Source organism: Paenibacillus cucumis (ex Kampfer et al. 2016) (assembly GCF_019748695.1).
In the GTDB taxonomy this organism is placed as follows: Bacteria; Bacillota; Bacilli; order Paenibacillales; family Paenibacillaceae; genus Paenibacillus; species Paenibacillus polysaccharolyticus.
The window spans coordinates 173,015-288,357 of record NZ_JACLIC010000023.1; the positions used below are offsets into that span (position 1 = coordinate 173,015).

Genomic DNA, 115,343 nt, shown 5'->3' on the forward strand with positions numbered 1-115,343 from the left:
TGAAGAATGGCTTGCGTGTCTTCGGGCGAAGTCTCTCCATAAACGTATGATGAGGCGGATTGCACAAACAATATGATAATGAACAAGATGGCGATTAGGCCATATCGATGCTTCACAATCATTCTCCTTTCTTCCATCCTTTTAAAATCATGCAGATGAGAACTCTTCCAAACAATATATGAAATCCATACGAAAAATATCCTTAGTGGTTACATACCATTATATCTTCATATGTAATCTGACAACAAAAAAACAATCCGACAAGAGCCGGATTGTTTTGATGCTGCTGGCGGATTAGAGCGGCAGTCCCATTTGAAATACAGTCCAGTAGCTGAACCCTGTGAACGTTACGATCATATAACCCCAGAAGAGCAATATATACGTACGTTCTGTAAACTTCAAGTATCCCAAAAGGACAAAAAACGCAGTCTGCAGGAAGAAAAGCAAAGCCATTTCAACTAAGTCTCCTGCAAAAGCCATCAGGCCAATCGCAAGCGTGAAGAACCCGAGTACCCGAAACATGCGTGCCACGGTAAATCCTCCTCTCTTATGTACGTTCATAGATTGTCTACATAATATTATACCGACAAAGGAAAAACGTGTAAACAAATTTGGGTATGAAAGCGAATTCTTTTTTTATCAGCTTAGGATTAAAGTGTTCAGAATTATACCGATCACGTATGAGGGAACCTGAATGTGGAAATACATTTTAGTATGAAATCAATTCTATGAACTCTATGAGAGGCATAAGATTGAGTAAAGCAACTTTTATACCTAATTCACATAACGGGTTACCGGTTATGGGGACGGTTATTTCAGGATGGTGTTAGGAGGGTATTATAGCATGACTGCAGTGAGACAGGATGCTTGGAGCACAGAGGATGATTTGATTTTGGCAGAGGTTACATTGCGTCATATTCGGGAAGGCAGTACGCAGCTAGCCGCTTTTGAAGAAGTGGGAGAAAAAATAGGCAGAACTTCGGCCGCCTGTGGGTTCCGTTGGAACAGCTGTGTGCGTAAGAAGTATGAATCAGCGATCAGCAATGCTAAAGCACAAAGGCAGAAGCGGAGCTATCTAAGAAAACAGCCGGCAATACTTGGTCCACAGGTTGCTGCACTGGCAACATTAGACGCCGAGGAAGGTCTCTTTAAGACGGAAGGTGTGTCAGATGAAACCCTATCTATGGATGCGGTCATCCGTTTCCTAAGGCAGTGGAAAGGAACTGCACAGGAGAGCAATCGTCAGCTTAAAATGCTTGAGAAGGAATTGCGTGAGAAGGAAGACGAACTGCTTGAATTACGTTGTGAGAACGACCGACTTTCCAAAGAAGTTAATGAGGTTCAAACCGATTATCGTGTCGTGAACGATGATTACAAAGCATTGATCCAGATTATGGATCGTGCACGCAGGCTTGCTTTTTTATCCGAAGAAGAAGAAGAACTCAAGACAAGGTTCAAAATGGATGCTAACGGAAATCTGGAACGAATCGAGTAGCGATATTCAAAATTAAAGTAACCTTGTAATATTTGCCCGCCAAACCTCCGTAATCATACGGCTGGTATGACGGGTTTTTAGTTGTGTGCATTTTGTACTATTATAGAAGAAGATTTTTCGGTTTGATTCAAAAGGTACAGGAAATGACCAGAACAGGGGGATCAGATGATTATAGATGTAGTAGGAGCAGGTTCGCTAGGACTTCTATTTGGAGGGAAGTTGCAAGCATCGGGTGAAAGAGTACGTTTTTGGACTAGAACATCAGTGCAGGCCGATCAGCTTAAACGAGACGGAATTAGGATTACCGAGAAGGATGCGGAAATTCACATCAGGCCGTACGAGATTCAAGCTTACCCGATATCCCAACTGGCGAATCATTGGAACAAGACACCTGGAGACTGGATGCTGCTCACTGTGAAGCAAACTCATATTAATGATTTTATTGAACAGGCAGCAACGTTAACGTTAGAGATACGGCAGCCATTCAAGATTGCTTGTTCTCAAAATGGTCTTGGTCATCTGGAGAAGCTACAGGCTGCTTTGCCAAATGCATTGCTGTGTAGTGCGATTACAACTGAAGGGGCTAAACGTACCAAAGGTGAGGTGGACCGGGCCGGTTATGGAAAAACACTTCTGGGCTTGAGCAAGAGTTTGGCGAAAATGAACGTGGGAATAATAGATGAACAACAAATATTTACTTTAGCCAGGGTTGTGCAACAGGCAGGATTTGACTGTACAGTGTCGAATGAAATCGATAAGCTGATATACAGAAAACTGCTCATTAATGCGGTTATCAACCCGCTTACGGCAATATGGAGAATCCCCAATGGTGAATTGCTTCACATGAAGGAACGAGTTAGCATTATGCACCAGTTGTATGATGAGGCAATGACCGTGTATGGAGCTATGAACGTACAATTGGAAGGCGATTTATGGGATCAAATTCAGGGGGTATGCCGCGACACTGCTTCGAATACGTCCTCCATGCTGGCAGATGTACTACATAAACGCATAACAGAGGTTGAATCAATTAACGGATCAATTATAAAAATGGCAAAGGAGTTCAATCTGAAGGTACCTACACATGAAATGCTTTTTCATTTGATTCAAGGGATGCAATCAGAAGGGGTGAGTTAATGGGGTTTTTCATCGTATTGAGTTTATTGCCCTTTTTTCCTTTTTTACTCGTGTATTGGGGCATGATGGTATGGAAGAAAGATAAGGCGATTGCATTGCGAGCAGCTATGGACGTCACTACATTTTTCCTTATTTTCTCCGTGTCTGCGTTATTCAACTTAACATTTGATTCGAATTTTGGTTTTTATCTGACATTAATACTCATACTAATAGCGCTTGGTTTTATCGGAGGTGCGCAAAATCGACTAAAAGGAAAGGTCGATGGGGGAAGAATGTTCCGGGCCGTATGGCGCATGTCGTTTGTGATGATGAGTTTTGGATATGTTTTGTTTACTTTATTTGGATTATTTAGATACATTATGAACCAGATGTGAGGTTACATAACGCAAAATCCCGAAAAGATGTGGCGATTTTGTCGAAAACTGAAAAAAACATTACTTTCTGAAAAAGTAATGTAGATTTTTTTGACCGGTGGTTGTATAATCTATAAACATAAACCACATCAATTTAGGGGGAAAAGTTAGATGAAAAGGAAAAGTCTATTAGTCCTTTTGACGCTGATCTTGGCGTTCGGTACCGTACTTGCAGCGTGCGGATCGAAAAATGAAGGCACAGGTACCACACCAGATAACAATTCTGCAAGCGGAGAAAAGGCTCTTGCCAAAGATCAGGTTCTAAAAATTAACTTAACGGCTGAACCTCCTACGTTTGACCCTGCTCAAGCCAAAGACAGTCAAACGAACACGGTTTTGAAATTTTTGTATGAAGGTCTGGTACGTATCGACGCGAATGGTAAAGAAGCCGCGGGTGTCGCTAAAGACTGGACAATTTCTGAAGATGGTTTGAAATATGTGTTCAACCTGAACCCAGATGTTAAATGGAGTAACGGTGACGCAATTACTGCCGAAGACTTTGTTCGTTCTTGGGAACGTGCTTTGAAACCGGAAACAGCTTCTCCTTATGCATACCAATTGTACTACATCAAGGGCGCTGAAGGTTTTAACAAGAGCAAAGATAAAGACTACAAAGGAACTAAAATTACTGATTTCGCTCAAGTAGGTGTTAAAGCTACGGATGAGCACACACTTGAAGTTACATTGGAAAACCCAACGCCTTACTTCTTGGGTCTTACAGCATTTTACACGTATTATCCAGTACACAAATCTGCTGACACGAATGACAAATTCTTCACAGATTACAAAAACATGATCGTTAACGGTCCATTTGTAATGGATCAATACACTAAAGGTCAAAAAATTGTTGTAAAGAAAAATGAAGGCTACCATGCAGCTTCAGATATCAAATTGACTCAAATCGATATGTCTCTGACAAGTAGTAGTTCTTCGGAACTGCAAGCGTACAAGTCAGGACAATTGGACTATACTGGTGCACCTAACGGTGAGGTTCCTACGGACCAAATTCCTTCTTTGAAAGCTGAATTGCCAAACGAGTTCAAAGCTACTGGTATTGCAAGTACGTATTACTATCAGTTCAACGTACATGAAGCACCATTCAACAATGTTAAAATCCGTAAAGCATTTGCAATGTCCATTCAGCGTCAGCTGCTTGTTGATAAAGTAACACAAGGTGGACAAATTCCTGCATTCGGATTCGTTCCTCCAGGTATCCGTGGTGAAAACGGCGAATTCCGCAACGAGCACAAAGATGATTACTTCACTGAAAATGTGGATGAAGCTAAAACATTGCTTGCCGAAGGTATGAAAGAAGAAGGTTACACTACATTGCCAGCAATCACTTTGATCTACAACACAAGTGATGGTCATGCTAAAATTGCTTTGGCTATCGCTGATATGTGGAAAAAGAATCTTGGTGTTGACGTGAAAACAGAAAACCAAGAGTGGGGCGTATTCCTTGAGAACCGTCAAAATCAAAACTTCCAAATTGCTCGTGCGGGCTGGTCTGCAGATTATAACGATCCGTACAACTTCTTGGAAATGTGGACTACTGGCAACACAAACAACGACTCAAAATTCAGCAATGAACAGTATGACAAAGACGTAAAAGACACTGTGAAAACAGCTGATGCAGCTGCACGTATGACTGCTTTTGCTGATGCTGAGAAAATTCTGATTCAAGATGAAATGGCTGTAATGCCTATCTACTACTACACTAACGTATCTTTGACTAAGCCTTACCTGAAAGGTGTACAACTTGATTTTAGTGGAGCGATTGACTTCACACGTGCATATCTGGAAGAGAAGTAAGTTGTTCTGAAGTCTAATATGATTGCTTCGGGATATATATGTGGAATTCCATATATATCCCGATTTTTTTGTATGTGCACTGATTTTCCTTATAATTCTTGAAATTTCCGATAAATGGATTGGACTTTATTGTGGTCTGATTCTACAATCGATTTGTATACAAAATATTGTTTGTGGAGGTGTGCAAGGGTTGGTTAAGTACGTTTTGAAAAAACTGCTATTTATGCTGCTATCGCTTTTCATACTCGCATCGATGACTTTCTTCCTGATGAAGGCCATTCCTGGTGACCCTTTTACATCGGAGAAAAAAGTTTCACCTGAAATTCGGGTTCTTCTTGAAGAAAAGTATGGCCTGAATAAACCGATGTATGAACAATACCTGAAGTACATGGGTGGGATCGTTAAAGGGGACTTCGGAGTTTCAATGAAGTATCTAAACCGTGATGTCTCTGACATGATTGGTGAAACATTCACAGCTTCGTTGAAATTAGGTGTGTTTGCAATCATCATCTCCATTATTGTAGGGGTGTTGCTTGGTCTGCTTGCAGCAGTATATCACCGTAAATTGATTGATGATGTGACTATGGTGCTTGCTGTCATAGGAATCGCCGTGCCCAGTTTCTTGCTCGCATCGTTATTACAGTACGTGTTTGCGTTTAAACTAGGCTGGTTTAACGTTATGGGCTTTGATGGGCCGCTTGACTACGTTCTACCTGTTGCTGCGCTGTCCGCATCACCGATTGCCTTTATCGCACGTCTAACGCGTTCAAGCATGCTGGAAGTTTTACACGCAGACTATATTAAAACGGCGAAAGCCAAAGGTTTGAAATGGCCTGCCATCATGTTTAAGCACGTTGTACGGAACGGTATTTTGCCTGTTGTTACGTATGTAGGACCAATGACGGCTAACATTATTACAGGTTCTGTTGTAATTGAGCAGATCTTTAACATTGGTGGAATTGGTAAAGTATTTGTCGAGAGTATTACGAATCGGGATTACACTATGATTATGGGAATTACTATCTTCTATGGTATTCTCCTGATGTTAGCGCGTTTCCTTACGGATATCGCTTACGTATTGGTTGATCCTAGAATTAAGCTGGAAAGCCGGAAGGGGGCATAACGTTGTCTGGCATGAATAATAACAATAATGGAACGGCGAATACTGACCTGAACAGTCAGGCAGCGGTAAAGCCGCAAGAAAGTATTTCCCTTTTTAGAGACGCGATGTACAGACTGGCAACCAATAAAGCCGCAATGATTAGCCTTGGTGTGCTGGTGCTTGTTGTATTGTTTGCTATAATTGGACCAACTTCTTTGTTTACGAAGTACAATTATTATTCGAATGATCTGCTTAATTCGAACGCTGCTCCAAGTGCGGATCACTGGTTTGGTACAGATGATCTGGGCCGTGATGTGTGGGTAAGAACATGGGTTGGCGCACGTGTCTCCTTGACAGTAGGTTTGGCTGCGGCGTTAATTGACCTTGTGATCGGGGTTATCTACGGTGCGATCATGGGTTTCTACGGTGGACGAGTTGATGGGATTATGAATAAGTTCTCCGAGATTTTGTATTCTTTGCCTTACATGTTGGTTGTTATCTTGTTGCTGGTTGTTTTGGAGCCAAGTCTTACAACGATTATTATTGCGCTTACCATTACAGGCTGGATTAGTATGTCCTGGATTGTACGTGGTGAGATTATGCAACTGAAAAATAGAGACTTTATCCTTGCTGCAAGATCGATGGGTGCAAGTACTGGACGTCAATTGTTCCGTCACTTGTTGCCAAATGCGGTTGGACCGATTATCGTTACATTGACATTGTCTATTCCAAATGCGATCTTTGCAGAGGCGTTCTTGAGCTTCCTCGGTCTGGGTGTATCTGCACCAAGATCTTCCCTTGGATCCATGATTAATGATGCACTTACAGGCTGGACGCTTTATCCATGGCGGATGTGGTTCCCGGCTGGTTTGATGGTTATTACAATGCTTGCATTTAATTTGCTCGGTGATGGACTGCGGGACGCACTTGATCCGAAATTACGTAAATAGAAAGAGGAGGTGGGATTATGGAGCCGATTTTAACAGTCAAAGACTTAAGTGTATCGTTTTCGACGCGCTCGGGTGAATTTGATGCCGTTAAAAATGTGAGTTTCGAAATTGGCAAAGGAGAAACGCTAGGGATCGTAGGTGAATCCGGTAGTGGTAAGAGTGTTACCGCCCAGACGATCATGAAATTGATCCCTTCCCCGCCTTCGAAGGTTAAGAGCGGAGATATTACGTTTCACGGGCAGGATCTGTTGAAAAAGACAGATAAACAAATGGAAGCCATTCGTGGTAAAGATATCGGTATGATATTCCAGGATCCAATGACTTCCTTGAATCCTACTATTAAAATTGGTAAACAGATTACAGAAGTATTGCGTAAACACCAAAACATGTCCAAGCAGGCAGCGAACAAAGCAGCTCTTGAGATGCTTGAACTTGTAGGTATCAAAAATGCAGCTATTCGCATGAATCATTATCCGCACCAATTCTCTGGTGGTATGCGTCAACGTGCGATGATTGCAATTGCACTTGCCTGTCGTCCGTCTTTGCTGATTGCGGATGAGCCTACAACAGCACTCGACGTTACCATTCAGGCTCAAATTCTGGATGTCATGAAAGACATGCAGAAAAAGCTTGGAACATCCATTATGCTGATTACGCATGATCTTGGCGTTGTAGCGGGCATGTGTGACCGTGTGGTTGTCATGAAGGAAGGCGAAGTTGTAGAAACAGGGACAACAGCTGAAATCTTCAGTAACCCACAGCATCCTTATACGATTAAATTGTTGAACGCTCTCCCGCGTTTGGACGAGCCGAAAAAAGAAAAGCCAACTCCGGCAGGTATTGTCAAAGGAAGTAACAAACCTTTGGTTCAAGTGAAAAATTTGAAACAATACTTTAACCTTGGCAAAGGTAACATCCTTAAAGCTGTAAATGATGTGAGCTTCGACATCTTTGAAGGAGAAACCCTTGGTGTTGTAGGTGAGTCAGGTTGCGGAAAATCGACGACTGGACGCACCATTCTGCGCCTTTATGAGCCAACTGGCGGAAGTGTGAACTTCAATGGTACGGATATTTACAAATTGTCTCCACGCAAGATGAAAGAAATGCGTAAAGACATGCAGATGATTTTCCAGGATCCATATGCTTCACTGAACCCGCGTTTTAACGTTATGGATATTATCGGAGAGTCTTTGGATATTCACGGGCTGGCAACAAGCTCTAAAGAACGTAAGAGACGTGTAGAAGAGCTGTTGGACCTCGTAGGTCTTAACCCAAGTCATGCTTTGCGTTATCCGCATGAATTTTCCGGTGGACAAAGACAGCGGATCGGGATTGCTCGTGCTCTTGCCGTTGATCCTAAATTTATCATCTGTGATGAGCCGCTTTCTGCACTGGATGTATCCATTCAAGCTCAGGTTGTTAAATTGCTTGAGGAGTTGCAGCAACGTCTTGGGTTGACGTACCTCTTTATCGCCCATGACTTGTCCATGGTGAAACATATCAGTGACCGTGTTGCGGTTATGTATATGGGTAAAGTAGTAGAATTGGCTGAGAGTGAAGAACTGTACGCGAATCCAATTCATCCATACACCAAAACATTGCTTTCTGCGATCCCTGTTCCAGATCCGGAAGTGGAAGCAAATAAACGTCGCATTTTATTGCCGGATGAACAATCTGGACCAATCCAGAATGCTTCGGGCGGTCCTAAAAATGACCCGTATAATTTGGAAAATGCTCAATTGATTGAGGTTTCCAAAGGACACTGGGTTGCAGAACCTTACGTATAATAGTTTCGAAAACGAATATGCTATTATATACATCATAACCGCCGATTTAAATCGGCGGTTTTTTTCATATATTTGTGACTTTGTTTTGACGAAGAGCTACTGAATTCGGTACAATCAAGGAAGGCTCTTTAGAAGCAGAATAGGAGGCAGACCTCATGAAAGGGATCACCGAGGCGCTCCGCAGCGGATCAAAGCTTGCAGAAGATTATCTCTGTACGACAGATGCTGCGCGAAGCCTTTATGAATATGACATTCGTTGGGAAAACGGCCTCCACGCGCGTGCTGAATGGCTGAAGCAATCGGAGCATACACGTGTTGACCGTCATGAACTGGCGGCGTATTTACGTTTATATAATAAGCGAGTAAATGATCATGACAAGGTTCATGCTTCGATTACCCGCCTAGTTGAAGAAGATGCACTCGTCGTTACGGGTGGACAACAGAGTGGCTTGTTCACCGGACCATTGTTTGTGATATACAAAGCAGCCAGTGTGGTCGCCGCTGCGCGTGAAGCTGAACAGCAATTGAAACGTCCTGTAATTCCAGTGTTCTGGATTGCGGGAGAAGACCATGACTGGGATGAGGTAAATCATACGTATTTGCCTGATAAGCAAGGACAGATTCACAAAGTTAAACTGCAAGGGCATTTTAAAGGTAAGGACTCGGTAAGTTATGTGGAAGTAAAGTGGGATCAGTGGGAAACGGTGTTGAATCAAGTGGAACAATTATTGCCTGATACCATGCATAAGTCTGGATTAATAAAGCTGATCACAGAAATCCATCAGTCGAGTACGAATCTAAGTGATGCGTTTGCGCGAATGATATCGGCCTTGTTTGCAAAGACTGGACTGGTACTCATGGATGCTGCCGATCCTGAATTGCGTAAGTTAGAAAAGCCCATATTTGAGCGTTTGATCCGGAAGAATAACTCGTTGCGGGAAGCCTATTTACAAGGGGCATCGCTTGTAGAACAAACGGGTTATTCGATATCAGCAGAAGTGGCGGAAGATGGGGCCAACCTCTTTTATATTCATGAAGGCACCCGTTTGCTTTTGATGCTGAAAGATAACTTGTATCAGGATCGTAAGGGGTTAGTTTCCTTTACAGAAGAACGTTTGTTACAAGAATTGGAAGATCACCCTGAGCGTTTTAGTAACAACGTACTCACCCGTCCTTTGATGCAAGATTCATTGTTGCCTGTGGCTGCAGTTATTTTAGGGCATGGAGAAATTGCATATTGGGGTCTTACACGTGAGGGGTTCCGTACTTTTGGGCTACAAATGCCGATATTATTGCCTCGTCTATCCTTCACGATTATGGAGGAAGTGCAACACAAATATATGAAACAATACGGACTTTCTTTCCAGGATGTGCAGAACCAACTGGAAGAAAAGAAAGCACAATGGCTAACGCAGCAGGAAACTTTCCAAGTTGATGAACAATTCACGCAGATCCGTGAGCAGTTTATGACGCTCTATCGTCCGCTATTGGATCAGGTTGCAGAAGTGCATCCCGGATTGAACCGCATTGGTGAAGCGAATTTAGCCAAAATGAATGAACAGATTCAGTATCTGGAGCGTCAGGTTCGCAAGGCAATCGAGGATAAACATCAAGTGAGTTTGAGGCATTGGAACGGTATTCAGAATGCTCTGTTCCCAATGGGCAAACCCCAGGAACGAGTACATAATGCACTCTTTTACCTGAATCGTTATGGAACGGACTGGATTGAGGAATTGATTAAAGCATCTGCTGAATTCCGGGGCGAACACAAGGTTATATCCTTATAAGTATCTATTTAGATTATATTGATTTTTATAATAGAAGAAACACATTTGAGGAGGAGATAAAGTGACCACATCTTCATTACAAAACAGTATCGTCAAAGATATGGGACTTGCTGCAGAGGGCCATTTGAAAATTGATTGGGTTGAGGCGCATATGCCGGTTTTAAACCGGATTCGTCGTCAATTTGAACAAGATTTGCCTTTTAAAGGTCTAAAGGTAGCGATTTGCCTTCACCTGGAAGCTAAAACCGCATATCTGGCAAAAGTCATTCAGGCTGGTGGTGCTGAAGTGACGATCACACATAGTAACCCGTTGTCTACTCAAGATGATGTATGTGCGGCTTTGGTAGAAGACGGTGTGACTGTTTATGCGAAATATAATCCTGAACCAGCTGAGTTCAAAGCACTGCAACTCCGTGCTCTTGAAGTGAAGCCTGATCTCATTATTGATGATGGTGGGGATTTTGCAACTATTATTGCTTCCGAACGTCCTGATCTTGCAGCTACGATTCGCGGGGGCGCAGAAGAAACGACAACAGGCATTATTCGTTTGAAGGCACTGGCGAAAGAAGGACAACTGAAATTCCCGATGGTTGCGGTAAATGACGCATATTGCAAGTATTTGTTTGATAACCGCTATGGTACTGGGCAATCCGCTTTTGACGGTATTATTCGGACAACGAACCTGGTGGTTGCAGGTAAAAATGTTGTCGTAGCTGGGTATGGCTGGTGTGGTAAAGGTGTGGCTATGCGTGCAAAAGGTTTGGGTGCCAATGTCATTGTAACTGAAATCGACCCAATCAAAGCCGTGGAAGCACATATGGATGGTTTCCGGGTTATGACGATGCTGGAAGCAGCAAAGTTGGGTGATTTCTTTATTGCTGTGACAGGCAACAAGGACGTCATTACAGGTGAACATTACGATGTTATGAAAGACGGAGCTATTCTGAGTAATGCAGGTCACTTCGATGTTGAGGTTAACAAACCGGAGCTTGCCAAACGTTCTGAGTCTATTCGTACCGTTCGTCGCAACATTGAGGAGTACCGTTTCAAAGATGGTCGTAAAATGTATCTGCTCGCGGAGGGACGCTTGGTAAATCTGGGAGCTGCTGACGGACATCCGGCCGAGATCATGGACACTACGTTTGCACTGCAGGCATTAGGTTTGCGTTATGTGAGCGAAAACTATGAATCTCTTGGTAAAAACGTAGTGAACGTTCCTTACGAAATTGACCAGCAAGTGGCGAGTTACAAGCTGGAGAGCCTGAACATTGCCATTGATTCTTTGTCCGCTGAGCAGGAAAAGTACCTCGATAGTTGGAAATTTTAAAGGGTTATCCAATAATTACAAACGGATAAACTGTTTCAAAAGTAGTAGAATGGTGTATTGACGATATGGCTCATGTACGGGTGCACATACGATCGCCCGTAACCGGGAAACGTCTTTGGTCCTGAATGACAGGATCGAAGGCGTTTTTTTCGGTGGAATCAAATAAAAAAACAGAAAAGTCAAGAAGGGTTTTGATTTTTTTAACCGAATCTATTATGCTTAGGTGGTGGAAAGTGGGGCAAAGTGGGGGAGTGAGTGCGGCAATGTTTATGGGCGAGTTTCAACATAGCATTGATGATAAAGGTCGGGTCATTATTCCGGCTAAATTCCGCGAATCTCTCGGATCCACTTTCGTTGTCACACGAGGTTTGGACCAGTGTCTTTTCGTGTACCCCATGGAGGAGTGGGGGGTCATGGAACAGAAACTGAAAGCACTGCCGCTGATGAAATCCGACGCACGTGCGTTTACCCGGTTTTTTTTCTCAGGTGCAACTGAATGTGAACTGGATAAACAGGGCAGGGTAAATCTGCCGGGTAACCTGAGAGAGTATGCCAAATTGGACAAGGATTGCGTTGTTCTTGGTGTGTCGAACCGGGTGGAGATTTGGAGCAAAGGCATTTGGGAAAGTTATTTTAATCAATCCGAAGAAGCATTCAACGACATTGCCGAAAAGCTGGTCGATTTCAATTTTGACTTATAAAGTAAGGAGGGGTGCAGGTTGTTTCACCACATAACCGTACTCAAAGAAGAGGCAACCGAGGGATTAAACATCAAGCAGGACGGTATATACGTGGACTGCACTTTAGGAGGGGCGGGACACAGTTCCGTGATCGCATCCAAGCTAGGTCCGGGGGGACGTCTGATCGCACTTGATCAGGATGACTGGGCTTTGGACAATGCACGCGAGAAGCTCGCTGCTTATGAAAACCAGGTTACATTGGTGAAAACCAATTTTAGAGATTTGGAGCAGGTTCTCAAAGATCTTGATGTTCCTATGAAGGACGGTCTGCCACAGGTTGACGGAATTCTGTATGACCTTGGTGTGTCATCTCCACAGTTTGACGAAGGAGAACGTGGATTCAGTTACAATCACGATGCACCGCTTGATATGCGTATGGACCAAGATGCACTTCTGACAGCCAAAGAGATTGTGAATGAATGGCCGGAAGAAGAGATTGCGCGAATTCTGTATCGCTATGGTGAAGAGAAGTTTTCCAGACGGATTGCTCGTGTTATTGTGAATCAACGTAGTCAGTCTGAGATCGAAACGACAGGTGAACTTGTGGAATTGATCAAAGAAGGTATTCCTGCAGCAGCCCGCCGTACAGGTGGACATCCTGCGAAGCGAAGTTTTCAGGCGCTGCGTATTGCTGTGAATGATGAACTGGGGGCTTTTGAAGAAGGACTGCATCAGGCTGTTCGTTGTTTAGCGCCAGGGGGGCGCGTATCTGTTATCACCTTCCATTCCCTTGAGGACCGGATATGTAAACAGATCTTCAGCAGCTATCTTGAAAAATGTACATGTCCACCTGACTTTCCGTTATGTGTATGCGGTGGTAAAGGGACTTTACGTCTCGTCAATCGAAAACCGTTGATTCCATCAGAAGCGGAACTGACCGAGAACTCTCGTGCGCGATCAGCCAAGCTGCGTGTAGCTGAGAAATTGTAGAACAAAAGAGGAGGAGGAGCCTTCAAATGGCATATACACGTGGCAATCTAGCGGTCAAAGAAAAAGCCCAAGAACGTGTAACACAGCAAAGGTACAAGGAAACTACTAAAGTTGTGACACGTCGCACAGGTCTGCCAGGCCGCGAAAAGTTTTTATACCTGATCACACTCTTAGCCGTCATTATTGTGGGCGGTGCCCTGATGTCTCGTTACGCTCATATTTATGAGCTGAACAAGCAGGCTCAGTCGACCATTGTAAAAATTAAAGAGGCTGAGAAGACCATTGCCGACTTACAGGTGGAGAGAGAAACATTGAATAATCAGGTTGTCGAGAATGCAAAAAGACTGGGTTACGTGGAAGCTTCCGATAAGGATATTATTTTTGTACCACGCTCAACAACGAATACATCGACAGGTACTGAATCATCCTCGAATGCAACCAGTGGCAAGTAAAGAGGTGTTTCGATGGTAAAAAGAATAAAAATGCGCACGTTGTTAATAGGGGGATTCATTACCCTCTTTTTTCTTGTACTCGTAACCCGTATATTTTTCATTCAGGTGGTTAATGGTGACAAATGGCAAGAGCGTGCGGCGGGTCTTATCGAAAGGGAACAGACGATCAAGGCTGCTCGCGGAACGATTACGGATCGAAACGGGAATGTGCTTGCCACGGATTCGCCGGCTTACACGGTTTCGGTTAACCCGCTTTTGATTAATCAACTAGGTATTGAGGACGAAGTGACGAAGAAGCTATCGGCACTGCTCAAGAAAAACGAGAGTGAGATGCGAGCTCTTGTTACAGCAAAAAATAAAGACGGGAAGTTTTTTCAACAACGCGAAGTACGCAGTGAAGGATACAAAATTAGTCCTGCACTTGCTGAAAAGGTCAATGAGTTGCGCGAAGAGCTTCAGGAGCAACACAAGGCAAAAAATGCGATCGTCATGACGCAGGAGTCCAAACGTTTTTATCCGGAAGAGTCGCTGGCCTCTCATGTGCTAGGTTATATGAGTCGTGATGGCAAAGCTGTCAATGGGCTGGAAGTCTCGTATGATGACGTGCTGACAGGCACAGATGGTTTCCTGAATTACCAGAAGGATGCGAAAGGCATCAAACTTCCGGATTCACAAGATAATTATTTGCCTCCGAAAAACGGTAAAAACCTGAAACTGACGATTGATGATACGATCCAGTTTTACATTGAAAGTGCAATGAAAGAGACAATTGCGAAATATAACCCGCTGAGTATGACCGTCATTGCGGCTGATCCAAACACGATGGAGATTCTGGGGATGGCCAACTGGCCGACCTTTAATCCGAATACGTATGCGAGCACACCGGATCAGAAAAATTTTATCAACCATGCAACGCAGTCGATCTATGAACCAGGTTCTACGTTCAAAATTGTGACACTTGCGGGAGCCGTGGAGGAAAAACTGTTTGATCCGAATGCAACGTTTGAATCCAAGCGCATATACATCGGTGGTTTCCCGATTAGTGATAACGGACATACGTACGGAAGAATCTCTTACCTTGAAGGTGTCAAACGCTCCAGTAACATCGCTTTTGTTAATCTGGGGTACAACATGCTCGGGGGAGAGCGACTGCGTCACTATATCGATCAGTTTGGTTTTGGTAAAAAGACGGGCATTGACCTGCCAAGTGAAGCGGCTTCGCCAATCAAACCCTTGGTATACAAGTCAGAGATTGCTACCGCTGCATATGGTCACGGTCTCGTACAAGTGACGCCGATCCAGCAGTTATCAGCCATCTCGGCCATTGCAAACGGCGGTAAGTTGCTCCAGCCTCATCTCGTGAAGGAGATCATTAATCCGAATGATGGCACAACGGAAGCAATCAAACCGAAAGTGATTAGACAGGTCATCTCTAAAGAATCGGCCAAGCTTGTTGGCGGGTATCTGGAGCAGGTCGTAGCAGATCAGACGATCGGTACAGGACGTAATGCCTATATTGAAGGATACCGGGTTGCAGGCAAGACAGGGACAGCGCGAAAAGTTATCAACGGTCAATATAGCAAAAACAAAGACGTCGTTTCGTTTATTGGATTTGCACCAGTCAACAATCCGAAGATTGCGATGTTGATTGTGATTGACCAGCCAGATGGCACAAACATTGGCGGAGGAACTGCAGCGGCTCCAGTGTTCAAGAAGGTTGTAAGCCAGACGTTGCAATATATGGGTATACCGAAAGATACAGCCAAAACGACAGACAAAAAGTCAAAAGAAGCTCCTGTTGTACAGGCTAAGGCTCCAGACTTGAGTGGTAAAACGGCCAAACAGGCCAGAAGCCAGCTTCTCAACTCCGGAATTGCTTATGTCACGCTTGGTCAGGGTGAAAATGTGATTCGCCAGTATCCACAAGCAGGTGCTTCGATGAATCCAGGTCAACGAGTCTACCTACTGACGGAAGAGAGCAGTAAAATGAAGATTCCAGATCTGACGGGTGAATCGCTTCGTGATGCGTTGGAGGTTCTCTCACTGATGAAGGTAGGCGTAACAGTCAAGGGTGAGGGATACGTCGTGAAACAGAAGGAGCAGGTATCGGGTGAGCAACGAACGGTGCAGTTAACCTTACAGACAGCGAAGGCAGCGGTAACCGGTATAGCTGATGAAGCTCCAGATTCTTCTGATCCGAATGCGAAAAACCAGGACAACAATACGAAAACAGCTGATGAGGGTAAAACGGATGGGGATGATCCGCCGGGAAGTGCCTCAAATCAGAGTCAGACTGACAAGCAAAAGGGTCAAGACGAAACATCTGGTAAACCAGCCACTGAAGGGGCTTCCCTGCCATAGACTGTATAGACAGCTTGTTCTAACCCCCGGTTGTCCTGAATATTCATGAATGAGACAGTTCATGATTTTGGGACGAGTGGGGGGATCTTTTCGTGAAGGGAACAAGTGTGAATCTACGCCGCAGGTTGCTGTGGAGTTTGTTAATTCTGGTTATGTTATTTTCGGCCTTGGTCATCAGGCTTGCTTATGTTCAGTTGGGGAAAGGGCCGGAACTATCGGCCAAAGCGGAAGAATCCTGGCGTCGTAATATTCCGTACACAGCTAAAAGGGGAGAGATTCTGGATCGAAACGGGACATCTTTAGCCTACAATGTGACAACCCCAACAATCATGGCGATCCCGGCTCAAGTTAAAGAAGCGGAGACCACAGCCAGGGCGCTGGCACCGCTACTAGGTATGACAGAAGAGAAAGTACTGGCAACCATCAAGAAACGAGAATTGATTGTAAGACTACAACCCGGTGGCCGCAAAATTACGATGGAGAAAGCTCAGCGCATCCGTGATTTGAAGCTCCCGGGTATCGTTGTTGCCGAGGATAACAAACGTTTCTATCCGTATGATGATCTGGCTGCTCATATTCTCGGATTTACAGGGATTGATAATCAGGGACTGACTGGTGTTGAAAAAAGATATGACGACAAGCTGAATGGTTTAAATGGCAGTGTATCCTACTTGTCCGATGCGGCCGGAAGGCTCATGCCGGGCTCATCTGAGAAGTATGTGGAACCGAAGGACGGGCTCAACCTCAAGCTGACCATTGATAAATCCATTCAATCGATTATGGAACGGGAATTGGATCAGGCGATGGTCAAGTTTCAGGCTAATTCCGCTTTGGCTATTGCAATGAATCCCAAAACAGGCGAAATTCTAGGGATGTCTAGCAGACCGGGCTACGAGCCGGCAGATTATCAGCAATATCCTTCAGAAATTTATAACCGGAACTTGCCCATCTGGATGACGTATGAACCAGGTTCAACTTTCAAAATTATTACACTGGCTGCTGCGTTGCAAGAAAAAAAGGTAAATCTGCAACAGGATCAATTTTTTGATCCCGGATTTGTAGAAGTCGGCGGAGCACGCTTGCGCTGTTGGAAAAAAGGTGGACATGGAAGCCAGACTTTCCTTCAGGTGGTGGAGAATTCCTGTAACCCTGGATTTGTTGCTTTGGGGCAGAAGCTTGGTAAGGATTCGTTGTTCTCCTACATTAAAAATTTCGGTTTTGGTGCCAAAACCGGGATTGATCTTAGCGGAGAAGCAAGTGGTATTCTTTTCAAATTAGCAAACGTAGGTCCTGTTGAACTTGCAACGACCGCCTTTGGGCAAGGTGTATCCGTAACTCCTATTCAACAAGTAGCAGCGGTATCAGCTGCCATCAATGGTGGGAAGCTCTATAAACCTTACGTTACGAAAGCCTGGGTACATCCAGAAACCGGAGAGGTGCTGGAAGAAGTAAAGCCTGAACTTGTTCGTCAAGTCATCTCGGAGGATACGTCCAAACAAGTACGAGAAGCACTAGAAAGTGTCGTGGCCAAAGGAACAGGCCGTCCAGCTTTTATCGATGGCTACCGGGTTGGAGGTAAAACAGGTACAGCCCAAAAAGTTATTAATGGTCGTTATTCGTCGAGTGAACACATCGTTTCGTTTATTGGATTTGCTCCGGCTGATGATCCGCAGATCGTGGTGTACACCGCTGTAGACAATCCGAAGGGGATTCAGTTTGGCGGTGTTGTTGCAGCCCCAATCGTACAAAACATTCTGGAAGATTCGCTGCATTATATGAAAGTGCCTGTGCGTAAGGACCAGCTCGCGAAAGAGTACAAATATGGTGAAACCAAAATTGTGACGGTTCCTGATCTTACTGGGGCTACAGTGGAAGATTTGTACGAGGATCTCAACATGAATTTTATGCTCGCGAAGTCGGGCAGTGGCAAATACGTAATTAATCAGGCCCCTAAACCAGGAGCAAGAGTAGATCAAGGCTCAACGATACGTATCTATATGGGTAACGTCCTGAAAGATGATGGGCATGATCATTCGAAGCACGAATAAAGTTCTCAAATGGAGCTTTAAGTAAGGATACAATGTAGGCTTAAGCGGAGTTTCCTACTCCGACCGCAACAAAATTCAAGAGATCGCGTTTCATTATTTGGTGGTCTGGTCGATATTAATACTATAGTAATCTGTGGATACAGAAGTATATTTGGAAAAGTGAGGTTATTCATGTGCTTTTAAAACAGTTTGAATCCAAGTTGATTACCGCCCGTCTCGTGGGCGACCCCCATACAGAATGTCACAACCTTCAGACAGATTCCCGGCAAGTCAAACCGGGTGATCTGTTTATCTGTCTTCCGGGACATACGGTCGATGGACATGATTATGCAGATAAAGCAGTGCAGGCCGGAGCGTCTGCTCTCGTTGTGGAGCGGCAGCTTGACTTGCCTGTACCACAATTGATTGTAAGAGACAGTCGCTTTGCTATGGCTGTTTTGTCGGACTTCTTTTTCGAATCACCGAGTCACAAGATGAAAATGATCGGAGTAACGGGAACGAACGGCAAAACAACAACGACTTATTTGATTGAAAAAATTATGAGCGACTACGGTCAGAAAACCGGGCTGATCGGAACCATCCAGATGCGTTATGATGGACGCACTTACCCGATGTCGGGAACAACACCTGAAGCTCTGGATTTGCAACGTAGTTTGCATGATATGGTTCAGGCTGGTACGGAATGCTGTGTGATGGAAGTTTCTTCTCATGCATTGGAGCAAGGGCGGGTGAAAGGCACGGATTTCCGTACAGCAGTATTTACAAACCTGTCGCAGGATCATCTCGATTACCATCATTCCATGGAGGAATATCGCGGAGCTAAGGGGTTGTTTTTTGCTCGCCTGGGTAACAGTTATGCAGAAGATGCTTCCGAGCGGAAGTATGCAGTGATCAATGCGGATGATCCGGCTGCGGATTATTATATCTCTGTAACGGCTGCTGAGGTTATTACATACGGCATGGGAGAACAGGCGGATGTTCGTGCATCTGCAATTTCAATCACAGCTCAGGGGACGACCTTCCATGTAGATACCTTTGCGGGTAGCACAGACATTGAACTGCGTATGGTAGGCAAGTTCAACGTGTACAATGCAATGGCGGCCATCTCGGCAACGCTGGTGGAAGGTGTGCCACTGGAAGAGATCAAGCGTAGTCTGGAGACCGTACCGGGTGTGGATGGCAGGGTGGAAGCTGTCAATGAAGGTCAGGCATTCGCGGTCATCGTTGATTATGCCCATACACCTGATGGACTTGAGAATGTATTGCGTACAGTCAATGAGTTTGCGGAGGGCCGTGTCATCTGCGTATTTGGGTGCGGCGGTGACCGGGATCGCACAAAACGCCCATTGATGGGTAAAATTGCTGCGAAGTACAGTGACTTTGTATTAGTGACTTCTGACAACCCGCGGACGGAAGATCCCGATCTGATTCTAAAAGACATTGAGCAAGGTTTGCTGGAGGAGTCCGTTCCGTCTGAGCGTTACACAATGATCGTGGACCGGCGTCAGGCCATTCATGAAGCTATTGAAATGGCAAGCCCGGCCGATGTAGTATTGATTGCGGGCAAGGGTCACGAGACTTATCAAATTATCGGAACAACCAAGACCGATTTCGATGACCGGATCATAGCTAAAGAAGCGATAAGGGGCAAATCCAATTGATAAAACGAACATTGGCGCAAATCGCCGACATGTGTGGTGGCACACTAAGTGATGCCGCAGTTTATAGTGAAGTTATCGCCGAAGGGGTATTTACCGATTCACGTAAACCGGTGGCAGGCAGTTTGTTTATCCCTTTGGTAGGTGAACGTTTTGATGGGCATGAGTTTGTGCAAGCTTGTCTGGAGCAAGATGCTGCGGGGGCGTTGTGGCAAAAAAATCATGGTGCTCCGCCGCAGGGAGCCGTTATTTTGGTGGACGATACCCTGACTGCATTACAGGCACTTGCATCGGCTTATCTTCGTGAGAACAAGGCATCTGTTGTTGGCATTACAGGCAGTAACGGGAAAACAACAACCAAGGATATTGTAAACGCGCTTCTCTCTACCACATTCAAGGTGCATAAAACGCAGGGGAATTTCAACAATCATATCGGTCTGCCACTAACGGTATTGAGTATGACTCCGGATACGGAAATTATTATTTTGGAGATGGGCATGAGCGGACGCGGTGAAATCTATGACCTATCTGTCATTGCTGAGCCGGATGTAGCAATCATCACGAACATTGGCGAATCCCATTTGCTTCAGCTTGGCTCAAGACTTGAAATTGCCAGAGCTAAGGCTGAAATTGCTGCTGGTATGAAACCTGGCGGATTACTCATATACAACGGAGACGAGCCTTTAATCGCGCAGGTGCTTGAAGAGTCTGCAACGAAGCAACCTGAAGGCATGCAACGGTTTAGGTTTGGATTACAAACGGATAATAACGATTATCCAACTGGGCTGATGAATGCACAGCACGGGATGGTGTTTACAACCAAGCAGTCTGTCGACAAAGCTTATAACCTTCCCTTGCTGGGTACGCACAATGTAATTAACTGTCTGGCTGCCATGGCCGTAGCACGTCATTTTGGGGTGACTGAGGAAAATATGGCAAAAGGCTTGTCGCAGCTAAAATTGACAGGGATGCGTATTGAGGTCACCCAGGCGGTCAGCGGACTTACTCTCCTGAATGATGCATATAATGCAAGCCCGACTTCCATGAAGGCTGCTATAGATGTGTTGGAAGGGTTAAAAGGATATCGGATGAAAGTGGCTGTACTGGGAGATATGCTGGAGTTAGGTTCGGAGGAGCAGCAGCTTCATCATGAGATCGGGATGTATATTACTTCTGATAAATTGGATAAAGTGCTGGTATACGGTCCATTATCCGTGCATATTGCTGAGGGAGCAAAAAAGCATATGGTAGCTGAAGCTGTGCATGCTTTTAATAATAAAGAAGAATTGACCCGTTATCTGCTGGAGAATCTTCATCCGAAAGATGCAGTTTTGTTTAAAGCCTCGCGAGGCATGAAACTGGAGGATGTAGTTCAAACACTGCAGACGGCACCATTACAGAATCGAGTAGACTAGAGGGGTGAACCCATGGATTTTCAGGTATTACTGTTAACAATCGGCGTTTCATTTATTTTGGCGGTGATTGCCGCACCGCTACTTATTCCGCTTCTGCGGCGGATGAAGTTCGGACAGCAGGTCAGGGAAGACGGGCCTCAGAGCCATTTGAAAAAAAGCGGAACACCAACGATGGGCGGAGTTGTTATTTTACTTGCGTTCACGCTGGCGTTTCTTAAATTCTCAGCGGTCAAAAACACAGACTTTTATGTGTTGCTTGTCGCTACGCTTGGATTTGGTCTCATTGGTTTTTTGGATGACTATATCAAAATTGTATTCAAGCGTTCGCTTGGATTGACAGCCAGACAAAAAATGCTGGGGCAGCTGTTCTTCAGTGCCCTCATGTGTTATTTACTTATTCAAAATGGACACAGCACCGCGATTTCTATCCCGGGAACTTCGGTTTCGTTTGACTGGACAGGATGGTTTTATTATCCGTTTGTTGTCTTTATGATGCTGGCCATTACCAATGCGGTTAACTTTACGGATGGTTTGGATGGCCTTCTCTCCGGTGTCAGTGCGATTGCTTTTGGCGCGTTTGCTATTGTGGCAATGCAGGCAACGTCGATGCCGGCGGCGGTGTGTGCAGCTGCCATGATTGGGGCTGTTCTCGGATTCCTGGTTTACAATGCACATCCGGCCAAGGTGTTTATGGGCGATACGGGTTCGCTCGGAATCGGCGGTGCAATCGGCGCGATTGCAATCGTTACGAAGACAGAACTTCTGTTTCTGGTTATCGGCGGTATTTTCGTAATTGAGGTCCTTTCCGTTGTGATCCAAGTTGTATCCTTCAAAACCCGCGGTAAACGTGTATTTAAAATGAGCCCGATCCACCATCACTTCGAGCTTAGTGGCTGGTCAGAATGGCGGGTTGTCATTACCTTTTGGGCGGTAGGTGCTATTTTGGCCGCTCTTGGACTTTATCTCAACAAGGGGTTGTAAATTATGAATCATCCAGAAACATATCGCGGACAACAAGTCGTCGTGCTTGGGCTTGCGAAGAGCGGCGTACAAGTTGCCAAGGTGCTGTATCGTGCCGGGGCTAACGTTATCGTAAATGATAAAAAAGACAGGGAACAGTGTCCCGAAGCTTCCGAATTGGAGGCTTTGGGAATTTCTGTTGTATGCGGGGGCCATCCGGATGATCTCATTCATAGTGATGTGAAGCTGGTCGTCAAAAACCCCGGCATTCCTTATCAGGCTGCTCCTGTGCAGCAAGCTCTTGAATTAGGTATTGAGGTGGTAACCGAGGTGGAGGTTGCATATCACCTTTGCGGGGCACCTATGATCGGTATCACCGGTTCTAACGGAAAAACAACGACCACAACTTGGGTAGGAAATATGCTGGAACAAGCGGGCTTGAATCCCATTGTTGCTGGTAACATTGGAACCCCTCTCTGTGAAGCTGCAGAGCAGGCTACCGCTGATAACTGGATGGTCGTCGAACTAAGTAGCTTCCAGCTCAAAGGCACGGTAGAGTTTCGTCCGCGTATTGCTGCGCTTCTTAACGTGGCAGAGACCCATCTGGATTATCATGGCGGCATGGAAGATTACGTGGCTTCCAAAGCAAAGCTGTTTGCCAATCAGAAACCAGATGACGTCGCTGTTCTCAATTGGGATGATGCTGTATGCCGTGAACTCATTCCTTATATCAAAGCGAGGGTGATTCCGTTCTCATTGACGGAAAACCTGGAAACAGGCGTGTATGCAGATCCGCCTTATGTCGACGGAGAAGAGGATGATGTGAAACGTCAGGTGATCTATGCGGATGGTGCAGGCAATCGAGCAGTGATTATCGATGTGCAGGACATTGGCATACCTGGACGTTTTAATGTAGGCAATGCGCTTGCTGCAGTAGCTATTGCAATCGCAGCGGGTGCTGATCCGTCACACCTGGCTGCTCCGCTAGCTGATTTCAGAGGTGTTGAACATCGACTGGAGTATGTGCTCAAGCATAATGGCTCAGTTTATTACAACAATTCGAAAGCTACCAATTCAAAAGCAACGGTCATGGCACTGAATTCCTTTAAGGAACCTGTTGTATTGATTGCAGGCGGACTAGATCGCGGTTCAGATATGATGGAGCTGTTGCCGGTATTGGAGGAGCGTGTCAAAGCGTTGGTGGTTCTTGGTGAAAACCGTGCTAAAATTGCTAAAGTCGCAGAACTGGCGGGACTAAAGCATATTAAGGTCGTCGATAATGAGGAGGACGCTGCCCGTACGTTGACGGTTGCTGTTCAGGAAGCAGCAAGTCTTGCCGAACCAGGGGATGTTGTTTTGTTATCCCCTGCGTGTGCAAGCTGGGACATGTTTGCCTCCTATGAAGAACGGGGACGCATTTTTAAAGAGGCGGCGCATAACTTGTAAGTAGGGGGGTGGAAAAGCCCCTACTTCCATGCAAGGGGTGGCCTCCTGATGAAACAGACGCGACCGGCGCCGGATATTTGGCTCCTGATTTGTATTTTGGCTCTGCTTGCCATCGGCATCATTATGGTGTACAGCGCAGGCTCAGTACTTGCGTTCCGAAACTATGGCGACTCATTTTATTTTGTGAAAAGGCAGATTTTATTCGCCGTGCTTGGGCTGGTAGCCATGTTTGTGACAGCGAATGTGGATTATAGGGTATGGCGAAAGTATGCCAAGCCGATTTTAATTATCTGTTTTATTATGCTCATTGCCGTATTAATTCCGGGAATCGGAGTCGTTCGCGGCGGTGCACGTAGCTGGCTGGGGATTGGCTCTTTCGGTATCCAGCCCTCCGAATTCATGAAACTGGGCATGATCTTGTTTTTGGCTCATTGGCTGAGCAAAGATCCTGGTAAAATTAAAACTTTTACAACGGGGCTGTTGCCTCCGCTTGGGCTAATGGGGCTTGCTTTTGGCATAATTATGTTACAGCCCGATTTAGGTACAGGCACCGTGATGATGGGGGCATCCATGCTTATCATTTTCACAACCGGAGCACGAATGAAACATCTCGCTCTGCTTGCTCTGGGTGGAGTTGCAGGATTCGCGGCACTTGTTGCAGCGGCACCTTATCGGTTGCAACGAATTACAGCTTTTCTGGATCCATGGTCAGATCCGCTTGGTGCAGGTTATCAGATCATTCAATCGCTCTATGCGATTGGTCCAGGTGGACTGGCTGGTCTCGGGCTGGGGATGAGTAGACAGAAGTACAGTTACGTGCCTGAACCGCAGACGGACTTTATATTTAGTATTTTGGCGGAAGAACTCGGTTTCATTGGTGGAATGATTGTATTATTATTGTTTCTGGTGCTGGTGTGGAGAGGAATGCGTGTAGCGATGACGGTTCCAGATTCCTTTGGCAGCCTGCTAGCTGTGGGGATTATCGGTATGGTTGCTGTGCAGGTCATTATTAATATCGGCGTGGTGATTGGACTTATGCCTGTCACAGGGATTACACTGCCGCTGATCAGTTATGGAGGTTCATCACTGACACTCATGCTCACCGCACTGGGCATATTATTGAATTTATCCCGTTATGCGAGGTGACTTATACGATGCGAGTCGTTCTTAGTGGTGGTGGCACGGGTGGGCATATCTATCCGGCCGTAGCCATAGCAAGACAATGTGAGGCGGAAAATGCCGACTCGACGTTTTTATACATTGGCGGTACACGAGGACTTGAAAGTAAGCTGGTTCCTCAGGAAGATATACCTTTTAAATCGATTGACATTACCGGTTTTCGGCGTAAGTTATCCTTTGAAAATGTGAAAACGATCATGCGATTCGTTCAAGGGGTAAGGAGATCTAAAAAAATGCTGAAGGAATTCAAGCCGGACGTTGTCATCGGTACGGGCGGATATGTCTGTGGTCCCGTTGTATATGCGGCGGCAAAGCTGGGAATTCCAAGCGTGATTCATGAACAGAATGCGATTCCAGGTCTGACGAACAAGTTTCTCATGCGTTATGTAGATACAGTTGCCGTCAGTTTTGAAGGTTCTGAAAAATCATTCTCTGGTGCAAAAAAGGTTATCTATACTGGAAACCCGCGGGCAACAACAGTAGCCCAGGCCAGTCGGGATCGTGGATTCGCCACATTAGGTGTTCCGATGGACAGCCGTGTTGTGCTAGTCGTTGGGGGGAGCCGGGGGGCTAAAGCGATTAATCAGGCGATGATTGAAATGGCACCGATGCTGGAACAGCTGGATGATGTACATGTTGTTTACGTTACAGGCGAGACCTATTTTGATGAAACCCGTGAAGCGATCCGTAGTTCTTTGGGAACGATGCCTAATCATCTGCATGTACTTCCTTATGTACATAACATGCCCGAAGTACTCGCTTGTACCTCTTTGATTGTGAACCGTGCAGGAGCCTCGTTCCTTGCGGAGATTACATCTCTTGGTATTCCGTCGATTCTGATTCCATCACCAAACGTAACCAACAATCATCAGGAGGCTAACGCGCGTACCCTTGAAAAAGGAGGAGCCTCACTCACAATGCTGGAGAGAGAGCTTACAGGCAAAGGCCTGTATGAAGCAATTGCAGGCATTATGAATGACGAATCAGGACGTAAGCAGATGGCAGAGGCTTCTCGAAAATTAGGGAAACCAGATGCGGCCAAAGTGCTTGTAAACGAAATTAAGCGTCTTGTTGCAAAACGATAATAGGTGTTTGGACGCATTTATGGGCGATTGTCACACACCAGACGGGACTGACATAAGATACGGTATAAATCGTGACAATCGTTCCATGATACCGCAGTACAGCATCATATCGGCAAAGGTGCAACTAGGGTGAAGACCGTGAATTCCCAACATGGTATTGCTGGCAATGACTGGTCGAACCGAGGGATGGATTGCGGAGCCTCATGGATCGGATGTGTCACGGATAATTCAATTCGCTGAGATTGACTGGGAACAATGGATATCCATTTTATTGTTCAATCAGGCCAAGCGACAGCAGAGGACGTCATCACCCTTATACAGTCTATTCAGAGCACTATATCATCTCATGGCGGTATCCACCGGGTACCGTATGTTATCGCAGTGGGTGAGCGTAAACCCCGGAGGTGATACATTGGACAAATTGGTGATTGAAGGTGGGAGACCCCTATCAGGATCCATACGCATCCATGGAGCAAAAAATGCCGCTTTACCGATTATGGCCGCAAGTTTGCTCGCAGACGGAGAAATTACGCTGCACAACGTTCCACACTTGCTGGACATCGAAGTAATGCTGTATATCCTGGAACGACTTGGATGCACATGTCGGCATGAGCAGGGAACAGTGACGATCAATACGTCGCTTGTCCGGTCACATGATGTGCCAGAGGATCTTATGAAGCAAATGCGGTCTTCCATTTTTCTGATGGGGCCATTGCTTGCGAGGTTTGGGAGAGTATCTGTATATCAGCCGGGTGGCTGTGCGATCGGAGAACGTAAAATTGATCTTCACCTCCGGGGGCTGGAAGCACTCGGAGCACAGATTGAAGAGCAAGATCAGCAAATTATCTGTCATGGAGCTAATCTGATAGGTGCGGATATTCATCTGGATTTTCCGAGTGTTGGAGCCACTGAAAACATCATGATGGCTGCTGTGCTTGCAGAAGGCACAACGACAATTTTCAACGCAGCGAGAGAGCCTGAAATTCAGGATTTGCAGCATTTTCTGAATGCGATGGGGGCACGAATTATGGGTGCCGGCACGGATACAATCACGATAAATGGTGTTGAGAAGTTGCAACCTTGCACCTATGAAATCATACCTGACCGGATTGTCGCTGGAACCGTTATGATTGCTGCTGCTGCAACCCGAGGCAATGTTACGCTTACACACTGCAATCCTGCACATCTTACTTCGCTTATACATGTGTTAAAGCGCACTGGTGTTCAAATCACAGTATGCAATGATATAATGACTGTGAGTTGTATGACCCGCCCAAAATCAGTGGATCGTATTGTGACTTCCCCGTATCCATCGTTTCCAACAGATCTTCAATCACAGATCATGGTGCTACTCAGTTTGGCAGATGGATTCAGCGTGATGAAGGAAACCGTGTTCGAAGGAAGATTTAAACATGTGGATGAACTGAATGTCATGGGAGCGGATATTTCGGTTGACCTGAATGCAGCTTTTATCCGTGGAGTTCCAAGACTATATGGGGCTACTGTAGAGGCGACAGATCTTCGTGCGGGTGCAGCTTTAGTTATTGCAGGTCTGGCGGCTCAAGGTAAAACCATTGTGGAGCAAGTGCATCACATTGACAGGGGATATGATCAGATCGAAAAGTTATTCCAGAGTCTTGGAGCCTCAGTGGAGAGACAGTCGACTGTTTCGAAACAGTTGGATTTTGCCAATTAACGTCCTTGGCGTCCCCTTCTTGGAAGAGGAGGGGGCCTGAGGCTTTGTGGAGCGTTATTATGCCTAAAAGTCAAATTCCGGTTCTCAAGGAGAATCGCCCAAAAGGAAACACAAGCCGTAAGATTGTAATTATCCTATTATTATTATTTATTGCATTGCTGGCTGTATTATTCTTTCGTTCTTCTGTAAGTCGCATATCAGCGATCGAAATTACGGGTAATGTATACACGGCCACTGCGGATTTACTTGAAAAGAGTGGTTTGAGGGAAGGCGATCAGTTTTTTGGAACAAGTGCTACTGAAATCATAGAACGTCTTAAAACGATTAAAGCTGTCTCAACAGTTACTGTGGACAAGCAATTTCCGGGTACGATTCATATCAAGGTTCAGGAGTTTCCTACAGTCGCTTATGAACTGGACACAACCGGGGCGCTTAAAGCCATATTGTCTAATGGGACAAGCCTGAATGTTCCGCCAACGATCGGTGTTGCTGTAGAGAAGCCGATTCTGACACAATGGAAACCGAATGATCCGCTCAAGGCAAAGCTGAGTGAGGCGCTGGCTCAAATTCCAAATGAACTGACAACGGACATATCCGAAATTATTCCGAATCCGACACCCTCTTTTCCGGATCAGATTCGCATGTACACCAAATCACAGTTTGAAGTGATTACAACGATATCGCTGTTAACGGATAAAGTGGAGTATTTGAATCAGGTGATCGAGACCGAACGACCTGGTAAAATTACGATGCTTGAGGCGGATACGTATGTCCCGTTTGTACCGGATAATCCTGAGGATGACGCTGAGCCGGGAGCAGGGCAATGATGCATGTTGCTGATTGGCGGTTTATTGCGTAAAAGTGTAGACAGGATCGGGCTTTAGCACCGGTTGATGTGTGAAACTTGTTCTTTCTGAGATGAAGAAAAAATGGTACACTTGAACTTACGGCACATGAGTTGCCTCCTTCTTTTTTCTTCAAAGTTTTATGTTTCACATCCAGAACTTGGCACCCAAAAAAATTGTAGAAAAAAGAGGGAAAGCCTAAGCTGTGTTGAATATGTTTTAATGTGTGTTTAAACCCGAACGTATTTTACTATTGGAGTCAGGAGGTGCCACAGACTTGAGCAACAATGACATCATTGTTAGTTTGGACATCGGTACATCCAAAATTCGCGCTATTATTGGGGAAATTAATAATGGAACCTTTAATATTATTGGAGTTGGATCTGCCGACTCGGAAGGAATTCGCAAAGGTGTAATCGTAGATATCGATCAGACGGTGCAGTCGATTCGCAATGCAGTCGATCATGCAGAACGTATGGTAGGTATTCAAATATCCGAAGTATATGTTGGAATCTCAGGCAATCACATCGGACTGATGAGCAGTCACGGTGTGGTGGCAGTATCGAACGAAGATCGTGAGATCGGAGAAGAAGACATGGAGCGGGTGTTGAAAGCAGCCGAAGTCATTGCGGTTCCGCCCGAACGGGAAATTATTGATGTTGTCGCCAAGCAATATGTTGTAGACGGCTTGGAAGGCATACAAGACCCGCGTGGTATGATTGGTGTTCGCCTGGAAGTTGAAGCAACCATCATTACGGGTGCTAAAACCGCGATACATAATCTGTTGCGCTGCGTGGAAAAAGCGGGATTAAAAGTGAGCGACCTGGTCCTCATGTCACTCGGAGCAGGTCAACTCGCCCTGTCCAAGGATGAGAAAACGATGGGCTCTGTGCTCGTGGATATCGGAGCAGGAGCAACAACCATTGCTATCTTTGAAGAGGATAGCCTAGTTGCGACTTCAACACTGCCAATCGGCGGGGAATTTGTAACCAATGATATTGCTTATGGTTTGCGTACTTTGACCGATCAAGCGGAGAAAGTTAAGCTGAAATATGGCTGTGCCTGGCTTGATGATGCTGCCGCAGATGTGATGTTCAAAGTGACGCGCATCGGCAGCAACGTGGACAAGGAGTTTTCCCAGGAAGATCTGGCGGCTATTATTGAGCCTAGGGTTCAGGAGATATTCCAGATGATCGGCACAGAGGTCAAACGCCTTGGTTACAACGAGCTTCCTGGTGGTTATATACTAACGGGAGGTACGGTCTCTATGCCTGGTGTTCTGCAAGTGGCACAGCATGAACTTGCTGCTTCGGTGCGTGTCGCCGTTCCGGATTACATTGGTGTGCGTGACCCTGGATATACAAGCGGCGTTGGTATTTTACACAATGTTATTCGCAGTTTGCGTATCAGGCCCTCGAGCAGCAATGGCGGTAACAACAACACTAATAGCAAGAAACCGACGAACCGTCCGAAGCCAAATACGGCACAGGAATCGGAGCAAAAACCCGGTCTGTTCGAACGACTGAAGAATATGTTCAGTGAATTTATATAACAGGTTGGATCCATTTCATACATTCTTGAAGCCGTCTGAATGCGCTGGTACTAAAATAAACGCTTTCGTTCGTCGATATATGAAATTGATTCGGTTCAAATCAAAAATTGGACGGGCCATCCATGCACATTGAGGGGGAGATGGAATAATATGTTGGAATTTGATTTTGAGATGGAGAGCTTGGCTCAGATTAAAGTCATCGGGGTAGGCGGCGGCGGAAGCAACGCTGTAAACCGAATGATTGAAAATGGTGTACAAGGTGTTGAATTTATTACGGTGAACACGGATGCTCAGGCATTACACCTGGCAAAATCCGAGCATAAATTGCAAATCGGTGATAAATTAACTCGTGGTCTTGGTGCAGGTGCCAATCCGGATGTAGGTAAAAAAGCAGCGGAAGAGTCCCGCGACCTGATCATGAACACGTTGAAAGGTGCAGACATGGTCTTTGTTACAGCCGGTATGGGCGGTGGTACAGGTACAGGTGCAGCTCCTGTGATCGCTGAAATTGCCAAAGAGTGTGGCGCCCTTACTGTAGGTGTGGTGACACGTCCCTTCACTTTTGAAGGCCGCAAGCGTTCCAGCCATGCAGAACAAGGCATTGAAGCACTTAAGGAAAAAGTGGATACACTGATCGTCATCCCGAATGACCGTTTGCTTGAGATCGTAGATAAAAAGACGCCGATGCTGGAAGCATTCCGCCAAGCAGATAACGTATTGCGTCAAGCGGTACAGGGTATCTCCGATCTGATCGCAGTACCTGGTTTGATCAACCTTGACTTTGCAGATGTCAAAACGATCATGCACGAGCGTGGATCTGCGCTTATGGGGATCGGTGAAGCGACTGGAGAGAACCGTGCAGCCGAAGCGGCACGCAAAGCTATCATGAGTCCCTTGCTTGAAACTTCCATTGAAGGCGCACGCGGCGTAATCATGAACATCACAGGTGGCGTGAATCTGTCCCTGTATGAAGTGAACGAAGCGGCGGAGATCGTAACGTCGGCTTCCGATCCGGAAGTGAATATGATCTTTGGTGCGATTATTGACGAAGATCTGAAAGAGGAGATCAAGGTTACGGTCATCGCCACTGGATTTGAGGATAAACCTTCTGCTCCGCCAGTACGTAAACCTGCTACAGCATCAGAGCCGGCAGAGACACGTTCACCGAATCTTCGTCCATTCGGAAATCAGCCAAGCAATGATCAGTTGGACATTCCGACATTTTTACGTAATCGTTCCCGCAACAATAACAACGAATAATCAGGTAGTATTATACTTGGAAAACCCGGTGCTGCTTTTGCAGTTGCCGGGTTTTTTGCTGTTTTTTTATATAGTTTAACATACAGGAATGAACAAATTCTGAACAACTCGGCTGCGTCATTCCGACAAAAATAGTTGAAGACAAGCTCCCACATTTAGACAGACTTTGAACAGGAGGCTACGTATACTTGGGAATATGCTCATGAATATCGAGACGATAAAGCATTTAGGTTAATTCAATCCGAAGCATTTAGGTTGATTCAATCTGAAGCGTTCAGGGCGATTCAATCTAAAAGCATGTGAGATTCGTTGTAACCTTTCGTTTCGATAGGTTGGATGCAGGCAGGTGAAGAGCGTGGTTGTGTATGTCGATCTGATCTTTCTAACAAATCTATGCATGGATGGAGCGCTCATTGGACTGACGGCCTGGATGCGCCAAACGAAGCTGGTCTGGTGGAGATGGCTGCTATCGGCTATCGTTGGGGCGTTATACGTCGTGATGATGTTTGTACCACAGTTTGATTTCCTGTTCACGTTTTTGATCAAGTTTGGTTTTTCTCTTGTGATGTTGAGTATCGCGTTTGGATATAAGGGACTGCAAGCTTTTCTGAGGACGCTGGGTACATTTTACGTTATTAATTTTGTGGCGGCTGGAGGCATCCTGGGTGTGCATTATATGCTTCAGAATTCAGGAGAACTGTTCAATGGCATCTGGTTCACAGCATCTGGGGGTATGTCGTTTGATCTGAAGATTGCATTCTGGTTCACTTTCATTGTATTCTTCGCGGTGCTCATTTTATTCAAAATTGTGCAAGGAGCCAAACGTAAATCAGATCGCATGACCACTTACCTTGGTCAAGTCGAGGTTTGCATCGATGAGGTTGTTGTGTCTTGTACAGGCCTTTTGGATACAGGTAATCAGCTCACAGACCCTTTATCACGGATGCCGGTGATGGTTATGGAGGTTTCATTGTGGCAAACGATGCTGCCTGATTCATGGAACAGTAGACTGAAACACGAATCACCGGAAAATCTCATCATGGAACTAGATCAGAAACATTTTCGCTGGCAGGATCGTCTGCGATTGGTTCCTTATCGGGGGATTAATAAAGGAACAGCATTTATGATGGCGGTCAAGCCCGATCGGGTTAAAGTGACAATGGACGGAACAGATTATGTGACGACAAAAGTTCTGATTGGACTGGATGGGGGCATTTTGTCCTCGGATGGGAAATATCAGGCCGTGATTCATCCTGAACTGGTGCAAGAAGCTGCTTCTGCGCAGTCTAAGGCTCAATCCGCAGAACCCACAGAAAAGCCGCTGAATGTGGTATAGGAGGAACCTACATGCTTGTGAAATGGAAATTGGTTGCCCAGCTACAATATTATCGTCTGTTATTCCTGTTTGGGCTGAAAAGTGAAGAGATCTATTACATTGGGGGAAGTGAGGCACTTCCACCTCCATTGACACGGGAAGAAGAGGAGTACTTGCTACAGAAGTTATCTTCAGGGGATTCGGCGATCCGAGCCATGTTAATTGAGCGTAATCTGCGTTTGGTGGTATACATTGCACGTAAGTTCGAGAACACAGGTATTAACATCGAGGATCTGGTATCTATAGGTGCAATTGGACTAATCAAAGCTGTAAATACCTTTGATCCGGAAAAGAAAATAAAGCTCGCAACTTACGCTTCGCGCTGTATCGAAAATGAAATTTTGATGTATCTGCGGCGTAACAGTAAAATTCGTACTGAAGTTTCTTTTGATGAACCACTGAACATTGACTGGGATGGAAATGAGCTTTTATTATCCGATGTACTCGGTACAGAAAACGATACAATCTATCGAAATATTGAGGAACAAGTAGATCGAAAGTTACTGCATAAGGCGCTGGAAAAACTGACCGATCGCGAGCGAATGATTATGGAGCTTCGTTTTGGCTTGACGGATGGTGAGGAAAAGACGCAGAAAGATGTGGCAGATCTGCTTGGAATCTCCCAATCCTATATCTCCAGACTTGAAAAAAGAATCATTAAGAGGCTGCGAAAAGAGTTCAACAAAATGGTCTGATCCAGTGGGGAAAGAAGAATGGGTATTACTGGCAAGGGTTCCAACGACGAATAAAAAAGCCTGCCCCGGAGATAATGTACATTAATGTTTCTCCTTGGGAGGTAAATCACGATGACCCGAAACAAAGTCGAGATTTGTGGCGTGGACACCGCAAAGTTGCCTGTTCTCACCAATATTGAAATGCGGGAATTATTTCATTCCCTTCAGCAGCACCATGATCGCTCAGCAAGAGAGAAATTGGTGAATGGCAATCTGCGTCTGGTACTCAGTGTCATTCAGCGTTTTAACAATCGGGGGGAGTTTGTCGATGATCTGTTCCAGGTTGGATGTATCGGCCTGATGAAAGCCATTGATAATTTTGATTTATCCCAGAATGTCAAATTTTCGACCTATGCAGTACCGATGATTATCGGTGAGATTCGCAGGTATCTGCGTGACAATAATCCGATTCGGGTATCCCGTTCCCTACGGGATATTGCCTATAAGGCGCTTCAGGTTCGTGACAGCTTGACGAATAAAAATTCACGCGAACCGACGATATTTGAAATTTCGGAGGCACTGAATGTGCCGAAGGAAGATGTTGTTTTTGCACTGGATGCCATTCAAGATCCGGTATCGCTGTTTGAGCCGATTTATCACGATGGGGGAGACCCGATCTACGTGATGGATCAGATCAGTGATGACAAAAACAAGGATGTGTCCTGGATTGAGGAGATTGCATTGCGGGAAGCGATGCACCGTCTCGGTCAACGGGAAAAGATGATTTTGTCGATGCGCTTTTTCGAAGGGAAAACCCAGATGGAAGTTGCAGATGAAATCGGGATATCTCAGGCTCAGGTTTCACGTCTGGAGAAATCAGCTATACAGCAGATGCAGAAACATGTAAAGTCGTAGGATGACATTAGACAAGAAAGGCGATCAGTCGGAGAACCATTCCATTGATCGTCTTTTTTACGTAAAAGGAAAGGAAGCCCCCTAGTCCAGTGTAATCTTGGCCGAGTTGGCTATTGTAACAAACAAGCGAAAAACAGGACATTTTTCGCCTACAGAACATATATTGGTATAGAGGCATGCTGAACGGACAGATGAGCTGTAAACAGGGGGCGGGTAGAATGAGAGTAAACACAAATGAGTCAACGTCACGAGGTATGAAAATCTCCGATTTTCAAACAAAGGATGTCATAAATATTACGGATGGCAAACGTCTTGGCCAGATCAGTGACCTGGAACTGGATCTTAAACAGGGGCGAATCGAAGCCATTGTTGTTCCAGGATATAGCCGTTTTATGGGGTTGTTTGGAGGAGGGACAGATCTGATTATACCTTGGAGAAATATCGTAAAGATTGGCTCGGATGTCATTTTGGTTAAAATGGATGAGGTGAAAGAACAAGCTTATGATGAGCGTGAGCGAGAAGCAAGATTATATGATGAGCAGCAACAGGGCCGCACGGAGCGTACCGAACGATTGGAACGGCTGGATCGGAGTCAACGGAGAACGATATAAATGAGACAGAATGCACCCGCATTTGGTAAACTGGAAGTTGTGAGGTGATGAAGAATGGAACCCTTTGTATTGAACAAAAATGTCATGAAGGATATAGAAGAGAAAACGTATCATGGTGATCAAGATCCGCTGTTATTATATATTGAACCTTGGAAACGGTTGTTTGAGCGGTTAACGGTGGGATTTACAACCAGACATGGCGGCGTTGGTCAAGAACCGTACGCTACCCTTAATTGTGCGTATCACGTTGGAGATGATGCGGAGGCAGTGCTCCGTAATCGCCGTTTGCTGACGGAGAAGCTTGCTTTTCCGCTGGAAGCATGGACTTGTGGAGAACAGGTGCATGGTAAAGCGGTGGCTGTCATTACAGCTAAAGACAAAGGCAGAGGACTGCTGGATCGTCAATCGGCATTGCAGGATACGGACGGACTGGTTACCGATGTGCCTGGTGTACTGCTGACTTCGTTTTATGCTGACTGCGTTCCCTTATATTTCTATGATCCGGTGAATCAGGCTGTAGGTCTTGCTCATGCAGGATGGAAAGGGACTGTGGCGGGTATTGCCGTCTCTGTGGTGGAAACGATGGAGCGGGAGTATGGCAGCCGGAGAGAGGACATTCGTGCGGCTATTGGTCCCTCCATTGGGGATTGCTGTTATGAAGTGGATGAGGCTGTTATGCGGCATGTTCGGGTTTGGCTGGATGAACCTCAGGGTAATGATGAATACAAGCATTCTGCTTCAAAGCGCATATATACACCTGTTGCGAACGGAAAAACGATGTTAAACTTGAAAGAATGTAATCGACACATTATGATGAAAGCAGGAATATTGCCGGATCATATCGAATGTACAACATGGTGTACAAGTTGTCATCCCGAACTATTTTTTTCCTATCGTAAGGAAAATGGGGTAACGGGGAGAATGGCAAGCTGGATTGGGCTGGAAGAGAGGTGACCCTCTGTGTCATTGGAGGAGCGTATACAACAAGTGAATCAGAAGATTGAAGATGCGTGTAAGCGCAGTAACCGCCCTTTTGAGGATGTAAATGTGATTGCGGTCACGAAATATGTCTCATTGCAAACGACGGGTGCTGTGCTGGATCATGGTCTTGAGCATATTGGAGAAAATCGCTGGCAGGATGCACAGGCGAAATGGGAAGCCTTTGGTCAGAAAGGCACGTGGCATTTTATTGGTCATTTGCAGACGAACAAGGTGAAAGACGTCATCGGCAAGTTTGCGTACATCCATTCACTGGATCGATTGTCACTTGCCAAAGAGCTGGATAAAAAAGCTGCTTCACTTGGAATTAAGGTGAACGCGTTTATGCAGGTGAACATTTCAGGTGAAGAGAGCAAGTATGGTCTGCAACCTGAACAGGCAAGTTCTTTTCTGAAGGATATTCAATCGTTCAACAACCTTAAGGTCATTGGTCTGATGACAATGGCGCCTCATGAGGAAGATCCAGAGTTGACGCGTCCTGTATTTCGAGGTTTGCGTGAGCTGAGAGATGATTTGAATGGACAAGCATTGACAGCTGGGCCCATTACCGAGTTGTCTATGGGCATGTCCAACGATTTCGAAGTGGCCATTGAAGAAGGAGCAACCTGGGTGCGGCTTGGATCAATTCTCGTAGGAAAAGAGGAGGGAACACGATGGGCGTAATGAATAAATTTATGAATTTCCTGGGACTTCAGGAAGAGGAAGAGATTGTAGAGCGGGAGCGTCTTGCTGCACAGGAAGAACACGAACCTGAACAGCAGGAAAATGAAACCTCTGCACTTGATAAACGTAGAAACCAAAGGGGTAATAATGTGGTTAGCATTCATTCCCAGAAAAATGTAAAAGTTGTCCTTTATGAGCCTCGTTCTTATGACGAAGCACAAGAGATTGCCGACCATCTGCGGTCGCATCGTACCGTTGTTGTGAATCTGCAACGAATCCGTCAGGATCAGGCTTTACGTGTTATTGATTTTCTAAGCGGTACGGTATATGCATTAGGCGGCGGTATATCTAAAATTGGCGGCAACATTTTTCTCTGTACGCCAGATACGGTTGAAATTCAGGGAACCATTACGGAGATACTGGCTGACAGCGAGCAAGATTATAACAGAATGAGGTGAGCCTTTTTTGTATCAGATGATTGAAGGTATATTGGGTACGCTATACCAGATTTATTTTTACATGGTTATTGTCTACATATTGATGTCATGGCTTCCCAATGCACGGGAGAGCTTCATCGGTGAATTGTTAGGCAAATTTGTAGAGCCTTACTTAAGTCCTTTCCGCCGGTTTATTCCGCCTCTGTTCGGTGTGCTTGATATTTCCCCGATTGTCGCGTTGCTTGTTCTTCGACTGGCGCTGGTTGGGTTACTCTCTATAGTTCAGTATTTGACATTTTAAGTTAGGGTGACATAGATGAGCGGTGATATGTACGAACATTTTAGCCATGATGAACGGGACTTTGTAGATAAAGCCAACGATTGGGTTGAACGGGCGAGCAAGGTTCATGATATGAAGCTCACCGATTTCCTTGATCCAAGACAGGTGTTTATTCTGCAATCCTTGGTCAATCGTAGCCAAGACGTTCAGGTTCGTTTCGATGGCGGATATGAAGCTGCTGAACGTAAGCGTGCATTGATTGCTCCTGATTATCGTTATCTGGATGAAGAAGATATGGGGATGCAGGTCCTCAGCATTACGTCTGACGATCAGAAAATCTCGGAACTGGAGCATGGGGACTATATGGGTTCCCTGCTCGGTCTCGGGATGAAACGAGGCAAGATTGGAGATATTCAAGTGCTGGAGGATGGCTGCCATACTGTAGTGGCAGCAGAGACCGGCGCTTTTTTATCGCTTCAATTGAATCAGGTGCATCGGTTGCACGTATTTACAGAACTACTGCCATTGAATCAGATGAAATGGTCTGCGACGAAATTGGACACTATAGATATTACCGTTGCCTCGATGCGACTGGATGGTATCTGTGCAGATGTGCACCGATTAAGCCGTAGCAAAATACTGATTCCAATTAAAGCAGGACGCTGTAAAGTGAACTGGAAAGTGGTGGAAGATCCCTCAAAGCCGCTTAAGGCAGGAGATGTGGTATCCATTCAAGGATTTGGTCGTTTTAAGGTGCTTGAACAGGAAGGAATGACCAAAAAGGGACGTTGCCGGGTAAAGATCGGTAAATTTGCTTGATGTTATTGCAGGATAATCCGAATTCTTGTCGAAATGTTAAACGTAAAGGTAAAAAAATATCCGGTGTTTCCGATATACATTAAAGTACAAGATGTGGATCTCTGCAGATCGTGAAAGCAGATTCTGCTATTTCGTAAAAAGTTACCAGTTCAGGTTTCTTTCTTACGGCCCCTTGGGTGGAACCCATATGCTGCAAACCTTCTCTATTGTGAGAAGGAATTTTTACAGGAGGTGGACAGCATGCCATTAACGCCGCTGGACATACATAACAAGGAATTCTCCCGACGCTTGCGTGGGTATGACGAGGATGAAGTCAATGAATTCCTGGATCAAGTCATCAAAGATTACGAAGGCGTCATTCGCGAGAACAAGGAGCTGAGCAATCAGTTGCTGTCCGTTCAGGAGAAGCTGGATCATTTTGCTACCATCGAGGAGACTCTTAGCAAAACGATCATCATTGCGCAGGAAGCTGCTGACGATGTGAAGAATAACGCGAAGAAGGAAGCTCAGTTAATTGTGAAGGAAGCAGAGAAAAATGCAGACCGAATCGTTAACGAAGCGCTTGGCAAGTCCCGTAAGATTGCTTTGGAAGTGGAAGAACTGAAGAAGCAGGCATCCATCTATCGTGCGCGTTTCCGTACGCTCGTTGAAGCTCAGCTTGAATTGCTGACACAGGATGGCTGGGAAGCACTGGAGAGCCGTGAGCAGGAAGTGCGTGACCGTGAGCGGGAGATGAAAGAGATTTATTAGTCTGCCGCCCGGTTGACTTTTGCGGGTAAAGAAGCTATAACTATATTCATATTGAATAGTGATTCCATGACGGGCTCAGTACGTTATGATCTCATCCCTCAGAGAGTTGGTGTCTGGTGCAAACCAACGGATGAGTTATAGCCGAATATCCTCCCGGAGAAGTGACGCTGAAGCGGTGAATGCATTGCCGTGTGTAAGCTGAACCGTAAGCCGTACGTTATAACGGTACCCTGCAGTAGTTTAGCGGGGCTTAAGCGCTGTTGATGACAGAGCATACTCGGGGTAACCTGAATGTGGTTTGTGATGAACAGAATTAGGGTGGTAACGCGAGATGAACCTCGTCCCTTTCCAGGGACGAGGTTTTTTTGTGTTCTAAAACGGTGAGCGGAATCTATGAGCTACGATGGTGTATGTTTAATGTTTTACAATCGATTCATCTTAACAACAGAAAGGAAGTCGAACAGCATGCAACGAGTTGATGTCAAAGAAAAAGCACGTGCAAGAGAACTGCGTGTGTTAGATAAATGGAAAACGGAGAATACGTTTAAACGCTCCATTGAGAACCGGGAAGGCAAGCCGAACTTCGTATTTTATGAAGGCCCACCTACAGCCAATGGTAAACCACATATCGGTCACGTGCTTGGTCGTGTAATTAAAGACTTTGTTGGACGTTACAATACGATGAAGGGTTATCGCGTTGTGCGTAAAGCGGGATGGGATACACACGGCTTACCTGTAGAGCTCGGAGTTCAGAAAAAATTGGGTATCTCCCACAAGTGGGAAATCGAAGATTATGGCGTGGAAAAGTTTATCAACGAATGTAAAGCAAGTGTTTTTGAATACGAGCAGCAATGGCGTGATTTGACGGAAGGGATCGGATACTGGACGGATATGAACAATCCGTACATCACTCTTGACAACAACTACATCGAAAGTGTGTGGAACATCCTAGCGACGATCCATGAGAAAGGTTTGTTGTACCGCGGTCACCGCGTAAGTCCATACTGCCCTTCTTGCCAAACAACATTGAGTTCGCATGAAGTTGCACAAGGATACAAGGACGTTAAAGATTTGAGTGCGACGGCAAAATTCAAGCTGGATGACAGTGGCGAATTCGTACTGGCCTGGACGACGACCCCTTGGACATTGCCTTCTCACGTTGCACTTGCTGTAAACCCGGCAATGGACTACTCTCGTGTACGTCAAAATGATGAAGTGTATATCATGGCGACGAACTTGGTGGAGAAAGTTATGAAAGATAGCAAAGGCGATTATGAGATCATTGGTGCACTGAAAGGTGCAGACTTGGTAGGTAAAACGTACAGCCCGCCATTTAACTACGTAGAGGCCGAGAAAACCAACATCATTCTGGGGGCAGGATTTGTTACAGACGCAAGTGGTACGGGTATTGTTCACATGGCTCCTGCACATGGTGAAGATGACTACCGTGTCTGCCGTGAGAATGGCATCAGTTTTGTGAACATGGTTGACCTGGAAGGCAAGTTTGTAGCACAAGTTACTGATTTTGCAGGTCGTTTCGTGAAGGACTGCGACATCGACATTGTGAGATACTTGTCTGAGCATGGCCGTCTGTTCAGTAAAGAGAAATATGAGCACAGCTACCCGTTCTGCTGGCGGTGTGATACTCCACTTCTCTACTATGCTATGGACAGCTGGTTTATCCAAACAACAGCAATCAAGGATCAGTTGATTGCAAACAATAGTGAAGTGGAATGGTATCCGGGTCATGTGCGTGAAGGACGATTTGGGAAGTTCCTTGAGGATCTCGTGGACTGGAATATCAGCCGTGACCGTTACTGGGGAACACCGCTTAACATCTGGGTGTGTGAAGAGACAGGCGAACAGTTTGCTCCTCATAGCATTGCTGAGTTACGTGCGCGTGCGGTAGGCAATGTGCCGGAAAACCTCGAGTTGCATAAGCCGTATGTAGATGAAGTGAAGGTGCTCAGCTCTTGCGGCAAATACGAAATGAAGCGTACACCTGAAGTCATCGATGTATGGTTCGACAGCGGCTCCATGCCGTTTGCGCAGCAACATTATCCTTTTGAAAATAAAGAAGTGTTTGAGCAGCAATATCCTGCAGATATGATCTGTGAAGGGATTGACCAAACGCGCGGCTGGTTCTACAGCCTGCTCGCGGTATCTACACTTTTGACAGGCACAGCGCCTTATAAAGCTGTTATGGCAACAGGACACGTACTGGACGAAAATGGCCAAAAGATGTCCAAATCCAAAGGTAATGTTATCGATCCTTGGGAAGTTATCGAGGAGTACGGTACGGACGCATTCCGCTGGGCGTTGTTGTCTGACAGTGCACCGTGGAACAGCAAACGTTTCTCCAAAGGCATCGTAGGAGAAGCGAAGTCCAAAATGGTGGATACGCTGGTGAACACTCATGCATTCCTGACGCTGTACGCAACGATCGATGGATTCGATCCACAGGAACATCCATTCCAAGTGTCTGCTCACAAATTAGATCGCTGGATTCTGTCCAGATTGAACAGCCTGATCCTTGTGGTAGAAAAAGCATTGTCCGTGAACGACTACCTGAACTCTTCCAAAGCGATCGAAGCCTTTGTAGATGAGCTCAGTAACTGGTATATCCGCCGTTCCCGTGATCGCTTCTGGGGAAGTGGTTTGACAGAGGATAAACTGGATGCGTATCGTACCCTTACCGAAGTGCTCGTGACTACAGCGAAGCTGGTTGCGCCATTCACTCCAATGCTGGCTGAGGATATTTACCTCAACCTGACAACGGGCGAAAGTGTGCATATGGATGACTATCCTGTAGCGAATGAAGCATTAATCGATGCGGCTTTGGAGCAAGATATGGAAACAGCTCGCCGCGTTGTTGAGCTTGCTCGTAACGTTCGTAACGAGACTGGTATCAAAACTCGTCAGCCATTGTCCGAGTTGATCGTATCCCTTGACAAAGGCTTTGATCTGGCAAGTTATGAAGAGATCATCAAGGAAGAGATCAACGTCAAAGGAATTCGTACAGAGCATAACGATGCCGAGTTTGTTGATTTCACACTCAAGCTGAACCTTAAAGTCGCGGGTAAAAAATACGGCAAAAACGTAGGTTTCCTGCAAAACTTGTTCAAAGGCATGACGGCGGATGAGACCCGTAAAGTGGTAGCGGAAGGTGCATTTAACGTCGTTTCTCCGGAAGGCGAGGAACTACAGGTGACGGATGAGGAGTTGCTGGTTGAGAAACAGGCTAAATCGGGCTTTGCTTCTGCATCCGGTTATGGTTTGACGGTAGCCCTCAACACAGAGATCACAACGGCGCTGGAGCAAGAAGGCTGGGTTCGTGAAGTGGTTCGTGCGGTACAGGATACTCGTAAACGTCTGGATCTGCCAATCGAGAAAAGAGTGCGCCTGACGCTGGATGTGGATGCCGATCTTCAAGCAGCTATTGAAGCATTTGACGATGTTCTGCGTGAAAATGTACTGGTGACTGACGTGACATTTGGTAAAGTGGATGGCATGGAGCAAGTAGAAGCCGGAAACAAAGGCATCGGAATCTTTATTGAAGCGTAATGAACAAGGATAAATAAGGTTAAAATAAATGAGCCGCAGTTAAGGAAGGAAGTTATTCCTGAAGCTGGGCTCATTTGTTTTTGTTTGTTTTTCCACAGATCGGGCAATGATTAAATTGTGCAGTTCTTTTTAAAAAAGTAACACGTTCGTTTGATCTATATTGATGCAAGGATTGGAGCGAAACATGAGCAAACAGGATAAGTCAGCTGAGTCCAGTGCAACAGAAACAGCGGAAATAGCTAAGGTGGACACACCGCATGATAAAATTGAAGAATTACATACGTTAACCAACCGTCTTGCCAATGAGTTGGAGCGTTCACGTATTGCCCAATATACGGAATTGCTAAATCGGCCGTGGAAGCTAATTGGGCTGAATCTCTTGTCCGGTGCAGCCAGAGGTGTAGGAATTGCCATCGGATTTACTTTTTTCGCGGCCACCATTATCTATGTGTTACAGGTTCTTGGTGCATTAAACCTCCCTATCGTCGGAGATTATATTGCTGATATTGTACGAATCGTACAAAGGCAGCTTGATATGAACACGTATTGAAAAATAAGGCCTTTAGATGGCTCACCTATACACTCAATGCGTGTCATCATCCTCTGAGTCGGGTTCAAGTAATCCTAAGCCCTCACCCTTCTCCAGGTATTGTCGGTACTGACGATTACGTACAATCGAAACATCGTGACCGTAAATATCTGTTGCGACAAAGCTTTCGTAAGCCTCAACAAAGCCGTCCAGCTCTTCCGTAGCTTCAATAGCCATCACATCATAGCTGTCGATATCACCGTTTTCCGCCATTGCCGGGGAATTCGAGTTGCCCCAACTCTCCACGATCTGCCAAGCGTCTTCGCCGTCAAAACCATTCTGATCATCCCGCTCGTCCAGACTGGTACGTCCAAATGATGGGGCGAGGAACTCTTCTTCCACAGGCCGATTTTCGGAAACGACAGTTTCCGGTTGATGCTTTTTACAGTACTTTGTATATGGAACGGCCTCCATACGCTCGTAAGGGATCGGTTGCCGGCAGACAGCGCATGTACCGTAATGACCTTCTTCAATCGAGTGCAAGGCGGAATCAATACGTTCGAGTTGAAATTCATCATGCTCCAGCAAGGAGATATCTTTTTCTCGTTCATATACCTCTGTGGCAAGATCACCAGGATGATTATCAATCGGCGACAGTTCACCTGTTTGTAGTTTTAATGAGTCTCCAAGGCCGTAGTGTTCGTTCTCTGACAACCGGTGTTCGATATCCCGTTTATCCGACAAGAGCTGGGAACGCAATGATTGCATTTGCTCGGTTGTAAAATGTGACATGGCTTTCCCCTTTCTATTCCATTTGGAATCCGGTTTTTTCTCCATTCTAGGATGTGCCTTTTGGAGCAGGATTACAGAAGGCAAATGTTATCGGTTTTTCCAATCCGCCTGAGCCAATATTGTTTCGCAAGGTTGCCACGTCATGGACGATCTCTGAATAGCTGTGCTACAATAAATAAGTCTGGCGAATGCTTGGTATCGCTGGAAAAGACAAGAACGGAGTGACAACAAACGTGGTGTATTATATCCTTGCTTTTATCGTATTTCTAGTGGATCAGGGAACAAAGTATCTGATTGCTACCCGGATGGAGCTTAGAGAAGAAATTCCGGTCATTGGTAATTTTTTTGTCATCACTTCCCATCGAAATTCAGGTGCAGCGTTTGGTATCCTGCAGGATCAACGCTGGTTCTTTATTGTGGTGACCATTATTGTGGTTGTCGCCTTGATTTGGTATTTGCAAAAAGTAAAAGATACCCCGCACAAATTGCTACCAGTAGCGCTTAGCCTAGTGCTTGGAGGAGCGATCGGTAACTTCCTTGACCGTGCGTTGACGGGGGAAGTTGTAGACTTTGTGCAGCTTAATTTTGGGAGTTACACGTTTCCGATTTTCAACATTGCTGACTCGGCCATCTGTATCGGGGTAGCTTTGATTATTGTGGAGACATTATTGGAAGGACGTCGTGAAAAAGCGGCCGCGAAGATTGAAGGGAATGAGCATCATGAGTAATTTGAATGAGGAACAACGCAATAACGATGAGCAATTTAATGGCGAGGAACGTATGGAATGGATCGTTGGCGCTGAACATAAGAAGGAACGTGTGGATAAATATATTACAGATGCTGTAGATAACGTGTCTCGCTCGCAAGTGCAACTATGGATTGCAGATGGTGCAGTTACAGTCAATGGTGCTCTGGTGAAGTCCAATGCGAAGCTGTCAGAAGGAGATCAGATCGTATTACAGATTCCCGAGCCTGCTGCGGTGGAGATTATTGCGGAAGATATCCCGCTTGAAGTGGTTTATGAAGACAGTGATCTGATTGTCATTAACAAACAACGTGGACTGGTCGTACATCCTGCACCGGGGCATACATCAGGAACACTTGTGAACGCTCTAATGTACCATTGCAAGGATCTTTCCGGTATTAACGGAGAACTGCGTCCAGGGATCGTACATCGGATTGACAAGGATACGTCAGGCTTGATTATGGCGGCCAAAAACGACCGGGCGCATGCTTCACTAGCTGCCCAGTTGAAGGAGCACAGTGTGAACAGGCGTTATATTGCACTCGTTCATGGGCATCTCAGTCATGATCAAGGTACCATCGATGCACCGATCGGACGGGACACGAATGATCGTAAAATGTACACAGTCACCGAACGTAACAGCAAACATGCAGTGACTCATTTTACAGTGACGGAGCGCATCAACGATTATACCTTGCTCGAGTTAAAGCTCGAAACAGGGCGTACCCATCAGATCCGGGTGCATATGAAATTTATCGGTCATCCTCTTGTTGGTGATCCGACGTACGGGCGGAACAAAGGTATCAAAATGAATGGACAGGCTCTGCATGCGGCAACACTTGGTTTTGTGCATCCTTCCACAGGAGAATACATGGAATTCAGTGCACCGATTCCGCAGGATATGGAAGATGTACTCGCTTCGCTGAGAAGCCGCTGACCTTTGAAGAAAGTACAAATGTTCGGATATTTTGTCCATGGTGTTGAATGCTCAAATGCTTCATATTAAAACATGAGAAATTTGCGTCAAAATGAGGAGATGAACACATTATGAGTATCGATAAATATCAGGAAACGTATATCCAAACTAATTTTGCCGACCGTATCGGCGGCTCCAACTATGGTAAAGACACGAACATCTATAAATTCGAAAAAATCAAACGTGCGAAAGCTTCGGCCAAAAAAGACTTTCCCGATGTCGAACTGATTGACCTTGGGGTTGGTGAACCCGACGAGATGGCTGACGCAGGCATCGTTGCTGCACTTGCTGCAGAAGCGGCTAAACCAGAGAACCGCGGGTATGCCGATAATGGTATTCCTGAATTCAAGACAGCCGCAGCTGCTTACCTGAAAAACGTATTTAACGTGGATGGTATTGATGCGGATACAGAAATCGTACATTCCATCGGTTCCAAACCGGCTTTGGCAATGTTACCTTCTTGCTTCATTAATCCAGGTGATGTAACGATTATGACTGTGCCTGGTTATCCTGTAATGGGCACACACACGAAATATTTGGGTGGAGAAGTATTCAATATTCAATTGACCAAAGAGAACAACTTCTTGCCTGATCTGACAGCTATTCCTGAAGATATCGCTAAACGTGCAAAATTGCTTTATCTGAACTATCCAAATAACCCGACTGGTGCAAGTGCAACAGTGGAGTTCTTTACAGAGGTCGTTGAATGGGCGAAAAAATACAATGTCGTTGTTGTGCACGATGCTCCATATGCAGCATTGACGTATGATGGCAAAAAGCCTTTCAGCTTCCTTTCTGTACCGGGTGCCAAAGATGTAGGTGTGGAACTGCATTCCCTCTCCAAATCTTACAACATGACAGGATGGAGAATTGGCTTCGTAGCCGGTAATCCTCTCGTTGTCAAAGCATTCAGTGATGTGAAGGACAACAACGATTCCGGTCAATTCATCGCGATTCAGAAGGCAGCGGCTTACGGATTGAATCATCCTGAAATTACGGAGAAAATTGCAGAAAAGTATTCCCGCCGTCACGATATGCTGGTTGCAGCACTCAACGAGCTAGGCTTCCAAGCGGAGAAACCAAAAGGTTCTTTCTTCCTTTATGTTGAAGCACCAAAAGGTGTGGTCGGTGGACGTCGCTTCGAGTCAGGAGAAGACTTCTCTCAATTCCTGATTCGTGAGAAGCTGATTTCATCCGTGCCTTGGGATGATGCAGGTAACTTTGTTCGTTTCTCCGTTACATTCATTGCGAGTGGCGAAGAAGAAGAGAAACGTGTTATTGCTGAAATCAAACGTCGTCTGAGTGACGTAGAGTTTGAATTTTAATTCAAACATGCGTTAATATAGACTATAAAGAGTAAAAAGAGACCGGAAACGGTCTCTTTTTATGTCAAAATATATCCTTTATCCTCTTTACAAAAATAACCAAGCAACTTATGATTAAGTCTTTACGTTATTTGTATAGACTAATCCGTTAGAATTGTTGTTGAAGGGAGTTATTGCTATTGTTTTCATCACGGCAAGATACCGCGTCTTCTGCTGTAGGTAATGCTGGAACCGTTTCTGGTTTATTTAAATTGCTAAGGCCAAAACAGTGGACAAAAAATTTGCTGTTATTTGCAGCATTGTTATTTTCATTTGAGGAAATCCGAACGGAGACCATTGTTTCAACAGTGATTGGCTTTCTGTTATTTAGCCTTGTTGCAGGATGTGTGTATATACTGAACGACTATGTAGATCGGGAACGGGATAGGCAACATCCGACTAAGCAATTCCGTCCAATCGCTTCAGGGCAGGTTAATCCTACACATGCAATAGTATTCGGAATGGCTCTCCTTGTGTTTTCCTTGGGAGCTGCTTTTGTGATGAATCCGTTGTTCGGTGTATTGTGCATTGTGTATTTCCTACTGAACGTATCTTATTCTTTTGTACTGAAACATCTCGTTATTCTGGATATGATGACCATTGCGGCAGGTTTTGTGCTTCGTGCAATTGCTGGTGGTGTATTGATTCATGTGCCGTTCACCCCTTGGTTTCTGATTTGCACGATGTTGTTATCGCTGTTCCTTGCGATTGGTAAACGGAGAAATGAACTTACATTGCTCGAAGGCAACACAGGATCACATCGTAAAGTGCTGGATAATTACTCGATAACGTTATTGGATCAGTTCAACACGATCGTCACGACAGCAACCATCATCAGTTATTCACTGTTCACCTTTACGTCAGATCGCACTATTCATCTGATGTGGACCATTCCACTGGTGATTTATGGAATGTTCCGGTATTTGTATCTTATCCATATGAAAAATCAGGGCGGATCACCGGACCGGGTTTTATTCGAGGACAAGCCTATCCTGATTACGGTTATTTTGTATGTAGTGAGTGTGATTACGATTTTTGCCATTTTCGAATGATCATAGAGAGATTTAGTATAGAGGGGGATCAGGGTGAAACGAACGAAGGTTGCGATCTTTGATATCGATAAAACGATTATACGCAGTGACTCCATGTTTCAATTTGTATTTTATAGTGTGCGACGTTATCCTTGGCAAGTATGGCGTCTGCCTGTCATTGCATTTCATACCTTCCTATTCAAAGCGGGTATTATGACGGTTGAACGAGTTAAACGTTCCTATTTTCAAGAAATCAAACGTATGTCTGAAAAAGACCTGGAGCATTTTTTCGATACCCACCTCCGAACTTCCATATTTACGGAGGCGAGTGTAGAGATGCAACATCGGAAGGAAGCTGGATATCACGTGTTGCTCGTAACGGCTTCTCCGCATGCGTATATGAAGTATTTCAAAAATTTCCCTTGGGTCGATCATGTGATCGGAACCGAACTTGTTCGTCATGAGAATGGTTATACCTGCACCATTGAAGGTGCCAATTGTAAGGGAGAAGAAAAGGTACGCCGGATTCAAGCTTATTTGGCCGAGAAAAACATGGAAATTGATTATGAGCAATCCTGCTCCTACTCCGATTCTTTATCTGATCTTCCCGTCATGCAGCTTGTGCGTCAGCGGTATTTTGTAAATAAACGTGTTCCTGAGATGGAGGCGTTAACGTGGGGGAAATAGGTTCACGTCACACCGGCAAATGGTTGATGCTGGCTTCTGCTTTCCTGACGGCGACAGGGCAATTGTTCTGGAAGTGGGGATTGACGGAGTGGATCTACATGGGTGTGGGTTTTCTATGTTACGGCATGGGAGCCATTTTGATGATTAAGGCATTCGCGCGCGAAAAGCTCTCGGTAGCTTATCCGCTGATGTGTGCCAGTTATGTGTTTGCTTTAATCTATGGATATTTCTTGCTAGGTGAAGAAATTACGGTACAAAAGCTTGCGGCTGTTGTGCTCCTGGGAATCGGGGTGACGTTAACCAGTGTGGATCGATAGTTGGATGATTGCTGTGTTAATCGTGATGACCCTATGCGGAGCAATGGGCGGGGCTGGGTTGAAATTTTACGCAACGAGTCGTAAACGACTACATGTGCTGATCGGACTTGGTTTTTATGGAACAGGTGCATTGCTTAACATTGTATTACTGAAGTTTCTGCCTTTAACCGTGGTATTGCCTGCGAACGCTTTAACCTACGTCTGGACCCTTATTATTGCAAGGTGGGCTTTTAAGGAGACGGTAGGACCAATGAGATGGATCGGCGTTATCTGTATAATGGGCGGACTATGCTTGCTGGTACTCTAGACCGGATTTTATATTTCTAATCTTTATCATTAACTATTGGATGTGAACGCATGAAATTTTTAGATTACATATTTTATGACCGTAGAGTGACTTGGACTGCTTTTGTTTTGTTCGCCGGTTTTGCTCTTTTTTATGGTTTGATGAATGGTTCTTATATTATGTATATCAGTCAAAACGCAGAGATGCTGGGAAAATATACACCGTTTAATACAGCGGTATTTCCACTTAACCTGTTTAATTTTGATCCTTCGATGTATTACGGAGATAACAGTTCTTCGGTTATTCACCCCTTAATATCTTATTTGGCGGTTACGCTCGGAGCTATTTCCAAGCTGCTGGGGGGCAATTGGTTTTTTCTGATTTTACAATCCCTTGTGAATGCAGGTTCAGTTGTTCTGGTTTTTATTTTTCTTAGCCAAAATGAAAAGAAATCTACACATACACCGTTGTTGTTCGCGTTGCTGTTTGGGTTCAGCTCGTATTTAATGTTTACGGCCTTTATCCCGGACTCGTATCCGTATGTGCAGTTTGTTATTCTTCTGTCTGTTCTATACTTGCAGTATTCGCGGGCACAGCAGGACGTCCGTTATGTCCCGAATGCACTACTTGCGACAATTAACTTTGGATTAACTTCGACTAATATCGTACCGTTTGCCGGAGCTGTGTTCTTTAATATGCAGGCATGGCGTAGTAAGGCAGGTTGGAAAAAATATATCGGCATTATGTCACTCGCCGTACTGATGATTGTGGTGTTAACAGCCATTCAGTATGTTGCATTTGGCGGCCGAAGCTGGATAAGCAACTGGTTGTTAGGTATTCAAAATGGGGGCACGAGTTATGCGACACCTTTCCAGTGGGCGGCACATTATAAAGCGTTGGTATTGCTGACCATCAATCCGATGTTATCTCCCCAAGTGTACTTGCTTGATCCGGGTATGGTCGCATTTGTCACAGACCTTACCCGCTCTAATCCGCTTTATGTTCAAATTACGGGTATATTTCTTTTGTTCCTTGCGCTAGCAGGTTTCATTCGTGGTATACGCGAGCGCAGTGTGTGGACGTTAATGCCGTACATTATATTTGCTTTCCTGCTTCACCTTGTTGTAGGATTCGGGCTGGCTGTGTATCAGTATGATATGTACCTGTATGCCGGACATTATTTGTTTGCTTTTTATCTGCTTGGTGGTATGTTTATCAGCAGTCTGCGCTCCGGGTTGGGTAAAAAAGTACTGATTGGACTGCTCGTAGCATCCTTGCTCGTCACGGTTGGCAACAACATCTATCGTCATTTCGAAACCCTGTCGACGATTAAACAATCTTATGAACAGCTGGAACAGCAACGTTCAGCACAGCGATGAGCAGATCGGGAAAGAATTGAAAGAACAGCGTGGCACAGCACATGATGATATCCTGTGTAGTAATACAAAAAGAAAAAGGCTTCTTGAACTTACGTTCAAGAGGCCTTTTTTGCGAAACTTAGGTACTGCTAAATACACAAATCAAGCAATGATTTTCGTTTTTTTCGCATTTTCAGCAGAACGTTTCGTTAAGCTGCTTAATGGTCGTTTTAACAAGAGAGCAAGAATAAGACTAAGCGCTATGAACAGACATAACCACAGGATGTCCTTTATGGCTGTTGACCATAGAATACCACCGACAGCTTCACGTAGCAGACTGATAGCATAAGTGAACGGCATGAACGGATTTAACGCTTGAAAAAAGGGCGAAGTCATGCTGATTGGGAAAGTACCACCCGAACTGGAGAACTGAAACACCATGAAGATAATAGCGATGCCTTTGCCAATATTACCGAATACAGATAAAAGCGTATATGTGATCGTGACAAACACTGCACTCACTAGCATGGCAAATACAATAAACAACCATTGATTTGCGACATACGTTCCCAGAATCCAGATGTCTCCCGCTGTAACACATATCGCCTGCAATAAACCAACGGTTAAGAAAGTAGCTAGACGACCGAGATACAGTTCATATCCGCGGTATGTGCCCTCCGGGTTTTCTGCTTCAGCACGCAGCAGGGAAATTAACAATGTTGAACCTACCCATAGTGATAATACGGCATAGAACGGTGACATGGCTGAACCGTAATTCGGGATGGGGTACAGGTGTTGTTCCTTAATCTGTACTGGACTCGCGAGGAATGCACTTTCCTCTTCAATATCCCCCCGCAACAATTTGGCGAGCTCGGCAAATTGATTATTGCCCTCGACTTCTCTTAATTTCTCGGCAGCCTTGCGGATTGCACTTTCCAGCTCTGGCAAGTCCTTACGAACAAGAGTAGCTACGCGATGTACTCCTTGTTGCACATAGGGCAGGTGATGCTGCACAAAGCTGGAAGCTTTGCTAATTTGCTTCTCAGCCTGAGGCAGATCATTACGAACAAAATCGGCAGCCGCATTTAATTTATCCTCCAGCTTGGGCAGATCACGTTGAATAAGGGAAGACACCACATTCCAAGCACGGATAAAGGATTCACTCTTAGTGCCAAGGGTTTGTAAAATCTCATGTACCTTAGCCTGAATGTCGGGTAGATCACCCTGAATTTTTTCCAGCTCCGTTTGACCAAATTGAATGCCCTCCTTCGCTGTAGCGAGAATTGCTGCAATGTCGGGAAGACGTTCCTTTGCTGCTTGCAACGTATTAGCTGACGTAGAGAGAACAGACTTTAGCTGATCGGTTGCATCCGTAAGCGCAGGAACAATCTGGCTATCAAAGGTGCTTAGGAAGCGATCGATCCCGGTGTTAATGTTTCTATTCATTTCATTTAATCGGGCAACAACATCTGCGGGAGGGATTGTATTCTCACGCAAGGCTGTACTGATGATCCCGGCCAGTTTTATTTGTTGCTGAAGTTGTTCGGATATCGTTTGTAATTGCTGTATCCTTGTTGCCAGTGGATGAGAGGGCAATAGAGCATCGATTTTGCCTAACAGATCAGACATACTGTCCATGATTTTTACTGCAGTGCCTAGACGAGAAGTAAGACGGTCGATGTCATCAGCGCTTGGCAACTTACTCCAATCGGTTCCTTTTAATTGTTCAAACATATCGCCAGCTACGTTTGTTATTTGCTGCACGAACATCAGATTTTGCCGAATCGTTGGCGTAATCGATTGGAAAGCTTCCTGACTGGAACTTGCAAATTGATTTAATCCATTAGCAAACTGCACTGCGTTATCAGAAATTTCGGACACCTTATCCAAATCCTGCTCAGCATCAGAAACGATAGCAAGAGCTTGATTGGTCTTATCCAGGGCGGTTTGAATCACTCCAGAAACTTGTCCGAAGTTGGCATCAACCTCTTGAATGCGGGCGACGGCTTGCTCTATTTCCGGTATTCGATCTTGTAAGGCTACCACCTCTGAAGCAGCCGCTTTAATCTGAGGCCAATATTGCTGTACTTTTAGTACATATCCAGCAGCTTCATTAATTTCAGGCAGTCGTTTCTCTAATTCAACAATTTTTTGAGCCTGTTTTACAATCTCCGGCATGGCTTGGTCAACTTCGAGCACTTTCTGACCAGCTGTCTGGATTTCAGGCAGATTGTTCTCCAGCAAAAAGATGCCACTTTCCATTTTGCGTAGCGTTGGCAACTGTGCATTAATCTCTACGCCAGCTTCCTTCAGCTTGGTAAGCACTGTTTCACTGACGGCTTCAGTAAAATTCTCATTAATCTGCGTTGTAATGGCGGATACACCCGAACCGGTTATTTTGGGAGCGATGGCATTGACCTTTTCATTGACTGTGTATATGACTTCCGGCCGATCCAGTTTTCCATCCACAATGCCCGTGATCCGTGATGAAAAATCAGCAGGAATGAGCAGGCTGGCATAATACTCACCGGTCTGAACACCGCGGCTAGCTTCGGCTTGATTCACAAATGTCCATCCCAGCTTGTGGTTGTGACTTAAACTATTCATTAACTCATCGCCAATATTAATGGCAGTACCCGTAACCGTGGAACCCTTGTCTTCACTAGTTACGGCGATTTTGATGCCTTGTGTATTACTGTACGGGTCCCAAACGGATTTGACATTTACCCAGTCGTACACACCTGGCAGTAATATGATTGCGACGATCAGAAATATACCTGTGGGTACTTTGAAAATATGTAGCCAGTCTGTCTTGTAAATATGCCATATGTGACGCATGGTGTCCTCCTTTAAAATAATGAAGAGAGCTGTAACAGTGGAGGTAAAGGTTTACCTTCCTTACGTTGTTTGCTCCCTAAGCTATATGTATATCGGAAAAAAGACGGATTTAATAAATGAGTGTGTGTATAAACTTTCCCCAATTGAAAGGAGACTGATTCATAGTCTTCATAGATTCAGGAGAAGTATTTGAAAATAGGGGACAGGTGGTGTTATTTGGATTAGAAACAGGTTGTAATTGTCTATGGATAAATATGCAGGTTTGTTGTATAATTATAAATGACGAATGACATGTGATGTGACATGGATGTTTTTTCGCCTAAATGCTGATTCTAATAAGACGAAGCAGAGGATTTGCACCTGCGATGGTGAGGTGTTGACAGAGGGTTGTCTTTCTGTCATAATTCATGAAGACAAACGGGCATATTGAGACAGAACTCTGTGAGGTTCCTCATATGCACGACATGAATAGCACCTTTAAATCAGTCCCGTGAGACTGGCAAGGTAACGTGAACGATCCATCATTTATTTGTTGCGGCAGATATAATGATGCATCCCGAGAGTAAACTTTCTTCAGCGACGTCTGAAGTTTGGAGACTCCTTGCCAATAAACACGGCAAGGAGTCTTTTTTGTTCTCCTCGTCACGGGGCCATGGTTTCGAAGGAAAATCCTGAGGAGGCTGAACGCATGAGCACAGAGACACATGTCATTATGGATGAAACGGCGATTCGCCGCGCATTGACAAGGATTGCCCATGAAATACTGGAGAAGAACAAAGGCATCGACGATTGCGTGCTGGTTGGAATCCGCACCCGCGGAGTATATCTGGCCGAACGAATCGCCGCCAAGATCGAAGAGATTGAAGGCGCCAAAGTTCCCTGGGGAGAACTTGATGTAACCCTCTATCGTGATGACCGACTGGATGATAACCAGACGAATCGCAAGGAACTGTTGATTATGACACCTGAATCACTTTCCATTCATAACAAAAAAGTGATTTTGTTCGATGATGTGTTGTACACCGGACGCACAATACGAGCTGCGATGGATGCGCTGATGGACTGTGGAAGACCACAGAACATACAGCTGGCAGTACTTGCAGACCGTGGACACCGGGAACTACCGATCAGGCCTGATTTTATTGGCAAAAACGTGCCGACATCCAAATCAGAAGAGATCGAGGTTGCACTCATGGAGACAGACGGACAGGATGAGGTCAAAATCATACAGAACCGAGGGGAGCAAGCATGATGATTACACAGACAGCGTTGAAAGACCGGAGCTTGCTTGGATTGAAAGACATTAGCCGTGACGAAATCGAGTCTATTCTGAACCGCGCAGCCCACTGGGAAGCACAGAAGGAAAAACTCGTTCCGATCCTGGAGTCCCGCTTTGTAGCGAACATGTTCTTCGAGAACAGTACCCGCACCCGATTTTCATTTGAAATGGCAGAGAAGCGACTGGGAGCTCAGGTATTGAACTTCACAGCAGCTGCATCAAGTGTAGAAAAGGGAGAGTCGATCTACGACACGGTTCGAACACTTGAATCCATGGGGATCGATGCAGGGGTCATTCGCTTGAAACCGGCTGGTGTCTTGCAACAACTGGCTCAAAAGGTCAGTGTGCCGTTAGTGAATGCGGGAGATGGCAATAATGAGCATCCGACGCAGGCGCTCCTTGATCTCTATACGATGCGGAAGGCATTTGGTGAACTGAAAGGTTTACGTGTCTCGATCATCGGAGATATCATGCATAGCCGGGTAGCACGCTCTAACTTGTGGGCACTGCAAAAGTTTGGTGCAGATGTACGTTTCTGCGCACCGCAAACGATGCAGGCACCGGAGCTTGCACAGCACGCACCTTATGTAGGTCTTGAAGAAGCGCTGGATGCTGACGTAGTCATGATGCTCCGGGTTCAACTGGAACGTCATCAACATGGCCTGATCACTTCAGCTGAGGATTATCGCGAACACTACGGATTGACGGAAGAACGGGCGTCACGCCTGAAGCCAAGTACGATTATTATGCACCCTGCTCCTGTGAACCGTAACGTTGAAGTCGATGATGCGGTTGTAGAGAGTGAAGCATCACGAATTTTCCCACAGATGGCAAACGGAGTTCCGATCCGAATGGCGGTTATGGAACGTGCGATGAAGCTGTAACAGGGCCTAGCATAGAGTCATAGGCTGGCGAGACGATGTTCTTGCACACCAACGAAAGAGTAGACGATAAAACATTCATCTAGCGGATCTATCCTGCTGGACAGAACCGAAGCGGAGGGCAATTATGGTACAGGTGATAAAAAACGCAAACGTCTTGAATCAACAAGGGGAACTTGAACGGAAAACCATTCTTATAGAAGAAGGTAAAATTAAAACGATAGCTGGCCCGGAAGATGAAATCGTACGGAACGCCGAGAAGTCAGCAGAGCAGGTAACGGATGCATCAGGCAAGCTGGTGATCCCTGGATTAATCGATATGCATGTGCATCTACGCGAGCCTGGATTCGAACATAAAGAGACGATCGAAACAGGAGCTCGCTCCGCTGCGCAAGGCGGGTTTACAACCATTGCCTGCATGCCAAATACAAGACCGGTAACCGATACACCTGAGGTTGTAGAACTGGTACTGAACAAAGCAAAAGAAGCAGATTTGGTTAAAGTGTTGCCATATGCGGCGATTACCAAAAACGAACTAGGCCGTGAATTGACCGACTTTTCCGCATTAAAAGCTGCGGGTGCGATTGGTTTCACGGACGACGGAGTTGGCGTACAGAATGCGCAAATGATGAAGGACGCCATGAGCCTCGCAGCCAGCATGGATATGCCCGTGATTGCCCATTGTGAGGATGATTCTCTGGTAGTTGGAGGGTATGTCACCGAAGGTGAATTCTCCAAACGCCATGGTATCAAAGGCATCCCGAACGAGTCAGAAGCCATTCACGTAGGCCGCGACATCCTGCTCGCAGAAGCAACAGGTGTACACTACCATGTGTGCCATGTCAGTACAGAACAATCGGTTCGTCTGATTCGTCTGGCGAAATCGATCGGCATCAAGGTGACTGCTGAGGTATGTCCACACCACCTTGTTCTATCCGATGAAGACATTCCAGGCATGGATGCAAATTGGAAAATGAACCCGCCACTGCGCTCACCACGTGATGTGCAGGCTTGTATCGAAGGTTTGCAGGATGGAACGCTCGACATGATCGTGACTGACCATGCACCCCATAGTGAAGAAGAGAAAGCCAAAGGCATGGAGCTCGCACCATTCGGTATCGTTGGATTCGAAACGGCCTTCCCGCTGCTGTACACCAAGTTTGTTGAAACGGGATTGTGGACGTTAGACTTTCTGGTCAAACGTATGACGGCTGATCCGGCTCGCGTATTCCGACTGGATACTGGCAAGCTCGAAGCAGGAGCACCTGCCGATCTGACGATGATTGATCTGAATCAAGAGAAGGCGGTTGATCCGGCAACGTTCGCAACAAAAGGCAGAAACACACCGTTCACGGGCTGGAAGCTGAAAGGCTGGCCGGTACAAACATGGGTGAATGGCAAAAGTGTATGGAATAACACGTTAGAGCAATAAAACAGCACTATGCTGACGTAATACATCGTTAAAAAGATACAATGGCAATTATAACAACTATTTTTTTAACGAACTAAAAGCTTAATCAGTAATAACTTTTTATGAATAAACTCAAGGCAAGTTCAGGCCTTGAGTCAAATATACGCAACAAAGAAAAGTTGAAATCTGCTTTTGAACATAGACTCGAACGTAACTGCGGAGTGGGCAGAAAGAACCCGAAGAAGCGAAGCGTTCGCCTTTATCACCGGATTTTTCCCTTTGGCAAAGGGCATCAAAAAAATCCGGGGATAACAGCGATCGCAGGGTTTTCTGACCACGAAGCTACAGCTAACGTAACGTCGCAAATGTTCAACTCCAAGAATTCAACTTTGATAAACACAGAGGGAGTGAAATGGGATGCAGGGACAGGCAAGATTATTGTTGGAAGACGGCACGCTGTTCACCGGAAAAGCATTTGGTGCGGAAGGTGAAACGACAGGAGAGGTCGTTTTTAATACGGGAATTACAGGCTATCAAGAGGTACTTTCAGATCCTTCATACTGTGGCCAGATCGTAACGATGACGTATCCATTGATCGGTAACTACGGGATTACCCGGGATGACTTTGAGTCGATTCGTCCGTACGTGCACGGTTTCGTAGTACGACGCCATGAGCCAACGCCAAGCAACTGGCGTGCAGAGTACAGCGTGGATAATCTGCTGAAAGAATACGGTATCGTAGGGATCAGCGAGATTGATACACGGATGTTGACTCGCCGGATTCGTCACCACGGTACAATGAAGGGAATTCTCACAACAGGATCGAAACCTGTCGAAGAACTGCTGGAGATGATGGGGGACACTACGATTGAGCAATTGCGTAACCAAGTGCCTATGACATCTACAGAGCATGTGTACAATAGCCCGGGAACAGCAGAACGTATCGTACTGGTCGACTACGGCGCAAAAACAGGGATTTTGCGTGAACTGAGCAAACGTAACTGTGACGTTGTTGTCGTACCACACGACGTAACAGCTGACGAGATTCGTCGCCTAAATCCGGATGGCATTCAATTGTCCAACGGCCCTGGGGACCCGAAAGACGTACCTCATGCCGTGAACATGATCAGCGAGTTGCTCGGTGAATATCCGATCTTCGGTATCTGCCTGGGTCACCAGTTGTTCGCCCTGGCAGCAGGCGCAGACACGGAAAAACTCAAGTTTGGACACCGCGGAGGCAATCACCCGGTTAAAGAACTGGAGAGTGGACGTTGCTTCATCACATCCCAAAACCACGGTTACACGGTAAACGAAGAGTCTGTGAAAAGCACAGATCTTGAAGTTACACATATCAACAATAATGACAAGACCATCGAAGGTCTGAAACATAAAAAATATCCTGCCTTCTCCGTACAGTATCACCCGGAAGCAGCGCCAGGACCTTATGATAACAGCTACCTGTTTGATCGTTTCATCGAGATGATTCGTGAGCACAAGATCACTAACCCGCAAAAGCCGCGTCAAGCCGTATTGGCAGCCGCAGTGAAAGGAGCGCAATAACATGCCGATTAACAAAGATCTCAAAAAAATCCTGGTGATTGGTTCCGGTCCAATCGTCATCGGTCAAGCAGCCGAGTTCGACTATGCCGGTACGCAAGCTTGCCAGGCTCTGAAAGAAGAAGGCGTGGAAGTTGTACTCATTAACAGTAACCCTGCAACAATCATGACGGATACCAATATGGCTGACAAAGTGTACATTGAGCCAATTACGCTGGATTTTGTAACCCAAATCATTCGTCAGGAACGTCCAGACGGTTTGTTGCCAACACTGGGCGGCCAAACAGGTCTGAACATGGCTGTTGAACTCGCACGTGCGGGTGTGCTTGAACGTGAAAACGTGAAATTGCTCGGAACACAACTGACGTCCATAGAAAAGGCGGAAGACCGAGATCTGTTCCGTGATCTGATGCGTGAGCTGGAACAACCCGTACCAGAAAGTGTCATCGTTACAACACTGGAAGAATCACTGGAATTTGCTGGTGAGATCGGTTATCCAATCATCGTGCGCCCGGCCTATACCCTTGGCGGAACAGGCGGCGGAATCTGTGCAAACGAAGAAGAGTTGCGCGAAACCGTAGCAGCCGGAATTCGTTACAGCCCGATTGGTCAATGTCTGGTAGAGAAAAGCATCGCCGGTATGAAAGAAGTCGAGTACGAGGTTATGCGTGACAAAAACGATAACTGCATCGTAGTCTGCAACATGGAAAACTTTGACCCGGTAGGCGTTCATACAGGTGACAGTATCGTTGTGGCGCCGAGCCAAACGTTGTCTGACCGTGAATACCAAATGTTGCGTTCCGCTTCCCTGAAAATCATCCGTGCCCTGAATATTGAGGGAGGATGTAACGTTCAATTCGCACTTGATCCGCACAGTTTCCAATATTACGTAATCGAGGTTAACCCGCGTGTAAGCCGTTCTTCGGCGCTGGCTTCCAAAGCAACAGGTTATCCGATCGCAAAAATGGCTGCCAAAATCGCGATGGGTTACACACTGGATGAGATCGTTAACCCGGTTACAGGCCAAACATACGCTTGCTTTGAGCCAACACTTGACTATATCGTAAGTAAAATTCCACGCTGGCCGTTTGACAAGTTCACATCGGCGAATAGGAAGCTGGGTACACAGATGAAAGCAACAGGCGAAGTTATGGCGATTGGACGTACGTTTGAAGAGTCCATTCACAAAGCGGTTCGTTCCCTGGAGATCGGTGTACACCGTCTGTACCTGAAAGGTGCAGAAACACTGGATGAAACCACGCTGAACGAACGTCTGATGAAAGCAGACGATGAACGTATGTTCCTGATTGCGGAAGCTTTCCGCAGAGGTTATACGCTGCAACAACTGCAGGATCTGACCAAGATCGACTGGTGGTTCCTGGATAAAATCGAAGGACTTATTAAGTTCGAAGACCGTGTTCGCGCTGAATCCGAATTGACTTCCGAAACGCTCTATCAAGCGAAACGTCTTGGTTTTACGGACCGTGCTATCGCTGAATTGCGTGCCGAAGGTCAACCTGGTGGTACATTGACGACCGAAGCAGAAGTCAGAGCACGTCGTGAAGAGGAGAACCTTCGTCCGGTTTACAAAATGGTAGATACCTGTGCGGCCGAGTTTGAAGCAACAACGCCATACTACTACTCGACATATGAAACAGAGAATGAAGTCATTCCTTCCGACAAGAAAAAAGTCGTGGTGCTGGGTTCCGGCCCGATCCGGATAGGTCAAGGTATTGAGTTCGACTACTCCACAGTACATGCAGTATGGGCTTTGCAGAAAGCAGGATACGAGGCGGTTATTATCAATAATAACCCGGAGACTGTATCCACAGACTTTAACACTTCTGACCGCTTGTACTTCGAACCGCTGTTCTTCGAGGATGTGATGAACGTCATTGAACAAGAGCAACCGGTAGGTGTTATCGTACAGTTCGGTGGTCAAACGGCTATCAACCTGGCAGCACCGCTGCGCAATGCAGGAGTAACGATCCTGGGAACGGATCTGGAAAGCATTGATGAAGCAGAGGATCGCAAGAAGTTCGAGCGGTTGCTCTCCCGTCTGGAGATTGCACAGCCGAAAGGTAAAACGGTCACTTCCGTAGACGATGCTGTGGAAACAGCTCAATCACTCGGATATCCTGTACTCGTTCGTCCTTCGTATGTCCTGGGCGGTCGTGCAATGGAGATTGTATACTCCGATGCAGAACTCTTGACTTACATGGAGCAAGCGGTAAAAATCAATCCAGAGCATCCGGTTCTGATCGACCGTTACATGCTGGGTAAAGAAGTGGAAGTAGACGCCATCTGTGACGGTGAAACGGTACTGGTTCCAGGCATCATGGAGCATATCGAACGCGCAGGGGTACACTCCGGTGACTCGATTGCGGTATATCCACCGCAGCATCTGTCGGCAGATCTGAAAGAAAAAATTGTAGAGATCACGATCAAAATTGCCAAGGAACTGAAAACCATCGGTTTGGTAAACATCCAGTTTGTTATTCACGAGGGTCAAGTTTATGTTATCGAGGTTAACCCGCGTTCTTCCCGGACGGTTCCTTTCCTGAGTAAAGTAACGAACATACCAATGGCGAACCTGGCAACACAAGCGATCTTGGGTGTGAAACTGAAAGACCTGGGTTATGTAGATGGTCTGTGGCCGGAAGCGGATCACGTATCGGTAAAAGTACCTGTGTTCTCCTTCGCGAAGTTGCGCCGTGTTGAACCAACTCTCGGACCTGAGATGAAATCAACAGGTGAGGTTATGGGACGTGACCCGAACTATGCGAAAGCTCTGTTCAAAGGTCTGATCGGTGCGGGAATGAAAATTCCAGCTACTGGAGCCATTGTGGTTACTGTCGCAGACAAAGACAAGGACGAAGCAGTACCTTTGCTCGAAGGTTTCTACAGACTGGGATACAAAATCATGGCAACTGGCGGAACGGCAGCTGCTCTTCAAGCGGCTAACATTCCAGTAACCGTTGTGAACAAATTGAGCGAAGGCTCACCTAACATTCTTGATATGATCCGCAGTGGTGAAGCGAACTTTGTGTTCAATACCCTGACTAAAGGTAAAACGCCACAACGTGACGGATTCCGTATCCGCCGTGAAGCGGTTGAGAATGGTGTGGTATGTATGACTTCCCTGGATACCATTCGTGCGTTGCTGATTATGCTACAAACGATCAATTTCTCCTCGGAGGCTATGCCAGCCTTTGTATAATGAATAGTCACTTGATGAAGGACATCAGTCAGCCTGCGGGCTGGCGGGATGTCCTTTATATCGGGTAAAAACGGAAAAAATGAGCACGCGGAAGGGGCGTTGGGATATGAATCACCCGAATTTCAATGAAATGGCTGGACGTCTGATGGTTGCACTCGATTATCCGGGGGCAGATGAGGCACAGAAACTGGTACAAGCTCTTGAGGGTATTCCTTGTTATCTCAAGGTCGGCATGCAGTTGTTCTATGCAGCGGGTCCGGACTTTATTCGGGAGTTGAAAGCGAGAGGGTACTCCGTGTTTCTTGACGTGAAAATGCATGATATTCCAAACACCGTGCGTGGCGGAGCCGAAAGCATCACACGTCTTGGAGTGGACATGTTTAATGTACATGCGGCGGGTGGGGCCAGCATGATGCGTGCAGCACGTGAAGGCGCGGAAGCTGCCCTCGCTACTGATTCTTCGCTGAAAAGACCTGAGATTATCGCTGTGACACAATTGACCAGCACCAGTCTGGAAACGATGAATAACGAGATCGGTATCCCTGGGAGTGTAGAGCAAGCGGTCGTTCGTTATGCGGGGCTGGCGCATGAAGCCGGACTGGATGGTGTGGTGGCTTCTCCGCTCGAAGTGCCAGCGATTCGGGCAGCTTGTGGCAGTGATTTTCGCACGGTAACCCCCGGCATTCGTCCTGCAGGCAGTGGTCTCGGTGACCAGACACGTGTCCTGACACCCGGTGAAGCTATTAGCAGAGGCAGTCATTACATCGTTGTGGGCAGACCCATTACCGGCGCACCAAACCCGCGTGAAGCGGCAGAGACCATTTTGAAGGAGATGTTGAACGTATGATCGAACTTAGCCAAATTCCAAACCATATTGCTTCTCAGTTGCTAAAAATCAAAGCGGTGGCACTGCGTCCACAGCAACCATTCACATGGACATCCGGCATCAAATCACCAATTTATTGTGATAATCGTCTGACAATGTCTTATCCTGAGATCCGTAACGATATTGCCGAAGCATTTGCCGCAATCATTCGTGATCAATATCCAGATGCTGAAGTGATTGCAGGTACAGCAACCGCGGGCATTCCACACGCTGCCTGGGTAGCTCAGAAGCTGAATTTGCCGATGGCCTATATTCGAGATAAAGCGAAAGGTCACGGCAAGGAAAATCTGATTGAAGGTTTAATCAGCGAAGGACAGAAAGTAGTCGTGATCGAGGATTTGATTTCAACCGGAGGAAGTTCGATTAAAGCGGCAGAAGCTGTACGAGTAGCAGGAGCGACTCCACTCGCAGTTCTTGCCATTTTCAGCTATCAGCTGGATAAAGGTGTGAAAGCGTTCGAGGAAGCCGGCATACCGCTACAAACGCTGTCCAATTATACAGCGCTGATGGATGTTGCGTTGGCTCAAGGAACCATTCAAGAGAGTGATTTTGCACTGCTTCAATCGTGGCGTGAAGATCCTTCTTCATTTGGTAAATAATATCATCCCATCAACAATAGACTGTTGCTCAGCAAACGGTATCAAAATTGTAATGATTCCCGTAATGACGGCAAATCTATCGAATAATCAAGAGGCATCCCGTAACTTGGGGTGCTTTTTTGTTATGTTCATCAAAATATTAACTTTTTCACACTGACGTTGTAAAAAGCTTGTAACTTTTAGTGAAGAGCAGTCGTTTATAATTCAGTGTAGCATGGAACAGATTTCTAGATTTAGGGCGCATGAAGGAAATGCGCGGCATAACAAGAGAGGATGAGCGTGATTGCTGGCATGAAAAAGTTATTTTCAAGGAAAAGAACTGCCAAGAGCCAATCGGGTGATGAACGCGAGCAGGAACAACCTAAGCTGGAGAAAAGGGCTGCATCGGAAGAATCTTCGTACATAACGGAGCCCGAACCTCTAAGCGCGGAAGCGCTCACGTCAGATGAGGTATCTGCTATGGAGGAGTCTGCAACGGCTATCGCCATAGAGGAAACACCGCAGAAGACCAAAGTGAAACCGAGAAAGGAACTGTTGCCTCCGTATGATGGACCCGTGTTGGAGGTACGCAACGTTCATCGTAGCTTTCAGACAGGCAGTCGTATCATTCATGTGCTCAAAGGCATCGATATGGAAGTAAAGCCCCAGCAACTTGTTATGCTGAAAGGACGGTCTGGCTCAGGAAAAACAACATTGCTGAACATGCTTGGCGGACTTGACCAGCCTTCCAGTGGAGAGATTCTATTCTCCGGACAGCCTCTTCAGGATTGGGGAGATCAGCGGCGAACAGCTTTGCGGCGCAGAGAGATTGGATTTATTTTTCAAGCGTATGCACTCATGCCTTTATTATCTGCTTGGGAAAATGTAGAGCTTTCGCTCCGTATGGCGGATGTACCGCGATCGGAATGGAAGGACAGAGTAGATCACTGTCTGGATCTAGTTGGACTGAGCAAACGTGTCAAGCACCGGCCTTTTGAAATGTCCGGGGGGGAACAGCAGCGGGTGGCCATCGCTAAAGCGATTGCACATAGGCCCCGGTTGCTGCTTGCGGATGAACCAACGGCGGAGCTGGATTCCAAAATGGGTGCACAGGTTATGGCTGTGTTCCGCAATATCATTGAAGTAGAACAAGTAACGATATGTATGACTACACACGATCCTACAATTTTGGAGGTTGCGGACCATGTTTATGAAATGGCGGACGGCAGATTTCTCACGTAAAGGTGCCGTTCCGAAGAGGGGGAAACGCACAGCGCTTGTTGTACTTGGTGCAATACTCGTTGCAACGATGTCAGGCTGTTCATTGCTACCATCTGAATCGGAGGAAGAGGTGCTTCCACCAATAACACCACCAACGATCTCCAAAAAACCGGAATATGAAGTCCGTACGGAGACGCTGGAAAAAAAGGTGAGCGGTAGTGGCAAGCTGATGAGTCAGCGTGAAGAAAAAGTATATTTTACGCTGGATGGCATGCACATTCAGGAGTTAAATGTAAAAACGGGGGATAAAGTGCAGAAAGGACAGGTTCTCGCTGTCCTCGACGTAACAAGTGTGGAGAAGGAGATTCGCGGCAAGCGGCTTCAGATTCGAAAATCGGAAGTGCAGATGAAGGAAACGCTGCGCAAGAAGGATGAGATGGACCCGGTGGAGTTTGAAGAAGCGACCATTGCTTTTGAAGAACTTCGTCAGGAGCTTGCTGATCTGGAAGAAAAGCTGGGACAATCCACGTTGACGGCTCCATTTGGAGGTACCATTATTGCGGTTCAAGTGGAGAAGGGCGCATCGGTCAAAGCGTATGATCCTATTGCGACCATTGCGGATACGTCCAATCTGGTTGTGGCGGCTACATTTGCCAAGGAGGATCTGGAGAAATTTACGTCTGGCATGAAGGCTGAAGTTGACATCAACGGTGCTGGCAAAGTGGCTGGCAAGATCAAAGCAATGCCTACGGCTGATGCTTCAAGTAACAATAATGGCAATGGATCAGGTCAGGGCCAAGGAGGCTCACCTCCGCCGAAGGAAACGCTGGATCAATATGTTCTTGTTACCTTGGCGAAGATGCCGAAAAATGTAGAACGCGGTACGCCTTTAACGGTTTCCATCGTAACCCAGCGTACGGAGAACGCAATTGTCATTCCTGTATCTGCTCTGCGCTCCATCGGTTCCAGAACCTATGTTCAGGTGATCGAGAATGATGGAAGCAAGCGTGAAGTGGACGTTGAGGTTGGACAGCAGACATCAACCGATGTCGAGATTCTGAAAGGTCTGACGGTTGGTCAGAAAGTTGTGGGACGCTAATGGGGCTGCCATTGCTTCGGCTACTATTCCGCAAAATGTGGAATACACGCTGGATGACTTTCAGCACATTAATCGGCTTGATTGTGGCGGTAGCGTTCACCGTCAGTATTCCAATGTATGCCGATGGTGCGTTGAAACGGGTTGTCGCGCAGACGCTGCAGGATAACAGTGAGGGTTTGCCAGCGGGATCGCTGTTAATGAGTTACCAGGCACCCGGGGGTGCAAAGACGGATACCAGAGGACTGGATGAGGTGGATCGCTACATTCGTGAGGATGTCCCTCGCGATATCGGGTTTCCATTTCATACGTATGTGAATTCAAGATCCATTCGTAGTACAGAGGTCAATCCTGAAGATCCGACCAAAGTGGATGCAAGCCGCGTGCGCAGCATGACACTCGGTACGATGAGCGGGCTGGATGCACAGGTGAACTACTCGGCGGGTGTCAAACCTGGGAATCAGGTCAAAGACGACGTCATTGAAGTCGCCATGCTGGAAGAAGGGATGTACCGGAATGATCTGCATGTGGGGGATGTTCTGGAATACCCGATCTACAGTGGTCTGGATATCACGCTGCGTGTCAAAATTACAGGTTCGTTCAAGGCCGACAATCCGAATAGTCCTTATTGGGTTCAAGGCTTTGACGGTATGATGAATGGACTTTATGTGAATGAATCGGTTTTTAATGACGTATTACTCAAAGAAAAGGGTATTCCGCTACAGAATTCACGCTGGTACTATGCATTTGATCTGAAAGAGGTTCAAACCAGCCAGTTATCTGGCCTAAGCTCTGTGCTGGAACGGCTGGATATCGATCTCTATCAGCGGCTGAAAGATACCAAGGTCGATATTACCTTCGGTGATCTGCTCAAACAATTCCGTAGCCAGAGTCTGCAGCTGCAGACGATGCTGTTTACGCTCGCTGCACCAATGATTGCAATGGTCTTTTATTTTATCGCGATGAATGCCAGACAGTCTCTACAAAAGCAGGAAAGTGACATTGCTGTGCTTCGCAGCCGTGGAGCCTCGGCTCGTCAGATTTTTTCTCTCTATCTGCTTGAAGGCATTTTCCTAGGTGTGATTGCACTGGTTGTTGGGCCGCTTTTGGGATGGTTCATGGCGAAGAGTATCGGCTCGGCAAGTGGATTCTTATCCTTTGTAGATCGGAAATCCATTCCGATTGGTGTCTCCAAAGAAGCGATTCTGCTTGGCGTGGCAGCGGTATTGGTTGCTATTATTGCATCACTGATTCCGGCAATTACGTATGCACGGGCAACGATTGTATCCGCCAAAAGGCGCCAGGCACGTACCGATCGTGCGCCGTTGTGGCAACGCTGGTTCCTCGATGTGGGACTCCTTGGGCTGGCGGGATATGGATACTATCTGTTTTATGAACGTCAGATGCTGACGTTCCAGACGGGGATGACGACGGATCAGCTACAGGTACAGCCGTTTCTGTTCTTTGTACCTGCGCTAGCGATCTTTGCGCTTGGACTGTTTTTCCTGCGTTTGTTCCCATGGATTTTGAAACTGATACAGTTGATCGGACGCAAGCTATTGCCAGTTCCAATGTATCTGACGTTGACACAGTTATCTCGCTCGTCTTCATCCTATTACCCGCTCATGATTCTATTGGTGCTTACGCTCGGCCTTGGGGTGTATAATTCGGCCGCAGCGCGAACCATTGATTTGAATTCAACCGAACGCACGTTATACCGTTATGGCTCAGATGTTATTATGCAAACGGTATGGGAAGGAACCCCCGAGGTGAAGCCAGGAGGCTCTGGACAGGGCGGCGGATCAGGCGGTGGGCAGCAAGGTGGAGGCAGCGGAGGGGCCGGTGGTGGCGCTGGTGGAGGCAATGGCGGTGGCGGAGCTCCTGGCGGTGGCGGTTCATCGCAACCAACCAAAATCATATACTCCGAGCCACCATTTGAAGTGTTCCGCCAATTAAACGGTGTGGAGCATGCTGCACGGGTACTGCAAACGAAGGGCAACATTATTGTCTCGGGTAAATCCGGCGGACAAGGGATGCTCGTCGGTATCGATAATGTAGACTTTGCCCAAGTAGCCTGGTTCCGTAACGATTTATTCCCTGCACATCCTTACAAATATCTTGATTTGCTTGGCAAATATGAAGGGGCTGTACTGATCTCTTCAAAATTTGCCGACAAGTTCAAGCTCAAAACGGGAGACATGGTCTCCATGGGGATACAGGGTCAAGCGATAGAATTTGTTGTTTTTGGCATTATTCCATACTGGCCTTCGCAATACCCGGATCAGATGCCATTCTTCGTGGCTAATCTGGATTATATTTACGATCAGGTGCCACTAATCCCCTATGAGGTATGGTTAAAAATGAAACCGGATGCCAAGGTAGCTCCATTAATGGAGAAACTCGCGGCAGAAGGCATTGAGCTATCCTCTGTCCGTGATGTGCGAACCGAACTGGTCACTCAGGGCAAACATCCATCCAGGGGCGGGGTGTTCGGCATTCTGAGTTTGGGTTTCCTGGTATCGGTAATCATCTCGTTAATCGGATATGTGCTGTACTGGTTCTTTAACCTCTCGGGACGTGTGGTACAGTTTGGTGTCCTGCGGGCAATGGGTCTATCCAGAGCACAGCTCAGCGGTATGTTATTGCTGGAGCAGGTATTCACGGCGGGGCTTTCAATCCTGCTGGGGATTAGCATTGGTCAGGTTTCAAGCAGGCTCTTCCTGCCATTCCTGCAAACGACCGATAACGTGTCTGCGCAGGTTCCGCCATTCCGCATCGTCTTTGAACAGCAGGATATGCTGCAACTGTATGGCGTAACCGTAGTCATGCTGATCATCGGAGCATCGATGTTGCTCTGGCAGATTCGCAGGCTCAGAGTTCATCAGGCGGTCAAAATGGGAGAGGAGAGGTAAACGTGATCCAATGCGAAGGACTTGTCAAAATTTTTAAATCCAGCGATGTGGAAGTCGTTGCCCTTCAAGGTCTCAATCTGACCGTCAATCAAGGCGAAATGATGGCGATCATCGGCAACAGCGGTAGTGGTAAGTCAACACTGCTTAACATCCTTGGCGGTCTGGACCGCCCTACCGCTGGCACGGCGGTGGTCGGAGATTGGGATCTGCTTAAAATGACGGATGCTCAACTAGTGGAATACAAACGTCACACCGTCGGATTCATCTGGCAAAATAACGGTCGCAATTTGCTGCCTTATCTCACCGCACTGGAAAATGTGGAAACACCGATGATTTTGGGTGGCAAACGTGATCGTAAATACGCCATGCAGCTACTCGAATGGGTTGGTCTGAAGGATCGGATGCATAACAAACTGCATCAGCTGTCGGGCGGGGAGCAGCAGCGTGTAGCGATTGCGATCTCCTTGTCCAACCGGCCGAAGATTTTGCTGGCAGATGAGCCTACAGGTTCCGTCGATTCCGAGACTTGTGATACAATCATGAACATTTTTCGCAAAATGAATAAGGAACTTGGAGTCACCATTGTCATTGTTACCCATGACTTGACGCTTGCTGGCAAGGTTGATCGGATCGTTGCGATTCGGGATGGCCTGACGAGCACTGAATTTGTGAAACGCAATCCGAATCTGGATGATGATCAGGGACTGTCTGAAGCAGGTGCACCTGACGTTCATGAAGCTTTTGTCATTATTGATCGTGCAGGGAGGCTTCAGGTGCCGAGAGAGTATCTGGAAGCCTTATCCATTGATAGCCGGGCCACATTGGAATTCGACGGTGAACGTATTGTGATTACACCGCCAAGATAATATACGAGGGGGAAATGGGAGATGAAAAACAGGTTGTGGGGAAAACGTGTGCTGGCCATCATGGCAACAGCAACACTGGCGTTGCCACTCATTGCAGGGTGTACAGCGAGTGAGAATACGGATAATGAACAGCGCGTACTGCGCGTAGCGACACTCTGGGGAGGACAGGATGACAGCTACTTCCGTCAGCAATTTACGGATGCTTTCGAGCTCACACACAAAAATGTCACGGTAGAAATCGTGCCTGCGGTTGATCAGGGCAGTATGTATGGCTTTGGGAATTCCGAACAAGCAAACGAAATGCCAGATACCATGGAGAGCTTGAAGAAAATTATGACAGGAGATAATCCCGTGGATGTCGTTGTAGCGGATACGGCTACGATCAAGTCGTTAATTCAGGAGAACATGGTTAAGCAGCTTGATCCGTTAATGCAGGAAGACAAATTTGACACCAGCGACATCGTGCCAAGTGTGCTTGAGGGGATCAAAGATCTGGGTGACCAGAACATTTATGCGCTGACACCAACATTCTCCTCCTCTGCTTTGTTCTATAACAAGGGGATGTTCGAAAAAGCGGGTGTTGAACCGCCAACAGACAAAATGACGTGGGACGATATCTTTAATCTGGCGACTCGCCTTACTAAAGGGGAAGGTAAAGACCATGTCTTCGGAATGTCCTTCAGCACGTATAACGGCGGCTCTCCGTATTACTCTATGCAACAGTATTATAATTCGTTGCAGTTGAAAGTTTTTGACGACAAGGCAGAAAAGATGACCGTAGATTCTCCGCAATGGGAGAAAGTGTGGAGTACTGTCAGCAAGCTGGCGATTGACAAAGTCATCCCGAAAGGTGACGAGCCACAGGATCAGCAAACAGAAGGACGCTACAATCCTGTTCAGGGTGACTTGTTCCTTAGTGGCAAAACAGCGATGGCGATCGGGGATTACAATTACATCAATCAATTAATTGATGCGAATAAAAATGCAGATAAAATGAAAGATTTTACGAAAATAGATTGGGATGTAGTTACCCCTCCTGTTCATCCAGAAGCTCCTGAGGTCGGAGGTAATATCTATCTTAGCAGTTTGATGGCCATCAACAGCTCCGCTCAGAACCCGGATGATGCTTGGGAACTGATCAAGTATATGAATAGCGAGGATTGGGCGAAGATCAAGGCACGTAGCAGCTATGAATTGGTATCCCGGAAAAGCTTTATTAAACCAAAAGACGGCCTTGATTACAATATTCAGGCGTTCTACACGTTGAAGCCGGTGCCTCCAACCAACACGAATCTGGATAAAATGTATCAAAAGATGCCTGGACTGTGGCAGGTAAGCGACAAAGGCATGGAGTATTTTAATCAGGTGCTGGAAAACAAAAAGACACCGAAAGAAGCACTGGGTGAATGGGCAGCCAAAGGGAACGAGATGCTTGCGAAGTTGAAAAAAGACCCTAAAGCAACGTTCCAATAAGTTATGCTTTTCACCGTATCAAACATTTAGGCAGATCAGTTAACACCAGTAACATCCAATTAATCATGATCTTTAAGATGAATATGGCCGCTGGAGATTTTATGATCTCTGGCGGCTATTTTTACGAATTTGGGGTATTCTACAAGTAACAGCAGTATATGAACCCTTTGGAAAGGACGAACAGGATGAAATGGGTATATTTCAGCAAGCTGTATACAACGAAATTTCAAGCAGGCTGCCTGGCGAAAAGACTGGAGCAGGATGGCTGGATTTACGGACACAATGAGCCTGAAGAAGTTGAAGTGTATCGTTCACGTAAAGGTCGGTATGGTGTACGATTTATTCCCTGAGATTACCCCTTGACTTGTAATGGAGTAATAGTGTATATTAATTAAGTCGCTGTTTATTAATTTTAACGACGCGGGGTGGAGCAGCCCGGTAGCTCGTCGGGCTCATAACCCGAAGGCCGCAGGTTCAAATCCTGCCCCCGCAATATAGCTTTACTGGATGATTTACGGCGATCATCTGCACTGTTATATATCATTTGTCTAGGGCCCTTAGCTCAGTTGGTTAGAGCGGTCGGCTCATAACCGATTGGTCACAGGTTCGAGTCCTGTAGGGCCCATATTTCAGAACCCTTGCGATGCAAGGGTTTTTTTCTGTTTTCATAGTGACGAAATTCATAGTTTATAGCGGATTAGTGTTGTGCGATACGTTGGATTGACGGAGTCCACTAGCTGCAATACTCTTCTAGACATACAACTTTTTTTTGCCAAGTGTATGTATGTCCATGCCAGAATCTGATTCTCACATATACTATCCTATTCCAACACTTAGGAGGTAGATTTCATGAGTCAATTTATTGATGCAAGAACGTCGCAGAATGCGAGTTTGGCGAACTCTATTGCAATACCGATTCTTGTAATTAACACGCCACAACTATTTGGTCAAATCGGTCTTGTTGCAGAAAATATTGGTGCTAACCCGCGTGTTCAGATGAAAGGAACCGTTACGGTACAACTTCCTCTTGCACTTGTTGGGGTTACAATTACCATTGTTAGAGGTACGCTTTCAACTGACCCCGTTATATACTCTGCGACTTCAACATTTAGTTTGAGTGTGCTTGCACCGCAGGTCATCACGTTCTCAGCAGATGATTTTAACCCACCAATCACCCCACAATTAACGTACACAGCATTTATTAGTTCTAACTTGCTTGGTACTGTTCGTGTTGGCCCTGAGAATTTTGACGGTGCTCTGTACTCTGACTAAATAGTTTGTTGGATGATAAAAATAAAGAAGTTAGATCAAGCTGTTTTTTTGATGTGAATTTTATGAATATTATTTTATTGACGTTGTGCCTGCTTCTCATGAAGCGGGCTTTTTTTTGCTAAAGCAGGTTTGAATGTCGCTCTTCATTCGGGGAAGAATGAACAGAGTATAGAAATTAGAATCAGAAGGATATGATATAATAGTTTTTTTCATAGAATCAGATGACTAGGTCCTAATAAAATAGATAGAAAGCGAGTTTGATATAAGTGATGATGAAGAAAGAAGGTCAGTATGTCCGTTTTAGTGAAGCGCCGGTTTGGGATTGGCAGAGAGCTTATTATGAACAGATGGGACTGGAGGCTTGGGAGAATCACCAGGTACCACAATATATAACGAGCAATCCGTTTATTGCAACAGCCTATGCTGAAATGATTTTCAGCTTTTTACAGGATCTGGCGCTCAAAGGTGAACAGCATGAGATGGTTACCATCGTTGAACTTGGTGCAGGAGCAGGTAGGCTGGCGCATCAGGTGCTCAACAAGCTGTGTGTGTTGAAGGAAATTGCGGGCATGGAGCTACCGCCTTTCCGTTATGTGATGACAGACCTGGCTATGGAGAATGTGACGGCCTGGAAAGAGCTTCCTTCGATGCAAACATACATAGAGCAGGGAGTACTGGATTTTGCACGTTTTGATGCGGTGCACGATACTGCATTGAATCTGGTTATGTCCGAAAAAACAATAAGGCAAGGGGATCTGCAACAACCGCTACTACTCATTGCCAATTACTTCTTTGATAGTATTCCGCAGGACTTGATATACATTGGGGAAGGGCAAGTGTTTGAGTGTGATCTACTTGTAGAACTTCCACAGCATATAGCAGAACAGAAGCCTGCCGAAATCCTGGAAAATATGACACTGAAATATAACTATCGTCCCGCACCCGAGTATATGGAAGAGACCTACCCATACGAAGAGCTCATCTCGCTGTACCGAGCCGAACTGGAGGATTCTCATATTTTGCTTCCCTCCACAGGACTAGGCTGTCTCGAACGATTAAGCAAGCTTTCCCGGTCGGGTTATATGTTAATTACCGCGGATAAAGGGGATCATCGGCTGGATTACTGGAAATATGCGGAGCCGCCTGAATTCGCGTTTCATGGCAGTTTCTCACTCTCAGCTAATTATCATGCGATAAAGGCTGTACTGGAACAACAGGGTGCTTCTACGTATTTTACGGCACATCATTATAAGGATCTGAACGTTGGCATGATTTTAATGCTGGAAGATTCAATTAGCTATGTGAATACAAGGCTGGCTTATCATCGCTTTGTTGAACGATTTGGTCCAGACGATTTCTTTAGTCTAAAAGAATGGGCAGACCTTAAAGTGGAACAGATGGATCTCAGACAGCTTCTGGCTTTCTGGCGATTGGGCGGGTACGATGCCGAGTTTTTGATGGTTGCATTTCCCCGGTTCAAGAAGCTTTTGGATGATGCGAGCGATGAGGAGATGTTCGACCTTCACTCTGGCATTAGACGGATGTGGTCTTCCTATTATCCAATGAAAAATCGGAATCAGGTTGCTTTCGTATCAGGTCAGTTATTGTTGGAGATGTTTATGTACGAAGAGGCTAAAATGTTCCTGGAGGAATTACTGACTGGTGACCCGGACGCGCTGACTGCTGAATCTGATGTACAACAGATAACGGTGTTGTATGATCTGGCTGTGTGTTGTTATGAGTTGGAACTGGAACAGGAGGCACTTGTCTACGCTCGCCGTGTAATTAAAATAGATCCGAACCATGAAGATGCCGCTGCGCTTCTGGACGGTTTGGAGTGAGTTCCGGTTCGCAACCAGCTATACTAGTTGAATGCCATTAAAATGAAACCCTCCTTCGATCGTTGGCGTATAATAAAAAGGAACTAATTCCAATTTTAAGTAATGATTGGGGAGGAGGGAGAGCAATGAAAAAAGGCCTATCTATTTTGTTGCTTCCGTTGTTGTGGCTTGTAGGGGCTCTTAGCATTCTTAGTGGAAATAGCAACAGTATGAGTGATCTGATCTCACTTAAAAAAGATATGGACCGGAATTCCGGCTATGATGGACAAGCCATTTTTGATCAGATCGAAGGAATTAAAGGTTAGTTACATAAGACGATAAGGATAAGGACCATAGGTCAAGTCATACCTAAACTAGTGGGAGGATTCGGCTTTTCTTCTAGAGTCAACGCACAGGCCCAATAGGAAAGCCGTTATCATTGACGATGATACACTCCCAAGGATTGGGCGATCAGACTTGGACATTCGCCCTGTCACTTGGGGATAATACGCATATGTTATGGCATACCTTGAAATTCAAAGGAGGCCAATTAAATGAGTCATGTTGGATACGGTTGTGGCAATGTTGGTGGATTTGGCGGAGCGTGGACTTCGACTAGCGCAATCCTTGTTCTCTTCATTTTGCTCGTCATCATCACAAAATCTTTCTGGCTGTAAGATAACGGTCAGACGCGCATGCATCAGCTCCACCAAGACTTTGGTGGGGCTTTGCTCTTGTTTTACAGCCCAATATGACATGAATGACATTTGACAACTGAAAACAATGTGCTTAAAATCACATAAGGAGACTACTAACAGAGATTGAAGGGATCGCAATGCCGTTTATACGATTCAAAGGATTCACGGGTTCTAAACTGGAGGAAGTTGTGCCTCAAATTACCGAACAAATGGCCTTAATTACTCATATTCCGCAGGAACGAATGAAAGCAGAACGTCATGATGTACAAGCCTTAACACCATCCCCGGCGTCCATAGAGATTTTGATGTTTCAGCGTGATCAGGAGATACATGATCGAATTGCATCATCCATGCAGTCTATTCTAGAGAAGGCTGGTCTGCCGGATGTGCACATTTTTTTCAATATATTATCCCCTCATTTGTACTATAAGAAAGGCAAGCCGCTAACAGATTACCGATTGGATTAGACGACGGGGGAAGATACGAGAAGCTCAGGATACATTTCGAAAAAAGAAAAACGAATAAGCTGCTTGGAGAGAAGCAGCCTAGTAACCAAAGACGAGCAGTTTTGACCATGCTCGTCTTTTTTTATTTATGCAAAGGTCGTCTGGTATCCAGATTTATCGAAGTGCTGGAGAATTTATGAATTAAGTGATGAACGGTCACGATAAGAGCGAGTGCAGCGAGTGAAAGGGCTACAGCCGCCCAAAGTACCTGTGCTCGCCCTAAATAAAGGAACGCGATGATCGTCATGCCAAGTCCAATACCAGCTACCGTATAATTTGAAAATGAGAGCAAGCTATTGGCCTTAGCTACATCTTCGCCTCTCATCAGTCTTGACTGGAGTTTCTTCAGAACCAATGCTTCCCAGCAGTTGACTATAGCGAGAAGTGTAGCCCCCATAAACATAACTGCCATATGTAATCTCAGGTAGGGAAGAGAGGACGCGATGCCGATGAGCAACAATGTTTTGGTCACAGGAATACCGATCAGGAGTCTTGAAAATATACAGTGTTTCATCAACTTATGGAATGTGAATCTTGCTGCCGCATAAGCTAGCAGGTAAACGCACAGGAGTAGCAGTGCATACCCAATCCATTCCGTTTGTTTGTAGATTAGGCAGGTCAAGGTTGTGATTGAGATCACTTGTATAAGCGAGAGCAGTGTTCTGGCGGCCCAGAATGGATAAAATGCGATATTCATACCAATGTGTCCTTTCTGCAACGATACATCTATATTGTTTATCTTACGGTGCACGCTGTAGTAACACCACAAACAAAGTTATCATATTCCCGTCAGTGTAATACTCGGTACAATACGAAAGACCAGCTGCGCAGGAGGCAACTGGTCTTTCTACAAGTTTATTGGTGTATTATGCCATGGCAATAGTAAAAGCAATAAGCAACATAAACAGACTAGACATTCGCACCATCGTCATGTAAGATTTGCTGGGTTCAGCCTCACCTTGTACAATCCAGCCATAGCGAAGATACCAGCCAAACTTGGGGAAACACAGATTGATGATACACAGCACCATAAATATAAAAAAGAGAGTTTTCATCGTCGATCTTCCTTCCTCGTCAACCATTAACGGCCCCGCCTTTAAGGTCTGCGCCTGGAAAAAATGTAGACAATCAGCATAATGACGATGATCAATAAACTTTATCTGTATATTTTTGAGATTAGGCAGGTTATTGTGAATGGATAAAGATTGATATGATTAAGAACTATTACCCAAGAACTACATTGTTTGAATAACTGTGGTACAATAAAATAGATTGTTTAATATCAACACATACCATCTGGAGTTATGGATGTGAGATGGAGGAGACACAGGCATGAGTTTATATAATCAACTCCCCATGCAATGGGAATTTATTATCTCGAAATTAAAATCCTCCGTTACGGTAGTTGACGCTACCTCGCCTGAGCTTCCGCTCATGTATGTTAACGAACATTTTACCCGTCTGACCGGATATACGCACGATGAGTCGATCGGGCGGAATTGCCGATTTCTACAGGGTACAGATACAGATCCCGAAACCGTTTCACGCATTCGGGAAGCAATAAGTAAACAACAATCCATTAAGGTTGAAATTTTAAACTATACCAAAAGTGGTCAGAAATTCTGGAATGAGCTGAATATCGATCCCATTTTTAATGAATCCGGTGAGTGTATTTATTTTGTCGGTATTCAATATGACATCTCTGAACGTAAATATGCAGAGCAGCAGCTGAAGACGGCAGCGTCTATGGCTGAGAAAACAAGCAGAGGCCAGCTGGAATTCATCGGCAAGTTGAATCATGAGCTTCGTACACCGTTAAACGGCATTATGGGCATGATCGAGCTTGCGGGAATGGGCGATGTTACCGAAGAGCAAAAAGAATACCTGGATCTGGCACGTCAATCCGGAGAGGCGCTCCTGAACATTGTAAATAATAGTCTGGATATGGCGAAGCTTGGCAGAGGCAAAATGGGAGTGGAGCATATTGAATTCCAGCCATTGAAGCTGATTCAGCAAATCGTGAAGACGCATGAGCTGGCAGCCATGAATAAACAAATTCGTTTAGTTTGCCATGCTGATCTGAATGTTCCTGATGTGCTTTGGGGCGACCCACTACGATTAAGGCAGGTATTGGATAATTTGCTGAGCAATGCCATCAAGTTTACGGAGCAAGGAGAAGTGCAGCTTCTAGTGGATGTCAAGCAGCAATCGCATGAGATGACCATGTTGGCTTTCTCTGTACGGGACACAGGGATCGGCATTCCGTCTCATCAGATGGACCAACTGTTTGATGCCTTTACGCAATCCGATATTTCACATGCAAGAAGGTTCGGAGGCAGTGGACTTGGATTAACCATCTGCAAAGAGCTATTAGAATTAATGAACGGCAGTATTTCTGTAGATAGTGCTGAAGGGAAAGGGACAGAGTTTCAGGTGACAGTACCTTTTCTAAGTGCACAGAGTATTTTTAACGCAGGATAAGATTGTGCAGGGAGCAGCCGGATGAATCCGGCTGTTTTTTTGTTGAATATTTACGTGGAATGGATTGTTTTACGAACGGGCGTTCTGTTATAATGCTATGGATGTTAGTGTTACATGGGGAGGTACATCATGAGTAAGAGACGTAGCAGAAGAAGCAAGAGAGGGAGCCGGGGATTCAAAAGCAAAATATTGACGTTAGTGGGCATGATCGTGATTGCTCTATATGCCTTGGCGGGAGGAGAGTGGCCGCTGGATATTCCTTCTCCGTTCAAAACAACCGACAAGAGTGTAGATCATACGATTACTTTTCCGGCAGAGCGGTATCCCGAAACAGCAAACCATATCCGAAAGGCGATCCAAGCGGGGCATTCCGATGTTTGTACAATTGACCGGAAAGGCGCTGAAGGAAACAGGGAACTGTCACTGAAAGGTGTGCCGGTCAAAAAAGGCAAGGATCGGGATGAGTGGCCTATGGCAATGTGTGCAGAAGGTGGTAAGGATGCGGATATCCAGTATATTACGCCAAAGGATAACCGCGGTGCAGGCTCATGGGTAGGCAATCAACTAAGTACATATCCGGATGGTACGCGCGTTAAATTTGTTGTGAAGTAATCCACATCATTAGTTACCATAAGAAAAACCAGACGTTGGAGGCGTCTGGTTTTTAAATATAAGTTGACTGTAGTAGGATTCCGAGATTTCTTGCCTAAAGTCTATCTTTATCTATTAGCATCTGTCTAAGTTCTCTGTAAAGAGAGCAACTGAATTGAATGTGCTTGCGCACAAGTGCCTAAACGAGTTGCATCGTGCCCAGATGGTGAGAACGAAGGGTTAACAGGCGAGTGACTTGTTCGACTTCATCAAACGGAATCCACACATTTCCCTGTACAGTTCGTAAGGAGAGAATAGAGCTGTCTGCTGAGCGCTCTGGAAAACCGGTTACGGTCTGTCCGCTTGTATTCCGAACCATAATCTGTTGATTGCGCCGAATGGCAATTTCTACCTCTTTTTTCATAAGTCATTGCTCCTGATTTATAAGATGTTCATCGATATGTCGATATTTTCAATGGTTAATTTGTCTTCTTTATCTAGTCTATCAGAACTAGGTATAGATTTCCAGTAGAGAAATGATTAAGCTGATGTAGGTGAATTGACTTAGCAAGTGAAGATACGTTACTGAACATAAACTACAGGGTTATATAAGGTATCAGGAAGAGGAGGGGAACCACATGACGAAACTGTTTGTTGGGCTTGCTCGTTCGGAGCACGAAGCAATTATTATGTTGAATGCCTTAAAGAAAGAAGGCATCCAAGATCAATATTTGGGGGCTGTAGGCAAGGAACAGCTCGATTTGGAGATGATCAGTGAAAAGACGGGGTTACCCAAACCACTAAAAGGTGCTGGAACAGATGGTGCATTTGGAGCGTTGAAAGGCATATTAGCAGGGCTCGGAAAACGAATGGTTCAGACCGCATCCATCGGGAAGGCAGTGCGAAGATTAGCGGGCAATGAGATCGGAAGTGAGACGGATGATCTGGTCTTAACGCTGACTGAAGCAGGCATTCCGGAAGTTGACGCACGTTATTACGAAGACTGGCTATTGCAAGGTCATATGCTAATTTTTGTAGAGTGTAGTGAGGAGCAGGTGGAGCGTGTGAAGCCTATTTTACTTTTTTAGTTTAATTTAATGCTGATTTTAGGTTCCTTTAATGTTGGAGAGGTATTCTTATCTCACACCTCCCTTAATATAGATGGTTTACCGGAAGTCCGGGACCGCAACTCGGACTTTCTAGGCACTGTGAGCTGGCGCTTGCAGTGCCTGTTTCATTTTTTTAGGAAAAAGGGTTGCATTATTAATTTATTCATGGTAAGATATTTCTTGTCGCCAAGAAAATATTACATACGCCGGGGTGGCGGAATTGGCAGACGCACAGGACTTAAAATCCTGCGGTAGGTGACTACCGTACCGGTTCGATCCCGGTCCTCGGCATCTTACAGAAAAGATCACATTTGACTTGTTAAACAAGTTGAATGTGATCTTTTTTTTAGAATTAAAAATCAGATTCACAGGAATTTTAGGCACTTTGTCAACCGTTCATCTGACTATTTATAAAAGTTATCGGTAAAATGCCTTCTTTGTGTTTAATTTTACTCAAATATTTGAGAATAGAAACGGGTATTTTGTCGGTACGTACATCCAATATAAAATAAAAATGCAATAAATTAGATGATATTTATAGATCAGCAAGTTAATGTTTAGACATCAACGGAGGAAGATTGTATCTTAAGATCAGTTCATGAGATGGAGGAATGATTATGATAAAGTCATTTGTTAGTAAATTAGTTTTTTTGTTAGGTGCAATGTTAATTTTAACAGGCTTAGTTTTTCAATTAAATGCATCAGCAGAGGATGCTAGTTCCCTAGGGCTGTTAGATGGTAAGCCCGTTAAAACAGGTTCGAGCAATGTAAATATATTCGGTTCAACAACGGCCATTACTGACAACAATATTGAAACCTATTTTGCTTTACCTACTGAAAGAAGTGATTTGAAAGTTGCAGATACACTTGTATACACATTTGAAACACCAGTAAATATTAATAGTTACAAGTTCCATATATTAAATTATGATGGAGGCCCTGTTTCTATTTATTTTATGGATAAGAACGGTGCCGGTCTTTTAGGAAGCATTCCAAATAAATCAATTCCAGGTGACGGAGGGATATATAAGCTTTCTAATGCACTAAAAGATGTAAAACAAATAACCATTACTCAGAAGGGTACAAAAACATATAATGTAGCAGAATTAAATTTTTACAACGAAGCATCAATTCAGTTAGAGGCAACAGGTGGTGATTCCCAAGCATCATTGACATGGAGCCCAATTCAAGAAGCAACGGGGTACGTTGTAAGATATGGGATTGAGTCTGGTGAGTACACTGAAACTGTAACAGCTACAAAAGATGATTACGGTAATTTTATTATTCCTGGTTTGAAAAACGGGACTACATATTATTTTATTGTAAATGCTGTTGTCGATGGTGTTGAATCGGAATACTCCAATGAAGCATCTGCAACACCTCAAGCGCCGGTCGTTGAACCAGAAGAGCCATCAGGTAACCGAGCAATCCTTGTCGTGACTATGACCACAGGTCTTGAAAAAGAATTTGATCTTAGTATGCAAGAAGTAAATAGTTTCATTGATTGGTACGAAACAAAACAAGCAGGAAGCGGAAAAGCATCATACGCAATTGACAAGCACGATAATAACAAAGGTCCATTCAAAAGCCGCAAAGATTATATTCTATTTGATCGTGTCTTGACGTTTGAAGTAAGCGAATACTAGAAGAAGATGCTCCATCAGCTCATGTTGATGGAGCAATTTTTAATTTATGAACTTAGGTTCGTATACTGATGAGTAAAGTTAATCTAATTGTTAACGAATTATCAAAAGAATTTCCTTTGTGTCTTATATAACTTAAAGTTAGAAGCCGTAGGTCAAAACCATACATAATGACAGAAAAAAATTGGAGCCTAACTTGTCACTTTTCCCCACAGTTCATAAACACAACCCCCACATAATACATATCAGAAAGTGGATTCTGGCGTCTATTTATGAAGAGAGGTCACAATGGTGTATACTATCGATAGGCATATATTACCTTTCGCATCAACCAACACAACAATCTATGGACGGAGGACTCAAGTTTATGTTGAAACAGCTTAAGCCATATAAGGTATTACAGGAGCGTAGAATCGAAGAACTGAAATCCGATGCGTACCTGCTGGAACATCAAAAATCGGGTGCTCATATCGTACTGTTGTCCAATAGTGATGATAACAAGGTGTTCAACATCGGTTTTCGGACACCTCCTGAAGATGATACAGGGGTAGCTCATATCCTGGAACACTCCGTGCTATGTGGCTCGAAAAAGTTCCCGGCTAAAGATTCTTTTGTGGAGCTGCTCAAAGGTTCACTCAATACATTCCTCAACGCAATGACGTATCCTGACAAAACCGTCTACCCCGTTGCGAGTCGCAACGATCATGATTTCCATAACTTGATGGATGTGTACCTGGATGCGGTATTAAATACGAATATTTATGAGAATGATAAAATATTTTTGCAGGAAGGTTGGAATTACAACCTGACTTCACCAGAAGACGAACTGACATACAACGGCGTAGTGTATAACGAGATGAAGGGTGCCTTTTCTTCGCCGGAACGGTTAGTTCGACGAGAGGTGCTGAATTCTCTTTTCCCGGATACAACATACTCCTGTGAATCTGGGGGCTTCCCGGAGGCGATTCTGGATCTCACTTATGAAGGATTGCTTGATTTCCACAAACGGTACTATCATCCGTCCAACAGTTACATCTATCTATACGGGGATATGGATATGGAAGAAAAGCTGCAGTGGCTGGATGAAAATTACTTAGGCAACTATGATCGGATCGAGATTGACTCCGAGATTAAACTGCAATCTTCTTTCCCGAAACGGGTGGATACGGTGAAGTCCTACTCTGCGGGAAGTACGGAATCCGAAGTAGACAATAGCTTTTTGACCTATAATGCGGTGATTGGCACAAGTCTGGATAAGGAATTGAACATTGCGTTTCAGATTTTGTTATACGCACTGCTCAATGCACCGGGAGCTGTTCTGAAGCAAGCCTTGCTGGATAAAGGCATCGCGAAGGATGTCTACGGCTCTTATGATGATAGCTTGTATCAACCCGTGTTCACGGTGGGACTGAAGAAGAGCAACTTGTCCAGTAAGGACGAATTTCTCGGGACGATCAAGGAAGTGCTGGAGCGCGTTGTGAAAGAAGGCTTTGACCCGAAAGCATTGCTTGCCGGAATCAACTCTTATGAGTTCAACCACCGGGAAGCGGACTTTGGCCGGATGCCGAAAGGACTGATCTACGGACTCTCCTCCCTCCAAAGCTGGCTGTATGATAAGGAAGCGCCTTTCACGTATTTTGAAGCGAATGATGTATTTGCAGAACTTCGGTCCAAAATGAAAGACGGTTATTTCGAACAACTGATTGAGAAGTATTTATTACAAAACACACATACATCATTTGTTGCGCTCACGCCGGACAAAGGCTTGAACGCACGCAAGGAAGAGGCGCTGAAGGAGCGGTTGAAGTCAGTGCAGGCTGGACTTCGTCCAGAAGAGGCGCAGGATATGATTAAGCGCACCGAAGCGCTCGCCGAGTACCAGAATACCCCTTCAACCAAGGAACAGCAGCAGGTAATCCCGACGTTGTCCATTGAGGACATTGATACGAAGGCGTCTAAACTGTACCAAACACTGAACAACGTGGATGGCACAACGATTTTGCATCATAACTTGTATACGAACGGTATTGGTTATCTGAGACTGTTGTTTGATATCAAGGAAGTACCGCGCCGCTTGTTGCCTTATGTGGGATTGCTCAAAAACGTACTTGGTTACGTGGACACTCAAAACTACTTGTTTAACGAGTTATCGAATGAAATTCATATCCATTCTGGTGGCATCAACAGCGGGGTTGGTTCGTATGCGAATGCGCATCAGCTTCATGATTTCAAAGCAACCTATGAGTTCAATGCGAAGGTGCTGTATGACAAACTGGGATTTGCTTTCGATATGATCAAGGAGATCGTGTTTACGTCCCGTTTTGACAACTCGAAGCGACTTTTCGAGATTATTTCTCAGGTCAAAGGTAATTTGCAACGCAGTCTGATCAACAGTGGTCATTCCGCAGGAGTTGCCAGATCGTCCTCGAAACATTCAGCCGTTGCTGATTTCCGGGAGGCGGTTAGCGGGATTGCTTATTATCAGTGGCTTGAGGATCTACAGGCGAACTTTGATGCGAAAAAAGAACAGCTGTCTTCCAGCCTGCAAGAGCTGATGGGTTACATTTTCAGACCGGAGAACCTGCTTGTCAGTTACACGGCAGACGATAAAGGATACGAAGGTCTGGAAGAGCAGGTGTCCGCTCTGAAAGCCAAGCTGTTCACACATGAAGTGGCGAAGGAAGCTTTTACCTTTACGCCTGCAACACATAACGAAGGTTTCCGTTCTCCTTCCGAGGTTCAATATGTCGTTCAAACCGGGAACTATGCTGAAAAGGGCTACGCCTATACGGGCTCATTACGTGTGTTACAGGGTATTTTGTCATTGGACTATCTGTGGAACAATATCCGTGCCAAAGGTGGCGCTTACGGCTGTATGTCCGGGTTCAGACGCAATGGTGACAGTTTCCTGGCTTCCTACCGTGACCCGAATCTGGATAAAACCTACAAAGTATACGAGGAGATTCCGCAGTATTTGAACGATTTCCGTGCCGACGAACGGGAGATGACTCGTTATATCATTGGGGCGATTCAGGATCTGGATACGCCAAGAACGCCTTACAGTGAAGGGGCATTCTCGCTGGAATGTTATCTGTCCAATGTGACGGAAGCTGATCTGCAGCAGGAGCGCAATGAGGTGCTTGGTACGAAAGAGAGCGATATTATCGGGTTTGCCGGATTTGTCTCTGCCATTCTGGAGCAACGGCATCGGTGTGTTATTGGAAATGAGCACAAGATTGAGGAACAGAAGCAACAGTTCGATGAAACGTTGGATCTGATCAAACATTAAGGAGCGGTAACCAGGGTTGCGGCTGTGAAAAGAAAGATTCAATCAATATCTTTAGAAAAAACATCTGTAGATAAAAAGAAGAGACACTTGCAAGGGCTGGTAAGTAAAACAGCTTGGGCAAGTGTCTTTTTTTCTTATTTGGGTCCCTGTTTAAGTGACCGCAAGCATGTTGTAAATTTTAAGCGTACGCAGATCCTCTTTGGATATTTTCAGCTCGTTGTAAAGCTCTGGCGTTTCGGGCAGTGGTGTGCGGGAGAAAAGCATTTTCAGCGCAATGGGCATAAACGGCCTGAATGAAACACCAGCCATAAGTCCCCATTTTTTCTCCGACTCCTGGAATGACGCCAAAATATTAATATACAAATTCTCCAGAGGCGTAGCCTGATTTTTCAAAATGAGTGTAGTCAACGTATCATAATGCTCGGTATGACCCCAGTACATATTTTCACATTCCTGATAATTGTCAAAATCCTTCACATTCATATACATCACCGTACGGTAGCGATTGGCATCCGACTGAGCCATCATGTCGATCACGCAGCGAATGAGACTGTTGTTCCTGCCGTCGTAGAAGTACGAATAGAAGCGGGTGGAGTTTTTGAAAAAGCTGGATTGGACCGTGTTCATCAGCGGAGACGCATGCCTCGGTTCTTGGTAGAGCAACTGCTCAACCTGAATGTTCAGCGCATCTGCAATCTGGTGCAGTGTGACGAGATCCAGCGTAATATCACCGCTCTCATATTTGGAAAGAGTACCTTTGCTCTTGAAAATCTGGTCTGCCAGTTGTTGTACGGTGAGCCCGCGCCATTTGCGGAAGTTTCGTATTTTTTTGCCCACTTCCTGGTTGATGTTGTTCATTGGGGTGCTCCTTATCGAGTTGGATGATCAGAAGTGTTTCCTGAGAATAGACAAATAAGCTGAAAGTCTTTCTTAAACGCCAAAGCCTATCAGAAATATATCACTTTTTCAGTGAAAAGCCTATTCTAAAGAAACATGATAATTGATTTGTTTCTTCTAAGTAGATTCCCTTGCATTTGATGCAACTCCCGCGGCATGGAACAATAGGGTTAGAAGTGATGAACCGAAGAACGGATAGATCCAACATCCATAAATGATGAAATGAAAAGATAGAGGAGTTAACCCTATGACCAAGATGAGCAATACGAACAAGATAGACAATTCTTATAATTTTGATGAGATCATTGACCGCACCGGAACCAACGCCATGAATACGGATGGTTTCCGCCAATATATTTTCAACGCAACGAGTGAGATGAAATTTCCGTTTAAGGATGAGGAGTTCATCCGCATGTGGATTGCCGATATGGAGTTTGCCACACCTCCCGAGATTTTGGATGCCGTGAGAGAACGCCTGGATCGCCGCATTATGGGGTATTCGCAAGTTTTTGACCCGAGTTACTACGAAGCGGTAGCAAGCTGGATGAAACGATATTATGACTGGTCTTTCCCGAAGGAGCATCTGGAGACATCGAATGGCATTATTCCCGCGCTCTATGAACTGGTGGAGTATATCTGCCAGCCGGACGAAAAGGTATTGATCCTGACACCGTCCTATGGATTTTTCAAATCGGCAGCAGACCATAACCAGCTTGAGCTGGTGTGCTCGGACATGTTAAATGAAGAAGGGCACTATACGATTGACTTTGACGATTTTGAAGCGAAAGCCAGAGACGAGAAAGTTCGGGTATGCATTTTCTGTAATCCGCATAATCCATCTGGACGCATCTGGAGCACGGAGGAACTGAAGCGAGTAGGCGAAATCTGTTTGAATAATGAGCTATGGATCATATCAGATGAGATTCATTGTGATCTGCTTCGTACGGGAAAAACACATACCCCACTCGCCAAACTGTTCCCGGATACAGATCGAATTATAACTTGTATGTCTCCCAGCAAAACGTTCAACATGGCAGGTCTGATGTTCTCCAATGTCATCATTCCCAACAAAGCACTAAGGGAGATCTGGCAGGCACGTCATTACGGCTTCAAAAATCCGCTAAGTATTGCGGCGACTCAAGCAGCTTATGAACATGGCGATGAATGGCTGAGACAGTTAAAGCTTTACCTGGATGATAACTTTGCGTATGTTGATGACTTTTTAAAAATACATCTGCCGCTTGCCGTTTTTCACATTCCTGAGGCAACGTACCTTGCCTGGATTGATATTACGCCATATGCACCGAAGAATGTCAACCTGCCTTTGTTTTTTGCGGAACAAGCAGGCGTATTGCTGGAGGACGGGGGAATGTTTGTGTCAAACGGCGAAGGTTGTATCCGGTTAAACCTGGCTTGCCCTCGCTCTGTCCTGAAGGAAGGTTTGGGTCGAATTAGTCGGGTGCTGGTGGACCAACAGACGGAACAAAAGCAGGCGCAAGAGGAGCTCGCACACGCATAGCTTTACGATGAACACGGGTATATACAGATCAATAGGAAAGGGGCGGAGCAGAACGTATTCTGTTTCGTCCCTTTTTGAGTGTTTCTTTTATTTATCTGAACGGTTTCCTTTCTCTTCGTCGTACACTTCTGGTCTGTCGACTACGGTTATGTTAAAATGATGGATAGTCTATGAGTCGCGGGACATGTGACTCTTGCAGGGAAGAGCCCTTCCAAACGGGCTACACGGATATGTATTCATCAGGGGAAAGGAGCCTATATATTATGTTTGGAAATGATTGGGACGAGGTGTTACAGCAGGAGACGGAAGCGGAGTATTTTGACAAGATTCGTTATGCACTCGCTGCTGAATATAAAACACAGACTGTCTACCCGCCCAAGGAAGATTTGTTCTCTGCCTTGAAGTTGACCCCGTATCATCGGGTAAAAGCCGTTATTATTGGTCAAGATCCTTATCATGGGGCAGGGCAGGCGCATGGATTAAGTTTCTCGGTCAGACCGGGGGTGCGCGTACCCCCTTCACTGAAAAATATATATAAGGAACTTCAGGCCGATCTGGGTGTGCCTGTTCCAAAGCACGGTTCACTTATTCACTGGGCAGAGCAGGGTGTATTGTTGCTAAATGCGGTTCTGACGGTTCGGGAGAGTCAGCCGAATTCTCATCAGGCTTTGGGGTGGCAGACGTTCACGGATGCTGTTATTCGTGAGCTGAATGAACGCAATGAGCCTATGGTATACATGCTATGGGGAAGTCACGCTCAGAAGAAGGGTGCTTTTATTAATAGAGACAAACATCTGGTGCTGGAATCAACACATCCGAGCCCTTTAGCTGCACATCGCGGCTTTCTTGGCAGTCGGCCTTTTTCCAAAGCTAATGAATTTCTCGTTTCCAAAGGTATTAAACCGATCGATTGGACAATACCTGAAAACTAGATATGTTGAACAAATCATTTACACAAGGAACGGAGAGGACAGAAAAAACCTGAAAAAGCGGAGCGTTCGCCTTTATCACCGGATTTTCCCCTTTGGAAAAGGGAATCAAAAAATCTGGGGATAACAGCTACTCTCCAGGTTCTTCTGTCATTGGAGTGTCTGTGTAAATATCTTTGGTTCAACGGATATAGATAGATTGGAGGCGAGCACATTGCGACATTGGATTGGACGAAAAGTAGCAGTATACCGGGCAACAGGAATTCGCGAGCCTCTGAAGGGAACGCTGGTAGAGTGGGATGAAGAAACGGAATGTGTTCGAATTGGACCGAAACGGATTAAAGTATCGTTTGACAATATTGCAATGATCAAACCACTTCCTGACGAAAGCCTGCCTCTGAAGAAAGCACGTTCTGAAGTGCACAAGATCGGATATGTGATGAAAAAGGCAGTGCAGTTTGAAAATGCGATTTATTTCAAGTCACAGATTATGATTTGGCGGCGTGCCAAAATTGTAGCGTTATCCACTACGATTGTAAGACATGACGAAGATCAGGTCGAGCTTGAAGACGGCCGTCTGCTTCGCAAGGACAAGCACATGTTTGTGGTACGTTCGCGGCGCGGCATACGGTAGTCTGGTTGAAATTTAATATGTATTTCATACTGCGATCATACAGCATTAATGTTTCGATCTTATAGTAGGTAGTAACAACCCCTTCTAAATTAATGTGTATGGATTTGGGAACCCGGCCGGCTGCAAACGGCCGGGTATTTTTTTCTCTTTTTTTAGCGGGAGGCGCATGAAAGCAACATGGAGAAGCAAAGAAATAAACGATTTCAAACTTCGTATAACGTTTTGCATGAGTTCTGTTAACGTGCTGTAACATAGCAATGACACTTATACTGTATACTAAGGAGATAGAACTCGAAAAGGAGTGAAACCACTTGAAACGGATATGTGTTTTTGCAGGGTCTAACCCGGGAAATCATTCTGATTATATTAAGCATGCTTCCCTTTTGGGGGAACAGATTGCGGGCAGCGGATATGCCCTGGTCTATGGCGGGTCTTGTATGGGTTTGATGGGGGCAGTCGCGGATGCGGCTCTCGAGGCAGGCGGAGAAGTGATTGGGGTTATGCCTACGGGGTTATTCCGGGGTGAGGTGGTTCACGGCGGGCTTACTCAACTGATTGAAGTGGGTACGATGCATGAACGGAAGTCAACGATGGCACAGTTATCCGATGGATTTATCGCACTTCCTGGTGGGATGGGCACGTTTGAAGAATTGTTCGAGGTGCTGTGCTGGGCACAGATCGGCATTCATCGAAAACCTGTTGGCCTTTTGAATGTCAACGGTTATTATGAACCACTTATGAAAATGGTGGAGCACAGTGTGCACGAAGGCTTCTCCAACACATCACATCTTAGTTTGTGGAGTCTTGAGTCTGATCCAGCTGAACTACTTGCTCAGATGGCTGCCTACATCCCTAAGGAATTGACTCAGAAATGGTCTGAACTCAGCGGTAAGTAACTGCCAAATAAATGGAGTTGTTAACCTGTTACCTCAAGAGAAAAACTTCCTCATCTGCCCAAGCAAATAACACTTGCGGACATAGTCTATAGTGTACTTTGAAGAAGAGGGGAGTGTCACTCATGAGCGATCTCAAAGGAGCAGGTTACGGCTACTGTGGAGGTTTCGGTGGTGGTGTATGGACATCAACAGGCGCGATCCTGGTGTTGTTTATCCTGCTGGTTATCATCTCCCGCACGTTCGTACTGTAATTCAGACCATTCTTATAACAGATGCATGCTGACTCATGGCATCATTCGAAGAAAATGGCCTTTCCAAAGAGACGCCGGCGGCTACCGGCGTTTCAGGGGAACGGTTTTTTTGCTTGCGCCTAAAAAAAGACCTCCATCCCATAGCCAATGAGATAGAGCTATCTACTTGGAAAACTATACGACGATTTCCGTAGTATCGCTGGGCAGAATGAGTGTTTTCCAGGCAATGTATAGTCCAATAGCAGAAGCGATCAGTGCAAGGATGGCCGCAACAAAGGCCAGTTTATCAAGTTTATTTTGTTTGGGTTCGATGACGCCGGACTGATTACTTGTTCTGTCAGGTAAAGAGAGTCCTCGAACAGAAGCTCGCGGAATCGTTTGTCGTGATCCGGGAGGTCTTGACGTGCTGATTTTCGATCCGGGTTCTGATCTATTTTTCGCTGAATGGTGTGATGAGCACTTTTGGGCAGAGCAAGATTTGGAAGAGATCGAGTGCTTCCTTGTTCGTGATTTCAACGGTTTCAAAGGGCAACCTCCTTACAGCGGAGTGCAGTTGTCTACGACTGATATTATATTATGTTGGTTTTTAGATTGAGTTCGCAAAAATGAGTGAATCCCCAGCCCTTTAAATGTTAGACCCGTGCTGAATGAACAAGCCAGTATATAATTATACGCTCTCTTAATACGTGTATGACAAATGGTGTATATAGTGAAAGTTCATAGAATCCACTTTTGAATGCAGGAGGGTCTGGATTGAACAAAATCGAAATTATTGCCCACCGTGGTGCATCTGCGGTATGCCCGGAAAACACGATGATTGCGTTTGAGCGAGCGTTAGAGCTGGGGGCAACGGGAATTGAGACGGATGTGCAGATGTCAGCCGATGGCCGGTTGGTGTTAATTCATGATGAAACTTTACAACGGACGGGGGGAAGCGAGGGCTGGGTTAAAGATTTCACTTATGATACATTGCGCACTCTTGATGCAGGCTCATGGTTTCATGCGGATTTTGCCGGAGAGCCTATACCTTCACTGGAAATGTTGTTTAACCTGGTGCAAGGCAAGAGAATTCTGCTTAATGTAGAGTTGAAAAATGGCATCGTGCCATACAAGGGGATGGAAGAGAAGATCATTCAGGTTATTCGGGAGTGGAACATGGAGCAACAGGTTGTTCTATCCAGCTTTAATCATGCCTCGCTTGTGAAGTGTAAGCGAATCGCGCCGGACATTCGTACAGCGCTTTTATATATGGAGAAGTTGTATCGTCCTTATGATTACGCGGCTAAACTTGAGGCATCGGGCCTTCATCCGTATAAGCTGGCTGTGGCTAAAGAGGAAGTAACTGCTGCTCTTGCGCAAGGTATAGTCACCTATCCGTTTACCGTGAATGATCCCGGCGATATGGAGTTGATGATGGATATGGGAGTACAAGGCATCCTCACCGATCTTCCGGATGTACTTGCTTCATTGATGACCGCTCGGACTCGCTCAGCGAATATTGGAATCAAATAAAGATATGTAAGGTTATCGTATGAGTGCCACACAGGAGCAATGAAGCTCTGTGTGGCCTTTTTTATGCATATTCATGCGAAAATATTCATATCTGCAAGAAAGTTGTCCTTTTTGTCCATTGCCAGACGGGAAGGATTCCCTTACAATGTTCTATGGGAATGAGAATCAATATCAATAGAAGCGGTATTTTTGGAGAGGTGATTGTTATGTACATAAGATTAATAAGCGTCACTCATAACACGGGTGGACAAGTATGAACTTGAATAGTTCTTCCACGCAATCAAATGAGGAGTCACCTACAGCGAAAATCCATACACGCCCATGGGCAGCCACTCTCATTCTAACAGGCGGTATTCTGCTGCTTGCTCTGGGCATGGCGTTGTCTATTTCATTTGGTGCTGCTGATATTCAACTCGGCGTGGTCTGGCAGGCGGTATTTAACTTTAACCCTGACTTGACACCCCATCAGATCATATGGGAGATTCGGTTGCCTCGTATTCTTGGCGGAGCGATGGTGGGTGCTTGCTTTGCTGTTGCCGGAGCGATTATGCAAGGCATGACCCGGAATCCGCTCGCCGATTCGGGACTGCTTGGTCTGAACGCTGGCGCCGGCTTTGCACTGGCGATCTGTTTTGCCTTTTTCCCGGGCCTGCCGTACATGTACATTATTATGTACTCATTCCTGGGAGCAGGACTTGGTGTACTACTTGTGTATGGTTTCGGTGCAGCATCCAGATCAGGTCTCACGCCGCTGCGTCTCGTGCTGGCTGGAGCCGCGGTATCGGCTATGTTGTCTGCGCTGAGTGAGGGGATTGCGCTCTACTTCAGAATCGGACAAGACTTGGCCTTCTGGACTGCCGGAGGGGTGGCCGGAACGAAGTGGTCTCAGCTTGAAGTGATGTTTCCTTGGGTGCTCGCTGCACTGATCGTGGGCATGATCATCTCTCGTTCAATTACGTTACTCAGTCTTGGCGAGGAGATTGCGGTTGGATTGGGACAGCGTACCGGTGTGATCAAGCTGGTCGGTTTGATTGTAGTACTAATCCTGGCGGGTACTGCAGTGTCTGTCGTGGGTGCAGTCGGATTTGTCGGTCTGATCATCCCCCACCTTACCCGGAAGCTGGTTGGGGTCGATTATCGCTGGATTATTCCTTGTTCTGCCGTGATGGGCAGTCTGTTGCTTGTATTTTCGGATCTGGCAGCACGTATGATTAACCCGCCTTACGAAACGCCGATTGGCGCATTGGTAGCCCTCATCGGGGTGCCGTTCTTCCTGTATCTGGCGCGGAAAGAAAGGAGGACGCTGTAAGATGGGTTCCTCAACTATGGTTGGTGCAGAGCGCAAAAAGAAAACAAAAGGGATCGTTGTTCTTATTGTGCTTGGTCTTTTGATTATTACAGCTTTTATTATCAGTATGAATACCGGCTTTACCAAGCTTTCACCGCTGGAGGTTTTACGGACGTTGTTTGGCAGCGGTACACCGAAACAGGAGCTGATCCTGTTTGAATTCAGACTGCCTCGTATTGTGATTGCTGTTCTAATCGGGGCGGGTCTGGCGTTGTCGGGCTGTATCCTGCAAGGGGTATCGCGAAACGCACTCGCCGATCCTGGGATTCTAGGTATTAATGCTGGAGCGGGGCTTATGGTGATGCTATTTGTTTCCTTTTTTCCAACGACGACAGCAGCTCCGATCTTTCTGCTTCCGATCCTTGCGCTGATTGGCGCAAGCTTTGCAGCATTTCTAATCTATATCCTTTCCTACAAAAAAGGGGAGGGCATCTTGCCAACCCGTATGTTGCTCACGGGAATCGGGATTGCAGCCGGTATCAGTTCGGCTATGATCGTGTTAACGCTGCGGCTTAGTCCGGAGAAGTATCAATTTGTAGCGACATGGCTTGCAGGCAGCATATGGGGCTCCAACTGGAAGTTCGTCTGGGCACTGTTGCCGTTTATTCTGGTGCTTGTACCGCTTGTATTAGCGAAGGCACGGGTGCTGAATGTATTAAATCTTGGGGATCAGACAGCAAGTGGTCTTGGTGCTCCCGTAGAACGTGAACGGGTAATTCTGCTTGCTGCTGCGGCAATTTTGGCGGGAGCCTGTGTATCTGTGAGTGGCGGCATCGGTTTTGTTGGTTTGATCGGGCCTCACTTGGCGCGTCGTCTGGTCGGGCCAAAACATCAGTTTTTGCTGCCTGCATCTGCACTGGTCGGATCATTTCTCGTTCTGGTCGCGGACACGTTGGGACGTGTCATTTTGCAGCCTTCCGAGATTCCGGCCGGGATTCTGGTTGCAATTCTGGGCGCACCATATTTCCTGTATCTCTTGAGCAGGACGAAATAAAAGGTAATCATCATCATGTTGACGGAGGATTGCCGTAAGGGGGAACTAGGTTTATGCTTCGTCGTTTTTTTGCCTATTATAGGCCGTACAAAAAACTGTTTATTCTGGACTTCATCTGTGCAATTTTGGTCGCGTTGCTGGAATTGGCCTTTCCGCTAGCGGTGAACCGGGTTGTAGATGATCTGCTTCCAGGTGGACGCTGGGACTGGATTTTATGGGCATGTCTAGGACTGCTGGGCATTTACTTGATCAATTCATTTCTGAATTATGTTGTCACCTATTGGGGACACAAGCTGGGGATTAATATCGAGACGGATATGCGTAAAAGTCTGTTCAATCACGTACAGAAGTTATCCTTCCGTTATTTTGATAATACGAAGACCGGACATCTGGTATCCCGCATGACGAATGATTTGATGGATATCGGAGAGATTGCCCACCATGGTCCGGAGGATGTATTTATTGCCGTGATGACATTGGTCGGTGCCTTCAGTATCATGATGAGCATTAACGGGAATCTGGCGATTCTGACGTTTATCATTGTGCCGCTGATTATCTATCTATCTTTGTATTTCGGGAACAAAATGTCCAAAGCCTTCACCCGAATGTTCGGTGATATTGCCGATTTCAATGCACGTGTAGAAAACAACATTACGGGTATTCGCGTGGTTCAGGCTTTTGCCAACGAAGAGTATGAAAAAGCACAATTCGCTGTAAACAACGGTCGTTTCCGTCAAACCAAGTTGGTCGCTTACAAAATTATGGCGTGGAACTCTTCCATCAGTTATGTGCTGATGAAGCTGGTATCGTTGTTTGTGCTTGTATGCGGAACGTGGTTTGTCATTAACGGCAGCATGACCTATGGTGAGTTTATTGCCTTTATTATGTTGTCCAATGTGTTCCTGACACCGATTCAGAAGATTAATTCGGTTATAGAGACATATCCTAAAGGCATTGCAGGTTTCAAACGGTATACGGACTTGCTTGATATGGAGCCGGATGTCAAGGACCGCCCTAATGCTGTTCCGGTATCCCATCTACGTGGAGACATTCGTTACGAGCAAGTGACTTTCGGTTATTCGGATCAGGAGCCGGTCATTCAGGGTATCAATCTAAGTGTTCGTGCCGGTGAAACGGTAGCTCTGGTCGGTCCATCGGGTGCTGGGAAAACAACACTTTGCAGTCTGCTGCCGCGATTCTATGATGTGCTGGAAGGGCGCATCACGATTGATGGTCAGGACATTCAGCACATGACACTGGATTCCTTACGCAGTCAGATCGGGATCGTGCAGCAAGATGTGTTCCTCTTCGATGGGACGATTCGGGAAAATATTGCGTATGGCAAACTGGATTCATCGGAAGAAGAAATCTGGATGGCGGCTCGTCGGGCCCAGATGGAATCCTTGATTCTGTCCATGCCGGAAGGGCTGGATACACTGATTGGAGAACGCGGCGTGAAGCTGTCCGGTGGACAGAAGCAGCGCTTGTCTATCGCTCGTATGTTCCTGAAGAATCCACCGATTCTGATTCTGGATGAAGCGACGTCTGCGCTCGATACCGAGACGGAAGCTGCGATTCAACAATCACTGGCTGAGTTGTCCGAAGGGCGTACCACACTAGTCATTGCTCATAGGCTGGCGACGATCAAAAACGCAGACCGCATCGTGGTCGTGGCCGAGCAAGGCATCACAGAGCAGGGACGTCATGAGGAACTGCTTGCTTCGGGCGGCATCTACAGTCGCCTGCACTATGCGCAGTTTGGTGCATAGGCAGAGTTGCAAAAAAATTGGGAAATACGTAGTACACGGGAGTATATAAGTTAACCATCGCCATGATTTGGAAGGAGTCGGGGCGGTGGTTTTTTTTATTTTGGAGGGAGGGAAAAGTACGATCATATGGCACCAAAATGGGTAATGATGGGCAAAACTATGGTTGGAGTGTATGATAGGTTTAACCGGTATATGATTAGTGGCTTTCATGCATATCATCAGGAGAAACTCAGAGCGTTGGGAGGCAATCGACATGTCAGATCTGACTAAAATACTACTTACCTGTCTCTGTTTTCTTTTAATTTTATCGTTGTTATTATTGGGGATTCGTAAACTGATGGGACATAACCAAGGCTCAGGTTCTCGAAACTTGGCTGGCTGGTTTATGGGACTTTTTATTACTGGTGCCGTACCTCTTACGTTTGCATTGTATACCTACACAACGGACGAACGTCTGGATGCCAACATTGGGTTAGGGCTTGCCATGCTATTTGCCTGGACGTATTGTGCGCTGCTGTTGTGCGCTGTATTGGGTGTGTGGGGAAGGTATTGGTGGCGTGGGAAAAGAAAGTGATGGTGACTCCGAATAAGGATATGCTTAGTTGGTGTAGTTTATATTTTGCTTTAGTGGAGGTACAATGTTTGATCAAAATGTGATAGTAGAGTGGGCTAAGTCCCATAATGTAGAATCTACAGCACGAAATTATTGCTTATCGTGCGTAAACAACTACTTGGCAGAGTCTCCAGAAGACGAGAAACTGTATTTTGGAAAGTACTACTCTGAAAAATTAATGCTAGAATTAGAAAAAGTTTATTGCATAATAAATTGGAATGAACCTGAATATTCTCATATTATTGCCTTAGTCCCCATCATTTACGATGGAAAGGAAATTGGCAGATATGAGTTGTTTTATAGGATGTCAGGGGAGATTTACGATGACCTGTTAGTGATTGATGGGCAAGAACAGTTAGTTTATTAAGTCAATCTTCAAATGATTTTACTAAAAAAGTAACGGAAGAACTGTAGGTAAGTCGAACGGTTATACATCAAATAATTGAATTTATTTTTAAATTTGGGGATTTTACATAATTTAAGGTCTGAATAGGAAGAGGAACTACCTTCCAGCCTGAATTTCAAAGATTATATTATCGGTTATAGAAATATGGAATATTCATAGAGAGGTACTTCATGAAAGTAAAATGTATATCAAATAAAAGTGACTCATTATCCACTAAGGCAGGTTACCCAATAAATTATCAATGTGAGTCATTAATTATTGGGGCAACATTTAATGTGTATTCGATCGGCCATTGGGATAATTATATGTTTTACTTATTGAAAGTTGATCATCAGGACCCCGATTTAAATCTTGACCCAGTATGGTTTCCGTATGAATGGTTCGAAGTCATTGATCAAAAAATTCCAAATTCTTGGTACTTCAATTTTATAGGTGAACCAAATAGCGAACAAATTTCAACGATCCTTGGCTATAAAGAAATCGCTTTTAATTTCGACCATCATGTCGGATTAATGGAGAGAGAAAAGTACCACTTAGATTTATTTTACAAAAGGAAAGCTGAAATTGATAACTAACGCTAAAACTTTGGGGATAAACACCCTCAAGGTTTTTCTTTCCCCGTTTAGTGCCAAGTAAATCGGCATGAACTAAGGGTTGCTAAGCTTATTAATTCGCGATGGCGTGATGACCGCCCGAACGGCCTTTACTACATGAGGGGGCGCTAGTACAACCGCTCGCCTGAAGAAAACGAATTAATCGCTTGTATTTAGAGAATACAATCAACATTAAGAAAGAGTTCATTTTTTTTGCTGAAATCGTGCTCCCACAGTTGTTAAGAGAGAAGATTTTTATAGATTGGATCAGCAAATATAATATTTCGTATATTTTAAAATAGTTCTTTTAAGCCGGAGAACAAGTAGGATAAAATGACTGAGGAAGAGCGGGGAAATAGGAGGTTGCAAATGAACTTACTTGATTTACAAGCTGACTTTAATCAGGCTTATTCGTTTGATGAAATTAAAAAGAATTCAATTAAGACACTGGAAGAATTAATTGCTAACAGTGAAAATAATTATCTACACGAAGAAGAAGAGAAATTACCTTCCGGACTGAAATTCAAAGATTATATTATTAGTTATACATATACAGAAATTATGATAAATAACGAGTATAGATTGTATCCTTTTTTTAGAATTAGCCTTGACTTAGTTCACCCGAAAACAAAGAAATCAGAATTCTACTATGATATTGAGTATACGATTGACGGTGAGTTTTCCGATGAATTTTTCTCGAATTATTAAAGTCGACATGAAGAAGATTGAGTGCAATAGTAACAAAATGCACTTTGGAAGGAATGGGAAATGAAAGGTAAGTTTACGTTTGTCATACGTGATGAGGTTTTGGATTTTGCTGATATCAGTGAAAGATTAAGAATGAAACCAGCATTGATAACCAGAAGGGGACATCCGATAAGCAAGAGGACTAAACTTCAGGCTCCATATGATATCTGGTCATTTGATGTGTTAATAACGAAAGGCACCGAGCCTGAGGAGGCTCTGAATAATTTATTGAATAAGTTGACCCCGAACTGCAAACAAATGAATAGTTTCATTAAACAATACAAGGAAGTAAAGATAAGCGGGTACTTAAGATCAGATTATGGTCAAATGGGGCTAGAGATTTCACATGCGACGATGAAAAAAATGGTTGGTTTAGGACTTGGGCTTGAGATACATATCTTATCTTATGGTGGAGTGATCACAGGGGATGAATAGTCGAACTCACCTCTCCACTTGTTTGAATATGGCAGTGTATGGAGGAAAATAGTGTGATCAGGGTAAATGCAGATGATGTCTCAAATATTGTAGACAAATATTCACGTCTTGATATTGAAAATGCTTCTCCGATGGATGGGCTCTGTGTGGCCCTTTTAGATGTATATCGTTGTTCACTTTCGCAATCTGAAGCAAGAGAGAAAATTACTTTTGAGTGCCATAATCTAGCCCATGAGGACAAGTTTTTTGACTTTTTCAGTGATATTTTTATCAATGATGCCGAGAGTTGTTTTATTTTTATTCAAAAATCTAATTCCGAATCTTCTCGAAAGATGATGAAAGCTAAAGGGTTTGATGATGCAGAAATAAAGTATTTATTAGAAATAAAGAAATTTGAAAATGAGCTATATGCTGTAACGGATATAACAGAGCTAAAATTCTGGGTCAAGATGACTTCTAGGGAAATGTTATTATGTAATTTTTTCTTTTCAAGGATAGCAATCGTAGGGAACTATGATCTGACACTACCCTTATTCGTGGATGAACTGTTTTTTGATCAATACAGGAATACAGCTATGCGAAATGAATTGTATTTCAGATAATGATCCGTCTGATGGAAGGGTCTTTGAGAGTTGTTTTATATGCATATAGAAATACAATGTGATCACTTGAAGAAACGGCGAAAGTTATGAACCTTACTAAGATACTTTTAAAAGAGTTGCAGGGTAGTTTAAAAGAACTTTCGTTTGAGTTTGAGGGTTCTTCTAATCCTTGGGTTTTTGTTAGATCTAGAGAAGGATATGTTCAAGAATATATTGAGATTGATAAAAGCAATTGGGAATCCAATGCAATCCGCTGTACCTTTCAAACAGGTTCGAAATCTGTAAGTAGCACTAAGCTTGAGAGGCATCAAGTAAATGAGTGGTACGTATATCAAGATAAAGAAGAACTAAGAAGTGTTTTTAAACATTTTCTAGAAATTATAGAACAATTTGCATTACCTTGGTTTGCTAAAAATACAGAATTCATTCCACCTGCTGCGCCCAATTATTTAGAGGAAAACTGGAGAAATTCTATTGAAGATTTTGTAAATAAAAATAAACTTAATCTGCATAGCTCGGAGAGCATTGAGATATTGGATCAGCTTGTTATAAAAGGACTTGTGGAAGATGAAATTTATAATATTAGTTATTGTTTTGGTGAAATAATCAGGAATCAATTCGGTGGGCAATGGATATATGACGCAGAAAAAGGGCCGAGAGTATATAACATGGGTGGTATTCCTGCGTTTAAGCGTTGGCCTCATACATTAGTGAATAATGTGATTAAAGAGAAAAATCTGTCACTAAAGAGATATTTCGAAGATATTGCATATGTATTAGAAGGTTGAAGGATAATTATTTGGCTGAAATGAGTTGATTTTATGTATGAAAAAATGATAGCTCCTTTCGAAGTGGTACCCTTTGAGCTTATGACAAAATTAGAAGCTAGGACTTATCTTGGGTGGTTTACTTCTGAGATTCCAAAAAGAATAGAAGTACTTAGAGCCTTTTACCATGAGACGACAGGTTCATCTCCAAATGACTTGGACTTATCAGAAAAATCTTTAGGGATTTTATGGAGATGGTTTATTCCTCAAATTACGATGGTCCCAAAGACGGCGGAAGAATTGGAAGAAGAAATTAGTATGACACCCGAATGGTTAAGAGATGAGGTGCTAAAAGAAAATTCTAAAAAGTTCAGTGAAGAAACTAGTTCAATCATTATTGATATAGGAATATATTTTGGTACTGTTTTTATTAATTTATTTTCTAGCCTTGACTGGGGAGTAGTTCATACGCCTAAAAATTATGTATATGTGAACCGCCCAGTTATTAAAGGGTTTGGGAAAGTAGAAATGAATCCAATTGCAATTGTTTATAATATCTCTCTGAGATATTTAAGAAACAGAAGTAATGAAAGACAATTAATTGATGTATTTAATGTTTGGAAGGAATATTTATAATGTATTAGCCAATGCTCCATCATCGTTCATAACGCTTCGTATTTTGAAGAAAGTTACCAACTAAGGTAAGTTTCGCTTGAGTTTGATGTTCTCGGAACGTTCACACCATTTTAAAGGAGTTTATATAATAGATGATCATGATCAATCGGTATTCGTTAGTTGATGATAAGAGTGGTATGACTATTGGAAAATCCTTGGATTTGGTTGGGTTGACTGGAAACTTTATCGAGACCGTAGGTGATGAGGACTTTCATAAAGTAACGCTAGTTCATTTTCAATATAATGATGAGTTTGTAGCATACTGTAAGGAGAAAAAAATGAGTGTTAACAACATAGAGATCACTATTCTTGATCACGAAGAAAAGCCAATGGGATCATATTATTTTTTTCTCAGAGAACCTCTTTCATATAATCGATTTACAGAATTTAATGAAGTTTTAACACAGTTTGAACTGGTTGGGGATTTGTACCAAGTGGCAACAGAAGAGAGTATACTCATTTGGAATATGCGAAGAAAACCTCTAGCTAAAACGAACGAATGGGTAGGACTATCTCTAGAACAACGAATTGGATGGCTAGAAGTTGCCCGATTATATCGAGGAACCCAGCTTCATTCTCAGGAGCGACAGAATGGCATATATCACATGGATGCGACTAACATCGAGGACTCCGCTTCTTTTTATTGTGCATTAGGTGAGGCAGTTAACGGTCCAGGGGGATACTATGGATTTAACTTGGATAGTTTGTCCGACTGCTTATGTGGTGGATTTGGAGCCATAGCACCATTCGTAATTATTCTTCAAAATGTAGATCATGAAAGGTGTTCAAATGAGGGTTATTTTCAACAGTTAAAAGAAGTGCTAGCGGATGGAAATGTAACGTTAGTCTTTAGTTGATCTTATAAGAATCATGGGTAATCTGATCAAAAATAGATAGTAAATAAATAGTACATAAATAGAGAGGTTGTTCATGAATAATTACTATTTCTCATTCCCCATAGATAAAAGCCGGGCTCAAAAAGCGATTGAGATTATCCGTGTATTTTATGCGCATCCATTCCCAATCGGAATTGTTATATACCAGGACTCGTATGAAATTACACAGAAGTTAGGCCGGAAGTATGACACTGTGCTTCAGACAAGAATGTTGCCTTTCAAAGAACTTACAACGCGGACGGGACAAGTGGATTGTTTCATCATTCAAAATGCCCATGAGATTGAATTTTTTGTTCAACATGAAGGTTGTGCTGTTAACGTTATTGTGTTCGATCCTCTCCCAGATGGAGAGCGGGCAATAAAATATGGATTCCGGATATTTGAGAATGTTGAATACTACGAATTTTCTATTGCTGGATTGGAAGAAGCGCAGTTTCAAGAGCTGGCAATGGAATTGAATCGGATTCACGGAGTGGAACAGCTACATGAAGATTAGGAGAGGTTAGTTATGGAGACTTTAGCGTGGATTCAACACAGGTATGATCAGAACTGTGATGGAGAATGGGAGCATGTGTATGGTGTGAAAATTCAAACGATCGATAATCCGGGCTGGTATGCCGGAATTTCCTGAGGAATAACGAATGAATATCAGAACGATGTTACCTAAAGATAAATTTGATGTCGAATCCGTAGAGAAACTTGCCAAACGGAGTAACGACGAACTTAGAGATATTTTACCCGAAATTATGGAGTGGTTGCAGGATGGGAATTAGCCGATTTCGAAGCCGTGGAGGATTTGCTGTTAAGATTCGGAGACGAATTGATTCCTCACATTCAATATGTATTTCAAACAAGAGACTCTACTTGGGAATATTTTATGCTAACAGGCCTAATCTCCCGATTACCCTCAGAATGTCTTCGTATGTTAAAATCTGATCTGAAAAGAATATTAGAGCACCCTACAGATAGCGAATTACTTGAGGAGATGGATGAAATTATCATCCCTTTGCTTAACAAGATATAGTCGTGAAATCGGTGCGTTTGTCCGAAAATTGCTTGTTAATGAGTTAACTACATACTCAATTTATTTATTTATTCAAAAGGCCCTCAGACCTTTACTGCATTCAAACAGTGGAGTTTGAGGGCTTTTTTCATATAGGCCAACTACAACCTGCTCCTTAATCCACAATATTCCCCGCCATCTTCAGACGACGTGCAATCTCTTTGAAGTCTTCATGAGAGATGCCTGGCGCAAATTCTTCTTCCACCGCCGGAGCTTCTGGAATAGGGAAGCCTTGAGGAATGCCCTGAATGACCTCTAGAGGTTTTCCATCTTCGGGATGCGTGCCTTTCCAGATCTGGTCGATGGCATTGAAGTCTTTATCACTATAGGTGTACAGCTTGGTGTGTACGCCTTTTTCTTCGTATTTACGAGCCTCGTTGAAGGCTTTGTTATCCAGAGAAGGGATCGGGATCAGTTTGGTCACATTGACACCTGTTGCAATTTCAATCGCTTTAGCATAAGCCACCACATGTACACCTCCGCGCACGAGCAGGAAACCAACAACTTCGCGGACGGCAGGATGATCCGTCATTTCGTATACTTTCATCTTGTGCGTACGTGCCCCACATTCGAGGAAGAAATTATGCAACAAATCCTCTACCAGATTGCCACTGTTGAAGACATTGGCACCTGTCCACGGATTACCCATCGAATCAAAAGGCATCGCGCCTTGTGCGCCTGCCAGGAAATGATACGAAAGTCTTGCATCCTTGACGGAACCCAGCGGTGTCTGATCAGGTTCTTTATATTCGGTTGATCCTCGGAGACAATGATTGATCCCATGGGATACCAGTTCAACATGTCCCAATTCTTCGGCCGTAATACTCATGACGAGGTCGTAGAAAGGCTTCAGTTTTTCTTTGGAGCGAAAATTAAAGGATTGGTAGAGATAGTTGTTCAGTGTGGACATTTCTCCAAATTTACCACCAAGCAATTCCTGTATAGCTGCTGCTGCATTGGGATCAGGCTTTTCGACGTTGGGAATTTCAATCAGAATTTCATCCAGACGTTTGAACATGCAGATATAACCTCCTTGAATATGGGATGAAAATGGACTCGGGCGGACGTTGGATTCAGCTTGGTCAGTCAAAGCCCATTACACGGTCTATGGATTTTTTAAACAGATAAACTATTAAATGGGTCTAAAGGGGCATGTAATATTTGCTACGCATGCTTGAAGGACGTGTTGAATGGTTCGTTTGGTATTTCCATTTTCACGAATATTATGTACAATCAGACAAGTTGTTTTAAGTGTTGCGTTGATCTTTGGTCATGGATTCGAAGTAGAAGGGGAGGAATACATATGAGATTTAGATGGATACATATCGTATGTTCAATAGTGAGTTTAATGATGATATTAACTTACATAAACAGTGCACATGTCGCAGCAAGCGGTGTGGGGAATGATGTTCAGGTGGATGAACAGACAAGGCAAATGCTTATGGAGAAGTATGGTTTAGAGCCTACAGAAGAGTCCCAGGCAGAGCGGCATTTACTTTCCGGGGATTGGGGGATGAGCTTCAGTAATATTTCCGAGGTTGATTCATTGGTTAAACTGATGCCGGTTGTTCCATTTTGGCTGTTGCCAGCGATCTGGATTTTTCGAATCTGGGTGTAAAATGCAATCCGAACGGGCACGATATCAGCAAACACATTCTCCCAAGGGGTGAAATGCATGAGAGTGCTTATGATAATGGTATTAACACTTGTTCTAGGTTTCGCAGGCATCTCAACGACCATTTCGGCAGCAAGCAGCAACATTCCGGATTATGCGAAATGGGGCATCATCGCCGTGAAGGAAACCCAAACGAAGTACAATGTCGACATTCTGGATTACAAACATATCGGCCGTTCGTCGCTTAGCGCGAATCAGTCCAGAGAGCAGTTCAAGCTGTGGGTTCGTGCCAAAGACGGCAAGCAATTTGCTGTTTATGTTAATGTGGATTTTAATCCGAATACGCAGCAGTTAAAAACAGTGCAATTTTCCGAATCAGATCGTCATTAATATTCGATCTTCACCAGATGAACCAGACTTCCGTCTTGCACCGGGTATGTCTGGTTTTTTTTTTCGAAATTCCTTTTTTTGTTATTGAATAAAGAACTTATGTTCGCATATAATAATGAATACAAACAAACGTTCTTATTGGAGGGATGATCATGCTAGGGAAATATGTTGGCCAGATGGTGGAGCTTGTGTACATGGATCGTGCGGGACAGATTACGCAGCGGCAGATCCGAATCAACAGCATGCGAGGCGGAGTAATTCGGGCATCTGATGGCATGGAAGGACTACCCCGGACTTTTCTGGAGCAGAATATTCTGGCATGGCGCCCTGTAACGGATCGGAACCGGAAGGGAGAACTGAAGTATGCTGAACGACTTTGAACGTAAAATATTGCGTATTATTGTCAACTATGCAGGTCAGCAGCGGCGAATTCCACGTATGGATGAACTGGAAACCAAGACAGGGCGCAACCCGGCCCACATCCGGGAGTCACTGCAGTCGCTTGAACAGAAAGGATATATCTCCTGGCCTCAACCGTCTACGATGGAAAACATACAGATTTTGCAGGCCTGGGAACAAGAAGCTAAGCCCGTGCGAAAAGCTCAACCTGCTGGCAATGCAGTAAAATATTTTACGGATTACTGATTCGTTGAGGAGCGAGTAGGTACGCCTAGGTGTAGCAGACTTCTGCAGAAGTTACAGCAAAAACGCCAATCCGTAAGGATTGGCGCTGTATAATGAATGCATTTATCAGAAATTCGGAAGCTGGTCAAGGTTGTTGGTCGGGTCGCCGTCGGCATCGCCGCGAATATACATTTCTCCATCCTTGCCTTTGAATACATTCACACCAGCGATTGTTCCAGCCTTCACTTCGTTCAGAGCTTGCTGATAATCCAGAATACGGCCTGTCGATGTCTGGAAGGCGGTCAAGTCACCGTCACCATTCTTTTGTACTGCTGTGAACGTTTCGCGTGTTGTCTGATCCATCATGTCACACTCTCCTTCTATGACCAAATGGGAATAGGTTTACCCTGTTAGCCTGTCCGAATTGGAGAGAAGTATGCATTCTTTACAACATTCCACATTTCGAGAATAGCTGTGTAATGTATGTAGTGCCTGTGTTGTGGAGTTGTTCTGTTGGACTACAGGCTTTTTCTCATACGGACATGTAGGATATCGGCATCGTAAAAAGGTTCTTCCGAAATCACTTCATAACCGAGTTTATCGTAAAATTTCTGCGCCTGACACTGGGCATCCAGGAGCGAATAGGTTAATCCAAGCTCACGAGCTAGCTCCTCCATCGCTAACAGCAGCACACGTCCATACCCGAACGAACGGTAGGACTCCAGTACAGCAATTCGCTGCATTTTGGCCGTATCTTTGCTGTAATAGATGAGACGCCCTGTGGCAACAGCCTGACCATCGGTATGAAGCAATACATGATGCACATCAGGACTGATAACATCGTATTCATCTATTTCGAGTTCTTCGGGCACTTGTTGCTCAATGACAAAAACCTGACGGCGAATCCCAAGAGCCTGCTTCAATTCTTCTTCTGTCGTGACATAACTAATTTCTGCTGCCAAATTCGATTCCTTCTTTCTGCTCCATGCGCACAAGTTCAGACTGCATTATACAAAAAAATGCTTTTCCTGTATAGTTAAGTTTGGTACATATTGGGACTTTGGAGGAGGAAGAGAGTCATGGGAATGGCGGCTATTATGACCATTACATTGCTTATGTCGGCGGGAATGATCGCTTTGTTATATTATGTGACCAAGAAGGCATACTCACGCAAATGGGATGAAGAAGAGTGAGTATGTACTTCTGATAAAGGCTCTAGATCTCATTCTGCTATTTAAGGCAAAAACTCACTGTTTCCCTGAGGGGAGTATACCTCTTGATTTACGGATTTGGAGTAGACGTCCATCCAGACAGGCAGCGATTCATTTTGTTGATTCGGTTGGTGCAATTGCTGAAATTGTACCGTATGCTCGTCCCGTTCCAGCCTGCAACCAGTCAAGGTACAGGCGAGAATGAGCAAAACAGCAACATGAGTAGCAGTGAGCTTCCAGTATTTATTCAGTTGTTTATTGTTATGGTGTGGATTAAGCGATTGGTCAGTATTTTTATTCATCATCACTATACATTCTCCTATTGCAGAATATTGTAAGCTTTCCATTATTGTGCTCCAATATGGATGATTTAAAACCAATTTAATGATTGACAATGAACACGTTTACTTGGTATGATACTGTTACTTCATTGGATTTTGATTTATATTGAGGCGTCAAATTGAATCAAAAATTGTAACTGTATATAATCTATTTAATGAAGGGCGATAGCTCAGCGGGAGAGCATTATCTTGACAGGGTAAGGGTCGTGGGTTCGATCCCCACTCGTCCTATACATAAAACAATATTTACAGCCGAGACAGCCCATAAACGGCTGTTTTTTGCTTTATCTTAATTGAAATGAAAAACTACTATCTAGAAAGATAACTGAATATGGTACGAACCAGAAGACTACCTACAAAAATATGGGGTGGTCTTTAATATATTTTATTGGTTTAATGCTATAATCGAAGTACTAGTTAATTGTAAAAGCAGTTATAGAGAGTTCTGAATATACAACAGAAAAAAGATATGGTGGTGAATCAATTGAAGCAAATTAAACGGGTTGCAACCCTATATCGCGTATCTACAAAAGGACAGTTGGATGGAAATGATATACCAATGCAGCAGCGAGCTTGTAGAAGAATGATTGAAAAGCAGGAGGGGTGGAAGTTAGTAAAAGAATATTCTGAAAGAGGAGTCTCAGGTTTCAAAGTATCTGCTTCCAACCGAGATGTAATTAAACAGGCTAAAGATGACGCTGAAAATGGATTATTCGATGTACTGCTAGTATTCATGTTTGATAGATTAGGTAGAAAAGATGATGAGACACCATTTGTACTTGAGTGGTTTGTAAACAGAGGAATTGAAATGTGGTCTGTAATAGAAGGGCAACAAAAAATTGAAGTAAATACAGATAGGGTGACTAACTATCTTAGATTCTGGCAGTCGAGCGGAGAAAGTAAAAGAACTTCTAATCGCGTGAACGAAAAGCATATGCAAATGGTGGAAGATGGCATATTTAGAGGTGGCGGTATACCATATGGGTATAGAAGTGTTGATTCCGGCAAATTTAATAAAAAGGGCAAGGTGTTGCTTAAATTAGTAATACACGAAGAAGAGTCTTTGGTTGTGCAAAGGATGTTCCGACTGGTTCTTGACGAAGGATACGGACAACTAAGGATAGCTAAATTGTTGAACGAAGAGAATATTCCCACAAGAAAGGCTAAACATTGGGGTGCGGCTACTGTGAATGTCATACTTAAAAACCCTATCTATAAAGGAATAATGAGATATAGGAAAGGATCGGGAGACGCCGTATACTCTGAACCTATTCCTGAATTAATGATAATATCCGAAGAAGAGTGGAATTCAGCTCAAGATATTAGAGAAAAAAAGAATCCCAAAAGTAAGCAAAATAATGATAGTTCTGTGCCGATGAGCACAAAAGGAAGTTTACTTCTAACTGGAATAGCGAGATGCGGGTGTTGTAACTCAAGGCTAACTTCAACAACATTTGTGAATAAATATAAGGCTGCTAATGGAGAAATACTTAGATACAATCAAAATAAAAGTTATCGGTGCACCGGAAAATTACAAGGCAAAACCGATTGTAGTGGTCAAGCTACTTTCTCTTCTAAGATGGTTGAGAGACAAGTAATGAAGCAAGTAAATAGTTACTTAAATCAACTCGAAACAATAGATTTTAGTTCGGAAATGGATTTAATCAAAAACAAAATATCAAATGAGGAAGAGAAAAAAATTAAGAAGCTGCAGTCTATACTTGAAGAACATTATAATGAGCTATCCGTTCTTAACGCCGAAGTCCCAAAATCAATTATGGGCAAAAGCGCCTTCAAACCAAAGATGCTTAATGATCTTATCGAGAAGAAGGAATTGGAGATTACTCAAACTACCAAAGAAATGAATGAAACTGAAAGAATACTATCCTCTAAAAAGATTGAATTGTCTGAACTGGAAACATTAATGGAGTATATTCCGGTTTGGCAAGATGTTTTTGATGAAGCGTCAACGGAAAAGAAGAAAATGATGTTAAGTACGATGATTGATGTTGTTTACGTCAGCAAAGAGAAAATTTCAGTAGAGATCAAGGTTAGACTTAAAGAGTTTTTGGGACATTTATCGAGTGAAAGTAAATATTCAGGGAGTTGACACAGGTGAGGGGGAGTACACTACTGATTATAGCGAGAAGTCTTGCATAGCAGGACTTCTTTTTTTATTTTTAAACAAAATTTAAACCAAACCTAAATTCAATGTAAGGTTGATCTCTTATTGTTGTAGTAAGCAAACAACATAGAACAGAGGAGAGAGAAAATGCACGCTTCCAAAACCCAATCTACTAACAAAAACGTGATGAAAAAGGCCATATTAAGCACAATGGTACTGGCGCTCACAACATCCTCATTTATCCACACTACGTATGCCACCTCTTCGAAGGGGGAGAGCTTGGCTGCGAGTTCTGAGACAACGCAGAAAGCGTTCCAGATGCAACAAGCTTTTCGCATGCACTCACAACAAGCCATGTCTCAAGATCAATCCCCGATTCAGTACCAGATCACAGCACGTCTGGACGAAAAAGACATGACAATACAGGGTAGCCAGACGGTGACCTACCTGAATACGAGCAAAGATACCCTTCAAGAGTTGGTCATGCATACCTATGCAGATTCGAATCGATCCAAAGCAACACAAACAATTATGTATACAGACCAGAATGAGCAAATAGCCAAAGAACACCCGGAGAAGAAAGCGTCAGATTTTTTGGGCGGGATGGATATTGTGGAAGTGACGCAGCAAGGAGAGAAGCTTCTTTTTGATAAGAAAGATCAGGCATTACATGTACAATTGAAGGCACCTCTACAACCGGGTCAGTCAATTACTTTTCAAGTGGATTATCGGATCGACATTCCTTATGGTATGCAACGAATATCGTATTACAAGGATCAGGTCAACGGAGCACATTGGTTTCCTGTGATGTCTGTGTATGACGAGACTACACATCAATGGAATAAGACACCGTACAGCACTTCATTCGAGAGTGATTACTATACCTCATCCGATTTCGATGTTGAGTTCAATGTGCCTGAGTCATATCAGGTGGTCATGCCGGGAGATATCACTTCCAAAAACAGTGCTGAACAAGGACGGAAAGTGGTTACAGCGCGCGCAGCGAACACCAGAGAATTTGCTTTTTTTGCTGGCGCCAACTTAAAGGTAGAACGTGAGACGCGTAATGGTCTAACCGTGGAATATTTTTATTCGGGTGATGATCCTGCCAAAAAAGCTGCGGTGGACAAATACATTGATTATGCATTTAAAGTCATAGCGTTCTACAGTGAGAAATATGGTAAATATCCATATCCCGAATTTCGTGTCATCGAGACTTATGTGGATGGCTTTGGCGTGGAGTATTCAAGATTAATACAGATGCCGCAGCGTCCTGCGGGGTTATCACCTGAAGAGGATACCACGTTTATACATGAGATTGCACATCAGTGGTTCCATGCTTTAATCGGGAACAATTCAGAAACGGAATCCTTTTTGGATGAAGGTTTTGCCGAGTTCTCCACGGTGTATTTTTTAGAAAAGCAGGGCAATAAGCTGGGAGGGTTCAGATCGATTCAGCTCGATCCGTCACCTATTGATCTACCCATTGCTTCTACGAATGAACAAGTAGGAGACATGGCTAATTATGTATTTTACCAAAAGGGACGTCAGGCCATTTATCAATTATATCGCTCTGTTGGTGAACAAAAATTTGATGCGTTCATGAAGGAGTATTTTAATCGCTTTGTTTATCAAAACGCTACAATAGATGGATTACTTGGTACTATTGAGGATGTTCTTGGTAAAGAACAGCGTCAGGACATGGAAAAAGCTTTAATGGAGCCAGGATTTGAGCTTAAGCAGGAATATCAAATGTCGGAGAAGGAACTTGCAGCATATATGCATGATGCCTATCAGCCGCAGTATGAAGCAGTGGTGAATAACATTCCAAATCTGCCTTACGAAGTGATGATTCGTTTAATGGAAAAGTCCTTTCGAGGGGAGCCATTAACCATTGTACTTGGAGATCAGGTGAGCAAAGAAGCAGCAAAACAACAGGAACAAGCGACCAGCAAGTTAACTCAGATTTTTGATGTATTTGGCATGAAGTACGATGTAGTTCGGGATCGAAAACAGTTGAAGCAGAAGCTGAAACGTGAGATTGGCAGCAGTAACCTCATTCTTGTTGGTGATGCAAAGTCGAATGGTATGGTTCAAGCTTTGAAAAACAACATTAATGTTCGGGCAAAGGGTATCGGTTTGGACTGGAAAGAGGCCATGAACGCATCTGGACACTCCGGAGCATATGTTATTAAACATCCATACAATCAAAATCGTCTTATGATTCATTACTATTGGAATGGCGACCATCTCAGTACCAAGGCATCAGCGTCCTTTATGGAGAAGATTCTGGAATCTCTAACGCTCTCTAATGACATTTACCAATCCTATGAGCTGGATGGCAACGGTAAATTGAAAGACAGCAAAAAAGTCGAATGATGCATTTAGCCACCATAAAGTAGAAGCATAAAAAGAAATGTTTATAGAGAGTCGCCTAGAAGGTGGCTCTTTTTGCTTGTTCAGTTCCATTTAAGGTTTCTCTTTTAAACTTCTCTGTAGCAGGAATATAAAAGAGAACTAAAGGTGGGAAATGATATGATAAATAACAAATGGCGAAATCTTATGACAACTACAGTGATTGCTTCGATGTTATTAGCGGCTTGTAGCAATGAGAGTGGAGCTCTGCAAACAACAACGACTACGACTACAACTACAGAGAACCAATCCACACAAGATCAGACAAAAACGGTGGATTACGCACAAAACTTTAATAAAACGGAAGTGATGTCTTTCTCCATTGATGTAGATGAGGATGCCTGGCAGGAAATGCTGAACACGGCAACAGAGGAAAACTATATCAAGGCCAATGTAACGATCAATGGAACAACCATAGAAAATGTAGGTATACGAGCCAAAGGAAACTCCAGTTTGAGGCAAGTGGCACAGGACGATTCAACCGATCGGTATAGTTTCAAAATCAAGTTTGACAAATACGTCAAAGGTCAGACCTGGAATGGTCTTGATAAAATGGTCGTGAATAATATGATTTCCGACGCCAGTTATATGAAAGAGTATCTCAGCTATGACATCATGAGTTATATCGGAGTTGATGCACCGCTGTTTTCTTTTGCCAACATTAACGTAAACGGAAAGGCGTGGGGCTTATATTTGGCTGTTGAAGACATAGACAGCGGATATCTGGCACGTGCGAAGAATGGTGAAGGAGAGATCTACAAACCCAATAACGATGGTAATATGGGAGCGGGCGGAATGGGAAACCCAATGGGAATGGGTAACCCGCCAACAGAAGGGGATGCTGGAGGGATGGGAGACCGTCAGCCTCCTGAAGGCATGGAGCCACCAAGCGATCAAGGTGGAGGAACAGGCGATGCCAAATCTCAGACTGCCAACACTCGCGAAGAGGGTGGTCGGGGGTTCGGCAGAGGCGGTGGAATGAATGGTGGCACGAACGGCGTATCCTTAGTGTATACGGATGATAAAGTGTCCAGTTATTCTGGCATTTTTGATAATGCAAGGACCAAAACGACGGAAGAAGATGAACAACGTGTGATTGAAGCACTCAAAAACTTGAATGCGGGCACCGATCTTGAGAAATATGTAGATGTGGATGCTGTGCTCAAATATTTTGCAGCTCATAATGTGGTGGTTAACATGGATAGTTACACATCCAATATGGGGCATAACTATTATTTATATGAGAATAACGGCAAGATCAGTATGTTGCCTTGGGACTACAATATGGCTTTTGGTGGATTCCAGGCAGGTTCCGCATCCGATGTGGTCAATCTTGCCATTGATACACCGTTATCGGGCGTAACGATGGAAGAACGGCCGATTCTAAGCAAGTTGCTGGAGGTTCCTGAGTACAAAGCGAAGTATCATGAATACTTGCAACAAATCGTGGACGGTTATTTTGCCAACGGAAAATTTGAGCAAACGGTAGAGACGTTAAACAATCTGATTACGGATTACGTAAAAAATGATGCGACTGCGTTCGTGACATATGACAAGTATAAAGAAGCTGTTGCTGAATTGACTAAATTAGGAACACTGCGTGCCGAGAGCGTTCAAGGACAGCTTGATGGAACGATTCCTTCCACTACGGAAGGGCAAAAAGCGAGTGCGGATAAACGGATTGATGCATCTTCCGTTGACCTAAACAAATTGGGAGATGGTCTCAAAGGAAACGGCATGAGGGGTGGATTCGGAGGCCCAGGGTTCAATCGTAATTCCGGAAATCAAAATCAACAGAGTGAAAAAACGGAGCAATCTGAAACATCAAAATCGGATACATCCCAATAAACTCAGATGTCATTCCGTTTTCCATTGCTAGGTATTTGAGATTACACGAATGTTTGTGCTTTGGTTTTGCCTTAAAACAATATAGAGAGCTACCTTACAAGGTCGCTCTTTTTTTATTTAAAAAACTATTTACAAAGCAAATTAAATTGTGTACAATCAATTTGTAAACAAGTTAAAAGAAAACATGTTCAAAACATATAACAAAAACTTAAATCGGAAGAGGAGAATTTTAATATGAAAACTCTATATGAAACGACAGTTATTAATACAGGTGGACGCCAAGGGATCGTACAATCCCCGGATAACGTATTTATGATGGATGTAGCTACACCCCCTGAACTTGGAGGTCAAGTCACAACAGCGACTAACCCGGAGCAATTGTTCGCAGCAGGATACAGTGCATGTTTTAACTCTGCGTTGGAATTTCAATTGAAAAAGCACAATGTAACGATTGAACGCAGCACAGTATCTGCAACCGTTGCCTTGGTAGCGGACCCGGCAGATGGTGGTGTAAAGCTGGATGTGGAGCTTGAAGTAAAAATTCTCGGTCTGGATGAAGAAACGGCTCAAAAATTTGTGAAACTTGCTCATGAATATTGCCCTTATTCCAAAGCGATCAAAGGTAATGTTAACGTTAAAGTAGAGCAGGCGTAAGCAGACAAGTTTCGTAACGTTTCCTTTAGAATAAAATAAATGCAATAGACAAAAACCTCCGAAGACTCGGAGGTTTTTTTGCCTTAAACTTGCTTCACGTTGAATTAAAGCCTCGCTCTATAATTCAATAAATGTAATAATGTTGAAACTTTGGATGAATATCGCCGTAAATATTCATAAAAGTGCAAACTTATCGAACTAATTCAAATCCTGTAAATGAATTGAGATCACCGAAAGAGAGGTACATGATATGGATTTTAGAGATTTTAACAAGCCGCCAGACTTATCCGAATCACACACACATCAGCAGCGTCATGAGGAGAAATCACAGCAACTCATCTCTGGTGGAGGAAGAAGTATTTGGTGGGAGATCAGCAATTGGCTGATTCTCGGTGGTATTTTGTTCGTTATCTTTTTAGTATTTAAATACGTTTTCTAAGGAAGGCACACAATTGGGCGTTTCCCCATATGATGCACTATTCATTCAGCATTATGGGAAATGGGGAATCCGTGATGGCAAAGGCAAAAGGAAAGAAAGCTCCCGCGTTAAAAAGTGACAAGATGCGTGTATCCATGAAGCTGGTCACATCCGATGTATGTGAACGCTGCAAGACACCTTGCTTGCGCGGGACGGAATATGCTGCACGTATGAGAGAAGGCGGGGCGGTTGGCAAAGGGGTTCCCTGTATCCTCACTCGCCACGTATCTTCATGATACTTCGTCTAATGACGTAGATATAATATGCGACGCCATAGGTTATCCTAAAAAAAGGATAGCCTTTTTTTGTGTTTACCAGAGCGTGGTAAATATTTTGGATAAAAAATGAAAAATGATGAAAAACAGCGCAACTTTGTGGAGCCGTTCGCAGTATAAATCTACAAACAAGCTAACAGCAAGGGAGGGTATATTGACGGGATGAAATGGAAAAGAGTGCTGCTGTGTGTCATGGTATTCTCCTTGCTGGGCGGGTCTTTATTATTTGCGGACTCTGTGAACGAGAAGATTCGTGTGCTCATTAACGGCAAGGAAGCGTCTGACGGTGGTTATTTGATTGATGGGACGACTTATGTACCTGTTAGAGAGGCTGGAGGCATTACTCGGTGGGACAATAGTAACAAGCGAGTAACGGTGATCAAGCCGAACGTACATATTTTTCTGTTCAAGGGAGACACTGTGTTTGGGAACGTCAATGTGGGCAAATTAAAATTTAATGTGTTCTCACAGGTGGATAGTCTCACAACCGATGTGGCTGCCGTGAAAGTTACAATAACGGACCCGAGCGGTCAGGTTAAGGATATTCAGGCACAAGATCTCGCTACGCAGAAGGACAATTTCTGGTTCCGAACGTATGATTTCACTTATGATTTTAGTCGTGCTGGCAAATATCAAGTCGGTTTTCATATTAAAGAAAATGCAAATAGCAACTATGTTCTGGTCGCCGAAAAAATCATTACAGCCTTGAATGATTAAAGGCGAATAGACGCTATCCTTCTAAATTGACCTAGCTCTGTGAACATGTTACGATATGCAAGGTTACACATTTTCTATTAATGAAGCGAGGTATTACAATGAGCGATCACAAACACGAGCATGGAGATAATTGCGGTTGCGGTCACGACCACGATCATGAACACGAAGAGATCCTTCTCACATTGACTGATGAGAACGGACAAGACGTGGAAATGGTTCTGGTAGAAACATTTGACGTGCAAGATCACGTTTATGCACTTCTGCTGGAACGCAACAATCCTGAAGCTGACGGCATCATCCTGCGTATGGAAGAAGAAGACGAGGAAATGGTGCTGTACAATATTGAAGATGAAGCAGAGTGGAACCGTGTTGAAGCGGCATACAACGAACTGGTTGCTTCCCAAGAATAGTCAATCTTTTGGAATATAACATGAAGGCTCCTTGAATTTCAGGGGGTCTTTTGTTGTTGCTTTGGATTGTCAGGCTGGTGCGGAGACGGAGAGTCACCAAAAATGAAAATCAAAAAGGACCAGGTGGTAGACCCAGTCCTTTTCTGTTCAAGCTGTCTCAGACCTGAATGCCATTCTAGAAAATGGCGTCAGCTTCCACGATGACTTTGACGTTCGTAACGCTACGGTCTTCGGGTCCTTTAACGGGCAGTCCAACCTCAACATGATCAATGATATAATCGATGTTTTCTTGCGTAATGACCTCGCCCGGAAGCAGGATCGGAATACCTGGCGGGTACACATAAATGAACTCCGAGATAATGCGTCCAGCGGATTCCTTAAAAGGAATGACCTCAGTATCTCCGTAAAAAGCATCACGCGGGGTCAGCATCAGCTGAGGGATGTCTGGCACTTTGAC

The 115,343-nt window shown here is 44.8% G+C and carries 115 protein-coding genes, 4 tRNA genes and 1 other annotated feature (2 of these 120 running past the window's edge); of the genes, 106 read left to right on the forward strand and 13 right to left on the reverse strand.

Going from position 1 to position 115,343, the window contains the following annotated elements; genetic code table 11:
• Together H7T88_RS14065 and H7T88_RS14070 are read right to left on the reverse strand one after the other, a co-directional pair.
• Positions 1 to 116: the 5' portion of a hypothetical protein gene (locus H7T88_RS14065; protein ID WP_221788946.1), read on the reverse strand. 964 nt of this gene lie to the left of the window's left edge; only the first 116 of its 1,080 coding nucleotides appear in the window; the start codon lies at positions 114 to 116; its stop codon lies beyond the left edge, outside the window.
• 178 nt (positions 117 to 294) lie between these two features.
• Positions 295 to 531, reverse strand: a complete 237-nt coding sequence (locus tag H7T88_RS14070; protein WP_090923772.1) for a DUF2626 domain-containing protein — start codon at positions 529 to 531, stop codon at positions 295 to 297.
• Positions 532 to 844: 313 nt separating this feature from the next.
• On the opposite strand from H7T88_RS14070, the gene H7T88_RS14075 reads away from it, so the two are divergent.
• From H7T88_RS14075 to H7T88_RS14250, 36 genes are all read left to right on the forward strand, one after another.
• The gene (locus H7T88_RS14075; RefSeq protein WP_221788948.1) at positions 845 to 1,495 is read left to right on the forward strand and encodes an RsfA family transcriptional regulator; all 651 of its coding nucleotides are present in this window, start codon (positions 845 to 847) and stop codon (positions 1,493 to 1,495) included.
• Positions 1,496 to 1,660: 165 nt separating this feature from the next.
• Entirely contained in the window at positions 1,661 to 2,632 is a 972-nt protein-coding gene (locus H7T88_RS14080) for a ketopantoate reductase family protein (protein WP_221788950.1), read from the forward strand.
• The gene (locus H7T88_RS14085; protein ID WP_154957766.1) at positions 2,632 to 3,006 is read left to right on the forward strand and encodes a DUF3397 domain-containing protein; all 375 of its coding nucleotides are present in this window, start codon (positions 2,632 to 2,634) and stop codon (positions 3,004 to 3,006) included. Before H7T88_RS14080 ends, H7T88_RS14085 begins: the two co-directional genes overlap by 1 nt.
• 150 nt (positions 3,007 to 3,156) lie before the next feature.
• The gene (locus H7T88_RS14090; protein WP_221788952.1) at positions 3,157 to 4,857 is read left to right on the forward strand and encodes a peptide ABC transporter substrate-binding protein; all 1,701 of its coding nucleotides are present in this window, start codon (positions 3,157 to 3,159) and stop codon (positions 4,855 to 4,857) included.
• Positions 4,858 to 5,047: 190 nt separating this feature from the next.
• A complete protein-coding gene (locus tag H7T88_RS14095; protein WP_154957764.1) occupies positions 5,048 to 5,980 on the forward strand; it encodes an ABC transporter permease in 933 nt (310 codons plus the stop codon).
• An 11-nt stretch (positions 5,981 to 5,991) separates the two neighbouring features.
• Entirely contained in the window at positions 5,992 to 6,909 is a 918-nt protein-coding gene (locus H7T88_RS14100; protein WP_260510933.1) for an ABC transporter permease, read from the forward strand.
• Between the two features lie 17 nt (positions 6,910 to 6,926).
• Complete coding sequence (locus H7T88_RS29040; protein ID WP_154983191.1) at positions 6,927 to 8,696, forward strand: ABC transporter ATP-binding protein; 1,770 nt, start codon at positions 6,927 to 6,929, stop codon at positions 8,694 to 8,696.
• A gap of 155 nt (positions 8,697 to 8,851) precedes the next feature.
• Positions 8,852 to 10,483, forward strand: a complete 1,632-nt coding sequence (bshC, locus tag H7T88_RS14110; protein ID WP_221788954.1) for a bacillithiol biosynthesis cysteine-adding enzyme BshC — start codon at positions 8,852 to 8,854, stop codon at positions 10,481 to 10,483.
• Between the two features lie 61 nt (positions 10,484 to 10,544).
• Positions 10,545 to 11,810: an adenosylhomocysteinase gene (locus H7T88_RS14115; protein ID WP_154888095.1), complete on the forward strand. Its 1,266-nt coding sequence runs from the start codon at positions 10,545 to 10,547 to the stop codon at positions 11,808 to 11,810.
• 263 nt (positions 11,811 to 12,073) lie between these two features.
• Positions 12,074 to 12,511: a division/cell wall cluster transcriptional repressor MraZ gene (gene mraZ / locus H7T88_RS14120; protein ID WP_154888632.1), complete on the forward strand. Its 438-nt coding sequence runs from the start codon at positions 12,074 to 12,076 to the stop codon at positions 12,509 to 12,511.
• Positions 12,512 to 12,529: 18 nt separating this feature from the next.
• The gene (rsmH, locus tag H7T88_RS14125) at positions 12,530 to 13,480 is read left to right on the forward strand and encodes a 16S rRNA (cytosine(1402)-N(4))-methyltransferase RsmH (RefSeq protein ID WP_221788956.1); all 951 of its coding nucleotides are present in this window, start codon (positions 12,530 to 12,532) and stop codon (positions 13,478 to 13,480) included.
• A 26-nt stretch (positions 13,481 to 13,506) separates the two neighbouring features.
• Positions 13,507 to 13,932 (forward strand): hypothetical protein, encoded by a 426-nt coding sequence (locus H7T88_RS14130; RefSeq protein ID WP_221788958.1) that lies wholly within the window; start codon positions 13,507 to 13,509, stop codon positions 13,930 to 13,932.
• Between the two features lie 12 nt (positions 13,933 to 13,944).
• Complete coding sequence (locus H7T88_RS14135) at positions 13,945 to 16,293, forward strand: penicillin-binding transpeptidase domain-containing protein (RefSeq protein WP_221788960.1); 2,349 nt, start codon at positions 13,945 to 13,947, stop codon at positions 16,291 to 16,293.
• 152 nt (positions 16,294 to 16,445) lie between these two features.
• Positions 16,446 to 18,341 (forward strand): stage V sporulation protein D, encoded by a 1,896-nt coding sequence (locus H7T88_RS14140; protein ID WP_423246139.1) that lies wholly within the window; start codon positions 16,446 to 16,448, stop codon positions 18,339 to 18,341.
• A 173-nt stretch (positions 18,342 to 18,514) separates the two neighbouring features.
• Positions 18,515 to 20,002: a UDP-N-acetylmuramoyl-L-alanyl-D-glutamate--2,6-diaminopimelate ligase gene (locus H7T88_RS14145; RefSeq protein WP_221788962.1), complete on the forward strand. Its 1,488-nt coding sequence runs from the start codon at positions 18,515 to 18,517 to the stop codon at positions 20,000 to 20,002.
• Complete coding sequence (locus tag H7T88_RS14150; protein WP_221789136.1) at positions 20,002 to 21,414, forward strand: UDP-N-acetylmuramoyl-tripeptide--D-alanyl-D-alanine ligase; 1,413 nt, start codon at positions 20,002 to 20,004, stop codon at positions 21,412 to 21,414. The genes H7T88_RS14145 and H7T88_RS14150 overlap by 1 nt, the downstream gene beginning before the upstream one ends.
• Before the next feature lie 12 nt (positions 21,415 to 21,426).
• Complete coding sequence (gene mraY / locus H7T88_RS14155) at positions 21,427 to 22,395, forward strand: phospho-N-acetylmuramoyl-pentapeptide-transferase (RefSeq protein ID WP_090923756.1); 969 nt, start codon at positions 21,427 to 21,429, stop codon at positions 22,393 to 22,395.
• Positions 22,396 to 22,398: 3 nt separating this feature from the next.
• Entirely contained in the window at positions 22,399 to 23,820 is a 1,422-nt protein-coding gene (gene murD / locus H7T88_RS14160) for a UDP-N-acetylmuramoyl-L-alanine--D-glutamate ligase (RefSeq protein WP_221788964.1), read from the forward strand.
• Between the two features lie 48 nt (positions 23,821 to 23,868).
• Entirely contained in the window at positions 23,869 to 24,966 is a 1,098-nt protein-coding gene (spoVE, locus tag H7T88_RS14165; protein ID WP_154888105.1) for a stage V sporulation protein E, read from the forward strand.
• 8 nt (positions 24,967 to 24,974) lie between these two features.
• A complete protein-coding gene (gene murG / locus H7T88_RS14170; protein WP_154888107.1) occupies positions 24,975 to 26,084 on the forward strand; it encodes an undecaprenyldiphospho-muramoylpentapeptide beta-N-acetylglucosaminyltransferase in 1,110 nt (369 codons plus the stop codon).
• A gap of 412 nt (positions 26,085 to 26,496) precedes the next feature.
• A complete protein-coding gene (gene murA, locus H7T88_RS14175) occupies positions 26,497 to 27,780 on the forward strand; it encodes a UDP-N-acetylglucosamine 1-carboxyvinyltransferase (protein WP_221789137.1) in 1,284 nt (427 codons plus the stop codon).
• A 59-nt stretch (positions 27,781 to 27,839) separates the two neighbouring features.
• Positions 27,840 to 28,607 (forward strand): cell division protein FtsQ/DivIB, encoded by a 768-nt coding sequence (locus H7T88_RS14180; RefSeq protein ID WP_090923799.1) that lies wholly within the window; start codon positions 27,840 to 27,842, stop codon positions 28,605 to 28,607.
• A 295-nt stretch (positions 28,608 to 28,902) separates the two neighbouring features.
• Entirely contained in the window at positions 28,903 to 30,177 is a 1,275-nt protein-coding gene (gene ftsA, locus H7T88_RS14185) for a cell division protein FtsA (protein WP_090923752.1), read from the forward strand.
• Positions 30,178 to 30,327: 150 nt separating this feature from the next.
• Positions 30,328 to 31,437: a cell division protein FtsZ gene (gene ftsZ, locus H7T88_RS14190; protein ID WP_090923751.1), complete on the forward strand. Its 1,110-nt coding sequence runs from the start codon at positions 30,328 to 30,330 to the stop codon at positions 31,435 to 31,437.
• 355 nt (positions 31,438 to 31,792) lie between these two features.
• A complete protein-coding gene (gene spoIIGA, locus H7T88_RS14195; protein WP_154958063.1) occupies positions 31,793 to 32,773 on the forward strand; it encodes a sigma-E processing peptidase SpoIIGA in 981 nt (326 codons plus the stop codon).
• Positions 32,774 to 32,784: 11 nt separating this feature from the next.
• The gene (gene sigE / locus H7T88_RS14200) at positions 32,785 to 33,507 is read left to right on the forward strand and encodes an RNA polymerase sporulation sigma factor SigE (RefSeq protein WP_090923750.1); all 723 of its coding nucleotides are present in this window, start codon (positions 32,785 to 32,787) and stop codon (positions 33,505 to 33,507) included.
• A gap of 111 nt (positions 33,508 to 33,618) precedes the next feature.
• Positions 33,619 to 34,401, forward strand: a complete 783-nt coding sequence (gene sigG, locus H7T88_RS14205) for an RNA polymerase sporulation sigma factor SigG (RefSeq protein ID WP_110898501.1) — start codon at positions 33,619 to 33,621, stop codon at positions 34,399 to 34,401.
• Positions 34,402 to 34,619: 218 nt separating this feature from the next.
• Positions 34,620 to 35,012 (forward strand): YlmC/YmxH family sporulation protein, encoded by a 393-nt coding sequence (locus H7T88_RS14210; protein WP_260510909.1) that lies wholly within the window; start codon positions 34,620 to 34,622, stop codon positions 35,010 to 35,012.
• Positions 35,013 to 35,066: 54 nt separating this feature from the next.
• On the forward strand, positions 35,067 to 35,966 hold the full coding sequence (gene pgeF / locus H7T88_RS14215; RefSeq protein ID WP_221788966.1) for a peptidoglycan editing factor PgeF: 900 nt from the start codon (positions 35,067 to 35,069) through the stop codon (positions 35,964 to 35,966).
• Between the two features lie 6 nt (positions 35,967 to 35,972).
• On the forward strand, positions 35,973 to 36,674 hold the full coding sequence (locus tag H7T88_RS14220; RefSeq protein ID WP_221788968.1) for a YggS family pyridoxal phosphate-dependent enzyme: 702 nt from the start codon (positions 35,973 to 35,975) through the stop codon (positions 36,672 to 36,674).
• Positions 36,665 to 37,132 carry a cell division protein SepF gene (locus H7T88_RS14225; protein WP_090923746.1) on the forward strand — a complete coding sequence of 156 codons (468 nt, stop codon included), beginning with the start codon at positions 36,665 to 36,667 and terminating at the stop codon, positions 37,130 to 37,132. The genes H7T88_RS14220 and H7T88_RS14225 overlap by 10 nt, the downstream gene beginning before the upstream one ends.
• Positions 37,133 to 37,148: 16 nt before the next feature.
• Positions 37,149 to 37,412 carry a YggT family protein gene (locus H7T88_RS14230; protein WP_090923796.1) on the forward strand — a complete coding sequence of 88 codons (264 nt, stop codon included), beginning with the start codon at positions 37,149 to 37,151 and terminating at the stop codon, positions 37,410 to 37,412.
• Between the two features lie 15 nt (positions 37,413 to 37,427).
• Complete coding sequence (locus tag H7T88_RS14235; protein ID WP_154888129.1) at positions 37,428 to 38,210, forward strand: YlmH family RNA-binding protein; 783 nt, start codon at positions 37,428 to 37,430, stop codon at positions 38,208 to 38,210.
• Between the two features lie 240 nt (positions 38,211 to 38,450).
• Positions 38,451 to 38,960, forward strand: a complete 510-nt coding sequence (locus tag H7T88_RS14240; RefSeq protein WP_090923744.1) for a DivIVA domain-containing protein — start codon at positions 38,451 to 38,453, stop codon at positions 38,958 to 38,960.
• A gap of 57 nt (positions 38,961 to 39,017) precedes the next feature.
• Positions 39,018 to 39,309: a binding site (T-box leader), on the forward strand.
• 116 nt (positions 39,310 to 39,425) lie between these two features.
• The gene (gene ileS / locus H7T88_RS14245; protein ID WP_221788970.1) at positions 39,426 to 42,524 is read left to right on the forward strand and encodes an isoleucine--tRNA ligase; all 3,099 of its coding nucleotides are present in this window, start codon (positions 39,426 to 39,428) and stop codon (positions 42,522 to 42,524) included.
• 184 nt (positions 42,525 to 42,708) lie between these two features.
• Positions 42,709 to 43,074, forward strand: a complete 366-nt coding sequence (locus H7T88_RS14250) for a DUF5665 domain-containing protein (RefSeq protein ID WP_221788972.1) — start codon at positions 42,709 to 42,711, stop codon at positions 43,072 to 43,074.
• Positions 43,075 to 43,107: 33 nt separating this feature from the next.
• On the opposite strand, the gene H7T88_RS14255 is transcribed toward H7T88_RS14250, so the two are convergent.
• The gene (locus H7T88_RS14255; RefSeq protein WP_221788974.1) at positions 43,108 to 43,845 is read right to left on the reverse strand and encodes a TraR/DksA C4-type zinc finger protein; all 738 of its coding nucleotides are present in this window, start codon (positions 43,843 to 43,845) and stop codon (positions 43,108 to 43,110) included.
• Between the two features lie 233 nt (positions 43,846 to 44,078).
• On the opposite strand from H7T88_RS14255, the gene lspA reads away from it, so the two are divergent.
• The 8 genes from lspA to H7T88_RS14295 all read left to right on the forward strand — a co-directional run bounded on the left by lspA (position 44,079) and on the right by H7T88_RS14295 (position 50,631).
• Positions 44,079 to 44,573 (forward strand): signal peptidase II, encoded by a 495-nt coding sequence (gene lspA, locus H7T88_RS14260; RefSeq protein WP_090923795.1) that lies wholly within the window; start codon positions 44,079 to 44,081, stop codon positions 44,571 to 44,573.
• Between the two features lie 52 nt (positions 44,574 to 44,625).
• On the forward strand, positions 44,626 to 45,528 hold the full coding sequence (locus tag H7T88_RS14265; RefSeq protein ID WP_260510938.1) for an RluA family pseudouridine synthase: 903 nt from the start codon (positions 44,626 to 44,628) through the stop codon (positions 45,526 to 45,528).
• 110 nt (positions 45,529 to 45,638) lie between these two features.
• Positions 45,639 to 46,892, forward strand: a complete 1,254-nt coding sequence (locus tag H7T88_RS14270; RefSeq protein WP_090923739.1) for an LL-diaminopimelate aminotransferase — start codon at positions 45,639 to 45,641, stop codon at positions 46,890 to 46,892.
• Between the two features lie 179 nt (positions 46,893 to 47,071).
• Positions 47,072 to 47,983, forward strand: coding sequence for a decaprenyl-phosphate phosphoribosyltransferase (locus tag H7T88_RS14275; RefSeq protein ID WP_154888140.1), 912 nt, complete (start codon positions 47,072 to 47,074; stop codon positions 47,981 to 47,983).
• Positions 47,984 to 48,016: 33 nt separating this feature from the next.
• The gene (locus tag H7T88_RS14280) at positions 48,017 to 48,649 is read left to right on the forward strand and encodes an HAD family hydrolase (protein WP_154957753.1); all 633 of its coding nucleotides are present in this window, start codon (positions 48,017 to 48,019) and stop codon (positions 48,647 to 48,649) included.
• Positions 48,650 to 48,675: 26 nt separating this feature from the next.
• A complete protein-coding gene (locus H7T88_RS14285) occupies positions 48,676 to 48,966 on the forward strand; it encodes an EamA family transporter (RefSeq protein WP_090923793.1) in 291 nt (96 codons plus the stop codon).
• A gap of 4 nt (positions 48,967 to 48,970) precedes the next feature.
• Entirely contained in the window at positions 48,971 to 49,273 is a 303-nt protein-coding gene (locus H7T88_RS14290) for an EamA family transporter (protein WP_090923794.1), read from the forward strand.
• A gap of 50 nt (positions 49,274 to 49,323) precedes the next feature.
• Positions 49,324 to 50,631: a DUF6080 domain-containing protein gene (locus H7T88_RS14295; protein WP_221788976.1), complete on the forward strand. Its 1,308-nt coding sequence runs from the start codon at positions 49,324 to 49,326 to the stop codon at positions 50,629 to 50,631.
• Positions 50,632 to 50,772: 141 nt separating this feature from the next.
• Here the strand turns inward: H7T88_RS14295 and H7T88_RS14300 are convergent, their stop codons facing one another.
• The gene (locus H7T88_RS14300; RefSeq protein WP_221788977.1) at positions 50,773 to 53,448 is read right to left on the reverse strand and encodes a YhgE/Pip domain-containing protein; all 2,676 of its coding nucleotides are present in this window, start codon (positions 53,446 to 53,448) and stop codon (positions 50,773 to 50,775) included.
• 688 nt (positions 53,449 to 54,136) lie between these two features.
• On the opposite strand from H7T88_RS14300, the gene pyrR reads away from it, so the two are divergent.
• The 20 genes from pyrR (at position 54,137) to H7T88_RS14400 (ending at position 75,085) form a co-directional block, all read left to right on the forward strand.
• Entirely contained in the window at positions 54,137 to 54,700 is a 564-nt protein-coding gene (gene pyrR, locus H7T88_RS14305; RefSeq protein ID WP_154888148.1) for a bifunctional pyr operon transcriptional regulator/uracil phosphoribosyltransferase PyrR, read from the forward strand.
• Entirely contained in the window at positions 54,700 to 55,611 is a 912-nt protein-coding gene (locus tag H7T88_RS14310; RefSeq protein WP_423246140.1) for an aspartate carbamoyltransferase catalytic subunit, read from the forward strand. The genes pyrR and H7T88_RS14310 overlap by 1 nt, the downstream gene beginning before the upstream one ends.
• A gap of 124 nt (positions 55,612 to 55,735) precedes the next feature.
• The gene (gene pyrC, locus H7T88_RS14315; protein WP_221788979.1) at positions 55,736 to 57,040 is read left to right on the forward strand and encodes a dihydroorotase; all 1,305 of its coding nucleotides are present in this window, start codon (positions 55,736 to 55,738) and stop codon (positions 57,038 to 57,040) included.
• Between the two features lie 396 nt (positions 57,041 to 57,436).
• Entirely contained in the window at positions 57,437 to 58,579 is a 1,143-nt protein-coding gene (carA, locus tag H7T88_RS14320) for a glutamine-hydrolyzing carbamoyl-phosphate synthase small subunit (RefSeq protein ID WP_090923731.1), read from the forward strand.
• A 1-nt stretch (position 58,580) separates the two neighbouring features.
• Complete coding sequence (carB, locus tag H7T88_RS14325; RefSeq protein ID WP_221788980.1) at positions 58,581 to 61,796, forward strand: carbamoyl-phosphate synthase large subunit; 3,216 nt, start codon at positions 58,581 to 58,583, stop codon at positions 61,794 to 61,796.
• Positions 61,797 to 61,902: 106 nt separating this feature from the next.
• Positions 61,903 to 62,643 carry an orotidine-5'-phosphate decarboxylase gene (gene pyrF / locus H7T88_RS14330; protein ID WP_312027622.1) on the forward strand — a complete coding sequence of 247 codons (741 nt, stop codon included), beginning with the start codon at positions 61,903 to 61,905 and terminating at the stop codon, positions 62,641 to 62,643.
• A complete protein-coding gene (gene pyrE, locus H7T88_RS14335) occupies positions 62,640 to 63,281 on the forward strand; it encodes an orotate phosphoribosyltransferase (RefSeq protein WP_090923728.1) in 642 nt (213 codons plus the stop codon). The genes pyrF and pyrE overlap by 4 nt, the downstream gene beginning before the upstream one ends.
• A 291-nt stretch (positions 63,282 to 63,572) precedes the next feature.
• Positions 63,573 to 64,502 carry an ABC transporter ATP-binding protein gene (locus H7T88_RS14340; RefSeq protein WP_260510913.1) on the forward strand — a complete coding sequence of 310 codons (930 nt, stop codon included), beginning with the start codon at positions 63,573 to 63,575 and terminating at the stop codon, positions 64,500 to 64,502.
• On the forward strand, positions 64,465 to 65,580 hold the full coding sequence (locus tag H7T88_RS14345; protein ID WP_221788981.1) for an efflux RND transporter periplasmic adaptor subunit: 1,116 nt from the start codon (positions 64,465 to 64,467) through the stop codon (positions 65,578 to 65,580). The genes H7T88_RS14340 and H7T88_RS14345 overlap by 38 nt, the downstream gene beginning before the upstream one ends.
• Positions 65,580 to 68,489: an ABC transporter permease gene (locus H7T88_RS14350; RefSeq protein WP_221788982.1), complete on the forward strand. Its 2,910-nt coding sequence runs from the start codon at positions 65,580 to 65,582 to the stop codon at positions 68,487 to 68,489. Before H7T88_RS14345 ends, H7T88_RS14350 begins: the two co-directional genes overlap by 1 nt.
• Before the next feature lie 2 nt (positions 68,490 to 68,491).
• Positions 68,492 to 69,355 carry an ABC transporter ATP-binding protein gene (locus H7T88_RS14355; RefSeq protein ID WP_221788983.1) on the forward strand — a complete coding sequence of 288 codons (864 nt, stop codon included), beginning with the start codon at positions 68,492 to 68,494 and terminating at the stop codon, positions 69,353 to 69,355.
• A gap of 21 nt (positions 69,356 to 69,376) precedes the next feature.
• Positions 69,377 to 70,828 carry an ABC transporter substrate-binding protein gene (locus H7T88_RS14360; RefSeq protein ID WP_221788984.1) on the forward strand — a complete coding sequence of 484 codons (1,452 nt, stop codon included), beginning with the start codon at positions 69,377 to 69,379 and terminating at the stop codon, positions 70,826 to 70,828.
• Positions 70,829 to 71,013: 185 nt separating this feature from the next.
• Entirely contained in the window at positions 71,014 to 71,178 is a 165-nt protein-coding gene (locus H7T88_RS14365) for a hypothetical protein (protein ID WP_186331731.1), read from the forward strand.
• Between the two features lie 69 nt (positions 71,179 to 71,247).
• A tRNA-Met gene (locus H7T88_RS14370) sits at positions 71,248 to 71,321 on the forward strand.
• A gap of 58 nt (positions 71,322 to 71,379) precedes the next feature.
• A tRNA-Ile gene (locus tag H7T88_RS14375) sits at positions 71,380 to 71,453 on the forward strand.
• A gap of 224 nt (positions 71,454 to 71,677) precedes the next feature.
• A complete protein-coding gene (locus H7T88_RS14380) occupies positions 71,678 to 72,100 on the forward strand; it encodes a hypothetical protein (protein ID WP_221788985.1) in 423 nt (140 codons plus the stop codon).
• A gap of 269 nt (positions 72,101 to 72,369) precedes the next feature.
• Entirely contained in the window at positions 72,370 to 73,941 is a 1,572-nt protein-coding gene (locus H7T88_RS14385) for an SAM-dependent methyltransferase (protein ID WP_260510914.1), read from the forward strand.
• Positions 73,942 to 74,066: 125 nt separating this feature from the next.
• Entirely contained in the window at positions 74,067 to 74,246 is a 180-nt protein-coding gene (locus tag H7T88_RS14390) for a hypothetical protein (protein WP_221788987.1), read from the forward strand.
• A 228-nt stretch (positions 74,247 to 74,474) separates the two neighbouring features.
• The gene (locus H7T88_RS14395) at positions 74,475 to 74,597 is read left to right on the forward strand and encodes a sporulation protein YjcZ (RefSeq protein WP_090923721.1); all 123 of its coding nucleotides are present in this window, start codon (positions 74,475 to 74,477) and stop codon (positions 74,595 to 74,597) included.
• Positions 74,598 to 74,755: 158 nt separating this feature from the next.
• A complete protein-coding gene (locus H7T88_RS14400; RefSeq protein WP_221788989.1) occupies positions 74,756 to 75,085 on the forward strand; it encodes a DUF1904 family protein in 330 nt (109 codons plus the stop codon).
• A 121-nt stretch (positions 75,086 to 75,206) separates the two neighbouring features.
• On the opposite strand, the gene H7T88_RS14405 is transcribed toward H7T88_RS14400, so the two are convergent.
• A complete protein-coding gene (locus H7T88_RS14405; protein ID WP_221788990.1) occupies positions 75,207 to 75,821 on the reverse strand; it encodes a hypothetical protein in 615 nt (204 codons plus the stop codon).
• A gap of 169 nt (positions 75,822 to 75,990) precedes the next feature.
• On the reverse strand, positions 75,991 to 76,179 hold the full coding sequence (locus tag H7T88_RS14410) for a DUF6199 family natural product biosynthesis protein (protein ID WP_221788992.1): 189 nt from the start codon (positions 76,177 to 76,179) through the stop codon (positions 75,991 to 75,993).
• Between the two features lie 277 nt (positions 76,180 to 76,456).
• On the opposite strand from H7T88_RS14410, the gene H7T88_RS14415 reads away from it, so the two are divergent.
• The gene (locus H7T88_RS14415; protein ID WP_221788994.1) at positions 76,457 to 77,605 is read left to right on the forward strand and encodes a sensor histidine kinase; all 1,149 of its coding nucleotides are present in this window, start codon (positions 76,457 to 76,459) and stop codon (positions 77,603 to 77,605) included.
• A gap of 129 nt (positions 77,606 to 77,734) precedes the next feature.
• Positions 77,735 to 78,217 carry a NucA/NucB deoxyribonuclease domain-containing protein gene (locus tag H7T88_RS14420; RefSeq protein WP_260510915.1) on the forward strand — a complete coding sequence of 161 codons (483 nt, stop codon included), beginning with the start codon at positions 77,735 to 77,737 and terminating at the stop codon, positions 78,215 to 78,217.
• A gap of 178 nt (positions 78,218 to 78,395) precedes the next feature.
• On the opposite strand, the gene H7T88_RS14425 is transcribed toward H7T88_RS14420, so the two are convergent.
• The gene (locus H7T88_RS14425) at positions 78,396 to 78,620 is read right to left on the reverse strand and encodes a hypothetical protein (protein WP_145331980.1); all 225 of its coding nucleotides are present in this window, start codon (positions 78,618 to 78,620) and stop codon (positions 78,396 to 78,398) included.
• A 214-nt stretch (positions 78,621 to 78,834) separates the two neighbouring features.
• Between H7T88_RS14425 and H7T88_RS14430 the strand changes: the two genes are divergently transcribed.
• From H7T88_RS14430 to H7T88_RS14445, 4 genes are all read left to right on the forward strand, one after another.
• Positions 78,835 to 79,284 carry a general stress protein gene (locus H7T88_RS14430; RefSeq protein ID WP_221788996.1) on the forward strand — a complete coding sequence of 150 codons (450 nt, stop codon included), beginning with the start codon at positions 78,835 to 78,837 and terminating at the stop codon, positions 79,282 to 79,284.
• 226 nt (positions 79,285 to 79,510) lie between these two features.
• Positions 79,511 to 79,596 (forward strand) — tRNA-Leu (locus H7T88_RS14435).
• A 326-nt stretch (positions 79,597 to 79,922) separates the two neighbouring features.
• Complete coding sequence (locus tag H7T88_RS28750; protein WP_260510916.1) at positions 79,923 to 80,951, forward strand: fibronectin type III domain-containing protein; 1,029 nt, start codon at positions 79,923 to 79,925, stop codon at positions 80,949 to 80,951.
• A 364-nt stretch (positions 80,952 to 81,315) separates the two neighbouring features.
• Entirely contained in the window at positions 81,316 to 84,237 is a 2,922-nt protein-coding gene (locus H7T88_RS14445; protein WP_221788997.1) for an insulinase family protein, read from the forward strand.
• A gap of 150 nt (positions 84,238 to 84,387) precedes the next feature.
• On the opposite strand, the gene H7T88_RS14450 is transcribed toward H7T88_RS14445, so the two are convergent.
• Complete coding sequence (locus H7T88_RS14450; protein ID WP_090923711.1) at positions 84,388 to 85,095, reverse strand: helix-turn-helix domain-containing protein; 708 nt, start codon at positions 85,093 to 85,095, stop codon at positions 84,388 to 84,390.
• Between the two features lie 286 nt (positions 85,096 to 85,381).
• Between H7T88_RS14450 and H7T88_RS14455 the strand changes: the two genes are divergently transcribed.
• From H7T88_RS14455 to H7T88_RS29180, 23 genes are all read left to right on the forward strand, one after another.
• Positions 85,382 to 86,653: a MalY/PatB family protein gene (locus H7T88_RS14455; RefSeq protein WP_312027623.1), complete on the forward strand. Its 1,272-nt coding sequence runs from the start codon at positions 85,382 to 85,384 to the stop codon at positions 86,651 to 86,653.
• Between the two features lie 263 nt (positions 86,654 to 86,916).
• Positions 86,917 to 87,585 (forward strand): uracil-DNA glycosylase, encoded by a 669-nt coding sequence (ung, locus tag H7T88_RS14460; protein WP_090923710.1) that lies wholly within the window; start codon positions 86,917 to 86,919, stop codon positions 87,583 to 87,585.
• Between the two features lie 211 nt (positions 87,586 to 87,796).
• Entirely contained in the window at positions 87,797 to 88,216 is a 420-nt protein-coding gene (locus H7T88_RS14465) for a hypothetical protein (RefSeq protein ID WP_090923709.1), read from the forward strand.
• A gap of 311 nt (positions 88,217 to 88,527) precedes the next feature.
• Positions 88,528 to 89,112: an LOG family protein gene (locus tag H7T88_RS14470; RefSeq protein WP_221788999.1), complete on the forward strand. Its 585-nt coding sequence runs from the start codon at positions 88,528 to 88,530 to the stop codon at positions 89,110 to 89,112.
• A gap of 122 nt (positions 89,113 to 89,234) precedes the next feature.
• Positions 89,235 to 89,363, forward strand: coding sequence for a hypothetical protein (locus tag H7T88_RS28755; RefSeq protein ID WP_260510917.1), 129 nt, complete (start codon positions 89,235 to 89,237; stop codon positions 89,361 to 89,363).
• 403 nt (positions 89,364 to 89,766) lie between these two features.
• Positions 89,767 to 89,958 (forward strand): hypothetical protein, encoded by a 192-nt coding sequence (locus H7T88_RS14475; protein ID WP_090923707.1) that lies wholly within the window; start codon positions 89,767 to 89,769, stop codon positions 89,956 to 89,958.
• Positions 89,959 to 90,116: 158 nt separating this feature from the next.
• Positions 90,117 to 90,875, forward strand: a complete 759-nt coding sequence (locus H7T88_RS14480; protein ID WP_221789001.1) for a glycerophosphodiester phosphodiesterase — start codon at positions 90,117 to 90,119, stop codon at positions 90,873 to 90,875.
• Between the two features lie 253 nt (positions 90,876 to 91,128).
• Positions 91,129 to 92,184 (forward strand): FecCD family ABC transporter permease, encoded by a 1,056-nt coding sequence (locus tag H7T88_RS14485; protein ID WP_090923705.1) that lies wholly within the window; start codon positions 91,129 to 91,131, stop codon positions 92,182 to 92,184.
• Between the two features lies 1 nt (position 92,185).
• Positions 92,186 to 93,217: a FecCD family ABC transporter permease gene (locus H7T88_RS14490; protein WP_221789002.1), complete on the forward strand. Its 1,032-nt coding sequence runs from the start codon at positions 92,186 to 92,188 to the stop codon at positions 93,215 to 93,217.
• Between the two features lie 53 nt (positions 93,218 to 93,270).
• Positions 93,271 to 94,986: an ABC transporter ATP-binding protein gene (locus tag H7T88_RS14495; RefSeq protein WP_221789003.1), complete on the forward strand. Its 1,716-nt coding sequence runs from the start codon at positions 93,271 to 93,273 to the stop codon at positions 94,984 to 94,986.
• Positions 94,987 to 95,239: 253 nt separating this feature from the next.
• Positions 95,240 to 95,560: a hypothetical protein gene (locus tag H7T88_RS14500; RefSeq protein WP_260510918.1), complete on the forward strand. Its 321-nt coding sequence runs from the start codon at positions 95,240 to 95,242 to the stop codon at positions 95,558 to 95,560.
• Between the two features lie 64 nt (positions 95,561 to 95,624).
• Positions 95,625 to 95,966 (forward strand): hypothetical protein, encoded by a 342-nt coding sequence (locus H7T88_RS14505; RefSeq protein WP_221789004.1) that lies wholly within the window; start codon positions 95,625 to 95,627, stop codon positions 95,964 to 95,966.
• 209 nt (positions 95,967 to 96,175) lie between these two features.
• Complete coding sequence (locus H7T88_RS14510) at positions 96,176 to 96,580, forward strand: hypothetical protein (protein ID WP_221789005.1); 405 nt, start codon at positions 96,176 to 96,178, stop codon at positions 96,578 to 96,580.
• Between the two features lie 387 nt (positions 96,581 to 96,967).
• Positions 96,968 to 97,306: a hypothetical protein gene (locus tag H7T88_RS14515; RefSeq protein WP_221789006.1), complete on the forward strand. Its 339-nt coding sequence runs from the start codon at positions 96,968 to 96,970 to the stop codon at positions 97,304 to 97,306.
• Positions 97,307 to 97,366: 60 nt separating this feature from the next.
• A complete protein-coding gene (locus H7T88_RS14520) occupies positions 97,367 to 97,780 on the forward strand; it encodes a DUF4279 domain-containing protein (protein WP_221789007.1) in 414 nt (137 codons plus the stop codon).
• Between the two features lie 53 nt (positions 97,781 to 97,833).
• Complete coding sequence (locus H7T88_RS14525) at positions 97,834 to 98,382, forward strand: hypothetical protein (protein WP_221789008.1); 549 nt, start codon at positions 97,834 to 97,836, stop codon at positions 98,380 to 98,382.
• Between the two features lie 86 nt (positions 98,383 to 98,468).
• The gene (locus H7T88_RS14530; RefSeq protein ID WP_221789011.1) at positions 98,469 to 99,170 is read left to right on the forward strand and encodes a hypothetical protein; all 702 of its coding nucleotides are present in this window, start codon (positions 98,469 to 98,471) and stop codon (positions 99,168 to 99,170) included.
• Between the two features lie 33 nt (positions 99,171 to 99,203).
• Positions 99,204 to 99,785, forward strand: a complete 582-nt coding sequence (locus tag H7T88_RS14535; protein WP_221789012.1) for a hypothetical protein — start codon at positions 99,204 to 99,206, stop codon at positions 99,783 to 99,785.
• A 131-nt stretch (positions 99,786 to 99,916) separates the two neighbouring features.
• The gene (locus H7T88_RS14540) at positions 99,917 to 100,681 is read left to right on the forward strand and encodes a barstar family protein (protein ID WP_221789015.1); all 765 of its coding nucleotides are present in this window, start codon (positions 99,917 to 99,919) and stop codon (positions 100,679 to 100,681) included.
• Between the two features lie 73 nt (positions 100,682 to 100,754).
• The gene (locus H7T88_RS14545; protein WP_221789016.1) at positions 100,755 to 101,216 is read left to right on the forward strand and encodes a hypothetical protein; all 462 of its coding nucleotides are present in this window, start codon (positions 100,755 to 100,757) and stop codon (positions 101,214 to 101,216) included.
• Between the two features lie 12 nt (positions 101,217 to 101,228).
• Complete coding sequence (locus tag H7T88_RS14550; protein WP_221789017.1) at positions 101,229 to 101,351, forward strand: Imm53 family immunity protein; 123 nt, start codon at positions 101,229 to 101,231, stop codon at positions 101,349 to 101,351.
• A 10-nt stretch (positions 101,352 to 101,361) separates the two neighbouring features.
• Positions 101,362 to 101,493: a DUF5071 domain-containing protein gene (locus H7T88_RS14555; protein ID WP_221789018.1), complete on the forward strand. Its 132-nt coding sequence runs from the start codon at positions 101,362 to 101,364 to the stop codon at positions 101,491 to 101,493.
• A gap of 14 nt (positions 101,494 to 101,507) precedes the next feature.
• A complete protein-coding gene (locus H7T88_RS29180; protein WP_221789019.1) occupies positions 101,508 to 101,744 on the forward strand; it encodes a DUF5071 domain-containing protein in 237 nt (78 codons plus the stop codon).
• Positions 101,745 to 101,898: 154 nt separating this feature from the next.
• Here the strand turns inward: H7T88_RS29180 and H7T88_RS14565 are convergent, their stop codons facing one another.
• The gene (locus tag H7T88_RS14565) at positions 101,899 to 102,801 is read right to left on the reverse strand and encodes a manganese catalase family protein (RefSeq protein ID WP_221789020.1); all 903 of its coding nucleotides are present in this window, start codon (positions 102,799 to 102,801) and stop codon (positions 101,899 to 101,901) included.
• Between the two features lie 285 nt (positions 102,802 to 103,086).
• On the opposite strand from H7T88_RS14565, the gene H7T88_RS14570 reads away from it, so the two are divergent.
• The 4 genes from H7T88_RS14570 (at position 103,087) to H7T88_RS14585 (ending at position 104,433) form a co-directional block, all read left to right on the forward strand.
• A complete protein-coding gene (locus tag H7T88_RS14570) occupies positions 103,087 to 103,401 on the forward strand; it encodes a hypothetical protein (protein WP_221789021.1) in 315 nt (104 codons plus the stop codon).
• A gap of 69 nt (positions 103,402 to 103,470) precedes the next feature.
• Positions 103,471 to 103,788 (forward strand): DUF3889 domain-containing protein, encoded by a 318-nt coding sequence (locus tag H7T88_RS14575; protein WP_260510919.1) that lies wholly within the window; start codon positions 103,471 to 103,473, stop codon positions 103,786 to 103,788.
• A gap of 152 nt (positions 103,789 to 103,940) precedes the next feature.
• Complete coding sequence (locus tag H7T88_RS14580) at positions 103,941 to 104,168, forward strand: hypothetical protein (RefSeq protein WP_221789024.1); 228 nt, start codon at positions 103,941 to 103,943, stop codon at positions 104,166 to 104,168.
• Positions 104,152 to 104,433 (forward strand): LexA family transcriptional regulator, encoded by a 282-nt coding sequence (locus tag H7T88_RS14585; RefSeq protein ID WP_221789026.1) that lies wholly within the window; start codon positions 104,152 to 104,154, stop codon positions 104,431 to 104,433. The genes H7T88_RS14580 and H7T88_RS14585 overlap by 17 nt, the downstream gene beginning before the upstream one ends.
• 105 nt (positions 104,434 to 104,538) lie before the next feature.
• Here H7T88_RS14585 and H7T88_RS14590 read toward each other — a convergent pair whose 3' ends face one another.
• From H7T88_RS14590 to H7T88_RS14600, 3 genes are all read right to left on the reverse strand, one after another.
• Positions 104,539 to 104,775: a DUF3892 domain-containing protein gene (locus tag H7T88_RS14590; RefSeq protein WP_090923789.1), complete on the reverse strand. Its 237-nt coding sequence runs from the start codon at positions 104,773 to 104,775 to the stop codon at positions 104,539 to 104,541.
• Positions 104,776 to 104,930: 155 nt separating this feature from the next.
• Positions 104,931 to 105,374: a GNAT family N-acetyltransferase gene (locus H7T88_RS14595; RefSeq protein ID WP_154888259.1), complete on the reverse strand. Its 444-nt coding sequence runs from the start codon at positions 105,372 to 105,374 to the stop codon at positions 104,931 to 104,933.
• 272 nt (positions 105,375 to 105,646) lie between these two features.
• A complete protein-coding gene (locus tag H7T88_RS14600; protein ID WP_154888262.1) occupies positions 105,647 to 105,928 on the reverse strand; it encodes a hypothetical protein in 282 nt (93 codons plus the stop codon).
• Positions 105,929 to 106,123: 195 nt separating this feature from the next.
• Here H7T88_RS14600 and H7T88_RS14605 point away from each other — a divergent pair.
• From H7T88_RS14605 to H7T88_RS14645, 9 genes are all read left to right on the forward strand, one after another.
• Positions 106,124 to 106,195, forward strand: a tRNA-Val gene (locus tag H7T88_RS14605).
• A 253-nt stretch (positions 106,196 to 106,448) separates the two neighbouring features.
• Complete coding sequence (locus H7T88_RS14610) at positions 106,449 to 108,074, forward strand: recombinase family protein (RefSeq protein WP_221789027.1); 1,626 nt, start codon at positions 106,449 to 106,451, stop codon at positions 108,072 to 108,074.
• Positions 108,075 to 108,236: 162 nt separating this feature from the next.
• Complete coding sequence (locus tag H7T88_RS14615) at positions 108,237 to 110,468, forward strand: M1 family metallopeptidase (protein ID WP_260510920.1); 2,232 nt, start codon at positions 108,237 to 108,239, stop codon at positions 110,466 to 110,468.
• 156 nt (positions 110,469 to 110,624) lie between these two features.
• Positions 110,625 to 112,352 (forward strand): CotH kinase family protein, encoded by a 1,728-nt coding sequence (locus H7T88_RS14620; RefSeq protein ID WP_221789028.1) that lies wholly within the window; start codon positions 110,625 to 110,627, stop codon positions 112,350 to 112,352.
• A 234-nt stretch (positions 112,353 to 112,586) separates the two neighbouring features.
• Positions 112,587 to 113,006, forward strand: coding sequence for an organic hydroperoxide resistance protein (locus H7T88_RS14625; protein WP_090923686.1), 420 nt, complete (start codon positions 112,587 to 112,589; stop codon positions 113,004 to 113,006).
• Between the two features lie 250 nt (positions 113,007 to 113,256).
• Entirely contained in the window at positions 113,257 to 113,445 is a 189-nt protein-coding gene (locus H7T88_RS14630) for a hypothetical protein (RefSeq protein ID WP_123062398.1), read from the forward strand.
• 74 nt (positions 113,446 to 113,519) lie between these two features.
• On the forward strand, positions 113,520 to 113,720 hold the full coding sequence (locus H7T88_RS14635) for a hypothetical protein (protein ID WP_090923786.1): 201 nt from the start codon (positions 113,520 to 113,522) through the stop codon (positions 113,718 to 113,720).
• A gap of 201 nt (positions 113,721 to 113,921) precedes the next feature.
• Positions 113,922 to 114,476, forward strand: a complete 555-nt coding sequence (locus H7T88_RS14640) for a stalk domain-containing protein (RefSeq protein WP_090923685.1) — start codon at positions 113,922 to 113,924, stop codon at positions 114,474 to 114,476.
• Positions 114,477 to 114,574: 98 nt separating this feature from the next.
• On the forward strand, positions 114,575 to 114,886 hold the full coding sequence (locus H7T88_RS14645) for a DUF1292 domain-containing protein (RefSeq protein ID WP_221789029.1): 312 nt from the start codon (positions 114,575 to 114,577) through the stop codon (positions 114,884 to 114,886).
• Positions 114,887 to 115,061: 175 nt separating this feature from the next.
• Here H7T88_RS14645 and H7T88_RS14650 read toward each other — a convergent pair whose 3' ends face one another.
• Positions 115,062 to 115,343, reverse strand: partial view of an aminotransferase class I/II-fold pyridoxal phosphate-dependent enzyme gene (locus H7T88_RS14650; protein WP_090923785.1) — the 3' end only. Its footprint extends 1,194 nt past the window's final position; only the last 282 of its 1,476 coding nucleotides appear in the window; its start codon lies beyond the right edge, outside the window; it ends in the stop codon at positions 115,062 to 115,064.

What these genes read in the sequence shown, in the direction of transcription:
- ftsZ (WP_090923751.1), top strand. Translation starts at nt 30,328, where the DNA reads ATGTTGGAATTTGATTTTGAGATGGAGAGCTTGGCTCAGATTAAAGTC.
- H7T88_RS14415 (WP_221788994.1), top strand. Translation starts at nt 76,457, where the DNA reads ATGAGTTTATATAATCAACTCCCCATGCAATGGGAATTTATTATCTCG.
- carA (WP_090923731.1), top strand. Translation starts at nt 57,437, where the DNA reads ATGCAGGGACAGGCAAGATTATTGTTGGAAGACGGCACGCTGTTCACC.
- H7T88_RS14420 (WP_260510915.1), top strand. Translation starts at nt 77,735, where the DNA reads ATGAGTAAGAGACGTAGCAGAAGAAGCAAGAGAGGGAGCCGGGGATTC.
- H7T88_RS14625 (WP_090923686.1), top strand. Translation starts at nt 112,587, where the DNA reads ATGAAAACTCTATATGAAACGACAGTTATTAATACAGGTGGACGCCAA.
- H7T88_RS14620 (WP_221789028.1), top strand. Translation starts at nt 110,625, where the DNA reads ATGATAAATAACAAATGGCGAAATCTTATGACAACTACAGTGATTGCT.
- H7T88_RS14445 (WP_221788997.1), top strand. Translation starts at nt 81,316, where the DNA reads ATGTTGAAACAGCTTAAGCCATATAAGGTATTACAGGAGCGTAGAATC.
- H7T88_RS14085 (WP_154957766.1), top strand. Translation starts at nt 2,632, where the DNA reads ATGGGGTTTTTCATCGTATTGAGTTTATTGCCCTTTTTTCCTTTTTTA.
- H7T88_RS14270 (WP_090923739.1), top strand. Translation starts at nt 45,639, where the DNA reads ATGAGTATCGATAAATATCAGGAAACGTATATCCAAACTAATTTTGCC.
- H7T88_RS14565 (WP_221789020.1), bottom strand. Translation starts at nt 102,801, where the DNA reads ATGTTCAAACGTCTGGATGAAATTCTGATTGAAATTCCCAACGTCGAA.
- H7T88_RS14295 (WP_221788976.1), top strand. Translation starts at nt 49,324, where the DNA reads ATGAAATTTTTAGATTACATATTTTATGACCGTAGAGTGACTTGGACT.
- H7T88_RS14450 (WP_090923711.1), bottom strand. Translation starts at nt 85,095, where the DNA reads ATGAACAACATCAACCAGGAAGTGGGCAAAAAAATACGAAACTTCCGC.
- H7T88_RS14400 (WP_221788989.1), top strand. Translation starts at nt 74,756, where the DNA reads ATGCCGTTTATACGATTCAAAGGATTCACGGGTTCTAAACTGGAGGAA.
- mraZ (WP_154888632.1), top strand. Translation starts at nt 12,074, where the DNA reads ATGTTTATGGGCGAGTTTCAACATAGCATTGATGATAAAGGTCGGGTC.
- H7T88_RS14495 (WP_221789003.1), top strand. Translation starts at nt 93,271, where the DNA reads ATGCTTCGTCGTTTTTTTGCCTATTATAGGCCGTACAAAAAACTGTTT.
- H7T88_RS14430 (WP_221788996.1), top strand. Translation starts at nt 78,835, where the DNA reads ATGACGAAACTGTTTGTTGGGCTTGCTCGTTCGGAGCACGAAGCAATT.
- H7T88_RS29040 (WP_154983191.1), top strand. Translation starts at nt 6,927, where the DNA reads ATGGAGCCGATTTTAACAGTCAAAGACTTAAGTGTATCGTTTTCGACG.
- H7T88_RS14545 (WP_221789016.1), top strand. Translation starts at nt 100,755, where the DNA reads ATGAATAATTACTATTTCTCATTCCCCATAGATAAAAGCCGGGCTCAA.
- H7T88_RS14570 (WP_221789021.1), top strand. Translation starts at nt 103,087, where the DNA reads ATGAGATTTAGATGGATACATATCGTATGTTCAATAGTGAGTTTAATG.
- H7T88_RS14535 (WP_221789012.1), top strand. Translation starts at nt 99,204, where the DNA reads ATGTATGAAAAAATGATAGCTCCTTTCGAAGTGGTACCCTTTGAGCTT.
- bshC (WP_221788954.1), top strand. Translation starts at nt 8,852, where the DNA reads ATGAAAGGGATCACCGAGGCGCTCCGCAGCGGATCAAAGCTTGCAGAA.
- H7T88_RS14225 (WP_090923746.1), top strand. Translation starts at nt 36,665, where the DNA reads ATGGGCGTAATGAATAAATTTATGAATTTCCTGGGACTTCAGGAAGAG.
- H7T88_RS14410 (WP_221788992.1), bottom strand. Translation starts at nt 76,179, where the DNA reads ATGAAAACTCTCTTTTTTATATTTATGGTGCTGTGTATCATCAATCTG.
- carB (WP_221788980.1), top strand. Translation starts at nt 58,581, where the DNA reads ATGCCGATTAACAAAGATCTCAAAAAAATCCTGGTGATTGGTTCCGGT.
- H7T88_RS14365 (WP_186331731.1), top strand. Translation starts at nt 71,014, where the DNA reads ATGAAATGGGTATATTTCAGCAAGCTGTATACAACGAAATTTCAAGCA.
- H7T88_RS14075 (WP_221788948.1), top strand. Translation starts at nt 845, where the DNA reads ATGACTGCAGTGAGACAGGATGCTTGGAGCACAGAGGATGATTTGATT.
- H7T88_RS14350 (WP_221788982.1), top strand. Translation starts at nt 65,580, where the DNA reads ATGGGGCTGCCATTGCTTCGGCTACTATTCCGCAAAATGTGGAATACA.
- H7T88_RS14490 (WP_221789002.1), top strand. Translation starts at nt 92,186, where the DNA reads ATGGGTTCCTCAACTATGGTTGGTGCAGAGCGCAAAAAGAAAACAAAA.
- mraY (WP_090923756.1), top strand. Translation starts at nt 21,427, where the DNA reads ATGGATTTTCAGGTATTACTGTTAACAATCGGCGTTTCATTTATTTTG.
- H7T88_RS28750 (WP_260510916.1), top strand. Translation starts at nt 79,923, where the DNA reads ATGATAAAGTCATTTGTTAGTAAATTAGTTTTTTTGTTAGGTGCAATG.
- H7T88_RS14360 (WP_221788984.1), top strand. Translation starts at nt 69,377, where the DNA reads ATGAAAAACAGGTTGTGGGGAAAACGTGTGCTGGCCATCATGGCAACA.
- H7T88_RS14385 (WP_260510914.1), top strand. Translation starts at nt 72,370, where the DNA reads ATGATGAAGAAAGAAGGTCAGTATGTCCGTTTTAGTGAAGCGCCGGTT.
- H7T88_RS14395 (WP_090923721.1), top strand. Translation starts at nt 74,475, where the DNA reads ATGAGTCATGTTGGATACGGTTGTGGCAATGTTGGTGGATTTGGCGGA.
- H7T88_RS14300 (WP_221788977.1), bottom strand. Translation starts at nt 53,448, where the DNA reads ATGCGTCACATATGGCATATTTACAAGACAGACTGGCTACATATTTTC.
- H7T88_RS14240 (WP_090923744.1), top strand. Translation starts at nt 38,451, where the DNA reads ATGCCATTAACGCCGCTGGACATACATAACAAGGAATTCTCCCGACGC.
- sigG (WP_110898501.1), top strand. Translation starts at nt 33,619, where the DNA reads ATGACCCGAAACAAAGTCGAGATTTGTGGCGTGGACACCGCAAAGTTG.
- H7T88_RS14380 (WP_221788985.1), top strand. Translation starts at nt 71,678, where the DNA reads ATGAGTCAATTTATTGATGCAAGAACGTCGCAGAATGCGAGTTTGGCG.
- ileS (WP_221788970.1), top strand. Translation starts at nt 39,426, where the DNA reads ATGCAACGAGTTGATGTCAAAGAAAAAGCACGTGCAAGAGAACTGCGT.
- spoVE (WP_154888105.1), top strand. Translation starts at nt 23,869, where the DNA reads ATGAAACAGACGCGACCGGCGCCGGATATTTGGCTCCTGATTTGTATT.
- H7T88_RS14630 (WP_123062398.1), top strand. Translation starts at nt 113,257, where the DNA reads ATGGATTTTAGAGATTTTAACAAGCCGCCAGACTTATCCGAATCACAC.
- H7T88_RS14135 (WP_221788960.1), top strand. Translation starts at nt 13,945, where the DNA reads ATGGTAAAAAGAATAAAAATGCGCACGTTGTTAATAGGGGGATTCATT.
- H7T88_RS14390 (WP_221788987.1), top strand. Translation starts at nt 74,067, where the DNA reads ATGAAAAAAGGCCTATCTATTTTGTTGCTTCCGTTGTTGTGGCTTGTA.
- H7T88_RS14585 (WP_221789026.1), top strand. Translation starts at nt 104,152, where the DNA reads ATGCTGAACGACTTTGAACGTAAAATATTGCGTATTATTGTCAACTAT.
- H7T88_RS14310 (WP_423246140.1), top strand. Translation starts at nt 54,700, where the DNA reads ATGATTACACAGACAGCGTTGAAAGACCGGAGCTTGCTTGGATTGAAA.
- H7T88_RS14230 (WP_090923796.1), top strand. Translation starts at nt 37,149, where the DNA reads ATGATTGAAGGTATATTGGGTACGCTATACCAGATTTATTTTTACATG.
- H7T88_RS14250 (WP_221788972.1), top strand. Translation starts at nt 42,709, where the DNA reads ATGAGCAAACAGGATAAGTCAGCTGAGTCCAGTGCAACAGAAACAGCG.
- H7T88_RS14130 (WP_221788958.1), top strand. Translation starts at nt 13,507, where the DNA reads ATGGCATATACACGTGGCAATCTAGCGGTCAAAGAAAAAGCCCAAGAA.
- H7T88_RS14515 (WP_221789006.1), top strand. Translation starts at nt 96,968, where the DNA reads ATGAACTTACTTGATTTACAAGCTGACTTTAATCAGGCTTATTCGTTT.
- H7T88_RS14345 (WP_221788981.1), top strand. Translation starts at nt 64,465, where the DNA reads ATGTTTATGAAATGGCGGACGGCAGATTTCTCACGTAAAGGTGCCGTT.
- sigE (WP_090923750.1), top strand. Translation starts at nt 32,785, where the DNA reads ATGCTTGTGAAATGGAAATTGGTTGCCCAGCTACAATATTATCGTCTG.
- H7T88_RS14600 (WP_154888262.1), bottom strand. Translation starts at nt 105,928, where the DNA reads ATGATGAATAAAAATACTGACCAATCGCTTAATCCACACCATAACAAT.
- H7T88_RS14080 (WP_221788950.1), top strand. Translation starts at nt 1,661, where the DNA reads ATGATTATAGATGTAGTAGGAGCAGGTTCGCTAGGACTTCTATTTGGA.
- H7T88_RS14505 (WP_221789004.1), top strand. Translation starts at nt 95,625, where the DNA reads ATGTTTGATCAAAATGTGATAGTAGAGTGGGCTAAGTCCCATAATGTA.
- H7T88_RS14580 (WP_221789024.1), top strand. Translation starts at nt 103,941, where the DNA reads ATGCTAGGGAAATATGTTGGCCAGATGGTGGAGCTTGTGTACATGGAT.
- H7T88_RS14265 (WP_260510938.1), top strand. Translation starts at nt 44,626, where the DNA reads ATGGAATGGATCGTTGGCGCTGAACATAAGAAGGAACGTGTGGATAAA.
- H7T88_RS14210 (WP_260510909.1), top strand. Translation starts at nt 34,620, where the DNA reads ATGAGAGTAAACACAAATGAGTCAACGTCACGAGGTATGAAAATCTCC.
- pgeF (WP_221788966.1), top strand. Translation starts at nt 35,067, where the DNA reads ATGGAACCCTTTGTATTGAACAAAAATGTCATGAAGGATATAGAAGAG.
- H7T88_RS14485 (WP_090923705.1), top strand. Translation starts at nt 91,129, where the DNA reads ATGAACTTGAATAGTTCTTCCACGCAATCAAATGAGGAGTCACCTACA.
- H7T88_RS14510 (WP_221789005.1), top strand. Translation starts at nt 96,176, where the DNA reads ATGAAAGTAAAATGTATATCAAATAAAAGTGACTCATTATCCACTAAG.
- H7T88_RS14575 (WP_260510919.1), top strand. Translation starts at nt 103,471, where the DNA reads ATGATAATGGTATTAACACTTGTTCTAGGTTTCGCAGGCATCTCAACG.
- ung (WP_090923710.1), top strand. Translation starts at nt 86,917, where the DNA reads ATGTTTGGAAATGATTGGGACGAGGTGTTACAGCAGGAGACGGAAGCG.
- H7T88_RS14455 (WP_312027623.1), top strand. Translation starts at nt 85,382, where the DNA reads ATGACCAAGATGAGCAATACGAACAAGATAGACAATTCTTATAATTTT.
- pyrF (WP_312027622.1), top strand. Translation starts at nt 61,903, where the DNA reads ATGAATCACCCGAATTTCAATGAAATGGCTGGACGTCTGATGGTTGCA.
- H7T88_RS28755 (WP_260510917.1), top strand. Translation starts at nt 89,235, where the DNA reads ATGAGCGATCTCAAAGGAGCAGGTTACGGCTACTGTGGAGGTTTCGGT.
- H7T88_RS14340 (WP_260510913.1), top strand. Translation starts at nt 63,573, where the DNA reads ATGAAAAAGTTATTTTCAAGGAAAAGAACTGCCAAGAGCCAATCGGGT.
- H7T88_RS14640 (WP_090923685.1), top strand. Translation starts at nt 113,922, where the DNA reads ATGAAATGGAAAAGAGTGCTGCTGTGTGTCATGGTATTCTCCTTGCTG.
- H7T88_RS14635 (WP_090923786.1), top strand. Translation starts at nt 113,520, where the DNA reads ATGGCAAAGGCAAAAGGAAAGAAAGCTCCCGCGTTAAAAAGTGACAAG.
- H7T88_RS14530 (WP_221789011.1), top strand. Translation starts at nt 98,469, where the DNA reads ATGAACCTTACTAAGATACTTTTAAAAGAGTTGCAGGGTAGTTTAAAA.
- pyrC (WP_221788979.1), top strand. Translation starts at nt 55,736, where the DNA reads ATGGTACAGGTGATAAAAAACGCAAACGTCTTGAATCAACAAGGGGAA.
- H7T88_RS14405 (WP_221788990.1), bottom strand. Translation starts at nt 75,821, where the DNA reads ATGAATATCGCATTTTATCCATTCTGGGCCGCCAGAACACTGCTCTCG.
- H7T88_RS14555 (WP_221789018.1), top strand. Translation starts at nt 101,362, where the DNA reads ATGAATATCAGAACGATGTTACCTAAAGATAAATTTGATGTCGAATCC.
- murG (WP_154888107.1), top strand. Translation starts at nt 24,975, where the DNA reads ATGCGAGTCGTTCTTAGTGGTGGTGGCACGGGTGGGCATATCTATCCG.
- murD (WP_221788964.1), top strand. Translation starts at nt 22,399, where the DNA reads ATGAATCATCCAGAAACATATCGCGGACAACAAGTCGTCGTGCTTGGG.
- pyrR (WP_154888148.1), top strand. Translation starts at nt 54,137, where the DNA reads ATGAGCACAGAGACACATGTCATTATGGATGAAACGGCGATTCGCCGC.
- H7T88_RS14425 (WP_145331980.1), bottom strand. Translation starts at nt 78,620, where the DNA reads ATGAAAAAAGAGGTAGAAATTGCCATTCGGCGCAATCAACAGATTATG.
- H7T88_RS14550 (WP_221789017.1), top strand. Translation starts at nt 101,229, where the DNA reads ATGGAGACTTTAGCGTGGATTCAACACAGGTATGATCAGAACTGTGAT.
- H7T88_RS14590 (WP_090923789.1), bottom strand. Translation starts at nt 104,775, where the DNA reads ATGGATCAGACAACACGCGAAACGTTCACAGCAGTACAAAAGAATGGT.
- H7T88_RS14235 (WP_154888129.1), top strand. Translation starts at nt 37,428, where the DNA reads ATGAGCGGTGATATGTACGAACATTTTAGCCATGATGAACGGGACTTT.
- H7T88_RS14090 (WP_221788952.1), top strand. Translation starts at nt 3,157, where the DNA reads ATGAAAAGGAAAAGTCTATTAGTCCTTTTGACGCTGATCTTGGCGTTC.
- H7T88_RS14140 (WP_423246139.1), top strand. Translation starts at nt 16,446, where the DNA reads ATGTTATTTTCGGCCTTGGTCATCAGGCTTGCTTATGTTCAGTTGGGG.
- H7T88_RS14500 (WP_260510918.1), top strand. Translation starts at nt 95,240, where the DNA reads ATGTCAGATCTGACTAAAATACTACTTACCTGTCTCTGTTTTCTTTTA.
- H7T88_RS14520 (WP_221789007.1), top strand. Translation starts at nt 97,367, where the DNA reads ATGAAAGGTAAGTTTACGTTTGTCATACGTGATGAGGTTTTGGATTTT.
- H7T88_RS14285 (WP_090923793.1), top strand. Translation starts at nt 48,676, where the DNA reads ATGCTGGCTTCTGCTTTCCTGACGGCGACAGGGCAATTGTTCTGGAAG.
- H7T88_RS14290 (WP_090923794.1), top strand. Translation starts at nt 48,971, where the DNA reads ATGATTGCTGTGTTAATCGTGATGACCCTATGCGGAGCAATGGGCGGG.
- H7T88_RS14540 (WP_221789015.1), top strand. Translation starts at nt 99,917, where the DNA reads ATGATCATGATCAATCGGTATTCGTTAGTTGATGATAAGAGTGGTATG.
- pyrE (WP_090923728.1), top strand. Translation starts at nt 62,640, where the DNA reads ATGATCGAACTTAGCCAAATTCCAAACCATATTGCTTCTCAGTTGCTA.
- H7T88_RS14180 (WP_090923799.1), top strand. Translation starts at nt 27,840, where the DNA reads ATGCCTAAAAGTCAAATTCCGGTTCTCAAGGAGAATCGCCCAAAAGGA.
- H7T88_RS14615 (WP_260510920.1), top strand. Translation starts at nt 108,237, where the DNA reads ATGCACGCTTCCAAAACCCAATCTACTAACAAAAACGTGATGAAAAAG.
- H7T88_RS14100 (WP_260510933.1), top strand. Translation starts at nt 5,992, where the DNA reads ATGAATAATAACAATAATGGAACGGCGAATACTGACCTGAACAGTCAG.
- H7T88_RS14645 (WP_221789029.1), top strand. Translation starts at nt 114,575, where the DNA reads ATGAGCGATCACAAACACGAGCATGGAGATAATTGCGGTTGCGGTCAC.
- H7T88_RS14255 (WP_221788974.1), bottom strand. Translation starts at nt 43,845, where the DNA reads ATGTCACATTTTACAACCGAGCAAATGCAATCATTGCGTTCCCAGCTC.